Here is a 111,897-nt window from a genome sequence, read left to right as displayed (position 1 = left end):
CGCCTTCACCCGCACGACCTATGATCGGGCCATCGAAAGCCTGAACGCGGTCAATGGCGAGATCGAGGCGCTGATCCAGAAGGCATGGGGGCGGTAATGGCACGCAAACATCTGCTCGAAGGTCTGATGGGCGCCCCCAAGGCCGATCCCCCTGCCCCGCCGGTGCAGGATCGCCCGCGCTATGCCAAGGGCGCCATCGGCGCCATCTCGCGCTCGGTCGCCGATCTGCAATCGCGCGCGCTGCTGGAAATCGACCCGCAGCTGATCGACGCGGGCGGCATGCAGGACCGGCTGGAATCCGACGATGCCGAAGATGCCGCGCTGCTCGCCTCGATCGCCGAATATGGCCAGCAGGTGCCGGTTCTGGTGCGCCCGCATCCCGAACAGGAAGGCCGCTATCAGATCGTCTATGGCCGCCGCCGCGTGCTGGCGCTGCGCGATCTGAACCGCCCGGTGAAGGCGCTGTTGCGGCAGTTGGACGACCGCGACCTTCTGATCGCCCAAGGGCAGGAGAATACCGCCCGCCGCGATCTGTCTTTCATCGAAAAGGCCAATTTTGCCCGGCAGATGGAAGAGGCGGGCTATGACCGCAAGATCATCGGCGACACGCTGTCGATGGACAAGACCCTGATTTCCCGTCTTATTTCCGTCGCCGAACGGGTCGCGCCCGAGGTGATTCAGGCCATCGGCGCGGCACCTTCCGTGGGCCGCGACCGCTGGCTGGCGCTGGCCGAGGCGATGGAGCTGGGTGAACATGAACCCGGCGAGGTGATCGCCATGGTCAACCTGTCCGGCGCCACCGGCTCCGATGCCCGGTTCGAGGCGGCGCTCAGCTATGCCAAGGGTATCAGCACCCGCCGCAAACAGGCCGAACGCCCGGCGCCGCAGCGCATCGAAAGCGTCAATGGCGTGGCACTGGCCGAGGCCAGCCGCTCCGGTGGTCGTCTGATCATCCGTATGGAGCGGCGGCTGGACCGTGGCTTCGAGGATTGGCTGCTGACCCAACTTCCCGATCTTCACCGCAAGTGGAGCGAGGGCGAATGACCTATCCCGAAACCCAGCACAGGAGGCACGGCCCGGCATAACGAAAAAGCCCCCCAGGACATGACATCCCGAGAGGCCCATTCTTGTTCTAGCACCTCAAGAATACCGCTGCCTCTGATTCGCTGTCAACAACCGTCTTGCGACGGGCGGCTTCTTTTTGCCTCGTGATACGCAATGCACCACATTTCCACGACGCCCTTCGGGCGGCGGGCGGTTTCTCATGGCCTTTTGGCGTCGCAGGCTCTGGCCGCGGCCCCTGCCCCGCTGCCCGCTGCCGACAAATGGCAGCTGTTCAACGATCTGCGCACGGCGCGCCACCGCTTTGGCGTCACCGACCGTGATCTGGTGGTGCTGAATGCGCTGCTTACCTTCCTGCCCGACCGGCAACTGGCCGATGCGGCGGATCTGATCGTGTTCCCCTCCAATGCCGCGCTGGCGGAACGGGCGCACGGCATGGCCGAAAGCACGCTGCGCCGCCATCTGGCCGCCCTGATCGCCGCCGGTCTGATCGCCCGCCATGACAGCCCGAACGGCAAGCGCTATGCCACCCGCAGCCGCGGCGGCGAGATGCTGCGCGCCTTCGGCTTCTCGCTGCGTCCGCTGCTGGTGCGGGCCTGTGTCATCGCCGAGGCGGCCGAGGCGGCGCGCGACGCGGCCCTGCACCTCAAGCTGCTGCGCGAAGCCGTGGTGCTGCGCCTGCGCGATGCCGCCAAGCTGCTGGCCTATGCCGAGGCCGAGGGCCGGCTGCCCGAAGGCAACAACCTGCAACCCGCGCTGCTCACCGCCCAGGGCACCCTGCGCCGCAAGCTGGACACCGAGGCGCTGGCGCGGCTGCAAGACGAGGCGGATCATCTGCTGGTCTCTGTGGACAAGCTCTTGGCAACTCCCGTTATTTCAGAAGAAATGAGCGGCAATGCCGTCCATTTCGGGCGGCACTATCAGAGTTCAAAACCAGACTCTCATGAATCTGAACCTTGCCTTGAAACAGGCAGGGGCGACGGCGAGGGTATCCCCCCTGCCCTGCCCTTGGGGCTTGTGGTGAAGGCTTGCCCGGACATCCTGCCCTATGCGCAAGGCAGCATCCGCAGTTGGCATGAACTGATCACCGCCGCCGCCTATCTGCGGTCCATGATGGGAATCAGCGCCGATGCCTGGAACGAGGCACAGCGGATCATGGGGCCAGAGGTCGCCGCCATCACCGTGGCCGCCATGTTGCAAAAGGTCGGCACGATCCAGAAGCCCGGCGCCTATCTGCGTCACCTGACGGTTAAGGCGGCGAGCGGTGGCTTTACCCCCGGCCCGATGATCATGGCCCTGCTCTCTCCGGCCAATGCGCAAGCGGCGTGAAAAGTTGACAGCTGTCAACTTTTGCCGTGCGGGATGACCTTGGCCATGCAGAGTGCGGTCAGCCCTATTGACGCAGCCCCGGCCCCTGTCTAGAAAACTCGGACTGTCAGGGGAGTCCCGCCCAAGGGACTGAGAGGCTGATAGCAGGATGGGCTGCAAAGTCCGGCCTGCGGTGAAGCGACCCTTTGAACCTGACCCAGTTGATACTGGCGTAGGAAGCACAAGCGGTCGCCCACATCGTTCGTCGCGAACGGGGCGTCCATACGGGCGTAATCCCGGCTTCTTTCCCTTTACCACGGGTCATCAACGCGAAGAGGCTTTGATGAACCAGACGACCCAGATCCCACAGACCAGCGGGCCGGCGCTGCCCTCTGTCACCACCGGCCCGCTGCCCGGCTCCACCAGGGTTTATGTGCCGGGTGTCCTCCATCCCGATCTGCGGGTGCCGATGCGCCAGATCGCCCTTCACCCTTCTGCGGGCGAGCCGCCGGTGACGGTCTATGACTCCTCCGGTGCCTATACCGATCCGGCGATTGCCACCGATATCGCGCAGGGTCTGGCGCCGGTGCGCGGCGCATGGGTGAGCGCGCGCGGCGATTGCGTGGCTTATGCGGCGCGCGCCGTCCAACCTGCCGACAACGGCTTTGCCACCGGCGAGCGGCTGGTACCGGCTTTTCCGCACCTGCGCCCGCCGCTGCGCGCCGTTGAGGGCAAGGCTGTCACCCAGCTCGCCTATGCCCGTGCCGGGATCATCACGCCTGAAATGGAATATGTGGCGATCCGCGAAAATCTGGGCCGCACCGCCGCGTCGGGCAGCGCCCGTGATGGCGAGGATTTCGGTGCCGCGATCCCTGATCTTGTCACGCCCGAATTCGTCCGGCAGGAGATTGCCGCCGGGCGCGCGATCATCCCTGCCAACATCAACCACCCCGAACTGGAGCCGATGATCATCGGTCGCAACTTTGCGGTCAAGATCAATGCCAACATGGGCACCAGCGCCGTTACCTCGTCGATGGCCGAGGAGGTGGACAAGATGGTCTGGTCGATCCGCTGGGGCGCCGATACCGTGATGGACCTTTCAACCGGCCGCAACATCCACAACACGCGCGAATGGATTCTGCGCAATGCGCCGGTACCGATTGGCACGGTGCCCCTGTATCAGGCGCTGGAAAAGGTCGATGGCGTGGCCGAGAACCTGACATGGGAGATCTACCGCGACACGCTGATCGAACAGGCCGAACAGGGGGTGGATTACTTCACCATCCATGCGGGCGTGCGCCTGCATCATATTCCGTTAACCGCAGGGCGCGTGACCGGGATTGTCAGCCGTGGCGGCTCGATCATGGCAAAGTGGTGCCTGCATCACCACCGGGAAAGCTTCCTGTACACCCATTTCGACGACATCTGCGACATCATGCGGGCCTATGATGTCAGCTTCAGTCTGGGCGACGGCCTGCGGCCCGGCTCGGTCGCGGATGCCAATGACGCCGCGCAATTTGCCGAGCTGGAGACGCTGGGAGAGCTGACCCGGATCGCCTGGGCGAAGGATTGCCAGGTGATGATCGAAGGGCCGGGCCATGTGGCGATGCACAAGATCAAGGCCAATATGGACAAGCAACTGGCCACCTGTGGCGAGGCGCCGTTCTATACGCTGGGGCCGCTGACCACCGATATTGCGCCCGGATATGATCATATTACCAGCGCCATCGGGGCGGCGATGATCGGTTGGTTCGGGACCGCGATGCTGTGCTATGTCACCCCGAAAGAGCATCTGGGCCTGCCTGACCGTGCCGATGTGAAGATGGGCGTGATCACCTACAAGATCGCGGCCCATGCCGCCGATCTGGCCAAGGGCCTGCCGGGGGCGCAGGCGCGCGATGATGCGCTGAGCCGCGCGCGGTTCGAGTTCCGCTGGGAGGATCAGTTCAACCTGTCGCTCGACCCCGATACCGCGCGGTCGTTCCATGACGAAACCTTGCCGAAAGAGGCGCACAAGACCGCGCATTTCTGTTCGATGTGCGGGCCGAAGTTCTGCTCGATGCGGATCAGCCATGACATCCGGGCCGCCGCGCAGGATCTGGGGGCGCAGGCCGAGGGCATGGCGGCGATGGCGCTGAAATTCCGCGAGAAAGGCGAGGTTTATCTGCCCGCTGCGGAGGGCGCGGAATGATCACCATTCTGGGGGCGGGGGTTGCGGGGCTGTGCGTCGCAACCACCCTGGCGGAACGCGGCCTGCCGGTCGCGCTGGTGGACAGCGGGCCGGTTCATGGGGGCGCAAGCTGGCTGGCGGGGGGCATGATTGCCCCCTGGGTCGAAGGTGAAACAGCGGCGCCCGAGGTGGCGCGGCTGGGGGCGAACGCGGCCGACTGGTGGGCCGCGCGGGTGCCGGGAGTGGCGCGGCGCGGCTCGCTGGTGGTGGCCCCGGACCGCGACCGGGCCGAGCTTGACCGTTTTGCCGCCCGTACCAGCGGGCACAGGCGGTTGGAGGCGGATGGCATCGCCGGGCTGGAAGGCGATCTTGCGGGGCGGTTTGCGTCTGGCCTGTTCTATGCCGGAGAGGCACATCTTGATCCGCGTGCTGCTTTGGTGGCGCTGGCCGATGGGCTGCGCCAGCGCGGTGTTGCGATCCGCAGCCAGACCCGGCTTGCCCCTGAACAGGCCGATATCGACTGTCGGGGCATTGCCGCCCGCGCCGATCTGCCCGGGCTGCGCGCCGTGCGGGGGGAGATGCTGCTGCTGCATTGCCCCGGCGTCACGCTGACCCGGCCGATCCGGCTGCTGCATCCGCGCTTTCCGGTCTATGTCGTGCCGCGCGGCAAGGGGATTTACATGATCGGCGCCACCATGCTGGAAAGCGACGATCCCGGCCCGATCACCCTGCGCAGCGCGATGGAGCTGATGTCGGCGGCCTTCACCCTGCATCCGGGTTTTGCCGAGGCCACCATTCTGGAGACGGCCAGCGGTCTGCGCCCTGCCTTTGCCGACAACCTGCCGCGTATCGTCAGGGCTGGCGGGCGCTGGCATCTGAACGGGCTGTATCGCCACGGCTTTCTGACGGCCCCGGCGCTGGCCGCGCAACTGGCCGACCAGTTCGCCCGAGCAGAACAGGAGGCCGCCCATGCAGATTGACCTGAACGGAACTCGATACGACATCGGCGCGGCCAGTCTGGCCGAGGTTCTGGCCGAACTTGGGTATGGTGGCGCGGCTGTGGCCACCGCCGTCAACGGCGCGTTCATTCCCGCCAGTGCCCGCCCCACGACCCCGGTGCAGGAGGGCGACCGGATCGAAGTGCTGGCCCCGATGCAGGGGGGCTGAGATGCGGCTTTACGACATTGACCTGCCGTCGCGGTTGCTGCTGGGCACCGCGCAATATCCATCGCCACAGGTGTTGACTGCGGCCATTGCTGCCTCTGGCGCGGCGGTGATCACCGTGTCGCTGCGGCGGGAGGCGGCGCGGGCTGCCGGTGCTGGCAGCGGCTTCTGGTCGCTGCTGCAAGCCAGCGGCGCGCGGCTGTTGCCCAATACCGCAGGCTGCCATACCGCCCGCGAGGCCGTCACCACCGCCCAGATGGCGCGTGAGGTGTTCGGGACAAGCTGGATCAAGCTGGAGGTGATCGGCCATGCCGACACGCTGCAGCCCGATCCCTTTGCGCTGGTCGAAGCGGCGCGCATCCTGTGTGCCGAGGGGTTTCAGGTGTTCCCCTATACCACCGAGGATCTGATCGTGGCCGAGCGGCTGCTGGATGCGGGTTGCCGGGTGCTGATGCCCTGGGGGGCGCCGATCGGATCGGGGCAGGGGCTGCGCCATGCCGAGGCGCTGGTCTCGCTGCGGCGGTATCTTCCGCAGGTGCCGCTGATCATTGACGCGGGGCTGGGGGCGCCCAGTCAGGCGGCGCGGGCGATGGAACTGGGGTTTGATGCCGTTCTGCTGAACACCGCCGTGGCGAAGGCGGGCGATCCGGTGGCGATGGCGCACGCCTTCGGGCAAGCGGTGGCCGCCGGGCGGATCGGCTATGAGGCCGGGTTGATGCCGCCGCGCGATATGGCAGTGCCCTCGACCCCGGTGCTGGGGCTGGCCGACCTGAACCTCGGGGGGCGGCCATGATCCTGCCGCGCTTTTATCCTGTGCTGCCCGATGCCGATTGGGTGGGCCGGGTGGTCGCACAGGGGGCGAGGCTGGTCCAGCTGCGCTTCAAGGGCGATGCTGCGGATGTTCCCCGGCAGATCGCCGCCGCCCGATCCGCCTGCCAGCGCCATGGCGCGCAGCTTGTGGTCAACGACCACTGGCGCGAGGCTTTGGCCGGGGGGGCGGATTTCGTGCATCTGGGGCAGGAGGATCTGGATACCGCCGACCTGCCTGTGCTTGCCCGTGCCGGGCTGCGGCTGGGGATTTCCACCCATGACCGTGCCGAGCTTGAGCGGGCCTTGGCGCTGCGCCCGGCGTATATCGCCCTTGGGCCGATCTATCCCACCGCGCTCAAGCAGATGAAATGGCAGCCGCAGGGGCTGGAGAAACTGGCGCGCTGGAAGGCGAGGATCGGGGATATGCCGCTGGTTGCCATCGGGGGCCTGACCCCCGAACGTCTGCCCGCCGTCTTTGCCGCCGGGGCCGATGTGGCGGCGGTTGTCACGGATCTTGTGACCGCAGCGGAACCCGACGCGCGCAGCCGGGTCTGGTTGCAGGCGGTCCGGCCCGAAAGGGCCGCGACATGAGCCGCTATGCCCGCCAGATCGCGGTGCCGGGGGTGGGGCGGCCCGGGCAGGCAAGGCTGGCCGGGGCGCGGGTGCTGGTGGTCGGGGCAGGGGGGTTGGGCTGCACGGTGATCCCGGCGCTGGCGGGGGCAGGGGTCGGCCATCTGGCCATCATCGACCCGGATACCGTCGAGCTGGCCAACCTGCACCGTCAGACGCTTTACAGCGCGGCGGACATCGGCAGGCCAAAGGCCACAGCCGCCGCCCGGCATGTGCAGGCGCTGAATCCCGACTGCCAGCCCCTGCCGCTTGTCGCGCGGCTTGATCCGGCCAATGCGCCGGACCTGATCGCCGCGGCGGATGTGATCGTGGATGCCGCCGACAGCTTTGCCGTGACCTATACCCTGTCGGATCTGTGCCTTGGCGCAGGCAAGCCGCTGATCTCGGCCTCGGTCATTGGTCAATCCGGCTATGCGGGTGGCTTTTGCGGCGCGGCGCCCAGCTATCGCGCCGTGTTTCCCGACCTGCCCGCTCTGGCGGCAAGCTGTGCGACAGCGGGGGTTCTTGGGCCGGTGGTGGCCACCTTGGGGGCGGTGCAGGCGCAGATGGTGCTGGCCTGTCTGATCGGGTTGCAGCCAAGCCCGCTGGGCCGCGTCGTCACGCTGGATCTGGGCAGCTGGCGGCTGGGCGGGTTCAGTTTTGCGGGGGCCCCCGAAGCGCCGGGGGTCGGCTTTGTTGCCGCCGCGCAGATCAGCCGCGGCGACACGGTGGTCGATCTGCGCCCGGCCGGTTCGGTGGCTGTGGTTCCTGGCGCGCAGCGGGTGGCGCCGGAAGATCTGGCCAACTGGCCGCTGCCCGATGCAGGGCGGGTTGTGCTGTGCTGTTCGTCGGGGCTGCGGGCCTGGCGGGGCGCGCAGGTTCTTGCGGCGCGGGGGGCCGCTTCGCTTGCCTTGCTGGCGGACGGCCAATGAGCGTGCTGGTCATCGCGGGGCTGGACAGTTCTGCCGGGGCAGGGCTGGCCCGCGATCTGGCGGTGCTGGCCGGTCACGGAATCGCGGCGCGGGTGGCGGCCACGGCGGTAACCGCACAGGATGCGGGGGGCGGCTGTTGCGTGCATCCGATCCCCGCCGCCATGGTGGCCGCGCAGATCCGGGCGGCAGGCCCCGTGCGGGCGGCCAAGCTGGGGATGCTGGCCACGGCAGAGATCGTGGCGGCCGTGGCCGAAACCCTGCCCGATGTGCCTTTCGTGCTGGACCCGGTTCTGGCGACCAGCGCCGGGGCCGTGTTGCTGGATGACGGCGGGCGGGCCGCGATGATCGCCCGGCTGATTCCGCGGGCGGCGCTGCTGACGCCGAACCTGCCCGAAGCGGCGCTGCTGACCGGCCTTGCCCCCGGCGCTTCGCTGGCAGAGCTTGCCGCCGGGGTCTTTGCGAGGGGCGCGCAGGCGGTGCTGCTGAAGGGCGGCCATGCCGAGGGGCCGGAGGCGGTCGATTGGCTGTGGTGCCCGGGCCGGGCGCCCTTGCGCTTTGCCGCGCCGCGCAGGGCGGGCAGCAGGCGCGGCACGGGGTGCACGCTGGCCAGTGCCATCGCGGCCCATCTGGCGCAAGGGGCGGATCTGCCCACGGCCTGCGCGCGCGCAAAGCGCCATCTGGATACATGGTGGGGGGCAGGGCCTTGAGCTGCCGCTTGCGTCTGTGCCCGCCGGTTCGCGGGCGCCCTCTGGCCCGGATGCTGCAGGTGCAGGATGACCCTATTTTCATATAGTATTACTTTTGATAGCCTCATGGTGAGCCGCGTTGAGGAGCGTGGCCAAAATCACATGGGAGGAATCATGGCACTTCTGAAGCAACTCGCGCTTGGCGCGGGGCTGGCGGCGCTTTTGTCCACGGCAGCCCAGGCCGAACTGACCGGCAAGGTCATCGGCTTTTCACAGATCGGTTCGGAATCTGGCTGGCGCGCGGCAGAAACCTCGGTGACGAAATCCGAGGCGGAAAAGCGCGGCGTCGAGCTGAAATTCGCGGATGCGCAGCAAAAACAGGAAAACCAGATCAAGGCCATTCGCGGGTTCATCGCGCAGGGCGTGGATGCGATCCTTGTTGCCCCGGTCGTCTCGACCGGCTGGGACGAGGTGCTGACCGAGGCGCAGGAGGCCGGAATCCCGGTTGTGTTGCTGGACCGCGGGATTGACGCCTCGCAGGATCTGTATCTGACCTCGGTGGCGTCGGATCAGGTGAAGGAAGGCCGCGTGGCGGGCGAATGGCTGGTGAGCGCCGTGGGCGGCAAGCCGTGCAACGTGGTGGAGTTGCAAGGCACTGTGGGGTCGTCGCCCGCGATCAACCGCAAGCAGGGGTTCGAGGAAGGTATCGCAGGTGCGGCCAATATCACGCTGACCCGCAGCCAGACCGGCGATTTCACCCGCGCCAAGGGCAAGGAAGTGATGGAGGGCTTTCTGAAGGCCGAGGGCGGCGGCGCGTCGATCTGCGCGGTTTACGCCCATAACGACGACATGGCGGTGGGCGCGATCCAGGCGATCAAGGATGCGGGGCTGAAGCCGGGCAGCGATATTCTGGTGGTGTCGATCGACGCGGTGCCGGATATCTTTGCCGCCATGGTTGCGGGCGAGGCCAATGCCACGGTGGAGTTGACCCCCAACATGGCCGGCCCGGCCTTCGATGCGCTGGATGCCTATCTGAACGATGGCACCGTGCCCGAGAAGTTCATCATCACGGAATCGAAGCTTTATACCCCCGCCGACAATCCGCAGGGCGAATATGACAGCCGCAAGGGGCTGGGCTACTGAGCCGGTGCCTCTGGCCGGGGCAACCCGGCCAGAGGTTGCTTTTGAGCCGCCCCGGCATGACACTCGCGGGCGGAGGCATATCGAAGGGGGGAGGCTTGCGGATGCAGGCAGCAGAGGGGCGGCCCGTGCTGGAGGCGCGCGGCATCGTCAAGATTTTCGGCCAGCATACCGCGCTTGGCGGCGTGGATTTCGAGCTGAAACCGGGCGAGGTTCATGCGCTGCTGGGGGAGAACGGCGCGGGCAAATCGACGCTGATCAAGATCCTGACCGGCGCCTATCAGCCCGATCATGGCGAGATGCTCCTGGACGGGGTGCCGGTGAGCTTTCGCGATCCGTTGCAGGCCCAGGGCCATGGCATCGGCACCGTTTATCAGGAGGTGAATCTGTTGCCCAACCGCTCGGTTGCGGAAAATCTGTTTCTGGGGCGCCAGCCCACCCGGTTCGGCCTGATCCGGCGGCGCGAGATCGAGGCGCGGGCGCGCAGGCTTCTGGCCGATTACGGGCTGGAGATCGACGTGCGGGCCGATCTGTCCGACTATTCGGTGGCCGTGCAGCAGATTGTCGCCATCGCGCGGGCGGTGGAGCTTTCGGGCAAGGTTCTGGTGCTGGACGAACCAACCGCCAGCCTTGACCGCAACGAGGTGGAGCGCCTGTTCGACGTGGTGCGCAAGCTGAAGGCACGCGGGCTGGGGATCGTGTTCATCACGCATTTTCTTGGCCAGGTCTTTGAACTTTGTGACCGGGTGACCATCCTGCGCAATGGCCGCAAGATCGCCACGCAATCCTTGCAGGGCCTGTCTGCGACCGATGTGGTGCGGATGATGCTGGGCAAGGATGTGGCCTTCGACCACCATCCGACCGGCGTTGCCGATGCGCGGCGCGGGGCGGCGCGGGTCACCTTCCGCAATCTGGGCCGCAAGGGCAGCGTGGCCCCGGTGACCCTTTCGGTGCATGAGGGCGAGGTTGTGGGGGTGGCGGGGCTGCTCGGCTCCGGGCGCACCGAGGTTGCGCGGCTGATGTTCGGGGTGGATGCGGCGGATAGCGGCGAAATTCTGGTGGACGGCACCCCCGTCACCATCCGCAATCCGGCGCAGGCGGTGGCGGCGGGCTTTGGCTTTTGCCCCGAGGATCGCAAGATCGACGGCATCTTCGGCGAGCTGTCGGTGCGCGAGAACATCATCATCGCCTTGCAGGCCAAGCTGGGCTGGTTCAGGGCGCTGAACCGCGAGGACCAGGTGGAGCTTGCCGGGCGCCATGCCGAGGCGCTGGACATCCGCGCCGCCAGCCCCGACATGCCGGTGAAGCTGCTGTCGGGGGGCAACCAGCAGAAAGTGATCCTGGCGCGCTGGCTGGCCATCGACCCGAGTTTCCTGATTCTGGATGAACCGACCCGCGGCATTGACGTGGGGGCCCATGCCGAAATCGTGCGCACCATCAACCGCCTGCGCGAGGACGGGCTGGCGCTGTTCGCCATTTCGTCCGAGCTTGAGGAGGTGGTGGCCTATTCCAACCGCGTCGTGGTGATGCGTGACCGCGAGATGGTGGCCGAACTGTCCGGTGCTGCCGTTGCTCCGGATGCGATCGTGCAGGCCATCGCCGAAACCCCCGCCCCGGAGGCGCAGCCATGACCCGACCGACGATCGAGCTTCGCCCCGCGCATGAACCGCCCGGGCCGCGCCCCAAGACGCTGGCCGAGGCGCTGGTGCGACCGCAGTTCATCGCGCTGGCAACGGTGCTGCTGGTGAACTGGCTGCTGTTTCCGGGCTTCTTCAGCATCACCTGGCAGGACGGGCGGCTGTTCGGCAGCCTGATCGACGTGCTGAACCGCGCCGCGCCGGTCGCCATTCTGGCCATCGGCATGACGGCGGTGATCGCCACCAAGGGGGTGGATCTGTCGGTGGGCGCGGTCATGGCGATTGCCGGAGCGGTTGCGGCCGCGATGGTTGTGGCGGGCTGGCCCGCAGGTCTGGCGGTGGCGGCGGCGCTGGCGGTGGGGCTGGTCTGCGGGCTGTGGAACGGGGTGCTGGTCACACTGCTGGATATCCAGCCGATCATCGCCACGCTGGTGCTGATGGTGGCCGGGCGCGGGCTGGCGCAGCTTGTCACCGAAGGGTCCATCGTCACCTTTGCCGACCCGGTGCTGATCTTCATCGGCACCGGATCGGTGCTGGGTCTGCCGACGCCGGTGGCGATCGCGCTGCTGCTGATGACCGGCGCGGCGCTGCTGGTGCGGCGCACGGCGCTTGGCCTGCTGATCGAGGCGGTGGGGGTGAACAGGTCCGCCGCGCGCTTTGCCGGGATCCGCAGTTCGGCGCTGCTGCTGGTGGTTTATGCCTTTGCCGGGCTTTGTGCCGCCATTTCCGGGCTGATCGTCGCGGGCGACATCCGGGGCGCGGATGCCAATAACGCGGGCCTCTGGCTGGAGCTGGATGCCATTCTGGCGGTGGTGATCGGCGGCACCTCGCTGCTGGGCGGGCGGTTCTCGATCCCGATGTCGGTGGTGGGCGCCCTGATCATCCAGGCGATGAATACCGGCATCCTGATCTCGGGCTTTTCGCCCGAGTTCAATCTTGTGGTCAAATCCGGGGTCATCATCACCATCCTGATCCTGCAATCGCCGCTGGCCGCCAGCATCCTGCAAAACCGCCGCATGAAGAGGGGCCGGACATGAACCGCAGCCTGCGACCGCTGTTTGCCACCGCCACGATCTTTGCGCTGGCCTATGTTCTGGCCGTGATCCAGTTCCCCACCATGTTTTCGACGCGTGTTTTCGGCAACTTCCTGACCGACAATGCCTTTCTGGGTGTTGCGGCGGTCGGGATGACCTTCGTGATCCTGTCGGGGGGGATTGATCTGTCCGTGGGGGCGGTGATCGGGTTCACCACGGTTCTGATCGCCGTTCTGGTGATGTGGGCGGGGCTGCATCCGCTGGTGGCCTTTGCCATCGCGCTGGCGGTGGCAGCGCTGTTCGGCGCGGCGATGGGGGCGGCGATCCACTATCTGCGGGTGCCCAGCTTCATCGTGACACTGGCGGGGATGTTTCTGGCCCGGGGGGCCGCCTCGGTCCTGTCGCCCGACAGTATCGGGATCAAGCACGGGTTCTATACGGCGGTGTCGAAATCCTACATCCTGATGCCCGGCGGCGGGCGGCTGACGGTGATCGGGCTGATCATGCTGACGGTCTTTGCCTTTGGCATCCTTCTGGCCCATCGCACCCGGTTCGGCTCTTGTGTCTATGCGCTTGGCGGGTCTGAAACCTCGGCGGCGCTGATGGGGGTTCCGGTCGCGCGGACAACGGTGCTGATCTACACGCTGTCATCGACGCTGGCGGGGCTGGCCGGGGTGGTCTTTTCGCTCTACACCTCGGCGGGGTATTCGCTTTCGGCGCTCGGGGTGGAGCTGGATGCCATCGCTGCCGTGGTGATCGGCGGCACGCTGCTGACCGGGGGCTACGGGCTTGTCGCGGGCACCTTCATCGGGGTCATGCTGCAAGGGCTGGTGCAGACCTATATCGTCTTTGACGGAACCCTGTCGAGCTGGTGGACCAAGATTGTCATCGGCGGGCTTTTGTTTATGTTCATCCTGCTGCAACGGCTGGTCTTCACGGCCGCGCCCCGTCGACGGAAGCTTGCTTGGAAGACATGACATGAGCGAACCCGGGAGCCTGATTCACGCGCTCACCGGGCGCCAGCCAGCCAGAAACTACCATTCGTTCGTCATCAACGAGGTGGGGATTGCCATCGTGTCGGGCCGGATGCCGATCGGGTCGATCCTGCCGGGCGATGCCGAGATGATGGACCGGTTCGGCGTTTCGCGCACCGTGCTGCGCGAGGCGTTGAAGACGCTTGAGGCCAAGGGGCTGGTGGAGGCGCGGGCCAAGGTCGGCACCCGGGTGCTGCCGCAGCCGCGCTGGAACCTGTTCGACCGTCAGGTGCTGTCCTGGATGCTGGACGCCGGGCCGTCGCCCGCCATGCTGGCGGCCTTTCGCACCGTGCGCCAAAGCCTGGAGGTGGAGGCGGCGGGGCAGGCCGCGCTGCACCGCGAGGGCGAGCATATGCGGCTTCTGCATTACTGGCTGAAACAGCGCGAGGTGATGAGCCAGCAGCCCGAGCCCTTTGCGATGGCAGAGTTCGAGATCCATCGCGTGGTGGCCGAAGCCTCGGGCAACCCTTTCCTGCGCGCGGCCAATGCCCTTGCCGAATTTGGCGTGGCGCTGGACGTGCGGGCGCGGATCGGCCCGGACCAGCAGACCCCGCCCGGCGGGCTGGCCCCGGCCCGGGCGCAGACCTATGCCGGGCTGGTCGCGGCGATCGAGCGGGGCGAGGAAAGTGCGGCGCGGCGGCTGATGCAGGAGATTCTGGCCGCGCCGTGACGGGCGGATGGGGCCGCATCGCCCGCCCCCCTCAGCGCCCCGCCCCCGGCCAGGCGGGCAGATCTGGCGCATAGCGGGCGCGCAGATAGTGAATCAGATCCTCGATCTGCGGGGCCGAAAGCTCGTCGGCGAAGCCCGGCATGTCGCGCAGCGGCAGCGACAGGGGGGCCGCGATGCCGTGGCGGATCACGGTGCGCAGGCCCTCGGGGGTGGGCGCGCGCAAGACGGCCGCGCCGGCAAGCGGCACTTGCGCCGCTGTCAGCGTGTCGGGCAGGCCGGGCGCGTGGCAACTGGCGCAGGCCGCGCGGAACAGCCGCGACGCCGGGCCGGGCAACGGCTCTGCCGTCGGGGCGGGGGCGGACAGGGGCGGCCCGGCCAGATCCGCCAGATAGGTCGCCATGGCGCGGATATCGGCATCGGGCAGGGCGGTCAGGCTGGCCACCACCGCGCCCATCGGGCCGGAGGCGCTGGCCAGGCCCGGGGCATGGCCTTGCCGCAGATAGGAAAACAGCGCGGCCTCGTCCCAGCCGCGCATCTGCGCCGCAGGTCCGGCCAGCGGCGGCGCCCACCAGCCCTCGACCATGGCGCCACCATAGGCGGCGGCGCCGCGGCGCTCGGCCCCCAGCAGATTGCGCCCGCTGTGGCAGGCGCTGCAATGCCCGGCGCCTTCCACCAGATATTTCCCGCGGTTCCATTGATCCGACTTGGCCAGATCGGTGGCAAAGGGGCGGGCATCGTGAAACAGCGTGTTCCACAGCGCATTGACCGGGCGCAGGTTGACCGGCGCCAACATCGCAGCCTGCGGCGTCGGTTGCGCCACGGGGGGCAGCGTCTGCAGATAGGCGTAAAGCGCGAACATGTCTTCGGCCTCGATCCGGGCGAAGGCGGTATAGGGAAAGACCGGGTAGAGGTTCTTGCCATCCCGGCTGATGCCATGCCGCATCGCGCGATCAAACGCCTCGAACGACCACAGGCCAAGGCCGGTTGCGGGGTCGGGGGTCAGGTTCGTCGTGTAGACCGTGCCGAAGGGCGTGTGCATGGCCCGCCCGCCCGCATGGGGCGTGCCGCCGTCTGCCGTATGGCAAACCGCGCAATCGCCCGCAGCAAAGACCTGCCGCCCGCGCGCAAGGGTTTCGGCCGAGAAATTGGTGGCGAGCGGGGCCGGAGAGGGGGGAATGGCCGCATGAAAGGGCAGGGCCACCGCCCCCAGCGTCAGCGCGCCGCCCATCGCGGCGGCGGCCCGCGCGAGCGGTCGGGCCAGACCCAGCCGCGCCAGAAAGCCGGGGGCGGGGCGGGCAGGGGGCGCCAGCGCAGGCGCGGTGCCCCCCTGCGCCTGAAGCGCCTGCCGGAGCTTTTCGGGGGTGAAGGGCGCCGCGCGCAGGCGCACGCCCGTCGCGTCGAAGATCGCGTTGGCAATGGCGGCGGCGGCGGGGACGGCGGCACTTTCGCCCACCCCAAGCGCCGGGGCGTCGGGTCGCTCGATCAGCAGGCTGCGGATGGCGGGCACCTCGTCGAAGGTCTGGATCGGATAGCTGGCCCAGCTTTTCGGTGTCGGGGCAATGGCGTCGAAGGTCACCTCTTCGCGCAGCACGCGGCTGGCGGTCTGGATCACGTTGCCATGGATCTGCGCCCGCACCCCCTCGGGGTTGATGACCAGCCCCTGATCCTGCCCGACGAACACGCGGCTCAGCGTCACCTCACCGGTTTCGGTATCCACCGCCACATCACAGACCCAGGCGGCGGCGGCGGCGGCCGTGCCGGGGAAGGGGCCATGGACATAGGTGGCGAAGGCAAAGCCCTGCCCATAGGCCATGCGCCCCGCGCGCCGCAGGCGCGGGCCGCTGCGCTCGGCCCAGCCGGCGGCCTCGGCGGTGCGGCGCACCAGATCGGCGGTGCGCGGGTCGTCCAGATGGCGCAGGCGAAAGGCCACCGGATCTTCACCTGCGGCAAAGGCCAGTTCATCGACATAGCTTTCATGCGCAAAGGTGTTGGGCAGGGCCGAAACACCGCGCATCCACGCCGCCCGCACCAGCGGTGCCATGTCATGCACGGTGATCCGCTTGTGGGGGATGCGATAGGGCGGGATGATCGTGCGGTCGCCCATGTCCGAGGGGCGTGGTTCGGGCGAGAGGCGGCCGGTCAGCAGCAGCGCCAGATTAGGCGCGTTGTTCGACGGATACCAGGTATCGAGCGCATAGGCGCCGATCCCGCCCGAGGTGTCGAGCCCGCCCGATACCTCCATCACCTGCGCTGCCCCTTTGGGTTCCCACAGATGTTCCTGCGCGCGGGTCAGTTGCACGCGCACCGGCTGCCCCACGGCCCGCGACAGCAGCAGCGCGTCGCCGCAAACGTCATCGGCGCAGTTGCGCCCGTAACAGCCCGCCGCCTGCAACCGGCGCACCTCGATTGCGTCCGGCGGCAGCCCCACCAGCCGTGCCAGATCAGCGCGCAGCATATGCGGGTTCTGCGTGCCGCCCCAGACCACCGGCTGCCCGCCGTTCCAGTCGGCCACGGCACAGGAGGGCCCGATCGAGCCATGCTGGTGATAGGGCCAGAGATAAGTCCGGTCCAGCCGGGTGGCGCAGCCCGCCAGCCCCGCTGCAAAATCCCCCGTCTGGTCCAGCACGCGCGGGGTGGAGGGCGCCTGTTGCAGCGTGGTCTTCAGATCGGCCATATCGGGCAGCGGCGGCGGCAGGCGCCACTGCACCGGCAGCGCCTCGGCAATCGTCTGCGCCTGTTGCGGGGTTTCGGCGACCACGGCCAGAAAATCACCCTCGCGCACGATGCCGATCAGCCCGGCCATGCCCGCCACCGCCGCCGCGTCATACCCGATCAGGCTGTGCCCGACGAAAGCGCCGCTGTCGCGCCCGGCATAGGGCGGGCGGATCACATGGCCATGCACCATCCCCGCCACCTGCAGGTCGTGGATATAGGGATATTGCCCGGCAAGCTTTTGCGGCAGGTCACGCCGCCCCACCGGCTGGCCGACGATGCGATAGTCGGCCACCGGCTTGAGCGGCACCGTGCGGTCCAGCCGCATCGACAGATCCAGCCCGGCGACCATCTCGGCCAGGCTGACCGAGGTGTCACGCCACTGCACCCGGCCATTGCGGACCGTCACGCCATCGAGCGGCGCATTCAGCCGCCGTGCCGCGCGCCCGGCCAGAAAGTGCCGCATCTGGGCGGCGGCGATGCGCAGGGGCGCCGCTGTCACCTGAATGGTTTCCGATGCAATGGTCGGCCCCTGATCCGGGGTGCGCGCGGTATCGCCCAGAACGATCTGCACCGCGTCCAGCGGCAGGTCCAGCTCTTCGGCGACGATCTGCGCCAGCGCGGTTTCGATGCCGGTGCCCAGATCGACATGGCCGTTGAACCCGGTCACGATCCCGTCGGCCTGCATCTGAAGATGGATGACGCGCTGGCCGTCCAGATCTTCGTGTATCGACAGGATGCCAGCCGGATCAGTCATGTGCGCGGCTTTCCCCGGATGCGGCCAGAAGCTCGGCGGCGCGCAGAACGGCTGCGATGATCTCTTGATGCGTGCCGCAGCGGCACAGGTTGTCGCGCAGCGCGTGGCGCAGCTCTGCCTCGGTCGGTGCGGGGGTATGCGCCAGAAAAGCCACGGCAGACATCACCATGCCGTTCAGACAATAGCCGCACTGGGCGCCCTGCTTTTCCAGAAAGCCCTGCTGCACCGGATGCAACGCCCCCGTCTGCGGATCGGCCAGACCTTCCAGCGTGGTGACATGGCACCCCGCGACCCGCGCCGCGCGCAGCACACAGGACCGCGCGGGCTTGCCATCCACCAGAACCGTGCAGGCGCCGCACTGGGCCAGACCGCAGCCGTATTTCGGCCCGGTCAGCCCCAGATCCTGCCGCAGGACATCCAGCAAAAGCGCCTTGTCATCCGCGTCGAGCGAGAGCGGATGGCCATTGAGAGTGAAGCTGAGACCCATTGTCACACCGATTGCCCCTGCAGTTCTGGCGTCGTGAGGTTGAGGATGTTTGAACGCATTTATCTGCGTTGGAAACAGGTGTCGCCCTCTGGCGGGCGATCTGTCCGGTGGGGCGTGTTCTGGCAGGGGGATGCGAGGAGCATGGGCATGGTGGCGAAGACCGGGGGCCGGAGGACGATATCCCTGATGAACAACTCGGGTTCCTTCTCTGCAAGGCCTATCCGCGCCGGGATGGCATTTTCGGCGCACAGATCGTGGGTGGTCGGATGCCGATGGCGGTTTCGCCGTGGCACCGGCTGGCCCGCGCCGGGCCGTCCGCAGGGCGGACAGGGCGAGGGCCGGTCTTGCACGCGAGGCCCGCAGCGGGTTCACTCGGTCCCCCGGGCAAGAGGAGATGATGATGACCGGCACGCCGCTTTCCCCCTGTCCGCCGCTGTCCGATGCGGAGTGGCCTGCAGACATCGCTGATCTGCGCGCGGGCTTTGCCGGGGCGCTGAACGTCTATCGCGTGATGGCGCATCACCCGGCACTGTTGCGCGCCTGGGCACCGCTGCGCCAGCATGTGGTCAAGGACAGCGCGCTGGGGGCGGAACGGTCCGAGGTGGTGATCCTGCGGGCGGCGCATCGGATGGGGTCGGCCTATGAGTGGGCGCATCATGTCAGCCGGGCGCGGGTGCTTGGGTTTTCCGAGGCGCGGATCGCGGCGCTGCGGGGTGTGCCGGAGGGGGAGGACGGGCTGATTGCGCGCGCCGTGGATGCGCTGTTCGATCTGCGGCGCCTGCCTGCCGGGCTGGAGGCGGAGCTGGCCGGGGTGATCGGGCGCGCGGCGGTGATCGACCTGATGGCGACGGTGGGCTTCTATTCGGTGCTGGGCTATCTGCTGATGACCTATGACACGCCGCTGGATGCGGCGGTTGCCGCCGAGATGCAGGCCGCGCCGCTTTAGCCGGGCAGGGCGGCGGCGATGCGGGCGGCGATTTCGACCAGCGGCGCGGCGCAGGTGTCAATCGCCTTGCGCGAGGTCATCGCGGTGCGGATCCAGATCATCGACACGCAGCCCAGCACATTGCCGTCCAGCAGGATCGGCGCGGCAATCGAGGCGGTCTGTGGCCGAAACTCGCCCGCGTCGCGCAGGGCAAGGCCGCGCGTGCGGGTATCCTCGATCATCCGGGCCAGCCAGACCGGGTCCAGAAACGGCAGATCGGCCGGATCGCCCAGCCGCCGCAGATGGGCGATGATCAGATCGCGTTCCTCGGTGCCACAAAACGCCAGATAGGCCCGCCCGGCCGAGGTGCGCAGCACCGGCAGCCGATAGCCGATCATCGCCCTGTCAATCGACAGGGGCGAGCGGCCATGCGTGGTTTCCTGAATGACCATCGCGGCATCGTGGTAAACCGTCAGGTCCAGCGGCCAGACCAGCCGCGCGCCATATTCGGCAAACAGCGGTGTTGCGGCCTGACACAGATCCGAGGTCAGCGCCGTGCCGTCGCCCAGCGAGGCCGCAAGCCGCGTGACCCGAACCAGATTGGCGCTGCCGGAAAACACCACATAGCCCGCCTCTTCCAGCGTCTGCAGCAGGCGGTAGACGCTGGGGCGCGGGATATCCAGTGCCTTGGCGATTTCGCCGGGGCGGGCCTCGCCCACCGCATTCACATGGCGCAAAATGGCAAGCCCGCGCGTGAGGGCACGCACGGACTCGGATTTTCTGTCGGTATCGGTGGGCCGGGTCATGTGGGCAGACTGGCACAGCGCGGGGCAGGGGGGAAGGCCCCGCCCCGCAGCGGTCAGGCTTCGGCGCGCACCGGGTTTGACAGGGTGCCGATGCCGGTGATTTCGACCTCGCAGATATCGCCGTCGCGCATCCACAGCGGCGGATTGCGGCGCGCGCCCACACCGCCCGGCGTGCCCGACACGATCACATCGCCCGGCAGCAGCGGCAGGATGGTCGAACAATAGGCGATCAGCCGCGGAATCGCGGTGATCAACAATGAAACATCGGTATCCTGCACGATCTGGCCGTTAAGACGGGTCTGCAGATGCAGGGCGGTGGGGTCGGCGATTTCATCGGCCGTCACCATCCACGGCCCAAAGGCGCCGGTGCCCGCAAAGGTCTTGCCCGGCATGAACTGGTGGGTGTGTTTCTGCCAATCGCGCACCGAGGCATCGTTATAGCAGGCATAGCCTGCGACGTAAGACAGCGCGTCAGCCTCGGCGATGCGGCGGCCTTCCTTGCCGATGATCACCGCCAACTCGCCTTCGTAATCGAATTCGTCCGATTCCAGCGGTTTGATCAGCGGTTGGCCCTGGCCGATCTGGCTGCCGGCATAGCGGGCGAACAGCACCGGGTTGGGGGTCTGTTCGCGGCCGGTTTCCTGCACATGGGCGTGATAGTTCAGGCCGACGCAGATGATCTTGTCGGGGTTGGGGATGACCGGGGCGTGGTCTACCGCGTCAAAGGCATAATCGGCGGCGGCACCGGCCAGCGCCTGCGCCGGGGCCAGATCGCCCTGCGCCAGAAAATCGCGCAAGGTCGGCGCCAGCCCGCGCAGGCCCAGATCGACGATCCCGGCATCGGTGACAAGGCCCCAGCTTGCGCGGCCATCCTTGGTAAAGGAACAAAGTTTCATGGTCAGACCATCTCCGGTTCTTGAAGGGCAAAGGGGGTGGGCAGCGCCAGCGCGACCAGCGCTGCCAGTTCGGCGGCGGTTTCGGCGGTGCCAAGGCTGTGGCGGTCGGGGCGCAGCAGCACGGCGCGCGTGCCAAGCCGGGCCAGATGGTCGGCGGCATCGGGCGCGGTGTCGGGGGTGACCAGCGCCACGCCGGGGGGCAGCACCAGACCTGCGGCCAGCGCGGTTTCGGCCACCACGACCCATTGGTGGGGCAGGGCGTCATCCATTAACCGCCCGTCGGCCAGACGGGGCTGGCCGAACAGCCGCCCGGCCTTGGCGCCCGCGCCCAGCCCCGCGCCCAGCGGCGGCGCGATGGATTCCATGCGCGCGGTGCCGTCGCTGCCGGGCAGGGCGGCGCGCAGGGCGGTTTCGGTGCCGCAGGTGTTGATCAGCCCGCCCAGCCGCACCGCAGTCTGGATATATTCGCGGGCATTGGGTTTGCGTTCGCTTTCATAACTGTTCAGCAGGGTTTCGGCGGCGGCGCCGGTCACCTTGCCCTGACAGACCAGCGCCAGCTTCCAATAGAGGTTGGCCACATCGCGGATGCCCGCGCACATGCCCTGCCCCATGAAGGGCGGGGTCTGGTGGCAGGCATCGCCCGCCAGCAGCAACCGCCCGCGCCGCCAATCCTGCGCCACCAGCGAATGAAAGACATAAACCGCCGTGCGTTCCAGCACCGCCTCATGCGGTTGCAGCCACGGCGCCAGCAGATCCCAGACCCGTTCGGGGCGGGCAATCTCGGCGGCATCCTCGCCCGGTTGCACGGTGATTTCCCAGCGGCGGCGGTTGGCCGGGCCGCGCACATAGGTGGCCGGGCGGTCGGGCACGCAATACTGGATGGAATGATCGCCCAGTTCCGGCTTTTCGCCGTTCAGCAGCAGGTCGATCACCAGCCAGCGTTCGTGAAAGCCGTAATCCTCCATCCCCGTATCAATGAAACGGCGGATGAGCGAGCGGGCTCCATCGCAGCCCACAACGTAAGAGGCGCGGGCGCGTTCCACCTTGCCGCGGGTCATGTCTTCAAACCGCAGGGTCACGCCATCGCCGGTATCTTCGACCAGAAACAGGTCGGCGCGGGTGCGCACGGTGACATTGGGCCGCTGCGCCAGACCTTCGCGCAGCAGCCGTTCCAGATCGGGCTGATGAAAGCGGAAGTTCGACCGCCAGCCCTGCGGGCCAATGCCCTGCGGGCGCGGCCAATCCAGCAGCAGCCGCCCCGCCGCATCGACAAAGCGCATCCCGGGGTGGCGGGCTGTCAGCGGCTCCATCGCATCGGCAATGCCGATCCATTGAAAGACGCGCATCACCTCGGCATCGAAATGCACGGCGCGGGGCAGGTGGTAGGCGGCACTTTCGCGTTCAAGAACAAGAACTTGCAGCCCGCATTGGCCCAAAAGATGCGCCAGCGTGGCGCCGGTGGGGCCAAGGCCCACGATGGCAACGTCGTAATGATCCATCCTTATTTCCCTACTTTCGAGAGTTCGCCGTAAAGCCAGGGGCAATCGGCCACCGGCGGCGCCCGGCGCCCGCGGGCCGCCGCATCCAGCCGCATGTCGCGCAGACGTTTGCGCCCGGCCTCTTCGGCCAGATACAGCCGTTCGTGGCCCCAGAAGCTGGGGCCATCATGGGTTTCGTGCGGCTCCCAGGTGGCGGGGTCGATCAGCCGCCCGCCCCAGCCGTTTTCGACAAAGAAGCCCGAGGGAGAGTTGGCGTAATAGCTGGTCATGTAATCGTTGGTGTGGCGCCCCAGCGTATAGGCCACGCCGTTTTCGCGTTGCTGGGCAAGGTCATAGCCCTGGCCCACATCATCCAGATTCTGGAATTCCACCATGAAGTGGTGAAAGCCCTGCTGCCCCGAACCGACCATGGCAAAGCTGTGGTGGCGGTCGTTCAGGTGGAAGAAATACAGGCCGTAAGGCGTCAGCCCATAGTCGGTGACGTGGAAATCCAGCAGATCGCGGTAGAAGGGCATCATCACCGCGATGTCCTTCACATGCAGCACGGCATGGCCCATGCCCAGCGGCCCGGTGCGGAACCCGTCAATCGGACGGCCCGGCACAAAGGGATCAGAGGCGATCATCGGGGCGTGGAACAGTTCGACCCGGTTGCCGGCCGGATCGTGGAACCAGATCAGATCGCCGACAAAGCGCCGGTCGGCCAGCCCGGGGGCGGCGGCATGAACCGCCACGCCCGCGGCATCCAGCCTTGCGGCATAGGCCTGCAGATCATCGCGCTGCGCCACCTCGAACCCCAGAAAGGCCAGGGTTTCGCCCGGTTCGTCCGATACCAGCAGGCGCTGCATCTTGTCATCCATGCGGAAGGCCAGCGCGCGGCCGCCGCGGTCGATCTTCTGCATGCCCAGCAGGTGGCCCGCGAAATCCGACCACTCGTCCAGCCTGTCAGAGCGCAGGCCTAGATACCCCAGTGCAATGATTGCCATGGTCATTCCTTCGGATTGAGTTTCAGATGGGCAGTCTGCCGCAGCGGCAGGCGCTTGCCCAAAGCGGAGGCCCTGTCCGTCCGGCTGGCGGACAGGGCGCGGGGTCAGTGCCCCGCGAGGCCGTGCGCGATGTCCAGCGCGGCTGTTGCTGCGGCCGCGTCGGGCTGCCCGGCCAGCCAGGCGGCGGCGGCGGGGGCCAGCACGGGCTGCCATTCGGCCAGGGCAGCTTCATCCAGGTCGATGAATGTCACCTCGCCCGCCGCGCGGAAGGCGGCCTCGATCTCGGCATCGGTGGCATCCACCACCCCGGCGATCCATTCCGCCATGGCCCGCCCCGATGCGGCGTCAATCGCGGCGCGGTCGGCCTCGGGCAGGCTGTCATAGGCGGCCTTGTTCATCAGGATCGCCATGGGCGAGGCGGTGAAGCGCAGCGATGTGACGGCGGGCGCCACCTCGTTCAGGCGGAAGGTGCGATAGGCATCCATCACCCAGACGGCACCCGCCACCACGCCGCGTTCCAGATTTTCGTAAACCTGCGGCGCCGGGATCGCCACGCCCGAGGCGCCCAGAAGCGCCAGCAGCTCCGACCCGAAGGGCGAGGGGGTGCGCAGTTTCAGCCCGTTCAGATCGGCAGGTTTGGACACGCCGTCGCCGGTCATCAGAAAGCGGTAGCCCGGGGTGGTGAACAGTGCCAGCACCTTGTAATCGGCATATTCGCCGGTCAGCAGCCCCGCCTCCTGCACCGCGTTCAGGATCGCTGTGCCTTCAGCCGAGGTTTCCACCAGCCCCGGCACCTCGACCACGCCCGACAGCGGAAACAGCCCCGGCGTATAGGTCGGCACCACCAGCGCCACATCGGCCACCCCGGCCTTGACCAGTTCGGCCTGCGCGGGCGGCGCGCCAAGGATACCGCCGGGATACAGGCGGAACTGGTTGTCGGGCGTCAGCGTCGGGTTCACCCGGTCGATCCAGGCTTGCAGCACCTTGGAGGAATAAAACCCCTGCGGCGGTTCGAACGATGACACGCGCAGCTCGCGCGCTTCGGTGGCAAGCGGGGCGGCAAGCGCAAGGGCAAGCGCCGCAGAACACATGACGGATTTCATCAGCATCGGTTTCCTCCCTGAGAACCGGGTTTGGGGGTCATTGCGCGCTGTAGGGCAGCCACAGCACAATGGCGGGGAACAGGATCAGCAGCGCCAGACGCAGCAGATCGGCCAGAATGAAGGGCACGACGCCCTTCCACAGCTCCAGCATGGTATATTCGGGGTTGGTGGTTTTCAGGACGAACAGGTTCATCCCGCCCGGCGGCGTGATCAGGCCCAGTTCCACGATCACCACGGCATAGATGCCGAACCAGACCAGATCGACGCCTGCCATCTGACAGATCGGCACGAACAGCGGGATGGTCAGCAGCAGCATCGCCAGTTCGTCCATCAACATGCCCAGCACGAAATAGACCGCCGTCATCATCAGGATCACCAGAAACGGGCTGTCCATGATGCCGGAAAACAGGCCGGTCAGCAGGAAGGGCAGGCCCGACAGCGCAAGGAAGCCGTTGAACAGATTGGCGGCGATCAGCACCAGATACAGCGCGCCGCAGGTCAGCGCGGTATCCAGCGCCGCCGCGATGAAGCCCGGCCACGACAGCCGCCGCGACAGCACGCCGTAAGCCAGCACCACCGCAGCCCCCACTGCCGCCGTTTCATTGGCGGTGAAGATGCCGGTATACAGCCCCCCCATCACCAGCCCGAACACGAACAGCACCGGCGACATATCCAGCACCGCCGCGCGCTTTTCGGCCCAGCTTGCCTTGTCGCGGCTGATCCCGCTGAAGCCCGAGCGGCCAAAGACCAGCGGCAGCCAGACGGCGAGGCCATAAAGCGTGATCGCCAGCAGCGTCGGCCCCGCCGTGGCCAGCATCAGCTGGCGGATCGACTGTTCGGCCAGAAAGGCATAGATCACCAGAATGGTGGAGGGCGGGATCAGGATGCCCAGCGTGCCGCCCGCCGCCACCGTGCCTGCGGCCACGCTGCGCGGATAGCCTGCGCGCTCCATTTCCGGCAGGGCGATGCGGCCCATGGTGGCGGTGGTGGCCAGCGACGACCCCGCGATCATGCCGAACCCCGCGCTGGCGCCGATGGTGGCCAGCGCCAGCCCGCCGCGGCGGTGCCCGATCAGCGTGGTCATCGAGCGGAACAGCCGGGTTGACAGCCCGGTCTGCACCGCCAGATTGCCCATCAGCACGAACAGCGGCAGCATGGTCAGCGTATAGTTGGTGATGGATTCCCACACGGTCGAGGCGCCCATCGCCACCGTCGGATCGGTGCCCAGAATGAACAGCGTGCCCAGAATGCCCACCAGCCCCATGGCGACGCCCACCGGCACCTCCAGCAGGATCAGGATCATCGTCGCGGCAAAGCCCAGCCCGCCCAGCAAAAGACCGTCAGACATCGCGCGGTCCCCCGGCAAATTCGCGCCATAGCCCGGCAAGAGCCCCGACCAGCGCCAGCGCAAAGGTGGCGCTGACGATCCACATCAGGGCGGGCATGGGTAGGCCCAGATCCCGCGTCGTTTCGGGCGAGCCGATCTTGTCCAGCGTGTTTTCGCCGAGGATCCACAGCAGCAGGCCGGCGAAGATCACCGAGACCACCGCGCCGAACCGGCCCAGCGGGCGGGCAAAGCGGTTCGGGCTGATCTCGGACAGCAGCTTGGCGGTGACGTGGTTGCGTTGCGCATAGCAGACCGGCATCGACACCAGCGCGCCGAAGCCGATCAGGAAGGCCGTGACCTCGATCGCGCCGGGCACATTGGCCGAAGCCAGCCAGCGCGCGGCCACATCGACCACCGTGACGCCTGCGCCCAGAACAAAGCTGCCCGCCGCGATGCCCAGCAGGGCATGAGTGAGCGTTGCCGGAGCGGCCATCAGGATGCGCCCCCGTTGGCCACAGAATACAAAAATGCCGATACGGGCGCTGGTCTGCGCATGGCTCCCCCCTCCGATAAAACAGTTCTCCCGGACACACCTTTAAGAGGTCCGGCCCCTGAAGGGCGACCATCGACGCCAAGCTGTCCGCCTGGCGGACAATGGCCGCTCCCTCCCCAGAACGCGCAACAGGGGCCGGGCCGTCAAGGGCCTATGGGGCCTATGGGGCCTTTGGCGCGAAGGAAGAGTGTCAGGCGCCGCGCAAGGCTGCTAAGGTTGGCCCAGACAAACGGAACCTGTGCTATGCCCCTTGATCTGACCCCGCTTGACCGTGCCCTCTCGCAGCTGGAGACGTTTCATGCCCTGTCGCTGCAGCCGCAGGACCAGCCGGTCATCGCCGAGGCGCTGCGCATGGCGGCGATTCAGGCGTTTGAATACAGCTATGAGCTGTGCGTGAAGATGCTGCGCCGCTATCTGGAAATGACCGAGCCGAACCCCGCCGCGCTGGACGATGCCAGTTTTCAGGGGCTGATCCGGCTGGGGTCGGAACGCGGCCTGCTGAAATCCGACCTGCCGGTGTGGATGGATTTCCGTCGCCAGCGCGGCACCACCAGCCATGCCTATGATGAAACGAAAGCGGCGCAGGTTCATGCGGCGATCCCGGCGTTTCTGGCGGATGCGCGGGTGTTGCAGGCCGAACTGCACCGCCGCAGCGCCGCGCTGTGAGCGGCGGGCTGGATATCGCGCCATCGCATCTGGCGCAGGTGCGGGCGATCCTTGCGGCGCATCTGCCGCCGGGCGTGGCCGTGCAGGTGTTCGGATCGCGGGCGCGCGGCGGCGCCAAGCCCTATTCCGACCTCGATCTGGTGCTGAGCGGCCCGTGCGCGCTGGACCCGGCGCTGCTGGGGCGGCTGGCCGATGCGTTCGAGGACAGCGCATTGCCCTGGAAGGTGGATCTGGTGGACCTGCACCGCCTGACCCCGGAATTCCGCGCCGCCGTGACCCCGGATTTCGTGCCGCTGGGCTGAGGTGGTACGAATAGGTTACATAATTCAGATTATCAGATATTTCTGGAGCCAGCGGGCAACGGTCGCCTTTTCGGAGGCCGGATGACCGAGCCCCTTCCTGTCTTCGCGCCCAAACCCGTTGCCCGGGTCATCCGTTCGACACAAAACCCGGCAGGCATGGGAGGCTGCCTGCCGGGTTGCCAGTGGGATAGGGCCCGGGGGGAAGGCCTTCGGCGGTCAGGTCCGCGTCTTCATCCCGCTGGAGCGACGGCTGGCCAGTGTTGTCAGCACGGCGGCCACGATGATCACCGCCCCGGTCGAGGCCTGGACATAGAAAGACGGCACCTGCGCCAGCGTCAGAAGGTTGTTGATCACCCCGATCAGCAGCACGCCGCTGATGACGCCGATGATGTTGCCCTTGCCACCGCCGAGGCTGACCCCGCCGATCACCGCTGCGGCAAAGGCGGAAAAGATGATCCCCTCGCCCTGCGTGGTCACGGCGCTGTCCAGCCGCCCGGTCATCAGCACGCCCGCCAGCCCCGCCAGCAGCCCGGCAAAGAAGAACGCCGACCAGATGACGCGATCGACATTGATGCCCGCCGCCCGCGCCGCCTCTTCATTGCCACCGATGGCATAGAGCGCACGGCCATAGCGGTGATACTGGAACACCAGCCCCACGATCAGCGCGACGAACAGGAAGACCAGCACCGCGACCGGAATGCCCAGCACCTTTTCCGAACCCAGCCAGGTCAGCGCCGGCCCCGGCGAATAGATCGACCGCCCGTTGGAGATGATCAGCACCCCGCCGCGCAGCAGCACCAGCAGGCCCAGGGTGGAGATGAAGGGGTTCAGCCCCACCCTGACCACCATGAAGCCGTTGAACAGCCCGATCAGCCCCGCCGCGCCAAGCGCCACGATCAGGCCCATCCAGGACGGCAGCTCGACCCCGAACCCGCCCGAGGTGGCGGGCACCAGCATCACCGCCGCCAGCATCGGCGCAAAGCCCACGATGCCTTCCAGCGACAGGTCCAGCCGCCCGATCAGCACCACGAAAGTCAGGCCGATGGTGGTCAGGCCCAGAACGCTGATCTGTTCCAGAATGTTGATCAGGTTGGTGGGGCTGAGGAAACGCGGCGCCACCACTGCGCCCACGATCACCAGCAGCAGCAACACCGGATACATGGTAAAGCCATTGGCCACGAAGGCGCTGCCGAAGGCCGACCATTTCGACGGCCCGCCTGTCTGTGCCATGTTTTGTCCCTTCGCCATCATGCCACGCCCTCCATGCGCAAAATCAGGTCTTTCATGCTGTAATCCCCCACCAGCTCATCGACGACCGCCTGTTCAAAGACGATGACGACGCGGTTTGCCAATTGACTGATCTCGTCCTCTTCATCCGAGACGACGACGACGCCCATGCCCTTGCCCGCAAGATCGCGCAGCAAGGCGTAAAGCTGTTCCTTTGCCCCCACATCCACGCCCCGCGTGGGGCTGAGCGCCACGATTACCTCGGGGCTGTGGCACAGCGACCGGGCGAAGACGACCTTCTGCTGGTTGCCACCGCTGAGCTGGCCGACCGGCTGTTCCAGCGATGACGCAATGACATTGGTCTGCCGCGCCAGCCGCCCGACATGCTCTGCCTCTTTGCGGCGGTTGATGAAGCCAAGCCGGTTGGACAGCAGATCCAGCCCGCCGATGGCGACATTCTCGCGCACGCCAAGGATGCCGACATAACCGCTGGCGTGGCGGTCGGTTGGCACCAGACCACGCTGCGGCAGGATGCCCGTGGGGCTGGTGATGCTGCCCGCGGCGGGCGCCCTGTGTCCGGCAAGGATCATCGCCAGATCTTCCTTGCCGCTGCCGACCGGGCCTGCCAGCGCCACGATCTCGCCCCGGCGCAGGGTCAGGTTGATCGGCGCGCTGTCCGGCCTGATGCGCAGGTCTTGCGCCTGCAACAGCGGGGTGGCATCGCTGGCCGTGTGATCTTCGCGGACGCTGCGCAGGGTGGTCTTGCCCATCATCAGATTGGCGATGGTTTCCACATCCAGACTGGCCACCTCGGCCCGTGCGGTCACGATCTGGCCATCGCGCAGGATGGTCACGGTGTCGGCCACCTCGAACACCTCGTCCAGATGGTGCGAGATATAGACAAAGCTGACCCCCCGTGCCTTCAGCGACCGGACATGATCGAACAGGATGCGCTTTTCGGCATTGGACAGGGCTGCCGTCGGTTCATCCAGGATCATCACCGGCACGCCGCGATTGAGCGCCTTGATGATTTCCAGCAACTGCCGGGTGCCCGCATCCAGCGCGCCCGCAAGGGCGGTGGGGCGGATGTCGATCTGCCATTCCGCGAGCAGCGCCGTCGCCTTTTCGATCATCCGCGCGTGGCTGACCCCGCCCCAGCGGGTCCGCACGGCGGGGTTTTCGATGAACAGGTTTTCGGCCACCGTCAGCTGATCGAACAGGCGCGGCGTCTGCTGCACATGGGCGATATCGTCGCGGATCGTGGCGGCGTAGCTCTGGCCGTTCGCCACCACCTCGGTTCGGGCGATGCGGATCGTGCCGCCGTCAGCGGGGGTAAACCCGCTGAGGGCCGAGACGAGCGTGCTTTTTCCCGCGCCGTTGCGCCCGAGCAGCGCGTGGATCTCGCCGGGCATGACCGTGAAATCCACGCCGCGCAAGGCGCGCGTGGAACCGAAGGTCTTGGTGATGCCCTGCATCGCGACGATGGGACGGGAGCTATCCATGGGGTTCGGTTCCACGTCTTTCATGTGCCCCGGCCTTACTTGCCGACCTGGTTCGCCCAAAGCTCGGGCGTATCCACGTTGTCCAGCGTGACCAGCGTGGCGTTCAGCTGATATTGCGGGCCGACCGGGGTTTCGATCACCTGGCCATCGTCACGCGGGCCGATTTCAATCTTGCCCCCACCCGAAACCAGTTCGATCAGTTCCGCCGTCTTGGTGGCATAGGCGCTGAGCGGTTGCGACACGGTGGCATCCAGCGCCTTTTCGCGGATCAGTTGCAGGCCCTGCGGCGTGCCGTCGATCGCCACGCGGATCACCGACGCGGCATCGCCCACCGGCGCATCCTTGCCCGCCGCCTTCAGCTGCGCATTGATCGCCGTCGCCATCAGTTCCGACGCCATGAAGATGCCGCTCAGATCCGGGTTCTGCGTCAGCACGTTTTGCGCGGCATCGGCGGCCATGTCGGCGGTCCATTCCGTCGGGCGCTGGATGATCTGCACATCCGGGGCCAGTTCGGCCAGCGTCTTGGCAAAGCCTTCCGAGCGGTCAAGCCCGTTCGGCGTGGTCAGCGCGCCCTGCAGTTCCAACACGATGCAGGATTTCGCCGCCCAGCACTCCTTGCCTTGCAGGCGCTTGGCCATCTCGGTCGCGCCTTGCACGCCGGCGCCAAAGTTGTCGGCGCGGATGGTCGCGGTCACCTGCCCGCCTGCCGGGGCGTCGTCGATCGAAAACACCAGCGCACCGGCCTCGTTGGCGCGTTTCACCGCAGGCACGATGCCAGCCGAATCCAGCGGCGCGAACACGATGACATTGGCGCCATTGGCGACAAGGTTCTGCAACGCATCGACCTGGGCTGCGATATCGCCATTCGGATCGGGCGAGCCGACGACGGTAAAGCCCTTGTCTTCAAAGGCCTTGAGCGACAGTTGCAGCATCAGGGTCTGAAAGTCGTCCTTCAGGAATTTCGGCGTGAAGCCGATCTGGATTTTGGAATTGTCTGCCAGCGCAAAGCCTGCGGTGCTGGCGAGCATGAAGCCGCCCAGGGCAAGGGCAGCGGCGGAACGGCGCGTGAATTTCGTGGTCTTCCCGACTTCCATTATTTTTCCTCCAAGTTGGGTTCAAGAACAGGGCGCCCGCCTCTCCGGTCGCCCGTCTTGTCTGGGGCGGGATCATCCCGCCGCGCAGGTCGTGAACGTCCGGGGCGGCAAGGCGCGCCCGGATCGCAATTTCAGATGTGACAGGGGGCGGCGCCCAACCCGTCCCTCCAGACAGGAAGGGGCGCCGCGCAGGTCAGCCGGTGATGTCCGACACCTGCACCAGCCGCTTTTCGTGCAGCGACAGATAGGCGGCCTCGGCCAGAATCAGCGCGCGGCGGCCATCTTCGAAGCTGGCGAGAGGCTGCGCGCCCTGTTCGACACAATCCACAAAGCCGTCGATTTCGGCCATGAACGCCTCGAGATAGCGCTCCAGAAAGAAGAACTGATAGGGCTCCGCGCCTTCGGTGCGGGTCGCGGTGAAGCGGCGCAACTCGTGCGGCTTGCGGTTGTCGGAAATCAGCATCCCGGCGCTGCCCATCAGCTCCACCCGCTGGTCATAACCATAGACGGCGGTGCGCGAGTTGTTGATGTGGCATTGCTTGCCCGAAGCGGTGCGCAGGATCACCATCGCGCTGTCCACCTCGTTCAGCTCCGCGCCAAGCGCCGGGTCGATCAGCGCCCCGGCCAGGGCGAAGACCTCGGTCGGCTCTTCGCCCAGCATGAAGCGCGCCAGATCGAAATCATGGATCGTCATGTCGCGGAACAGCCCGCCCGCAGCCTGCAGATAGGCTTTCGGCGGCAGACCCGGATCACGCGAGGTGATGATGACCTGATGCAGATCACCGATTTCGCCCGCCAGCATCGCCGCGCGCGCCGCAGCGTGGCCGGGATCGTAGCGGCGGTTGAAACCGATCTGGATCGGCAGCTTGCTGCCCGCGATTTTCGCCGCGCAAGCCTCGACCCGGGCAAGGCTCAGGTCGATGGGCTTTTCGCACAGCACCGCCTTGCCCGCCGCCACCGCCAGCTCGATGTAATCGGCGTGGGTTGGCGTTGCGGTGGCAATCAGCACCGCATCGACATCCGGTGACGCAAAGACCTCTTCCGCCGTTGCAAAGGCGCGTACGCCCTGTGCTTTGGCTACGGCATCTGCCGAAGGTTGGTGCAGGTCATAGACCCCCGCCAAAGTCGCCCGCGGGTGCCGCGCCACATTTGCCGCGTGCATCTGACCGATGCGTCCGCACCCCAAGACCGCCATACGCAACATGTTCCCCCCTTGCGCACTCAAATTTTCATCTTTGCAAAAATTGTTGCATATACGCATTTATGTCAATAGAAATTTTGCACGTTATCCATCATGCAATATTTGATGCGGATGACCGACAGAGGATGCCGCTGAACCAGGAGGAGCAGGCAATGAGCAGAGTCGAAGGCAAGATCGGGATCGTGACGGGGGGAACGCAGGGGCTGGGGGCCGCCGTAGCGTGGCAATTGGCCCGCGCGGGCGCGGCAGGGCTGGTCACCTGTGGGCGCAACCCCCAAAAAGGCGCCGCTGTGGCGCAGGCCATTCGCGCCGAAACCGGCTGCGACCTGCGCTTTGTGCAGGCCGATCTGGCCAATCCTGCCGAGGTGCGTGCAGTGGCCGCCGCGGCGGATGCCGCCTTTGGCCGGGTGGACATGCTGGTGAACGCGGCGGGAATCACCGACCGGGGCGACATCCTGACCACCGACGAATCGCTGTTCGACCGCATGTTCGCCGTGAACACCCGCGCGCCGTTCTTTCTGATGCAAGAGGCCATCCGCATCATGTTGCGCGAAGGGATCGAGGGGACCATCGTCAACATCGGCTCCACCTCGGCGCTGGCCGGGCAACCTTTCATCTCGGCCTATTGTGCCAGCAAGGCGGCGCTGGCGACGCTGACGCGCAACACCGCCTTTGCGGCGATGCGCAACCGCATCCGCGTGAACCAGTTGAACATCGGCTGGATGGCTTCGGATGGCGAAGACCGCATCCAGCGCGAATATCACGGCGCCGATGCAAACTGGCTGGACAAGGTTGCCGCAGAACAGCCCTTTGGCCGGTTGCTGGACCCCAAAGAGGTGGCGCGGGCGGTGAATTTTCTGCTGTCGGATGAGTCGGGCATGATGACCGGATCGGTGATCAATTTCGACCAGTCGGTCTGGGGGGCCTATCCCTTTGCGCCGCCCACGCCCGAAGGTGCGCTGACGCTCTGACCCCTTACAGGATGGCGCAATTGTAGCGGGTGAACAGCAGGCTTTGCGTGATGCGATTCACCGGCTGCACCCCGCGACGTGCCATCCTGATACAGTCCACCGACAGGGCAATTTCCTGATCGAAGTCATGGCCGATCGTCAGGTCCATCACACCTTTTTCCAGCAAAGACCGGGAGTTGGCATTCAGTTCATGGCCGATGAACACGGTCTTGCCGGCCAGCCCCTCATCCTCCAGCGCGCGGCCCACCCCCAGATTGGCCCCCGAGACGTTGTAGATTGCCGCAGGGGCGCCGTGATGGGCGATATGGCGGCGGGTCGCCTGATAGATCACCTCGATGCTTTCATCGGAACTGACCTTTTCCTCGATCCCCAGCCAGGGAAACTGGCTGCGCATCACCTGCCGGAACCCCTGTTCGCGGTCTTGATGGCAGCGGAACGGCACGCTGCAGACGAACAGAACCCGGCCCTCCTGCCCCTGCGGCAGAAAGCGCCCACAGAACCAGCCCGCCGTGGCACCCGAGGCATATTGATCTGATCCGACATAGGCGGTGCGCCCCGAGGCGGGCAGGTCACTGGTCAGGCAGATCACCGGCACGCCGCGCGCCACCGCTTCGCGCACCGCATGATTGATCGCCGGATGATCGCGCGCCACCAGCAGCAGCCCATCCGCCTGCTGCGCCGCCGCGCTGATCTGCGCCGCCAGAAGGTCGGGGTCCACCGTATGCGACACCGCCATCTCGGCGGTGATCCGCACCCCGGGATGGGCGGCGCAATAGCGGGCCGCCGCCTCTTGCGCCGCCTGATTGAACGAGAGCCCAGATTCACCCAGCAGCCGCAGATGCAGCGCGGCATCTGCCGTCTGCGGCTGCCCCAGCGATCTGGTCAGCCCCGCCTGCAGGATCGCCTGCAATTCACGATAGCCCGAAAGGCCAAGGCTCTGCGCCAGCCGCACCACGCTGGAGGCGTGGACGTTGCAGCGGTTCGCCAGTTCGGCGCTGGACAGAAGCGCGGCAGTTTCCGGGCTTTCCAGCAGGAAATCCGCCAGCCGCCGCCCGCCCTTGCCCAGATCTGCCTGCATCTGCGTCAGGCGGCCCCGGATCTCTTCTGCGGTCGTGCCATTCAGGTGATGCAGGTTCATGGATCCTCGCTTCGTTCGGGCAAGGATAGAGGAATAGTGCGCATATGCAACATTCATTGCATGATCGGGGGCGGGTATTTGACTCGGCACGCCCCGCCTGCGGCCCTTGCATCAGGCGGTGCACTGTCAGTGCGTTGACAATGATCGCTGCGACGTGCTCGATGGTGGTTCAGTGCAGGGGGTTGACCGCCTGCAGGCAGAAGCAGGTTTTCGTCATGTCCTCATACCACCCACCGGAAACCTACGAAGCGCTGATCAAGCTGATTCACGACCGCTATAACGACATGAGCAAGTCTTATCAGAAGATTGCGCTGTATCTGACCCAGAACCCCAATGATGTGGCGGTGCTGTCGGTGAATGCCATCGGGCAGAAATGCGGTATCCACGCCTCCAGCTTTGTGCGCTATGCGCAATCTTTGGGCTATCGCGGGTTCAAGGAATTGCAGGCGGTGTTCCAGCGCCGGCTTTCGACGGCGGCGCCGGGATTCGATGCGCGGGTGCGGGCGCTGGAGGCGGAACTGGGGGGCGCGAAGGAAGGCGATCTGGGCTTTCTGTCCGATCTGGTGATGCGGGATGTGGCATCGCTGCAAGATCTGCTGGCCAATATGAAGACCTCCGACATGGAGACGGCGGCGGATCTGATGGAACGGGCCGATACCATCTATCTGATCGGGCAATTGCGCTCGGCCCCGGTGGTGGATCTGCTGCGCTATGTGCTGACGATGCTGGGCAAGCGCACCGTGCTGCTGGATCCGGGCGGCGGGCTGGCCACACATATGGCCAAGGTCGCGCGGCCCGGCGACTTGCTGTTCGTCGTTTCCTTCCGGTTCTACGCCACCGAAGTGGTCAACGTGGCCGAAGAAACGGCGGCGCGCGGCGTGCCGATCCTTGCGATCACCGACAGCACCCTGTCGCCCTATGCCAAGCTGGCGCAGGTGCTGTTCGCGGTGCCCGAACATGAATACACATTCTCCCGCTCGCTGGCGGCGCCGATGTGTCTGGCGCAGGCGCTGTGTGTCGCGCTGGCGTCGCGGTTGCAGAAGAACAGCAATGATCCGCGTATTCCGGTCGTGACCGGGCCAAGCTGATCTGGCGCCGCAGGCGGCGCCAGAACCGGGCTTCAGGCCAGTGTGCTTCAGGCCAGTGTCATGGGCCCGGCGGGCACGGGCATCCCTTCGGCCACGGCCCCCCAGACCGACTGGTCGAAGTTGACGATGGCCCCGGTCATCAGGCCAGCATCGTCGGACACGAGGAAGTTCACCGCCCGCGCGGCCTCTGCCGGATCGACCAGCCGACCGAAAGGCAGTTGGGCGGCTGCCTTCGCCTCCCAGTCCGGGTCGCCGCTTTCGGCCTGCAGGGCGCGTTCGTGATCCGAACCCATCCAGCCGACATTCAACTGGTTCACCCGGATGCGGTTGCCCATCACCGAAAACGCCGTGTTCGCGGTCAGCGTCGTCAACGCACCCTTGCTGGCGCAATAGGCGTTGATGAAGGGCTGGCCTGCCAGCGCCGAGATCGAGCCGATATTGCAGATCGCGCCTGCGATGCCCTTGGCGATCATCAGCCGGATCGCTTCTTGCATCAGGAAATACGGCCCGCGCACATTGGTGGCGAACAGAGCGTCAAAGGTTTCCGGCGTGGTGTCGATGATCGTGCCGCGCGCGGTGGAGGCCCCGGCATTCACCAGCACGTCAAGCCGCCCGAACAGGCGCTCGGTTTCGGCAATCACCATCCGGCAATCTTCGATCCGCGTGAAATCGGCTTGCAGGAAATGCGCCCAGATGCCGTGCGCCTCGGCGATTTCACGGGCGACATGGGCACCGCGTTCGGCATTGCGTCCGGTGATCACGATCCCGGCGGCACCGGCGGCGGCCAGCCGCCGGGCAATCGCCGCACCAAGCCCCTGTGTGGCCCCGGTGACCACACAGACCTTTCCGTCCATCCGGTTCATTGGACGACCTCGTAACCCGCGGCGGCCATGACGCGCAGCAGTTCCTTGTGGCCCTTGATCGCCATTTCCAGAGGCGGCGAGACTTTGGGGTCTTGCTCCGCTTCCACCACGAACCAGCCTTCGTAACCCTTGGCGGCCAACGCCTTCACAGTGGCCTCAAAGTCCAGCGAGCCATCGCCCGGCACGGTGAAGGCGCCCTTGACCACCGCATCAAGGAAGCTTTCGCGCGTGCGGTCCAGCCCATCCACCACAGACCGGCGGATGTCCTTGGTATGCACATGGGTGATGCGGGCATGGTGGTTCTCGATCACCCGCAGATTGTCGCCGCCCGCAAAGGCCATATGGCCTGCATCAAACAGCAGCGGCACGGTGGAATGCTTCATCAGCAGGTCCAGCTCCGCCTCGGTTTCAATCGCGGCGGCCATGTGGTGGTGATAGCTGATCGGCATCCCCTGCCCCGCGCACCAATCGGCGAAATCGCTGATCTTGCGGCCATAGGCGGCCACTTCGGCCTCGGTCAGCTTGGGCTTCGTCGCCAGCGGTGCGGATTTCACGCCCTGAATGCTGCGCGCGGTTTCGCCATACACGATGCAGGGCGCGCCCGCCGCCTTGAAGAAGGCAAGCTGCTGCGCGATGCGGTCTTTCTCGGCCTCGATGTCGCCCTCCAGCAACAAGCCGGAAAACCAGCCGCCGCAGACGCTGATGCCGTATTTCGACAGGATCGGGCCGAGTTCCGCCATATCCATCGGGAAGCGGCGGCCGGTTTCCATTCCGGTGAAGCCGGCGACCGAGGCTTGCCGCAGGCATTCCTCAAGGCTCACATCATCCGACAGTTCCGCCAGATCGTCATTCCACCACGCGATGGGGGCAATTCCAAGTTTTGCTTTCATAGTCAAACTCCAATGCGCTGTTTGGCGCGGATCGCATCTTGATGGGCACGGGCCTGGTTCACGCTGTCGCGGGTGGACACTTCGGGCACGCCCACATCCCAATCGGCATCCCCCGGCACCCAGGCATAGGCGTCGGTGACGATGGAAAGAACCGTGGTGCGGTCATTGCCCTTGGCCCATTCCATCGCGGTCTCGAAGTCTGCAAGGCTGTCGCATTTGCGGGTGGCGGCCCCCATCGCGGCAGCATGGGCGGTGAAATCGACATGCAGCGGGTTGTCGGCGTTCTGGATCCGGCAATCCTTCAGCAAGTTGTTGAAGCCCGGCACACCCTTGAATTGCTGCAAGCGGCTGATGACGGCATAACCGCCATTGTCGCAGACGATCACGATCATCTTGTGGCCCGACAAAACAGCCGAGTAGATGTCGGAGTTCATCATCATATAGGTGCCGTCGCCGAGCATCACGATGGGCGTGCCGCCCGTGGCCCCCGGCCCGTCCTGCGCCATGGCGCAGCCCCAGCCTGCCGCGATCTCGTATCCCATGCAGGAAAAGCCGAATTCCAGATCAAAGGTATTGGGCGATTTGACACGCCAGCCTTTGGCCACCTCGCCGGGGATACCACCTGCGGCAGAGATCAGCGTGTCGCTGTCATCGGCCAGCCGGTTCACCACATGCACGACCTGCGCATAGGTCGGCACCGGGGTATTGGTCGGCGCCTGATGGGTATCCAGCAGCGCGTCCCATTCGGCGAACAGCGCTTTTGCATGGGGAAGATGTGCCGGATCGGCGTGCCAGTCTCCCAGAGCCGCATCCAGATCGCCTACGGTTTCCAGCGCATCGCCCTGCACCGCCAGCGCGCGGTGCTTGATCGCATCGAACCGCGCGGCGTTGATCGAGATGAAGCGGGCGTCACGGGCAAAAGCTGTCCATGACCCGGTGGTGAAATCCTGCAACCGCGTGCCGATGGCAAGGATCACATCCGCCTCTGCCGCCAGAGCATTGGCGCTGGTCGATCCGACAATGCCGATCGGCCCGGCATGGACGGGGTGATAATGGGTCAGCCCGCCCTTGCCCGCGATGGTTTCCACCACCGGGATGCCGCGCTCGGCGGCGAATTTCGCCACCGCTTCTTCCGCGCCGGAATAGCGCACGCCCCCCCCGGCGATGATCAGCGGTTTCTTCGCGGTTTTCAGCAGCGCGGCGGCATCTGCCACCGCCTGACGATCCGCGCGCGGGCGCGGGATGCGCCAGACCCGCTCCTCGAAGAACTCTACCGGATAGTCGAAGGCCAGTTCCTGCGTGTCCTGCGGCAACCCGATGAAAGCCGGGCCGCAATCGGCAGGGTCCAGCATCGCCGCCACCGCTTGCGGAAGCGAGGCGATGATCTGCGCCGGATGGGTGATCCGGTCCCAATAGCGGGTGACAGCCTTGAAGGCGTCATTCGCGGTCAGGGTGGGGTCGTTGAAATGCTCCACCTGTTGCAGCACCGGATCGGGCAGGCGGTTGGTGAAGGTATCCCCGGCGATCAGCAGCACCGGCAGGCGGTTGGCATGGGCCGTGCCCGCCGCCGTCACCATGTTCAGCGCCCCCGGCCCGATGGACGAGGTGGCGACCATGATCTGCCGCCGCCGTTTCGCCTTGGCAAAGCCCACGGCGGCCAGCGCCATCGACTGTTCGTTCTGGCCGCGCCAGGTGGGCAACTGATCCTGCACCGCTTCCAGCGCCTCGGACAGGCAGGTCACGTTGCCATGGCCGAAAATCCCGAACACCCCGGCAAACAGCGGCACGCGGCTGCCCTCGATCTCGGTCCTCTGCGCCGTCAACCAGCGCACAAGCGCCTGCGCCATGGTCAGGCGAATCGTCGAGCGTTCCATGTCTCTCCTCCCGTGAAACTTTGGCGAGACCATAATCTCGCGCATTGCCTGTTGACAATAGGCATTTATAGCAATGATTATTGCAATGACTGAATCGGGAGGAAGACCATGACACGGATCGCTGTGCTCGGCTGCGGGCGCATCGGCGCAATGCATGCCGCCAATATTGCGGCCCATCCGCGCGCCAGCCTTGCAGGGGTATACGATATTTACCGCCCTGCGGCCGAGGCCGTGGCGGCCAAAACCGGCACACGGCTGTTCGACAGTGCCGAAGCCGTGCTGGCCTGCCCGGATGTGGATGCGGTGCTGATCGCCACGGCAACAGACACCCATGCCGATCTGCTGGAGGCCGCGGTGGCGGCGGGCAAGCCGATCCTGTGCGAAAAGCCCATCGACCTCAGCCTTGCGCGGGTCAACCAATGCGCCGCCCGCATTGCGGGCCGTGGCGTGCCGATCCAGCTGGGTTTCGTGCGGCGGTTCGATCCGGGTCACCGGGCCGTGCAACAGGCGGTGCGCGCAGGGGATGTGGGCGTCCTGCATCAGGTGGTGATCACCTCGCGCGATCCGGGGCTGGCGCCGGAAGGCTATCTGCGGGTGTCGGGTGGCATCTTCCGCGACATGACCATCCATGATTTCGACATGGCGCGCTTTGTGCTGGGCGAAGAGGTGACGACGGTTTTTGCCAGCGGCGCGCGGCTGGTGGCCCCGGATCTGATGGCGGATCTGGGGGATTTCGATACCGTCACCGTGGTGCTGACCACCGCCAGCGGCAAACAGGCCGTCATCACCAATTCGCGCCGCGCGACCTATGGCTATGACCAGCGGGTCGAAGCCTTTGGCGACAAGGGCATGGCGATTTCGGAAAACCGCCGCCCGCATGGCATGACCCTGCATGGTGCCGCGTTCACCGAACGGGCGGAGCCTCTGCTGAACTTCTTCATCGAGCGGTACCGCGAAGGGTTCGATGCCGAGATTGACGCCTTTGTGACGGCGGTTGAATCGGGCATCGCCCCCGAAGTGGGGTTCGAGGATGGCCGTCAGGCGCTGATCCTTGCCGAGGCGGCGCTGCGTTCCGCAACCGAGGGCCGTGTGGTCCAAACCGCCGAGGTGGCCTGACATGTATGACCGTTTTGGCCTGTTCATCGCCGGGGAATGGCAGCCCGGCAGCAGCACCGCCCCGGTGTTCAGCCCGGTGACCGAACAACCGTTGGGCCAGTGCCCGGTGGCCGACATCGCCGATACCGAGGCCGCGATTGCCAGCGCCGAGGCGGGTCTGCGGGCCTGGGCCGCCACCCCCGCCTTCACCCGCGCCGATGCGCTGCACCGCATTGCCGACGAGATGATCCGCCGCACCGACGAGGCCGCGCGGATGATCACGCTGGAAACCGGCAAGCCGATCGTGCAGGCGGGCCGGGAATGGGCGCTCTGCATCGACCAGTTCCGCTGGTATGCCGAAGAGGCGCGGCGGATCTATGGCCGCATCGTGGAATCCCGTGTGCCCGGTGGCCGGTTCGAGATCCACCACGAGCCGGTGGGCATCGTCGCCGCCTTCACCGCCTGGAACTTTCCCGCCGCGCTGATCGCGCGCAAGGTGGCGCCCGCGCTTGCGGCGGGCTGTTCGATCATCGTCCGTCCCTCGTCGCAGACGCCGGGCGTGGCGATGGTGATGGTTGACTGCGTTCGCGCCGGGACCCTGCCGGCCGGCGCAGTCAACCTGATCATCGGGCCGACGCAGGCCACCTATGCGCCGCTGATGGCCGATAAACGGGTGCGCAAGGTCAGCCTGACCGGATCGACCCGCGTGGGCCAGCAGATGATCCGCGATGCGGCGGATACGCTGAAGAAGGTCTCGATGGAACTGGGCGGCAATGCCCCGGTGATCGTCTATGACGATGCCGATCTGGAAGCCGCGCTGAACGTGGTGGTGCCGGCGAAATTCGCCAATGCCGGGCAGGTCTGCGTGACCGGCGACCGCTTCTATGTGCATGACAGCCTGCATGATGCCTTCGTGGCGGGCTTCGTCGAACGCGCCCGCACGATCAAGCTGGGCGACGGGCTGGACCCTTCGGTCGGCATGGGGCCGCTGATCAATGCAGGCCGGCTGGCCGAAATGGAAAAGATCGTGACAGGCGCGGTGCAGGCCGGGGCGACGATCGCCTGCGGCGGCCAGCGTGGCGCGGGGTTCAATGCCGGGCATTTCTTTGAACCCACGGTGCTGACCGATTGCACCGATGCCATGGCGGTGATGGCCGAGGAAAACTTCGGACCCATCGCCGCGATCACCCGGTTCAGCACCGAAGATGAGGTTCTGGCCCGGGCAAATGGCACGGACATGGGGCTTTCGGCCTATGCCTTCACCCGGAACCCCGCCCGCGCCCGGCGCACGGTGGCGGCGCTGAAGGCCGGGATGGTGGGGATCAACTCTTTCGCCATGGCGGCCTCGGAGGCGCCCTTCGGCGGCACCAACCATTCCGGCATGGGCCGCGAGGGCGGCACCGAAGGAATCCGCGATTACCTTGACGTGAAATCCAGCCAGATGGTGTGGGCATGATCCCGAACAAACTCAAGCAGCTCTGGTCCGAAGGCAGGCCCACGGTCAATGGCTGGTGCAGCATCGGCAACCCGTTCACCGCCGAGATCATGGCGGCGCAGGGGTTTGACAGTATCACCATCGACATGCAGCACGGCGCGCTGGATTACAGCGCCGTCCTGCCGATGTTTCAGGCGATGCGCGCCTCTGGTGCCACGCTGTTGGCCCGCGTGCCTTGGCTGGAGCCCGGCATCATCATGAAGGCGCTGGATGCGGGGGCCTATGGCATCATCTGCCCGATGGTGAACAGCGCCGAAGATGCCGCGCGTTTCGTCAGCTACATGCGCTATCCGCCTTTGGGGCAGCGCAGCTTCGGCCCCACCCGCGTCTCTTTTGCGGCGGGCGCGAATTACGCGGGCGAAGCGAATGAAAATATGCTGGCCTTCGCCATGATCGAAACGGCGGAAGGCATGGCCAACCTCGATGCCATCGCCGCCACGCCGGGGCTGGATGGCCTCTATGTCGGGCCTGCCGACCTGACGCTTTCGCTGACCCAAGGCCGTCTTGCCCCCGGGTTCGACCGTGAAGAGCCCGAGATGATCGCGGCGCTGCAAAGGATCGTGACCGCCTGCAAGGCCAATGGCCTGCGCGCCGCCCTGCATTGCGGCACGTCCGACTATGCTGCCCGCGCCATCGGCTGGGGGTTCGACATGACCACGGTCGGCGGCGACAGCCGCTTTCTGGCCGCTGCAGCCGGTGCGGCGGTCGCGGGCTTTCGCAAGCTGACCGAAACCGCCGGGAACCACGCTGAAAAGGGGGCCTACTGATGCCGCATGTGCTTGTTGCGGGCAAGATCCACCCCTCGGGACTGGCGCTGCTGCGTGGCGCCGCCGGTGTGAGCTTCGATATGGTGGAAGAGGTTTCGGAACCCTCTTACGCCCCGTTGATCGACAAGGCCGATGCACTGGTGCTGCGCACGCAGCCGCTGGGCGCGGAAACCGTGGCACGGGCGGCGCGGTTGCAGATCGTGTCGCGCCATGGCGTGGGGTTTGACGCGGTGGATGTGGCCGCGCTGAACGCGCGCGGCATTGCGCTGTCGGTGGTGGGCGATGTGAACACCGTTGCCGTGGCCGAACATGCCATGATGATGATGCTGGCCGCCACCAAGCGGGTGCTGCGCGCGGATCGGGCGGTGCGCGATCCCTCCGGCTGGGGCTGGCGCAACCGGCTGGAGGCGGGCGAGTTGGGCGGCAAGACCCTGCTTTTGCTGGGCTTTGGCCGGATCGGCCGTCAGGTCGCCAAACTGGCTGCGGCGTTTGACATGACCATCATTGCCCATGACCCTTGGCTGGAACGGCAGGGCTGGCCCGAAGGCGCGGTGCGTCCGGTGTCCGATCTGGGGCAGGCGCTGGCCTTGGCGGATGTGATTTCCGTCCATATGCCCAAGGCAGACCGGCCCGCGCTTGGCGCGGCGGAACTGGCGCAGGTCAAGCCGGGTGTGGTGATCGTGAACACCGCCCGCGGCGGCATCGTGGACGAGGCGGCCCTTGCCGTCGCCGTGCAGGAGGGCCGCGTGGGGGCGGCAGGGCTGGACGTGTTCGATGACGAACCCCCCGCGCCCGCACACCCGCTGCTGCGCTTCGATCAGGTGCTGCTGTCGCCCCATATCGGGGGATTGACCGCCGAAGGGGCCGAACGTCTGGCCATCCATTCGGTGCAGAATGTGCTGGATTTCTTTGCGGGGCGGCTGGACCCCGCGCTGGTTGTCAATGCGGGCGCGCTGGCCCGGAAGGAAGCTGCAAAATGACCAAACCCAAACTGCGCATCGGCCTGATCGGCACCGGCTTCATGGGCAAGACCCATGTCTTCGGCTTTGCCTCGGCCCCCCGGGTCTTTGATCTGCCCTATGATCTGGAACTGCACACGGTGGCCGACATCACCCCCGAGGCCGCTGCGAAAGCCGCCGCCGCCTTCGGCTTTGCCAATGCCACCGCCGACTGGCGCCGCATCATCGAAGACCCGGACATCGACGTGGTCGATATCACCGCGCCCAATGCCCTGCACAAGGAAATGGCTTTGGCCGCGATCAAGGCGGGCAAGCATGTCTATTGCGAAAAGCCCTTGGCGCCGCTGGCGCAGGATGCCTATGAAATGGCCTTGGCCGCCGAGGCGGCGGGGGTGAAGACGCAGGTCGGCTTCAACTACCTGTGCAACCCGATGCTGGCGCTTGCCCGCGACATGATCGCGGGCGGGGAACTGGGCGAGATCCGCGGCTATCGCGGCATCCATTGCGAAGACTATATGGCCGATGCGAATGGCCCCTTCACCTTCCGCCACGATCCGGCAGGTGGTGGCGCGCTGGCCGATATCGGCAGCCATGCGCTGGCCACGGCGGAATTCCTGTGCGGCCCGATCACCCGGGTGATGGGCGATTGCGTGACCATGATCTCCAGCCGCCCCGACGGCAAGGGCGGCACCCGCGAGGTGGTTACCGATGACGTGGGCCGCGCCTTCCTGCGCTTTGCAAACGGCGCCACCGGCAGCATCGAGGGCAACTGGATCGCCACCGGCCGCAAGATGCAGCATGACTTTGAAATCTATGGCACCAAGGGCGCGTTGGCTTTCAGTCAGGAACATTTCAACGTGCTGAACTTCTTCAGCGCCGCCGATGCCAAGGGCCGCCAGGGCTTCCGCCGGATCGAGGCCGGGCCGGATCATGCGCCCTATGGCCTGTTCTGTGTCGCCCCCGGTCATCAGCTGGGCTTCAACGATCTGAAGGCGATCGAGGTGGCGGGCTACGTCAACGCCATCGCCGGCAAGGCAGCCGAGCCGTTCAACTTCCGCAAGGGCCTGCGCATCCAGACGCTGGTGGAAACCATCCAGAGCAGCAGCCGCGACCAGCGCTGGCTGGATGTGGCGTGATGCTGCGGGTCGGGGTTATCGGCACGGGCGTCATGGGGGCCGAACATGCCCGCCTGTTGCGGCAAGAGGTGGCGGGGGCAACCCTCGCCGCCGTCTGTGACCTGTCGGCGGATCGGGCGGCGGCGGTGGCGCAGGGCGCGCGGGTCTTCACCGATGCGCAGGCCCTGATCGACGACCCGCAGATTGACGCGCTGGTCGTCGCCTCGCCCGATGCCACCCATGCGGGCTATGCGCTGGCCTGCCTTGCGGCGGGCAAGCCGGTGCTGTGCGAAAAGCCCATCGCCGCCACCGCCACCGAGGCGCTGCGCGTGGTGGAGGCAGAGGTGGCGCTTGGCCGCCGTCTGGTCACGGTGGGCTATATGCGCCGCTTCGATCCGGCCTATGCCGACATGGCGCAGACCGTTGCGGCGGGGCAGATCGGCGATCCGGTTCTGCTGCACAACATCCACCGCAATGCCGCCGCACCGGATTGGTTTACCGGCGCGATGTCGATCACCAATTCCTTCGTGCATGAGATCGACATCAGCCGCTGGCTGCTGGGATCGGAACCCGTGTCGGCACAGATCACGGCTGCGCCGGGCGGTGACCCGCTGATGATCACGATGGAGACCGACCGGGGCCAGATCATTGCGACTGAAGTGTACATGAACGCAGGCTATGGCTATCACGTTCACGCCCAGATCGTCGGGCGCGCCGGCACGGTGGAAATGGCCGCCCCGACGCTGACCACGGTCAACCGCGCGGGGCGGCATGGCCACGCCTATCCCGACAACTGGGTGCCCCGCTTCCGCGAGGCCTATCGGCGGCAGATGCAGGCCTGGGTCGATGCGGTGGGCGCAGGCCGCCCGGTGGGGGCCTCGGCCTGGGATGGCTATGTTGCAACAGCCATTGCAGAACAGGTCGCCGCCGCCCTGCCAAGCGGCGCGAAGGCCGCTCTGCGCGCCGATCCCCGCCCCGGACTTTACGCCTGATGCCCGCTGTTTTCACAGGAACCCCGCCCATGCCCATCCGTTTCGCCCTGAACCGCACCTGCGCCCCGCAGCTTGCGTTGCCGGAGTTCATTACCCTTGCCGCCGCCGCAGGCGTGCAGGCGGTGGAGATCCGCAACGATATCGAGGGTCGCGAATTTGCCGATGGCACCCCGGCAGCAGAGGTGCGGGCGCAGCTGGAGGCCGCTGGTCTGGCGGTGGCTTCGGTCAATGCCCTGCAACGCTTCAACGACTGGTCGCCCGAACGCGCGACCGAGGCCGAGGCGATCATCGCCTATGCCGCAGCCCTTGGGGCGCCGGGCGTGGTGCTGTGCCCGCGCCATGACGAAGGCCATGGCTGGACACAGGCCGAAGCCGAACACAACCTGCGCGACGGCCTACGCCAGTTGCGCCCGATCTTGCTTCATTACGGCGTGACCGGCTATGTCGAGCCGCTGGGGATGCGCGGCTCCACCATGAAACGGCAGGACATGGCGGTCGCCGCCGTCACCGACATTGACGGCTGGGATGCCTATCAGCTGTGCTATGACACATTCCAGTTCTATCGGTGCGGCGATGACCGGCTTTTCCCCGAACGGATCGGCCTTGCCCATATGTCGGGGATTTCCCGCACCGATCTGCTGCCCGGTGATCTGACCGAACCTGATCGCGGGCTGATCTGGCCCGATGACCGCGTTGGCAATGTGGCGCAACTGGCGGCCCTGATCGCGGCGGGCTATCGCGGGTATGTGTCGATGGAGCCGTTTGATCCCAAGGTGCAGACCGACCCCGATCTGCTGGCCCGGCTGCATGCCAGCCTCGCATTTGTCACGGCGCTGATCGGCGCGCAGGCGTGACCGGCTGTCGCGGGCGCCGATGTGCCCCGCCCCGGCTGTCCCGGAGTGAATTGATAATTGCAAAAAACAAAAATTGACAATGCAATGGATATTGCATCAGATATCGACAGGCGAAAATCGCCAACCGCCGGGAGGGCCGGTGATTCCATGGGAGGAACCTACATGAAAAAGACGCTTCTGCTCGCATCCGTCGCGGTGGCGAGCCTGACCTCGGCGGCATCGGCTGCGGATCTCAAGGTTTGTGTCAGCTGGTCGAACTTCCGCGAAGAGCGCTGGAAAACCGATGAAGCCGCGATCAAGGGGGCATTGGACGCCGCCGGGGCCGAATATATTTCGGCCGATGCGCAAACCTCGGCGTCCAAGCAGTTGGCCGACATTGAAGGCATGATCACCCAGGGCTGTTCTGCGCTGATCGTGCTGGCGCAAGATAGTGCCTCGATCGGGCCGGCGCTGGACGCCGCCGCCGATGCGGGCATTCCGGTCGTGGGCTATGACCGCATGATCGACGACCCGCGCGCCTTCTACCTGACCTTCGACAATGTGGAAGTCGGGCGGATGCAGGCGCGTGAGGTGCTGAAAGCCGCGCCGAAGGGGCGCTATGTGATGATCAAGGGCTCGCCCGTTGACCCGAACGCCGATTTCCTGCGTGGCGGTCAGCAAGAGGTGCTGCAAGCCGCCATCGACGCGGGCGATGTGACCATCGTTGGCGAAAGCTATACCGATGACTGGCAGCCCGCCAATGCCCAGAAGAACATGGAGCAGATCCTGACCGAGACCGACAACGGCGTCGATGCCGTCGTCGCGTCGAATGACGGAACCGCCGGTGGCGTGGTGGCCGCGCTGACGGCGCAGGGCATGGCGGGGATCCCGGTTTCGGGCCAGGATGGCGACATGGCGGCGCTGAACCGCGTGGCGCTTGGCACCCAGACGGTTTCGGTCTGGAAGGACAGCCGCGCGCTTGGCAAGGCGGCGGGCGAAATCGCGGTGGCGCTGGCCAGTGGCACGCCGATGGACAAGGTGGAAGGTGCGGCCCCCTTCACCTCGCCCGGTGGCAAGGCGCTGACCTCGATGCTGCTCAAGCCGGTGCCGATCACCAAGGACAACCTCAATCTGGTGCTGGATGCCGGGTGGATCACCAAGGAAGCGCTCTGCGCCGGGGTGAGCGGCGTGGCCGTCTGCGAATAAGGCCGGTCACGGCGCGGCGCCCCGCCTTACCTCGGGGTGCCGAAACAAAAAGATGCCGGGGGGCGTCTTCAGGGAGGAGAAAGACATGACGGATCACGGGCACACCGCCCAGCCGACCGCGTCAAAACGCAGCATCATCGACACGCTGGAACTGGATGTGCGGTTGTTGGGAATGCTGTTCGCCTTTGCGGCGGTGGCAATCGTTTTCACCATCTGGACAGGTGGCACCTTTGTCGGGCCGCGCAATGTTTTCAACATCGCCGTGCAGACAGTGCCGGTGGCGATCATGGCCTGCGGCATGGTCTTTGTGATCGTGGCGCGCCACATTGATCTGTCGGTTGGCAGCATGTTGGCGATGTGTTCCGCCGTTATGGCGATGAGCCAGACGCAATGGCTGCCTGCCGTGCTGGGCTTGCAATATGGCAACCCGGTGGTGTTGGTGCTGACCATCGTGATCGGCTTTGCCGCAGGCACCGCCATGGGGGCTGCAACCGGCTGGCTGGTGGGGTATCAGCGCATCCCGTCCTTCATCGTCACACTGGGCGGGCTGTTCGTCTGGCGCAATGTGAACTGGTTCACCACAAACGGCCAATCGGTATCGTTGACAGACCCGACCCTGCTGATGTTCGGGGGCACCGAAGGGGTGCTGGGCGCAGGCGCAAGCTGGGCGGTCGGGCTGATTGCCGCAGGCATTGCGGTCTGGGCCATTCTGGCGGCGCGGCGCACCAAGAAAAGCCATGGTTTCATCGTGAAGCCGATCTGGGCCGAGGGCGTGATGATGGCGCTGATCGTGGGGGCCATTCTGGCCTTTGTCGGCTGGCTGTCGCGCTACCCGATCCCCGCTGCCAAGCTGAAGCGCCTGTTCGAGGCGAAGGGCGAGGTACTGCCCGAAGGGTACAGCGCCATGCACGGCCTGCCGATCTCGGTGCTGATCCTGATCCTCGTCGTGGTGGCAATGACGCTGGTGGCGCGCAAGACCCGGCTGGGGCGCTATATCTTTGCCACCGGCGGCAACCCGGACGCGGCAGAGCTTTCGGGCATCAACACGCGTCTGCTGACCGTGAAGATCTTCGCGCTGATGGGGTTCCTCTGCGCCCTTGCCGCACTGATCGCGCAGGCACGGTTGCAAAGCCATGGCAATGATATCGGCATGTTGGAAGAACTGCGCGTGATCGCCGCCGCCGTCATCGGGGGCACCGCCTTGGCCGGGGGCGTGGGCACGATCTATGGCGCCGTGCTGGGCGCGCTGATCATGCAATCGCTGCAATCGGGCATGGCGATGGTGGGCGTGGACACGCCGTTCCAGAACATCGTCGTGGGCCTCGTGCTGATCGTCGCCGTCTGGGTGGACATTCTGTATCGCAAACGCATGGGGATCACGAAATGACCCGGAACGGACAAACCCCTCTGGTCGAAATGCGCGACATTTCCATCTCGTTCGGCGGCATCAAGGCGGTGGACCATGTGTCGATCGACCTTTACCCCGGCGAAGTGGTGGGCCTGCTGGGCCATAACGGCGCGGGCAAATCGACGCTGATCAAATGCCTGTCAGGCGCCTATCAGGCCGATGCCGGGCAGATCCTCATCAATGGCCAGCCGGTCGAGATCGCAAACCCCCGCGATGCCCGCAGCCAGAACATCGAGACGATCTATCAGACGCTGGCGCTGGCCGATAACCTCGACGCCGCCTCCAACCTGTTCCTGGGGCGCGAGATCCTGTCGCGCGGGCTGGTCGATGATGCGCGGATGGAGGCGGAGACCCGCAAGATCATGGGCCGCCTGAACCCCAATTTCCGCAAGTTCAACGTGCCGGTTTCGGCCCTGTCGGGCGGGCAGCGGCAATCGGTGGCCATTGCGCGGGCGGTCTATTTCAACGCCAAGATCCTGATCATGGATGAACCCACCGCCGCGCTTGGCCCGCATGAAACCCAGATGGTGGCCGAGCTTATTCAGGAGTTGAAGGCGCAGGGTCTGGGCATCTTCCTGATCGAACATGACATCCACAGCGTGATGAAACTGTGCGACCGGGCCAGCGTGATGAAAAACGGCCAGCTTGTCGGCACGGTGAAGGTGGACGAGGTGACGGATGATGATATCCTCGGCATGATCATCCTTGGCAAGAAACCCGCCCATCTGGCGGCCTGAACCGCGCCGCAAGGCGCGCTTCTTCCCTTTTCAGGAGATTTTCCATGATACGCTATGCCGTCATCGGCGCGGGCTGGATCTCGCAAGAGGCCTTCATGCCCGCGGTGGCCGCAACCGGAAATTCCCGGATGCAGGCCATCGTTTCGGGCAGCCCCGAGGGTGCGCGCCGTCTGGCCGCGTTTCACGACGTGCCCGAAGTTCTGGGCTATGCCGATTACGATGCGCTGATCGCCAGCAATCGGATTGACGCGGTTTATATCGCGCTGCCCAATTCTCTGCATGCCGATTACGCCATTCGCGCGCTGCGGGCGGGCAAACATGTGATGGTGGAAAAGCCGCTGGCCACCACGCTGGCCGAAGGCGACGCGATGATCGCCGCCGCGCAGGAAAGCGGTGCCTTTCTGATGACCGCCTACCGCCTGCACAACGAGCCGGGCACCCATGCCCTGCTGGAAACCGTGCGCTCGGGCCAGATCGGGGCGCCCGTCTATTTCGCATCGACCTTCGGGTTTCAGGCGCAGCCGGGCAATCATCGCTTGCAAGCAGGCCATTGGGGCGGGCCGTTGCAGGATGTCGGGGTCTATTGCCTCAATGCCGCGCGGCATGTGTTCGGCGCCGAACCGATCAGCGTGCAGGCCATGGCCAGCCGCCCGCCGCAGGATGCCCGCTTTACCGAAATTGATGCCAGCCTTGCCGTCACCTTGCGGTTTCCCGGCGAGCGGCTGGCGCAATTCTTCTGCTCGTTCGGGTCGGAGATGTCGGAAACCATCCGCATCCTTGGCACAGCGGGCGAGATCGTGGTCGATCCAGCCTTTCGCTTTGAATCCGCCATGACGTTTCAGATCCGAAAGGCCGGGGGCGTGACCGAGCGCGCCTTCCCGCATGTCGATCATTTTGCCGGCCAGATCGCCTATTTCTCGGATTGCATCCTGCAGGGCGTGCCGCCCGAGGCGGACGGGCATGAGGGGCAGTCGGATATGCGGGTGCTGCTGGCCATCGAAGAGGCGGCTCGCACGGGGGCGACCATCCCCTTGGCGCCCCAGCCCTTCCGCCACGACATCACGCCAGACATGCTGCGGTCATTCCCGACAACGCACAAACGCCTGCTGCTGTAAGCCGGGTCGGCGCGCTCAAGGCACGAAAGACAAGGCAACCAACCCTCTGCCGCCAATATTGTCCACGCAGGATGCCGTTCTCGTGCGTGGCAGATGCGATTGCCCGGCTGCCGTGCTCCTTCTGACCCTCGATGACGTTCCCTTGGGCGTCCTCGGGGAAATCTGCCAGAAGCGAACAGCCCGGGCTGCTGATCAGCGCATCCGGGCCGACGGCGCCGCAAGATCCTCATGCAGGCAGAGGATGTTGCCCTCGGGGTCGCTGAACCATGCCGCCTTTTCCGAGCCCAACACGCAGACGTGCCCGACCGTCTTGAAACCCGGCAGATCATAGTCCGCGAAGACCACGCCACGGCTTTCGAGATCCGCAATCGCGGCCAGAATGTCATCTACCCTGAAGCTCAGTGCAGTATGCTCGGCCTTGGTCCCTTCGGGTTTCGGGAACAGCGCGATTTCGGCGCCACCGCAGTGATAGACGATCTTGCCATCGGGTCGTTCCTCGCCCGACGGAAGCGCAAGTGCACGCTCATAGAAGTCGCGCGCCCGTACCACATCTCGAACCGGAAGCATCACTGTCACCTGACTGGCATTGAGTTGCATGGCACCCTCCTCGCCTTGGACATATGCAGTTTACGCTCCCCTGCGATTCTGCGCCAGCGTTCTTGCGGCGTCAGCGCAGCGGAGCCGGGCGCCTCACACGGCGATCATGGGCCTAAAGGTTCTCGCGTGTGTAAAGCTCGAACGGCACAATGCGGGTCAGGTTCGCGCCGGATGCGGGCGCGGCACAGGCTTTGATCATCACGTCCAGCGCCTCGCGGGCCAGCCGGTCCAGCGCGTGTGAAATGACAAGGGTCATTGTCCCGTCCAGAAGTGCCATCCGGGTCACGTCGAACAGATCGTAACCCACCGTCACGATCTGCCCCGCCCGCCCCAGCCCCCGCAGCGCCGCCAAGGCCCCGCTTATCCCCCCGCCCGAGACATACAGCCCGGCAAGGTCAGGATGATCGGTCAGCAGCCTTTCCGTCATGTCCTGCGCAATGGCCGCGGCCTCGAAGGTCGAGACCGGCTCCAGCAAGGTAAAGCCCGCCGCATGTTCCCGGAAATAAGAGCGGAACCCCGCCTCGTTCATTTCCTGATTGCGGTAGCGCGGGTTGCCCATGAGGATGCCGATCTTGCCGGGGCCCTTGCAGACATTCGCAAAGGTCCAAGCGGCGGTGCGCCCGACCTTCCAGTTGTCCAGACCGATATAGGGCACCTGCCCGCTGGCCGACAACTGCCCCACAAGAGCAAAGACCTGCACACCGCGCGCCTGTATGTGCGCCACGGCCTCGGTGACTGTCGGGTGAACGGCGGCGACGATGCAAATGGCCTGACAATGCTCGGCCAGGTTCAGGGCGCGTGCTGCGGTATTTTGTGGCGCCAGATCTTCCAGAAACTCGATCCGCAGGTCGATCTCGGCGCCCATCGTCTCGGCTACGGCGCGGCGCAGGGCGGCGGCAATATTCTGGTAGAACGGGCGGTGCGGCTGTAACAGCAGGACGCCAAAGCGGTATTTCGGGCGACTGGCGGCCACGCGGGACTGGATGGTTCCCAAGCCATAGAAGCCGATTCTCTCTGCCGCTTCCTGCACCAGAAGCCGGGTCGGTGCCCGCACATTGGCTGCGCCTGCCAAAACCCGGTTCACGGTGGCAACGGAAACGGCGGCCGCATTGGCCAGATCACGGATCGTGGGGCGGGTCATCTGCAGCACATCTCAAATCATATCATTTGTGATACCAGATGATACATTTGAGACGAAATTAAGCAAATAAAAATTCCATTCTTGATCGGTCGTGGAATTGAAAGTCTAACCATCATCCATGCGGCGCCTTGCAGGGCCACCCCCGACAGACGCCGCAGCAGGGGAAATTTACCAAAGCACCGGGCTGCAAAGCCAGACCGCGCACCGTGCGTAACGGGCACGGCGTGACCGCGTATTTTCTCTGCAAACCAGTCGGTTAATAGACGGAGGTGAAAGATGGACGATCTGAAATTCGGCACCCGGAACAAACGTGGCGACTGGGCCCCGTCTGCGGTTCTGGACGTGCCACCGTTCTGGAAGCGCCCGTTCAGCCTGCCGAAAGTCCTGGCCTGGATCCCGGAATACCTGTTCCCGTGGAATGCCTTCCACATGGCCACCACGCTGATCTGGTGGTTCTATGTCGTGCCCGATGTCGAGGTGATGAAAACCCTGTCCTTTGGCTGGGCGCTCTGGCTTTACGCCGTGAACGCTGCCGCGATCTTCGTGTTTTACGGCGGGGTGGAGCTGTTCTGGTATGTAAAGAAAAAGCAGGGCACGCGGTTCAAGTACAACGCGAAATTCCCGGCCGAACAGCCTTCGGATGTGTTCTGGTTCAAATCGCAGAACATCGACAACTTCCTGCGCAGCTTCTTCCTCTCGATCCCGCTGTGGACGCTGGTGCAGGTGATCTTTCTGCACGCCTATGCCACGGGCGCCGTTCCATGGTTGACCTGGTCTGACAACTGGCTGTGGCTGGTCACGCTGACCCTGTTGGCCCCGGCGATCCATGAGGTGCATTTCTTCTGCATTCACCGCCTGATCCACACGCCGTTGCTTTATAAATGGGTGCATTCGGTGCACCACAACTCGGTCAACCCCAGCCCGTGGTCTTCGCTGTCGATGCACCCGGTCGAAGGCTTCCTGTATCACGCCGTTGCGCTGTGGCACCTTGTGATCCCCTCGAACCCGATCATTGCAATGTTCCAACTGCATCTGGCGGGGTTTGGCGCGGTGAATGGCCATATCGGGTTCGACAAGCTGGAGATCACCGAAGACAGCACTTTGGACAGCCACGCCTACGCCCATTACCTGCACCACAAGTATTTCGAAGTGAACTATGGCGGCGATGGGCTGATCCCTTTGGACAAGTGGTTTGGCTATTTCCACGACGGATCGAAAGCGGGCGATGCGCAGATGCAGGCCCGGTTCGAGAAAAAGAAAGCGCGGATGAACGCCAAGGCGACGCGCGGATGATCCATCCCCGCTGACCCGGCAGGGAGGCCGGGTCAGCAGGTCAACCCAAAGATTGAAAACCCGCCACCAACGGCGGGACAAGGGAGGAGACGACACATGAGCTATATGAAAACCCTCGCCAAGGCATTGGCAACCACGGCCCTGATCAGCAGCGCTTCGGCGGCGATGTCGGCCGATATCGCGGTGATCGGCGGGTCGAATGACGATGCCTTCTGGAACATCATCAAGAAGGGCATCGACGATGCCACCCCCGGCGTCGTCGCCAATGGCGGCAGCGTGAACTACCTGCGTCTGGTGAATTACGACAACTTCGCCCCCGATGTCGTGCAACTGATCCGCACCGCGATCTCGATGGAGGTTGATGGTCTGGTCATCCCGAACTGGGTACCCGAGGCGGAAGATCCCGCAATCAAGGATGCGATCGCCGCAGGGATCAAGGTGATCCTGATGAATGCGGGCGGCGCTGACAAGGCGACCGAACTGGGCGCGATCAACTATGTCGGCTCTGATGAATATGTGGCCGGTCTGGCCGGGGGCGAGTATTTCGGCAAGGGCGGGCAGAAGAATGTGCTCTGCATCAACACCCTGCCGGGCGCATCCAACACCGAGGCCCGCTGCAAGGGCGTGATAGATGGCGTGACCACCGCAGGCGGCAAGGGTGCGCAACTGCCGCTGCCGACCACCAGCTTTGGCGATGCCACCGCCGTGGCCGAGGCGATCAAGGCGGAACTGCTGAAAGATGAAAGCATCGACGGCGTCATCACCATCTCGGCGGGCGACGCCGACAGCGCGGCCATCGCGGTGGATCAGGCGGGCAAGGCGGGCAAGACCCTGCTGGGCTCGTTCGACATGAACCAGGCGGGTCTTGACCGTATCAAGGGCGGCACCCAGGCCTTTGCCATCGACCAGCAGCCCTATCTGCAATCCTTCCTGGCGGTCAGCCTGTTGGCCTCGCATATCGACTTTGGCACCGACCTGCCGGTGTTCCCGGTGTTGACCGGCCCGGGGATTGTGGATGCGTCCAACATCGACGCCACGCTGGCCGGGGTGGCCAAAGGCGCGCGTTGATCTGACACTGGTCCGGCCCCCGCCACGGGTTGGCCGGACCCCACACCTCGCCCGTTTTTCGCAGCCATTCCGGGGGCATCATGTCCAGAACCTTTTCCTTTGGCGCCCTTGCGCGCCGCCCCGAAGCGGGGGCCGCGCTTGGCCTTTTCGCCGTCCTCATCTTCTTTGCCATCTTTGGCGGAGTCACCTTCCTGAAACCCTCCGGCATGGCAAGCTGGCTGAACGTTGCCGCAAACCTTGGCGTCATCGCCATTCCGCTGGGCCTGTTGATGATCGCGGGCGAGCTGGACATCTCGGTCGGGGCCATGGTGCCCTTTGGCGCGATGACCGTTTCCGTGATCTCGGGTCATTACGGGTTGCCGATCTGGATGGGCATTGCTGCGGCGCTGTCTTTCGGCGTGATCGTCGGTCTGGTGAATGGCTTTCTGGTGATCCGCACCGCCGTGCCGTCTCTGATCGTGACGCTGGGCACCCTGTTTGCCGTTCAGGGCGTCGTGCTGGGCCTGACTGTGCTGATCACCAAATCCACCTCGGTCGCCCTGAAAACCGAAGGCGTGGCCAAGGTGATGTTCGGCGATTTCGTGCTGGGCGGGCAGATGCAGGTCATGGTGCTGTGGTGGCTGGGGCTGACGGCGCTGTATGTGTTTTTTGTCCACCTGTCGCCCTTCGGGAACTGGGTTTTCGCCATGGGCGGCGACAAGGTTTCGGCCCGCAACGCCGGCATCCCGACCGAGCGGCTGACCATGGTGCTGTTCGTGCTGTCCTCCACCTCCGCCGCCTTTGTCGGCATGTGTCAGGCGATCCTCTACAACTCGGCCCAGGTGGCGGGCGGGCAGTCGTTCATCTTCAACGCGATCATCTCGGTGGTGGTGGGGGGCGTGCTGCTGACGGGGGGCTTCGGGTCGGTGATCGGGATCTTCTTCGGCACCATCACCTTCGCCATCGTGACGCAAGGCATCTACTACACCGATTTTGACCGCAACTGGTCGTCGCTCATCATCGGCGTGCTGCTGTTGGGCGCAGTCTTGATGAACAACACCTTCCGCAAAATGGCGCTGTCCTATGCGCCGAAGAAAGGGGGCAAGTGATGGCCGCACCAATCCTTGCGCTGCGTGGCGTCAACAAATCCTTCGGCCCCATCGACGTGCTGCATGACATCACGCTGGAGGTCCGCGCGGGCGAGGTTCTGTGCCTGCTGGGCGACAATGGCGCCGGAAAATCCACGCTGATCAAGATCATGTCGGGCGTGCACCAACCCAGCTCCGGCACCATCGAGATGGATGGCACAAGCGTCAGCCTGCCGACCCCGCGCGCCGCATCTGAAAAGGGCATCGCCACGGTGCACCAGTTCGGTGGCACCTTCCCCCTGATGTCCATCGGTCGCAGCTTTTTCGTGGGGGTAGAGCCGACCAGGGGCTTCGGGCCGTTCAAGGTCTATGACCGCAACCGCGCCAATGACATTGCCGTCAAGGCCGTGCGCGATTTCGGCATCACCCGGATCGACGACGGCGACCGTCTGGTCGGCGGTCTGTCAGGCGGCGAACGTCAATCGCTGGCCATCGCCCGCGCCGTGCATTTCGGCGCGCGGGTACTGATCCTGGATGAGCCCACCGCCGCGCTTGGTGTCAAGCAGGCGACCCATGTTCTGCGCATCGTGAACGAGGCGAAACGGCGGGGCCTCGCGGTGATCTTCATCACCCATCAGGTGATGCACGCCATGGCGGTGGGCGATCACTTCGCGGTGCTGATCCGCGGCGCGGTCGCCGCCGACTTCCACAAGGGCGAAAAGACCCGCGAAGAAATCACCGATCTGATGGCAGGCGGGGCCTCGATGGCCAGCCTCGAGGCCGAGATTGAAAGCTACATGAACAGCCATGGCGGCCACCCGCCGCCCCCGGCGCAATAGTCTCCCCGTCGGTGTCCAGTTTCCCCCGGACACCGATCATCGCCCCGGCCCGATCCTCACCGGGCCGGGGCACCCAAAAACCGATGGATCTGATCATGCCCAACTGGATACGCGCCTGCGCCACCACCGACATCGACCTTGACGATCTGATGCGCTTTGATCACGGCGCGCAGACCTTCATCATCATTCGCAGCGAAGAAGACGAGTTCTTCGCCATGGACGGCATTTGCAGCCACGAAAAGGTGCATCTCGCCGACGGGCTGGTGATGGAGGGCACGGTCGAATGCCCCAAGCACAGCGCCACCTTCTGCTACCGCACCGGCGAGGCCAAACGCGCGCCCGCCTGCATCAACCTGAAAACCTTCCCCGTCAAAGTCGAAGACGGCGCTGTGTATATCGAGATCTGACATGACATTCCCCCTTGCCGCCTGCGCCGAAATGCTGTGGCGCGACCGCCCGATCGAGTGGCGCGCGTCGCGTCTGAAAGAGATGGGCTTTGGTGTTGGCCTGTGGAACTGGCCCGCTTGGGATCTGGCCAAACTGGAAGCCACGGGGGCCACTTTCACCATCATGAATGGCTATCTCGAGGGTCGTCTTGCCGATGATGCGGGCGCTGACCTGCTGCTGGCCTCGGCGCGTGAAACCGCGCAGGTGGGCAAACGGCTCGGCGTGCACCGGCTGAACCTGCACGGCACGGGGCTGGGTGATGGCGGCATCCCGATCTGGCAGACGCAGGTGGTGACGGGCGCAATGTGGCTGAAGGCCCGCGACACGCTGAACCGCATCTGCGATCTGGGGGCGGAACTGGGCGTGGTTTTCACGCTGGAAAACCTGAACCTGCTGGATCATCCCGGCTGCCCCTTCGGGTCAACGGCCGATGTGCTGGCGCTGGTGTCCTCGGTCAATCGCCCCGAGCTTCGCATCAACCTTGATCTCTACCACACCCAGATCGGCGAGGGCGATCTGATCCGCTGGTGCGAGAAATGCCTGCCATGGATCGGCGAGGTGCAGGTGGCCGACAACCCAGGCCGCTGCGAGCCGGGCACGGGCGAGATCAACTATCACGCCATCGCCAAGGATTTGAAAACCATGGGCTATTCCGGCCCTGTCGGCCTTGAAGGCTTTGCCAGGGGTAATGAAGAGGCTGCCCTCGAAGCCTTCCGCAACGCATTCACGGTGTAACATCATGGTCCACAAAGCCAATCGCCCCACGGTCCACGACATGCGGGCCATGAAAGCGCGGGGGCAGAAAATCAGCATGCTCTATGTCACCACGCTGGAGGAAGCCGCCGCGGCCGATGCGGCGGGCATCCACATGCTGTCGATTGAAAGCCGCTTCTTCACCCCTGAGATGCGCGAGGCGGCAGGCCGCTGTTTCGTGCAGGTCGGTCTGCCCTTCGGCCCCTATGGTGGGCTGGCGACGGCGGAAGACTACCTCCGCGCGGCGTTCAGATTCACCGCGATGGGGGGCGATTGCTTCTACTGCGCCGCCAGTCTGGATATCCAGAAGGCGCTGTGCGACAACCACATGCCCGTGGTCGCCCATGTCGGCCTGATCCCCAGCTACATCACCTTTACCGGCTGGCGCGCGGTGGGCAAAACCGCTGCCGAGGCACGGTCGGTCTGGGACCATGTGAAACAGCTGGAAGCCATCGGCTGCTTTGGGGCCGAGCTGGAGGTGGTGCCGGACCGTCTGGGCGCGCTGATCTCGCAAAACACCCCGATGATCATGCTGGGCATGGGCGCGGGCCCCGGAGCCGACGCGCAATATCTGTTCGCCGAAGACGTGCTGGGCTGCACCGATGGCCACAAGCCGCGTCATGCCAAAACCTACCGCACCTTCGCCGCCGAATACGCCCGGCTGCAAACCGAACGCATCGCCGCCTTCCGCGAATTCATCGCCGACGTGAACGCAGGCAGCTATCCCGAACCGCAGCACAACGTCGCCATGGCAGACGCTGAATTCGCCGCTTTCAAGGCCGATCTGGGCCTGTAACTGACAAGGACATCACATGTTGAACGTAGCTCTTCTTGGCGCAGGCCGCATTGCGGGCGTGCATGCCACCGCCATTTCCACCAACCCCGGCAGTCGTCTTGTCGCGGTGTCGGATATCAACGCTGACGCCGCCGCCAAACTGGCCGCGCAATACGGGGCCGAGGCCCGCACCACCGATGCCATTCTGGCCGATGCGTCGATTGACGCCGTGCTGATCGCCACCTCGACCGACACCCATTCCGACCTGATCGAGCGCGCCACCGCAGCGGGCAAGGCGGTGCTGTGCGAAAAGCCGGTGGATCTGTCGCTGGCGCGGGCGCAGTCTTGCCAGACCGCCGTTGCCAGCACGGGCAAACCGGTGATGATCGGCTTCAACCGCCGCTTTGATCCGAATTTCGCCGCGCTGAAAGCCGCGCTGGACAAGGGCGAGATCGGCAAGGCCGAACTGCTGTCGATCACCTCGTTCGACCCGGCGCCCCCGCCAGTGGCCTATATCAAGGTCTCGGGCGGGCTGTTCCGCGACATGATGATCCATGATTTCGACATGGCCAATTTCATCATGGGGGCGTCCCCCGTCACCATGTCGGCCGTGGGAACGTCCATCGTCGATCCGGCGATTGGCGCGGCAGGCGACGTGGATACGGCCGTGGTCACGCTGACCTATGCCGATGGTCGGATTGCGGTCATCAAGAACAGCCGTCGTGCGGTCTATGGCTATGACCAGCGGGTTGAGTTGTTGGGGTCCGAAGGGCTGTTGCAGGCGCAGAACATGCTGGAAAACACCGTGGTCAAATCCACGACCGCAGGCGTGACCGGCGCGAAACCCACCTATTTCTTCCTGGAACGCTACATGCCCGCCTATGCCGCAGAATGGGCAGCCTTTGTGGTGGCCGTCACCGGCGGCACCGTTCTGCCGGTGACGCTGGCCGATGGGATCGCAGCCCTTGCCATGGCTGAAGCGGCCACGCTTTCGGCCCGATCGGGCACCCCGGTCAGTCTGGCAAGCGTGCTGACATAAAGCCAGGGAGGCCCTTGCAGAAAGCGGTGAGGGGCCTTGGATGGCCGGACCCCTCACCGCCCTTGTCTGCGTCAGCCCCGCGCTGCAACACGGGCTTGGTAGGCGGTCAGATCCGTCAGCAAGGACCGCCCGGTCGGCATGTTGTGGCGCGCGCAGAACTCGGCCCAGACGGCGGCGAAGGGCAGATCTTTCAGCTCCTCGGTCAGGATCAGGCGGCGGGTGTAATCCAGCGCCGTTTCAGCGGCTTTCAGGCTGTCCCGGGGCAGAAGCAGCGCGCGCAGCAGCGCCTTTTGCATGTTGCGGGTTCCGATGACCCAGGCGGCGGTGCGGCTGATGGTGGCGTCGAAGAAATCAAGGCCGATATGGGTGCGGCCCAGAAGGTCGGCAAAGACAAGTTCCTGCGCCATGGCGAGGATGTCGTCATTCAGAAGGATCACATGGTCGCTGTCCCAGCGCACCGGGCGCGAGACGTGGAGAAGGAGACGATCCACCGACAGAGCCACGGATGACAGCTTGTCGGCAATGTTTTCGGTGGGGTGGAAATGGCCCATGTCGAGGCACAGCAGCGTGTTCTTGCGGATGGCATAGCCGAGGTAAAACTCATGGCTGCCGACAGTCATCGATTCCACGCCGATACCGAACAGCTTCGATTCCACCGCATCCAGAAGATGGGCCGTGTCATGCGGTTGCGCCAGAATGGCATCGAGTGAGCTTTCCAGCCGTCTGCGGGCTGAAATGCGGTCCACCGGAACATCCTTTGACCCATCGGGAACCCAGATGTTGTTCACTGCCGCGCTACCCAGTTCGGCACCGATCCGTGCCGCGATCTCGCGGCTGCGTTTGCCGTGTTCGATCCAGAAATCGCGGATGCCCTTGTCGGGGTGGGACAGCGTCAGGTTGTCGTCCGCCTTGGCATGGGCAAAGAATGTGGGGTTGAAATCCAGCCCGATCTTCTGGTCTTTCGCCCAATCGACCCAAGGGGCGAAATGATGGTATTCGATGGCGTCTCGGTCGGGGGTTTCATCGGTATCGAGGTAGAACGCGTGCAGGTTCAGCCGATGACGGCCGGGAATCCGGGAATAGGCGAACTCCAGATCGGCGCGCAGCTCATCAGGGGTGCGGGCGCGACCGGGGTGGTTGCCGGTGGCCTGAATGCCGCCGCCCGCGCTGCCCGATTTCTGTTCGAAGCCTTTCACGTCATCGCCCTGCCAGCAATGCACCGAGATCGGGATGCCTGCCAGTGCAGCAAGGCTTTGTTCGGTATCGACCCCCCAGTCAGTAAAGGCTTGTCTTGCGGCGGTATAAGCGGTTGTCATTCAAGCCCCCTTGGCACGGTTCAGCGGAACCGCAGATTGTTGCGCGACAGGTCAGCCACGCGGGCCGCCCCCATCAGGCGCATGTCACGTTCAACTTCGTCTTTCATCAGTCCCAGCATTCGCTCCACCCCGGCCTGGCCTGCGGCGGCCAGCGGAAAAAGATAGGCGCGGCCCAGACCCACGGCCTTGGCCCCCAGCGACAGGGCTTTCACGATATGGGTGCCGCGCTGAATGCCGCTGTCCATGATGACATCGAGCCTGTCCCCCACGGTATCGACCACTTCGGCCAACCCGTCGAAGGGGCTGCGCGAGCCGTCCAGTTGACGCCCGCCATGGTTGGACAGGATCACCGCATCGCAGCCCGCATCGGCGGCCCGGGTGGCATCGTCGGGATGGATGATGCCTTTGAGACAGAACTTGCCGCCCCAGTCCTGCACCATTTCCGCCAGATCGTCCCAGGTCATCGTCGGGTCCAGCATTTCGGTGAAATAGCGCCCGATCGACATGGTGCCGCCGCCCATCTTCACATGCGCATCCAGTTGCGGCAGGCTGAATTTCGGGTGGGTGACATAGTTGATCCCCCACATCGGTTTCAGCGCAAATTGTGCCATGCCGCCCAGTGTCAGGCGGAAGGGGATGGAAAACCCGCTGCGCTTGTCGCGCTCGCGATTGCCGCCGGTGATGCTGTCCACGGTCAGCATCATCACCTCGACGCCGGCCGCCTTGGCGCGCTGCATCATGGCACGGTTCAGGCCGCGGTCCTTGTGGAAATAGAACTGATAGACCTGCGGGGTCTTGTGGGCGGCGCGGAGTTCTTCCAGCGCAACCGTCCCCAGCGACGAGACCCCGAACATCGTGCCGTATTTCGCCGCCGCCGCCGCGACAGCGCGTTCGCCCTGAGGGTGGAACAGCCGTTGCAGGGCGGTGGGCGACAGGTAGAACGGCAGGGCCAGTTTCTGGCCCATGATCGTGGTGGAAAGGTCAACCTCTTTCACACCGCGCAAGACGTGCGGCACCAGATCAACGGCCTCAAAGCTGGCGCTGTTGCGGCGCAGGGTGGATTCGTCATCCGCCCCGCCATCGATATAGTTGAAGATCGGCCCCGGAAGCCTGCGCCGGGCCAATGTGCGAAAGTCGTGGAAGTTGTGGCACTGGGCAAGGCGCATGGCGGGTTCCGATCAGCGGGTGAAGGCCTGCACGTTTCCGGCATCGACGTTCAGGATATTGCCCGTCGATTTGGCCGAAAGATCAGACGCGAAAAAATAGACCCCTTCGGCAATATCCTCAGGATAGACCGAGCGTTTGAGCATGGAGCGGTTGCGATACATCTCTTCCAGCCCTTCCTTGTCGGTTTTGTAGGTGCTCGCACGCTGATCCAGCCATTCGCCGGACCAGATTCTCGAACCGCGCAGCACGGCATCCGGGTTGACCACATTCACCCGGATCCCCGCCTCCGCGCCTTCCAGTGCAAGGCAGCGGGCCAGATGAATCTCGGCGGCCTTGGCGGTGCAGTAGGCAGAGGCGTTGGGGCTCGCGGCGAGGCCGTTCTTGGAGGCGACGAAAATGACAGAGCCGCCTATGCCTTGCGCGCGCAAGACCTTGAACGCCTCGCGGCTGACCAGGAAATAGCCGGTGGACAGGATGTCCATGTTCTTGTTCCATAGCGCAAGGCTGGTTTCTTCCACCGGGGCGGAGCTTGCGATGCCGGCGTTGGACACCAGAATGTCCACGCCGCCAAATTCAACGGCGGTTTCGGCATAGGCGGCGATCACCTGCGCCTCGTCGGTGACATTCATCTGAAGCGAACGCACCACGTCGCGGCCAAACACCTTGGCCATGCCTGCCGCCACATCGGCCGCTGCCTTGCCGTCGATATCGGCCAGAACCACGCAAGCGCCTTCTTTCAGCATCCGTTCCGCCGTAGCCGACCCGATGCCCCCCGCGCCGCCCGTGACCAGCGCCACGCGCCCCGCCAGCGATTTGGGCTTGGGCATGCGCTGCAGCTTTGCCTCTTCCAGCAGCCAGTATTCGATGTCGAAAGCCTCTTGTTCCGGCAGGCCGCAGTATTCGCTGACGGTATCCGCCCCGCGCATGACGTTGATGGCGTTGACGTAGAACTCGCCCGAAATCCGTGCGGTGGCCTTGTCTTTGGCGAAGGTCAGCATCCCCACGCCGGGCACCAGATAGACGACCGCATTGGGGTCGCGCAGGGGTGGGGAATTTTCGTGTTTGCAGCGGTCGTAATAGGCAGCATAGCCCTGCCGGTAGTCTTCGATCTGGCCGGCCAGCGCGGCAAGGGTGGCGTCAACATCCGGGGTGGCGGGATTGAAATCCACCACCAGCGGGCAGATTTTGGTGCGCAGGAAATGGTCGGGGCAGGAGGTGCCGAGTGCCGCCAGGGGCTTCAACCTGGCGGAATTGACGAATTCCAGCACGGCGGGCTGGTCATCAAAATGGCCGACCATGGCGTGATCCCTGGAGATCATGCCGCGAATGGCGGGCATCAGTCTGGCGGCCACGGCGCGGCGGGCATCGGGGGCCAGGCTTGTCGTCACGGCACCGCCGAAGATGGTCTTGCCAGCGGTTTCCGCCGCGAACCAATCCATCGCCTTCTGGATGGTGGCGAGGGTCAGCTTGTAGCATTCCTCGGCATCGTCATCCCAGGTGAAGAGCCCGTGCGATTCCAGCACCACGCCTTTGGCCTTAGGGTTCTTCAGGCAGAAATCTTCCAGCCACAGACCCAATTCATAGCCGGGGCGCTTCCACGGCAGCCAGCCGATGTCATCGCCGAAAATCTTCGCCGTCAGCGCGCGGGAATTCTTCGCGGCGGCGATGGCGATGATGGCATCGGGGTGCATGTGATCGACGTGTTTTTTCGGCACATAGGCGTGAAGCGGTGTGTCGATGCTGGCGGCGCGCGGGTTCAGGTTGAACGTGCAGTGCGGCAGATAGCCCACCATCTCATCTTCCATGTGCACGCCCTTGTAGACGCCTTTCAGCGCGCGCAGCTTGTCCATGTACAGCGTAGCAAACCCGTCCATCTTGATGGAGCCGACATCACCGCCCGACCCTTTGACCCACATCACCTCGACCAGATCGCCGGAAAGCGGGTCTTTCTCCATCACCTTGGCGCTGGTGTTGCCGCCGCCATAGTTGGTGATTCGCTTGTCCGACCCAAGGAGGTTGGAGCGGTAGAGCAGCTTTTCAGCCTCGCTCATGGCCTTCGCCTTCGTTGAATCCCAAAGGTTTATCAGCCCGGTGTCGGTGTGGGTCACGCCATGTCCTCCCTCTACGTCTGTGGCAAATGTGCCAGAATGGGGGCGTGAGTCAATCATAAACAATCAAATTCAATCATGCTGCAGCGCAGAAATGTAATTTATGATTGATAATGATTGACAGTGATCGGAATCAGTGGAAGCTTTGCGATCAGGGAGGACGACATGCACGAAAGCGAACGCCACAGGATCATTCTGTCTGCAGTTGAAGGCCGGCCCGTTGTGACCGTGGCCGACCTTGTGACGCTGACCGGGGCGTCAGAGGCGACGATCCGGCGTGATATCGCCACGCTGCATGTTCAAAAAAAGCTGCGCCGGGTGCGGGGCGGGGCGGAATCGGTGACGCCGCCGCAGTTTGTCGGCATCAATGCCCGGCCGTTCTCGGTGAACGAGGGCATCCGTCTGGCCGAAAAGCGGGCGATTGCGCGGGCGGCCGCAGATCTTTGCGTCGATGGTTCGCCCATCATCATCAACGGCGGCACCACGACCTTTCAGATGGTGCATCCGCTGACGGCGATGAAGCTGCAGGTGTTCACCAACAGCTTTCCGATTGCCGACCATTTGCTGAAACACAGTCGCAACACGGTCCTGTTGCCTGCGGGCGCCATTTACCGCGAGCAGAACATCATCCTGTCGCCCTTCGATGAAGATGGCTCGAAGCATTTCTACGCCAAACGCATGTTCATGGGGTGCCGGGGCCTCGGGCCTCTGGGGCTCATGGAGGGCGACCCGCTGCTGGCGCAGGCCGAACAAAAGCTGATCGGGCAGGCGGAAGAGCTGATCATCCTGTGTGACAGCACGAAATTTGCGGCGCGGTCCAGCCTGTTGCTGTGCCCGTTGTCACGGATCCACACCGTCATCACCGATGACGGCATCTCCGATCGCGATGTCGAAATGCTGGCACAGGCGGATATCCGGCTGATCGTGGTGCAGGTGGGTGCCGCGGACAGAACTGCCGAGCGCGCCAGCGAAGCCTGACGCAAAACACCGCTCATAGGGAGGAAAACAATGAGCATTCTGAGGAAGATCCTGACGACGGCGGCGCTGGCCACCGCACTGATGAGCCAGACTGCCGCTGCCGAGACTGTGAAGATCGCGATCGTGGTGAAGGCGCTTGGCATCGGCTTCTTCGAAGCGGCCAACAAGGGCGCCGAAGAAGCGGCCAAGGAACTGGGCGATGTGGAAATCATCTATACCGGCCCGACCGACACCACTGCCGAAGGCCAGATCGAAGTGATCAATGCGCTGATCGCCCAAGGCGTGGACGCGATTGCCATTTCGGCCAATGACCCCGACGCCGTTGCCCCGACGCTGCAAAAGGCGATGGAGCGTGGCATCACGGTGATCTCGTGGGATTCAGGTGTGGCCAAGGACGGTCGCCAGATGCACCTGAACCCGTCGTCCAGCGCCCTGATCGGCAACACGATCATCAAGCTGGCTGCCGACAACATGCCCGAAGGCGGCGATGTGGCGATCCTGTCGGCCACCTCGACCTCGACCAACCAGAATACCTGGATCGAAGAAGCCAAAAAGGTGCTGCCGAACTATCCGGGCGTCAACCTTGTGGACGTGGTGTATGGCGATGACCTTGCCGACAAATCCTACCGCGAAGCCCAGGGTCTTGTGGCCAAGTATCCGAACCTGAAAGCCATCATCGCGCCGACAACCGTGGGCATTCTGGCCGCAAGTCAGGCAATCACCGATGCCGGTCTGATCGGCAAGGTGAACGTGACCGGCCTGGGTCTGCCGTCGGAAATGGCGGGGGCTGTTGAATCGGGCGCCACCAAATCCTTTGCGATCTGGAACCCGATTGATCTGGGCTATGCCGCAACCATGCTGGCTTACAACATCAACAAAGGGGCCACCACCGAAGCGGGCGCCTCGATCCCGATGGGCCGGATGGGCACTGCGACGCTGGACGAGAACGGCGAAGCGGCCATGTCGGACCCCTTCACCTATGACGCCTCGAACATTGCCGAGTTCAAGTCGATCTTCTGATCATCCTTGACAGGTTCAGGCCCGGCGGAAGCTGTTCCGCCGGGCCTCTCATCGAAAGGCATGTCCTATGCAACCCGTTCTGTCCCTGCGCGGCATTTCCAAATCCTTTCCGGGTGTGAAGGCTTTGCAGAATGTGCAGCTTGATCTTTATCCGGGGCAGGTGACGGCCCTTGTGGGCGAAAATGGCGCTGGAAAATCGACAATCGTCAAGGTTCTGACCGGGATCTATCAGCCCGATGGCGGTTCGATCGCCGTTGACGGCGCTGTCACCAGCTTTGCCTCGCCCGATGCGGCGGCAAAGGCCGGGGTGACAGCGATTCATCAGGAAACCGTGCTGTTTGATGAGATGACCGTGGCCGAGAATATCTGGCTGGGCCACGCCCCGCGCGGCCGGTTTGGCCTGATTGATCTGGCGGCGCAAAGGGCGGGGGCCGAGCGGCTCTTGTCCTCCATCGGGGCCAGGCTGGACCCGGATCTGAAGCTGAAAGAGTTGGGGATTGCCTCGAAGCATCTGGTCGCCATTGCGCGTGCGCTGAGCATCGAGGCGCGGGTGGTGATCATGGATGAACCCACCGCCGCGCTGAGCCACAAGGAAATCCACGAGCTTTACGAGCTTGTCGATACGCTGAAGGCGCAAGGCAAAGCCATTCTCTTCATCAGCCACAAGTTTGACGAGATCTTTCGGATCGCCGACCGCTACACCGTGTTCCGCGATGGCCAGTTCGTCGGCGAAGGCGTCATGGCCGATGTGACCGAGAGCCAGCTTGTGCAGATGATGGTCGGCCGTGCGGTCGATCAGATTTTCCCGACCCGCGCCCATAATATCGGGGCCGAGGTGCTGAAGGTCGCAGGCTATGCCCACCCGACCGAATTCGAGGATATCGGCTTTACCCTGCACCGGGGTGAAATTCTGGGCTTCTATGGTCTTGTCGGGGCGGGCCGGTCCGAGGTGATGCAGGCGCTGTTTGGCATCACGAAACCCTCGAAAGGTGCGTGCCGGATTGATGGCAAGATCGCCGTTCTGCGCTCCACCCATGATGCGATCGAAGCGGGGATTGTCTATGTGCCGGAAGACCGGGGCAAGCAGGGGGCCGTGAAGGGCCTGCCGATCTATCAGAACGTCACCCTGCCCAGCCTTGGCCGGACCAGCCGGGCGGGTTTTCTGAAAATGGCCGATGAATTCGCGCTGACGCGCTCTTACACCCGGCGTCTGGATTTGCGGGCCGCCAGTCTGGATCAGGATGTGGGGCTGCTTTCCGGCGGCAATCAGCAAAAGGTGGTGATCGCCAAATGGCTGGCCACCAAACCCCGCGTGGTCATTCTGGACGAGCCGACCAAGGGCATCGACATCGGGTCCAAGGCGGCGGTGCATGAATTCATGGCGGAACTGGCCGCGGAAGGTTTGGCTGTGATCATGGTGTCCAGCGAAATCCCCGAGGTTCTGGGCATGTCGGATCGGGTGATCATCATGCGCGAAGGCCGGATCGTGCGGGAAGTGGCGGGCGACCAGATGACGCCCGAGGCCCTGGTCCGCGCGGCGGCAGGTATTGAGGAGGCGGCATGAAAGCCCTGATGAAATCGCGCGAGGCTTTGCTTGTGCTGGTGATTGTGGTGATGACGGCGGGGATTGCCTATCGCTTTCCGGCCTTTGTCAGCATCGGCAATCTGGCCAATGTGTTCAATGACACGGCTCCCCTGATGATCCTGGCCGTGGGGCAGATGATCGTCATCCTGACCAAATGCATCGACCTGTCGGTCGCGGCCACCCTCGCCCTGTCGGGCATGGTCGCGGCGCTGCTCAACGGCATGGGCGTGCCCCTCGTGCTGATCGTGCCGATGGCGGTCGCGCTGGGGATGGGCCTTGGCATGGTGAACGGGCTGTTGGTGTGGAAGGCGGGTATCCCCTCCATCGTTGTGACGCTTGGCACCATGACCATCTATCGCGGCATCATCTTTCTGATGACGGGGGGCAAATGGATCAACGCCCATGAGATGACGGATGGTTTCAAGGCCCTGCCCCGCCTGCCTGTGCTGGGGCTTCCGGTCATGGGGTGGACGGCGATTGCCATATTGCTGGCTTTTGGTGTGGTGCTGACGCGCAGTGTCCTGGGGCGGTCGTTCTATGCGGTGGGCGGCAACCCGCACGCGGCGGTCTATGCGGGCATCAATGTGGGCCGCAGCCAGTTCGCCGCCTTCGCCATATCTGGCGCGCTTGCAGGGTTGACGGGGTACCTTTGGGTCAGCCGCTATGCCGTGGCCTATGTCGATGTGGCGGGCGGGTTTGAGCTGGACGTGGTGGCGGCCTGTGTGATCGGCGGAGTTTCGATTGCGGGCGGGATGGGCAGCGTGACCGGGCTTTTCCTCGGCTGCATTTTCCTTGGCATCATCAAGAATGCCCTGCCGGTGATCGGCATTTCCCCCTTCTGGCAAATGGCGATCTCGGGCAGCGCGATCATACTGGCGGTGGCCTTCAATGCCCTGCAAAACCGCCCCCGCGGGCGGATCATCCTGAAACAGGCGGAGGCGTAAATGACGGCTCAAGTTCGTATCGTTCCTGATCGCCTGCAAACCGGATTTGCGCGGTTTCTGCGCAGCTGGGAAGCCCTGCTGATCGTTGTCCTTGTCCTGATCTTTCTGGCGAACTCTTTCGCCTCGCCCTATTTCCTGAATGTGTGGAACCTGTCGGATGCCACCTTCAATTTTACCGAAAAGGCGATGATCGCCTTTGCCATGGCCATGCTGATCATCGCGGGCGAGATTGATCTGTCGGTTGCCTCGATCATCGCGCTGGCCTCGACCGCGATGGGGATCGCCATGTCGGCGGGGTTTGGCACGCCGGTTCTGGTGGGGGTGGGCTTGACGGTGGGCCTGCTGTGCGGCGCCGTGAACGGCTTTCTGGTCGCCGGACTGAAACTGCCCTCGATCGTCGTGACAATCGGCACGATGAGCCTGTTTCGCGGTGTCAGCTATATCATTCTGGGGGATGAGGCCTTCACCGGATATCCCGAATCCTTCGCCTTCTTCGGGCAAGGCTATGTGTGGTGGGTAGTCTCGTTTGAACTGGTGCTGTTTGCTCTGCTGGCTGTGGCCTTCTGGGCGCTGCAACACCGCAGCACCTTTGGCCGTGCGGTTTACGCCATTGGCAACAATCCCACCGCCGCGCTGTTTTCCGGCATCCGGGTGGATCGCGTGCGGTTCATCCTGTTCCTTCTGACCGGCCTGACGTCGGGCATTGCGGCGGTCTGCCTGACCTCGCGGCTTGGCTCCACCCGTCCCTCCATCGCGGCGGGGATGGAGTTGGAGGTGGTGACGATGGTTGTGCTGGGCGGCGTCAATATTCTGGGCGGGTCGGGCAGCATTCCGGGCGTCGTGCTTGCGGCCTTCATCATGGGGATGGTGACCTTCGGTTTTGGCCTGCTGAACGTGCCCGGGATCGTGATGAGCATCTTCCTCGGGTTCCTGCTGATCGGCGTCATCGCCGTGCCAAAGCTGTTGCGGAGGAAGTGATGGAAAAATACGCCTTCAAGATGAAGCTGACCCCCGGCTGTGCGGCGGAATACCAGAAGCGCCATGACGAGATCTGGCCGGAACTGGTGGAGCTGCTGCACGGGGCGGGGGTGAAGGATTATTCCATCTACCTTGATCCCGAAACCAGTATTCTGTTCGGGGTTCTGTTGCGGCGCAAGGATCATGGCATGGCGGCGTTGTCCGAGTCAGCGGTGATGAAACGCTGGTGGGCGCATATGGCCGATATCATGGAAACCCATGCCGATAGCGAACCCGTGGCGGTGCCGCTGGTTCCGGTATTCCATATGCCATGATGATCTGGACATGACACATATCGCCGTCATCGACATCGGCAAGACCAATGCCAAGCTGGCGCTGGTCGATGCCGAAACCCTTGCCGAACGGGCGGTGATCACACGCCCCAACTCGGTGTTGCCGGGTCCGCCCTGGCCGCATTTCGATCTGGACGGGCATTGGCAATTTCTGCTGTCCGGGCTGGCGCAGTTTCACCGTGATTACGGCATTGCCGCGATTTCGGTGACGACCCATGGGGCTGCGGCGGTGTTTCTGGATGCAGCGGGCGGGCTTGCTGCCCCCATGCTGGACTATGAACACCCCGGCCCCGATGCAATGGCTGCGGCCTATGACGCGCTGCGCCCGGATTTTGCCGAAACCGGGTCGCCGCGTCTGGCCATGGGGCTGAACCTTGGGGCGCAACTGTATTGGCAGCTTGCCACCGATCCCGGATTGCGGGCGCGGACCCATGCGATTGTGACCTATCCGCAGTATTGGGGCTTTCTTCTGACCGGCGAGCTGGCCTCTGACGTGTCCTCCCTGGGCTGTCACTCCGATTTGTGGAACCCTTGGCAAGGGCAGTTTTCCACGCTTGTCGAAAAGCTGGGGCTTGCGGGCGTTCTGGCACCGGCCCGGCTGCCGGGCGCGCGTCTGGGCGGGCTTTTGCACAAGGTGGCGGCGCAAACAGGTATCCCGGCGGGTACTCCCGTCAGCGTCGGCATTCATGATTCCAATGCCTCGATCTACCCATATCTCAGGGCGCGGACGGGCCCTTTCGCGGTGGTTTCCACGGGGACATGGGTGGTGTCGATGGCGGTGGGCGCCGAAACCACCCTTCTGGACGCCACGCGGGATGTGCTGGTCAATGTCAGCGCCCTGGGCCAACCCGTGCCTTCGGCGCGTTTCATGGGCGGGCGGGAGTTTGAGATCATCGCCGCCGGGTTGGGCAACAGTATCCTGCCGGAAGACCGGGCGCAGGTCTTGGCGGCCGGGCTCGCCCTGCTGCCGGCCGTTGAACCCGCGTCCGGCCCCTTCGCGGGGCGGCAGATGGCCTGGACAGCGCAGCCCCGGACCTCCGGTCAAAAGCGGGTGGCGCTGTCCTGGTATCTGGCACTGATGACCGACACCTGCCTGAGCCTGATCGGCGCGCGGGGGCCTGTCATTGTGGAGGGCCCTTTCGCCCGTAACTCCGATTACCTTGACATGCTGGCCAGCCTGCGGCCCGAGGGTGTGGAAACAGCCGCATCGACCACCGGCACCGCAATTGGCGCGGCGCTGTTGATGCTGCGAACTGCCGCGCCACATGCGACGCTGCGCTATGGTCCAGAGATCGACGGGCCACGCTACCTTCAATATGCGCGGCGCTGGCACAGCCTTTTGGCACGGTGACCGAGGGCTGAACGGCCTGCCCCCGACGCCGGGTCGCGTCTGTGACAGATGGTCCGGTTGCGCTGAACAGGGTCCGGGCGTTTTCCAATTGATTATCCGCCTCGGTCACGCCGCCACCGCTTCGGGTGTCGGCGGTTGTCGAAGGTCATCTGGCGCTGCGCTCTGCATGACAGACGCGCGCATGGTGATGACATGCCCGCTTTCACGCTCTGCGGCGGATGAGCGGGCGAATCGCCCCCTCCGTCCGCGCGTGCCGCTCCCCCCGCCCGATGGGGCATGTCGGCGAAAACCCTGTGATAGCGGGGGCAAACAAGAAAACCACCCTGTGCGGCATGGACAAAAGAGAACCAAAAAACACGACAAGAGAGGTAGATTTAATACATCCAGACGAGAGGGAGTTGGTGCAAATGGCAAATCTTCACGCAGAGGAAACCGCTCGGGCGTTTCGGCGGATGGCTTGCGCCAACGATGCGCGCCACGCCCCGGGCCAAAGTCGGCCCATGGCCTTTGATCCGGGGGCAGCCGGGGGGCCTTTGCCCCATCCGTTTGAAATCGCGGAAACCCTGCTGTTCCATCCGGCGTCGGAAATCACGGCGCGCGGTGCCATGGCCGGGCTGATCCTGCAGGTTCTGGCCGAGTGGCCGCATCTGGCCAGCCGCACGATCCGGCTGATCGACCCGGTGTTTGACAGCCTGCCGGATGTCGCCAGCCTGCGCGGCGCGGCGCGGATCACCTTTGTCCTGACGGAAAACGCGAATCCGGCGGGGGCCATCACAACGCGGGCATTGGCCGAACACCTGCACTGCGCGGTCAAGGATCAGCGGCAGCGGCGGAACCGTCTGGTCGCGGCGCTGATGGGGCTCGCCAGCCTGCTGTCCCTGCGGCAGGACGCAGGGCTGGCGATGACGTGATGCCCATGCCCGGCTGTCCGATCCGATCACTTTCATCCGCTGCCCTGCATCGCAGGGCAGCGCGCTGCATTTCAGACCAGAAGGGAACCTGCCCATGTATGTGAACCGTGCGGATATCACACCCGCCCCCTGCCGCCCCGTCATCGCCATCGTTGGCGGCGGGTATAGCGGTGCCGCCGTGGCCTGGCATCTGGCGCATGGCGCGACCGAGGCAGAGATCGTGGTGTTCGAGCCACGGCCCGATCTGGGGCGCGGTCTGGCCTATTCCACCCCGGACCCGGATCACCGGCTGAACGTGCCCGATCACCGTATGACGCTGGTCAGCGCCGACCCCTTGCATTTCAGGACCTGGCTCGCCTCGTCTGCCGCGCCCAGCCTGCCGCCGGGCAGTGCCACGTTGGCGGGCGAGGTGTTCGCCCCCCGCGCAGTCTTTGGACAATATGTTGCCGCGCATCTGGCCACGGCCCTCGAGGCGGGGCGGATCACCCATCGCCGCGAGACGGTGACCGGCATCACCACCGAGGCGGGGCGCTATCTGCTGCAGGGCAGCAGCGGCGATCCTCTGGCAGCGGATGTGGTGGTGCTGGCGGTGTCGCATCCGCCGCCTGCCCTGCCCGCCGAACTGGCCAACCTTGCCGGGGACGCCGCGCTGACCAGCGATGTCGCGGTGCCCGGGGCGCTGGCTGCAATCGCGCCGCAGGATCGGGTGCTGATCGTGGGATCGGGCCTGACCGCCGCCGACATTCTGGCCACGCTGGCCCGGCAAGGCCAGCGTGGCGCGGTGCATCTGTTGTCGCGCCACGGCTGGCGGTCGCAACCGCATGGGCCGAAACAGCCCGAAACCACCGCCGATTTCGCAACAGTCCCCGCCACCACCGCGCTGGCCCTGCTGCGTCGGGTGCGGGCGGCGCTGCGGGCGGATGCCGCGTGCGGGCTGACCTGGCACCCGGTGTTTGATCGGTTGCGCGCCCAGGGCCCGGCGATCTGGGCCGCCCTGCCCCAGCCCGAGCGCAAGCGCTTTCTGCGCCATCTGCGCGCCCTGTGGGACATTCACCGCTTCCGCATCGCGCCGCAGACCCATGCCACGCTGCAGCGGGCCGAGCGGGACAAGCGTGCCTTCTTTCACGCCGCCCGCATCATCGGCGCGCAGCGCAAGCCGCGCGGGATCGAGGTGACGATCCGGCCGCGCGGCAAGTCAGAACTGGCGCATCTGACGGTGGATCGGGTTGTGCTGGCCACCGGCCCGGCGCATGGGCAGGTGATCGCGGGCAATCCGGCGCTGGCCGCGCTGGCGGCACTGGGCTTGGTGCAGCCCGACCCGCTGCGCCTTGGGCTGGCCACCGCACAGAACGGGCAGGCCGTCGGGGTGGCGGGTCCGGTGCCGGGCCTGTTCGTCGCCGGGCCGCTGGCGCGCGGCACGATGGGCGAACTGATGGGCGTGCCCGAGGTCACTGCCTGGGCCGAACATGTGGCCGTGCAGATTCGGGCCGCATTGCCCCAAATCGCGGCGCAGCCGGGCTGACCCGGCGCGCGAATTTCCTTCCAACTTCGGGGGACAAAGGGAAAAACCCTGCTTTGCAGGTGCAGCAATTTGGAATGGCTGTGAGGCGTTTGCGGGGCTAGATTTATATCTACAAAACTGGTCGTGATTGATCTTCCCCTTCAGACCAGCCTCTCCCCACACGAAAGGATTCCCTGCCATGACGTTGAAATCATTTGCCCTTGCTACGGCCCTGACCCTTGCCACCGCCTTGCCCTCGCTGGCAGAGACCCTGAAGATCGGGGTCGTTCCCGGCGCCTATGCCGATGCTGTCGGCGTCGCCGCCGAAGAGGCCAAGGCGCAGGGGCTGGAGGTCGAGGTGATCGAGTTTTCCGACTGGAACACCCCCAACCTTGCGCTGGATGCCAAGGACATCGACCTGAACTTCTTCCAGCACCAACCCTTCATGGAGAATACCGAGGCCGAAAAGGGTTATGACTTTGCCGTCGTCGCGCCGGGCATCCTGCAGAACTTCGGCTTCTTCTCGCTGAAACACAAATCGCTGGACGAACTTCCCGAAGGTGGCAGCGTGGCAGTGGCCAATGACCCGGTGAACCAGGGGCGCGGGCTGCTGCTGCTGCAGAAGGCCGGGCTGATCACGCTGAAGCAGGGCGTGGGCTTCAAGGGCACGCTGGATGACATCACCGCCAACCCCAAAAACCTGCAATTCACCGAGGTCGAGGGCCCGCAGCTCGTGCATGTGACCCCCGATGTCGATCTGGCGCAGGGTTATCCGCATTTCATCGTGGCCTCGGGCGCCTTTGATCCGACCTCGGGGCTGATCTATTCGGGGGTCGAGGACAAGATCTTCAACGTCAGCTTCGTGTCGCGCGCGGGCGAGGAAAACGACCCGCGCATTCAGGCCTTCGTCAAGCTGTTCCATGGCTCGCAGGCGGTCAAGGATCAGATCCACACATCCTTTGCGGGCAGCGACAAGCTCTATGTGCTGGCGTGGTTGCTGAAATGACCGGCGCGGCTGTCATTCCGCTGCCGCAGGCGGGGGCGCAGGCCGCCTCCGCCGCGCAGGCGCATCGCATCGCCGGTTCGGTGCAGTTTCAGGGGCTGGGCAAGACCTACACCTCGTCCGCCGGAGAGGTTCAGGCGTTGCAGGACATTGATCTGGAGATCCAGCCGGGCGAGATTTTCGGCATCATCGGCCGGTCGGGCGCCGGGAAATCCAGCCTGCTGCGCAGCATCAACCGGCTGGAACAGCCGACCGAAGGGCGCGTGCTGGTGGATGGCGAAGACATCGCCGGGCTGGGTGAGGCCGGTCTGATCCGGCTGCGCCGCCGCATCGGCATGATCTTCCAGCATTTCAACCTGCTGTCGGCCAAGACGGTGCGCGAAAACGTGGCCCTGCCGCTGCGCATCGCGGGCGTGCAGCAGGCTGAAGCCGCGGCGCGGGTGGCCGAGGTGTTGCGGCTGGTCGGGCTGGAGGGCAAGGAAGACACCTATCCCTCGCGCCTGTCGGGCGGGCAGAAACAGCGGGTGGGCATTGCCCGCGCGCTGGTGATGCGCCCCGAAATCCTGCTGTGTGACGAGGCGACCTCGGCGCTGGACCCGGAAACCACGCTGTCGATCCTGCGCCTGCTGCGCGACATCAACCGCCGTCTGGGGCTGACCGTGGTGCTGATCACCCACGAGATGAGCGTGATCCGCGAAATCTGCCACCGGGTTGTCGTGCTGGAGCGGGGCCGTGTGGCCGAGATGGGGCCGGTCTGGCAGGTGTTTACCAGGCCGCAGCACGCGGCGACCCAGGCCCTGCTGGCGCCGCTGACCCGCGCCCTGCCCGAAGATCTGTCGGCGCGGCTGCATGACCGGGCCGAACCCGGCGATCTGCAGGTGATCGAACTGCCCTTCGCCGGTGAGGCTGCGCCCGATCTGGCCGTTCTGGCGCCGGGTCTGCGGCTGGTGCAGGCGCAGGTCGATCCGATTCAGGGCCATGCCGTCGGGCGGCTGGTGGTTCTGGCGCCGCAGGGGTTTGACCCTGCAACGCTGTCCGCAAAGGCACGGAGGCTGGGCCATGTCGCCGCAAATGATTGACCGGCTGATTGCCGCGTTTTTCGACACGGTGCTGATGGTCTCGGCCTCGGCCGGGATCGCGGTGCTGGCGGGCATTCCGCTGGCGGTGTTTCTGGTCACCTCGGGCCCCGGCGGCTTCTTTCCGGCGCCGCGGCTGAACCGGGTGCTGGGGGCGATTGTGAACGGCTTTCGCGCCGTGCCCTTCATCGTGCTGCTGGTGGCGCTGATCCCGTTGACCCGGTTGATCACCGGCACGACGATCGGGGTCTGGGCCGCCGTCGTGCCGCTGTCGATCTCGGCCACGCCGTTCTTTGCCCGCATTGCCGAGGTCAGCCTGCGCGAGGTCGATCCGGGGCTGGTGGAGGCTGCGCAATCCATCGGCGCCAGCCGCTGGAACATCGTGCGCCATGTGCTGCTGCCCGAGGCGCTGCCGGGCATCATCGGCGGGTTTACCATCACGGTGGTGTCGATGATCGGTGCCTCGGCCATGGCAGGCGCCGTGGGCGCCGGGGGCCTTGGCGATGTGGCCATCCGCTATGGCTATCAACGGTTTGACACCACGGTCATGGTGGCGGTCATCGTGATCCTTGTCGCTCTGGTCAGCCTCGTGCAGGGCGCGGGGGATACTGTGGTCCGCCGGTTGCGGGCGCGGTAGGGCGGGGGGTGCAGCCCCCGCCAAAAACGCAAAAGGGCCGGGATCGCTCCCGGCCCTTTCTGCATCTGGGGCGGCGCTTACAGATCCAGCAGCCGCGCGGCATTGTCGTGCAACACCTTTTCCAGCACCGCGTCTTTCAGGCCAAGCGCCTGAATATCCTCGATGCTTTGCCGGATCGGGCGGAACGGGTAGGACGAGCCGAACAGAAGCTGATCGGCCAGAAAGCTGTTCGCCGCCTCGACATAAAGCGCCGATCCGGGCTGGAACAGATACATGTCGGGGATCAGGAACACGTTTTCATGCCGGAAGGCCACGCCGACGATGCCCGCCACATTGGGCCAGAACCCGTGATAGGCGGCGATCTTCAGCCGCGGAAAGGCGCGCGCCACATTGGCCACCGGCGCCGGGTCGTTGAAGCGCGGGTCGGGGGTGGTCGGGCCGCTCATCAGGAACAGCGGCACCTTCAGCGCCTGCAACAGATCGTAAAGCGGAAAGAAGGCCGCGTCATCGGCATGGCGCGGCGGGGTGCCGAAACCCGGCTCCACGTCGATGCCTTTCAGGCCCAGCGTCAGGATGGCGCGTTCGGCCTCGTCCAGCGCGGTCTGGCGGCCCTGGCTGATGATATCCACCGAACCGATGCCTTCCAGCAGCGGCGAGGTGCTGGCGATCTGGTGGATCGTGTCATTGGGCAGATGCTGGCCGGGCGTGTGCCGCCCCACCACGACCGCGCGGGTCAGCCCGGCCTCCGCCACCTCCGCCAGAAAGCCCTCGGGCGTGGCAGAGCGGGTGAAATGTTCCGGGGTGCCGCGCGTGCCCACCCGGGTGTTCAGCCATTTCACCACCGCGTAATCCGGCCCCCCCGGCGTCTTGCCGAAGAAATCGTGCAAATAGGCCGGGCGGCAGCGCATGTCGATGATTTTCATGGGATTTCCTTTAGCTGGCCGAGGCCTGTCTTTGAATGTGGCGCACATCGAAGGCGCCGCCGGTCTGGCTGCTTTCGCGCAGCGTCACTGCCGTCTTGCCCAGCAGTGGGAAGACCAGTTCGGCAAAGCGGATGGATTCCTCCAGATGCGGATAGCCCGACAGCACGAAGGTATCGACGCCAAGCGCCTGATAGTCGCGCAGCCGGGCGGCGATCTGATCGGGCGCGCCCACCAGCGCCGTGCCCGCCCCGCCCCGCACAAGGCCGACCCCGGCCCAGAGGTTGGGGCCGATCACCAGCCGGTCGCGCTGCCCGCCATGCAGCGCCGCCATGCGCGCCTGACCCACCGAATCCATCCGGGCCTGCCCCGCCTGCGCCGCCGCAATCTCGGCATCGGTCAGGCGCGAAATCAGCCGGTCGGCCTCGGCCCAGGCCTCGGCCTCGGTTTCGCGGGCGATGACATGCAGGCGCACGCCAAAGCGCAGCGTCCGGCCCTGTTTCGCCGCCCGCGCCCGCACATCGGCGATCTTTTCGGCCACCTGCGCCGGGGGTTCGCCCCAGGTCAGATAGGCATCGACATGTTTCGCGGCCAGATCATGCGCGGCGGGCGAAGACCCGCCGAAATACAGCGGCGGATAGGGGCGTTGCACGGCAGGGTGAAAGTTTCGCGCGCCCTCGACCCGAATGTGTTTGCCCGCGAAATCCACCGTCTCGCCCGCCAGCAGGCGCCGCCAGACGGTCAGGAATTCATCGGCATTTTCATAGCGGCCATCATGGCTGAAAAACGCGCCATCGGCGGCCAGTTCGGTGGCATCGCCCCCCGGCACCACGTTCAGCAGCAAGCGCCCGTTCAGCGCCTGATCCAGCGTTGCCGCCTGCCGGGCCGAGGCCGTGGGGCCAGAGATCGAGGTGCGCAGCGCCACCAGCAGCTTGATGCGCTGCGTGGCATGGATCAGGCTGGCCGCCACCACCCAAGGATCCTGGCACGAGGCGCCGGTGGGGATCAGCAGCCCGTCATAGCCCAGCCGATCTGCCGTCACCGCGATGTCGCGCAGGTAATCCAGACTGGGCGCCCGGCCGAAATCTGATGTGCCCAGATAGCGGGTATCGCCCGAGGTGGGCAGGAACCAGAAGATGTCGGGGGTGGGATGCGCGGTCATTCTGCAGCTCCTAGCAGCGGGGCGGCGGGGCGAAAGCCCTGCGCCGTATGGGTGACGGGCAGGCGGTCGCCCTTGCCGAAGATGCGGTGGCGCAGGCTGCCTTCGCCGTATCCGGTTTTATAGCTGCCGCGCGTCTGCAATTCGGGCACCACCAGATCGGCGAAATCGGTATAGCTTTCGGGGGTGACGATGCGGGTCAGGTTGAACCCGTCGATCTCGCCCTCGCGTATCCAGGATTCCAGCGCGTCGGCCACCTGCACCGGCGTGCCCACCGCCAGCGGATAGCGCCCGCCAAGTGCCAGTTGGTCCAGCAGTACGCGCTTGGTATAGCCCCGGCTTTCGGCGATCTTCGCCGCCGACTGGATGGCGTTCGACTGGCCGAAGGGGATCGGGTCATCCAGCCCGTAGCGGGCAAAGTCGATGCCCAGCGAGGCCGAGTAATGCGCCAACCCCGCCTCGGGGCTGGAGGCGGCGCGGTATTCGGCCAGCTTTTCGCGGGCGGCGGCCTCGCTGCGGTCTGCAATCACGGCGATGCCCGCAAGGATGCGCACATCCGACGGGTCGCGCCCGGCATCGGCCACCGCGCGCCGGATCGCCCGGGCAGCACTGCGCGCCGCCGCCTTGTCGGGCGCCGAGATGAATACGCATTCGGCATGACGCGCCGCGAAAAGCTGCCCCCGCCCCGAGGTGCCCGCCTGAAACAGCACCGGCGTGCGCTGGCGCGAGGGTTGCGACAGGTGATAGCCCTCGAACTGGTAGAACGGCCCGTCATGGCGCACCGGGCGCACCTTGGCCGGATCGGCATAAAGGCGGGCCACCTTGTCAGCGATCACGGCATCGTCGTCCCATGACCCCTCCCACAGCTTGTAAAGCCCTTCGAGGTAGTCGTCGGCCTGGTCATAGCGCTGGTCATGCCCGGCCTGCGCCTTGCGCCCCACCGCCCGTGCCGCGCTGTCCAGATAGCCGGTGACGATGTTCCAGCCGATCCGCCCGCGGGTCAGGTGATCCAGCGTCGAAATGCGGCGGGCAAAGGTATAGGGCGCCTCGTGGTTCACGTTCACCGTGACGCCAAAGCCCAGATGCCGCGTGACCGCCGCCATGGCCGATACCAGCACCAGCGGATCGTTGACCGGAAACTGCACCGCCTCGCGCGTGGTGACCTCGACCCCGGCCCCGTAAACGTCATAGACGCCCAGGATATCGGCGAGGAATACCGCGTCAAACAGCCCGCGTTCCAGCGTTTTCGCCAGATCCGTCCAGTATTTCAGGCTGTTGAAATCCATCGAGCGGTCGCGCAGATGGGTCCATTGGCCATGGTTGATATGGCCCACGCAGGCCATGGTGAAGGCATTGACGAGGATGTGCTTTCCAAGCTTTTCGGCAGCCATCAGATCGCTCCGTGTCGGGGGGGATTGACGCCGTTCAGGGCAAAGTTGCCCACGGCATGATATTTCCAGCGCACGGGGTCGTGCAGCGTATGAGTGCGCACATTGCGCCAGTGGCGATCCAGATTGTCGGGCGCGAAGGTGGCCGAGGTGCCGGTGAATTCGAACAGTTTGCTGGCGGCCAGCAGCCCGGCCTTCGTGGTCAGCACCTTGGCTTCGGCCACGGCAACCGAGGCTTCGGCCACCGAGCCTTCGGTCGGGTCGGCAATGGCGGCATCCACCGCTTCGCCCGCACGCTGCAGCAGCGCCTCGGCTGCCGTCAGCCGCACCGACACATCGCCCAGCCCGGCCAGCGTCAGCGGATCTTCCGCCGCCGTCGCCACCCGCGCATCCAGCCAGGGCCGGGCGCGGTCGCGGATGAAGGGCAGCGTGGCGGCAAAGGCGCCCTGCCCCAGCCCAAGGTCGATGGCGGCATGGATCAGTTGCGCCACCGGGCCGATCGGGGTCGGGCGCTCGAAACTGGTCTGGAACGGCACCACCCATTCGGGCTGCACCGCCACCTGATCGAAGCTGACCGAGCCAGAGCCGGTGACCCGCTGGCCGAACCCGTCCCAATCGTCGGTGATGCTGACCCCCGGCGCGCGGCGCGGGATGAAGACCAGCTGCTGCACCTCGGCATCATCGACCGCAAGGGTCGGAATCCAATGGGCATAGATCGCGCCGGTGCAATAGAATTTCTGTCCGTGCAGCACCTGCCCGCCGGGCGTGCGCACCAGCCGCGTGCGGCGTTTGAAATCGCGGTGGCTGATCTCGGCCAGGGCATTGCCAAAGCGCAGGCCCTGCAGCGCCTTCTGGAAGAAGAACCGCTTCTGCGCCTCGCGCGCGCCAGAGCGCACCACCTCCAGCGCGTAGAAATGGTTCTGCGGGATCTGCGACAGCGACCCGTCGGCGGCGGCGATGATCGCCGTCACCTGCGCCAGCGTCACCATCGACACCCCTGCCCCGCCAAAGGCGCGCGGCACTGTGATGCCCCACAGCCCCGAGGCGGAAAAGCTGTCCAGTTCATCCCAGGGCAGCAGCCGGTCGCGGTCGCGGGCCGAGGCGCCGGGGGCAAAGCGCGCGGCAAGGGCCTGCGCCACGTCCAGCGCCTCGGCGTCGGATCGGATGATATGCGCGTCGGGCGGCAGGGGAGCGGGGTTGGTCATGGCTCAGTTCCATTGATGGCGGGCGGGCAAGGCACCGTTCAGATGCCAGTTGCCCAACAGGTGAAACTTCCAGCGCAGCGGGTCGTGCAGCGTATGCACCCGCGCATTGCGCCAATGGCGGCCAAGGTTCGGGCCTGCGCGGGTGGCGGCGCTGCCAGCCAGCTCGAACAGCTTTTCTGCGGCCTCCAGCGCGACTTCCGAGGTCAGCACCTTGGCTTCGGCCACCGCAACCGAGGCGCGGGCGCTGCTTTCGGCGGTGATGGGGCGGGTGGCGATGTCATCCAGCAGGCGCGCGGCGCGGCGCAGCACGGTTTGCGCCGCGTGAATGTCGATCTGCAGCCGCCCGACCTCGGCGATGATATAGGGGTCATCCACCGCGCGGGCGACGCCGCTATCGACCCAGGGCCGCGACTTGCTGCGCAGAAACGCCAGCGTGTCGGCAAAGGCGCCAAGGGCGATGCCGCTGTCGATCGCAGCCTGGATGAGCTGCGACACCGGCCCGGCCAGCCCCGGCACATCGGCGCGCTGCCAGACCGGAATGATCTGATCCTCGGCCACCGGCACATCGTCAAAAATCACCGTGCCCGAGGCGGTGGTGCGCTGCCCGAAGGCCGACCAGTCATCCACCACGCGCACCCCCGGCGCATCATGCGGCACCCAGACCTGCACCGGGCGCCCTTCGGCATCATTGGCGCGGGTCGGGATCCAATGGGCAAAGATCGCCCCTGTGGAATAGAAGCGCTGCCCCGACAGGCGCAGCCCGTCAGGCGTTTGACGCAGGCCGGTGGTGTTGTGCGTCACCACCGCCCGGCTTTTTTCCGGCCCGGCATTACCGATGCGGTGGCCCGCCAGCACATCCCCGAAGAACCGGCGCTTCTGCGCCTCGGTTCCAGCCTCGGCCAGCAGTTGCAGCACGCCGAAATGGTTCTGCGGGATCTGGCCCACCGAACTGTCGGCGGTGCAGAGGATCTCGAACACCTTGGCCAGCGTCTCATAGCCCAGACCCGGCCCGCCATAGGCGCGCGGGATCAGGATGGACCCGAGGCCGGCCGCGGTAAACGCCTCGATCTCGCGCCAGGGCAGAAGGCGGTCGCGGTCACGCTCTGCCGCCAGCAGGGCGATGTGATCGGCCAGCGCCTGCGCGGCGGCCAGCGCGGCGGTGGCATCGGGCAGCACCGGCGGGCGGTGCGGCGGACGCGGGCGCGGCGCAACCTGCGCGCCGGAGGAAGGAGGCTGCTGGAGAGTCATGGGTTGTCCTGCACTGAAATAAGCACGAGTGATTCAATCGTGATTATGGGCAAAATCCGGCATGGCGGCGATTCCAAAGCCGGGGGGTGGAAGGGGTCGGGCGTGCTGCGCCGGGGGGGCTGTGCAGAAGATTTGCCCCCGGTGCGGCTCAGACCACCGCCCCGCCCAGATAGCTGTCGCGGATGTCGTGGCGCGCGGCCAGATCGACGGCGCGGCCCTGCAGCACGCTGCGGCCGTTTTCGATGACCGTGGCGTGCTGCGCATGGCGCAGTGCCACGGCCGAATTCTGTTCGGCCACCAGCAAGGTCAGGCCCGTGTCACGGTTCAGCCGTGACAGGGCCGCGAAAATCTCGGCCACCACCAGCGGCGCCAGACCCATCGAGGGCTCATCCAGAACGAACAGCCGGGGCCGTGCCATCAGCCCGCGCCCGATGGCCGCCATCTGCTGTTCCCCGCCCGAGGTCAGGCCCGCCGCCACCTTGCGGCGCTCTTTCAGCCGGGGGAACAGGTCATAGATCTGCTCCAGCCCGTCCGCGATGGCGCTGCGGCCAAGGCCCTTGCCAAGCGCGCCGGTGATCAGGTTTTCCTCGATGCTCAGGGTCTTGAAGCAACGCCGCCCCTCCAGCACCGGCACAAGGCCACGGCGCACATGATCCGCCGGGTCATGGGCGGTCACATCCTGCCCGTCGAACAGGATCTGCCCTTTGGTGATGCGCCCGCGTTCGGCGGGCAGCAGGTTGGAGGCGGCTTTCAGCAGCGTGGTCTTGCCCGCCCCGTTGGCCCCCAGAAGGGCGGCAAATTCGCCGTCGTGCAGGGTCAGGTTGACTCCGTGCAAGGCGGCAATCGCGCCGTTGTAACTGGCCGAGACATCGCGAAATTCCAGCAGGACTGACATCGGGTTTCCTTTCCGGCGAAGGGGGCGCCCGGATCGGGCGCCCCGGCAGGGATCAGTTGCTGACCGCGGCGTCAGCATCCGCCGCGCTGCGGATCGGCAGGCCCTTTTCCTTGGCATAGGCCTCGGATGACTTTTCGATGATCGGGCGCAACAGCGCCCAGTCCGGCGCGATCCAGTCCGACACCACGTTCCACTTCTGGCCATCCCATTGCTGGAAGGTGACGTAGCCCTCGCCCTCGTGATTGTCATAGGTCACGTTGATCGAGCGGAACAGGTTTTCGGCGCCCAGTTCCTTGACCCGTTCGGGCGACAGTTGCAGGTGTTCAAAGCCCCAGCGCACCTCGTCGCCCGTCAGGGTGCGGTTGCCGAACCGGGCCTGCGCGATGCGCACCGCCTCGACGTTCAGGATGCCGTTCACGATGCCAAGGTTGTGGTAGACCGAGCCGATGCGGGCCGGATCGGACAGGTTGCCCTTGCCCGCGTCATAGACCGTCTTGATGATTTCCTGCAGCACCGGATACTGGTTGCCCGAGGCCTGGGTGGTGATGGCGGTATAGCCGATGGCGGCATCGCCCGCCGGGCGCACGTCTTCTTCGCTGTTCGACCAGACATTGCCGATGATGCGATCCACCGGAAAGCCATTGCGCTGCGCCGTGGTCAGCGCCACCGGGTTCATCACGCCCCAGCCGCGCAGCACGACGTAATCGGGCTTTTCGCGCCGGATCTGCAACCATTGCGCGCCCTGTTCATTGCCCGGATGCGGCACCTCGATCTGCACCAGATCAAAGCCGTATTTCTGGGCCAGAAGCTCATAGATCGGGATGGTTTCCTTGCCATAGGGCGAGCCGTGATACAGCACGGCGATCTTCTTGCCCTTCAGCGCCTCGGGCCCGCCCTCTTTGGACGCGATATAGTTCACGATCCCCGAGGTTTCCGAATAGGGATTCAGCAACAGCGGGAACACATAGGGGAACACCCGCCCGTCGGTCGTATCGGTGCGGCCATGGTTGATGGTGATCAGCGGGGTCTTGTCGGCGGTCACGCCATCAATCATCGCATAGGCGATGCCCACCGACAGCGGGTTCCAGGCGGCGATGCCGGGGTTGGATTTCAGGCGCTGATAGACCTCGACCCCCTTTTCGACCTCATATTCGGTTTCGCCCTCGGACCATGTGAGCTTCACCCCGTTCACCCCGCCGTCACGGGTGTTGATCAGGGTCATGTAGTCGATGAACCCGCCGAAGAACCCGGTGCCGCCGGCGGCATAGGGGCCGACGCGATAGGATTGCAGCGGGAAATGCTGGTCATCTGCCAGAACGGGGCTGGCAAGGAAGGTTGCGGCCAGCAGCGCGGGCGCGATGCGGGTGAGGAAAGACATGAGGAAGGCTCCTGTTTGGGGATGGATCAACCGCGCCCGATGCCGCGCAGGCGCGCGGTCAGGCGGGAGAGGATGGCCGAAAGCCCGTTGGGCTCGGCGATGAGGAAAAGGATGATGGTCGTGCCCAGCACGATCCGCTCGGTCAGCTTGATCAGGCCCGCGTCGATCAGCCCGTCGAAGGCAGCAGCCGACAGTCGCCCCAGCAGCAGCGGGAACACCACGATCAGCGCCGCGCCCAGAAAGGTGCCGCGAAGGGTGGCCAGCCCGCCGATGATGATGATGAACAGGATCTGGAACGACCGGTCCAGATTGAAGCCCGCGGGTTCGACCGTGCGCAGATAGGTAAAGGCCCACAGCACGCCCGCCACGCCGATGATGGCCGAAGACAGCGCAAAGGCCACCAGTTTCGTGCGCAGCACCGGCACGCCGATCACCCGCGCTGCAGTTTCATTGTCGCGCACCGCGATCAGGTTCACGCCCTCGGGGCCAGAGACGATGCGATGCACCAGCAGCGTGACCGCTGCCACGATGGACAGCGAAAACAGATAGCGCCCGACAGCCCCGTCCAGCCGCAGCCCGGCCAGCTCGATCACCGGCGCGGCGATGATGCCCGAGGGGCTGCCATTGGAAAACCACGCGAATTTCGTCAGCGCCCATTGCACGAAGAACTGCGCGGCCAGGGTGGATACGGCCAGGTAAAAGCCGCGCAGCCGCAGGCTGGGCAGGCCGAATACCAGCCCGATGGCCGCGGCGGTCACCCCGGCCAGCAGGATCGACACCGGCAGCGGCAGCCCGCTGCGCAGATCGAAATTATAGGCGGCAAAGGCCCCCACCGCCATGAAGGCCGCCGATCCAAGCGACACCTGCCCGCCATAGCCGGTCAGCAGGTTCAGCCCCAGCCCGGCCAACGACAGGGCCAGAAACGGCAGCAGGATCGCCTCCAGCACATAGGGGCTGGCGGTCAGCGGCACGGCGACAAAGGCCAGCAACCCCAGCGCAGGCAGCGCAAGCCCGGTGGCAAGCCCCGCCCGGGTGGCAAAAGCGGAAATGGCAGTCATGTCAGTATCTTTCCACAATTTTCTGGCCGAACAGACCCGAAGGCCGCAGCAGCAGAACCACCAGCGCCACGGCATAGGCAAACCAGCCCTCGATGCCGCCGCCGAAGAAGGGGCCGATATAGACCTCGGCCAGCTTTTCTGTCGCGCCGATCACAAGGCCCGCGACAATGGCGCCCAGGATGGAATCGAACCCGCCCAGCACCAGCACCGGCAGCGCCTTCAGCACGATCAGCGACAACGAGAACTGCACCCCCAGCCGCGCCCCCCAAAGCAGGCCCGCGACCAGCGCCACCACCCCGGCCGCCGTCCAGACCGTGCCCCAGATCCGGCCCAGCCGCAGGCCCACGGCCAAAGCGGCAAACTGGTCATCGGCCACGGCGCGGAAGGCGAGCCCCGTATGGGTAAAGCGGAAAAACGCTGTCAGCGCCGCCACCATAGCCGCCGCAATCCCCGCCGCCACCAGATCGAAGGTGGAAAGGTAAAGCCCCCAGACCTGAAACGGCGCGTTCGATATACCCAGATCCAGCCGATGCACCTGCGTGCCCCAGATCAGTTGCGCCGCGCCCTCGATGACGTAAGACAGGCCCAGCGTGGCCATGAACAGCGTCATGGGCGACCGGTTGGCCAAGGGCCGCAGCACCGTGCGTTCGATGGCAAAGCCCAGCGCGGTCATCACCGCCAGAGTGGCGGCAACCGCGCCCCAGAACGGCACCCCGCGTTCGACAAGGCTGACAAAGGTCAGCGCCGCAAACAGCACCATCGACCCCTGCGCAAAGTTCAACACGCCCGAGGTTTTGTAGATCAGCACGAAACCGATGGCGACAAGGGCATACATCACCCCCGACAGCAGCCCGCCCAGGGCGACCTCGGCGGCGAACAGCAATTCAAACCACGCCATCACGCGGCCCCCGCTGCGGCTTCGGCGCCCAGATAGGCGCGGATCACCTCGGGGTCGCGGCGCACCTGGGCCGGGGTGCCATCGGCGATCTTCACCCCGTGATCCAGCACCGCGACATGATCCGACAGGCCCATGACCACGCCGATGTCATGTTCGATCAAAATCACCGCCAGACCCAGCCTGTCGCGCGCGGCGCGCACATGCCCCGCCATTTCGGCCTTTTCGGTGGCGGTCATCCCGGCCATGGGTTCATCCAGCAGCAGCACCTTTGGCGCGGCTATCAGGGCGCGGGCCAGTTCGACCTGCTTTTGCAACCCATAGGGCAGGGTTGCGACCAGCCGGTCCAGATGCGTGGTGATGCCCAGAAAATCCGCAACATCGCGCACCTTCGCCGTCACCCCGGCCGCCTCGGCCCGCGCGCCGGGCAGGCCCGCGATCTGCGCCAGCAGGCCATGGCGGCGGCGGAACACCAGCCCGGCGGCAATGTTCTGTGCCACCGTCAGGCCGGGGAACAGCGCAAGGTTCTGGAAGGTGCGCGCCACGCCCAGACCCGGCAGCGCCTCGGGGCGCAGATGGGCGAAACTGGCGCCGCCCAGCCGGATCACCCCGGCATCGGCGCGGTACAGCCCGCTGATCACATTGACCAGCGAGGATTTGCCCGCCCCGTTCGGCCCGATCACCGCCCGGATCTCGCCCGGGGCCACATCAAAGGACACATCGAGCAGCGCATGGATTCCCCCGAAGCTGAGGCTGATGCCATCCAGCGCGAGGGCGATGTGGGGGGCAAGGGTCGCTTCGGGCAGGCGTGCGGCGAGGGCGGGCTGCGCTATCAACGCAGCCTCCACCCCGCCCGTCAGGACGCTGAACATCATGGTCTCCGTTCCGGTGGACGGGCGGCCTTATTCGGCCGCCACCAGTTCGCGGGCGCGCTGCGCCTCCAGCTGGCGCACCAGCGGGATGACATGGGTGCCGAAATATTCGACCTCTTCCTGAAAATGCAGGAAACCCAGCAGCACCAGATCGGCCCCGGCATCCTTCAGCGCCAGAATGCGTTCGGCCACCTGTTGCGGCGTGCCGATCAGGTTGGACCGGAAGCCGTCATTATACTGCACCAGATCGGCGAAGCTGGATTTGGCCCAGTTGCCCTCACCCTCGGGGCTGGATTTGCCGGCGTTCTTCACCTCATGGGCAAAGCCCTGCACGGCCTCGGGGTTGGCCTTGGCCACGATCTCGTCCACCACGGCGCGGGCGGCCTGTTCGCTGTCGCGCACCACGGCAAAGGCGTTGATGCCGATCTTCACCCGGTTGCCCAGTTCGGCCGCCTTGACCACGATGTCATCGACCTGCGCGCGCAGCCCGTCGGGGGTGTTGCCATTGGTGAAATACCAGTCCGACACCCGCGCCGCCATGTCACGCGCCGCCCGGCTTGACCCGCCCTGAAACACCTCGGGCAGCGGTTGCAGCGGCTTGGGCTTCATCGTGTAATTGGCAAAGCGGTAGAAATCGCCGCGGAAGGTAAAATCATCCTGCGTCCAGATGCCTTTCAGCGCGCGGATGAATTCTTCGGACCGGCGATAGCGTTCGTCATGGTCCAGCCACAGCTCGCCAATCGCCGAAAACTCGCCCCGGAACCAGCCCGACACGATGTTCACCGCAATGCGGGCATCGGTCAGATGGCTGATCGTGGCGATCTGCTTGGCCAGAACCGTCGGATTCCACGGCCCCGGCAGGATGGCCGCGATGACCTTCAGCCGTTCGGTATGGGCCAGCAGATCATGGCTGAAGGCCACGGATTCGTGCTGATTGTCGGCGCCGTAGCCGGCGGTGAAGCGGATCTGGGTCAGCGCATAGTCAAACCCCGCCGCTTCGGCGATCTGCGCCAGCCTGCGGTTATACTCGGGTGTCCAGCTTGTGCGCTGTTCGATGTCGGAAATCACAAGGCCGCCCGAGACATTGGGCACCCAATAGGCGAATTTGATCGGTTCGGTGGTCATGGTCAGTTCCTTTGCAGGGTCATTCGGCGGCGGCGCGGGCCAGCCGCAGATGGGCGGGAAAGAAGGCGTCGAACTGCGTCACCGCCCGGGCCAGACGGTCCAGCGTGGCGGGGCCGGTCAGGGCGCCATCGGTGAAATCCTTGTCCGAGGCATGGACGGCGGTGCCGAGGCTTTGCGCCTCGAAAAACGCCAGCAGCGGGCGAAGCTGGTGTTCCACCGCCAGCGCGTGCTTCTCGCCCCCGCCGGTGGCCGCCAGCAGCACCGGCCTGCCCGTCAGGGCGGTCGGGTCCAGCAGGTCGATCAGATGTTTGAACAGGCCCGGATAGCTGGCCTTGTAGATCGGCGTGGCGATCACCAGCGCATCGGCCGACAGCAACCGGGCGACCTTGGCCCGCGCCTCGGGCGCCAGATCGTCCAGCCGCCGCGCCGGGCCCAGACTGGGGCCGAAATCGTTGATCTCAAAAAGATCCGTCTCGATATCCAGCCGGTCGGCCACAAGGTTCAGCGTGGTGGCAACCAGTGCGCGGGTTTTCGACGGGGTGGTGATATTGCCGGAAAGACCGACGACAAGGGGCTTGGAAGGCTTGGTCATGCTGCGTTTCCTAAATCACGACTTGTTATGTAGATTTAGCGCTGGCCGCCCGTTCTTCCCATTCCAAAGACAGGCGACAATTCAGCAGGATTGCCCTCTGGCCCCCTCAAAGAAGAGGCGTTCCTTCCCGCAATCGCACGATACCGGCGGTGGGCGCGGCGCTTGGGCCGGGGTCAGGATGGCGCGTGGGGCGATGCGCACCCCCCCGCCCCGCCCCGTGCCACAGCGCCCCCGTTTCTTTGCACCAGGGGCAGGCAGGATGGATCGGCTGCGCCCTGCCGGTTGGACGACGGCTTTCTTCCCTTTGCACGATTCGCGCTGCCGCTGCCGTGGCAGGTGCGACTCTGGCCGGGCAAAGAATCTGATCGCGCGCCCCTGCCGCCACAGAAGGGCAGCACCGCGCAACCCCCTGATTTTGAAAACAGGTTCTGTCGTCTTGGCGCCGGTCTGGCCCTAGGCTTGCGGCAAGGCTCTGGCACCGCCAAAGCCGTTCCCCCCAATGCGCCCCGCGCGACAGGAGAGATGATGACCAAACATGACCGCTGGGACGAGGTTCCCGCCACCGACGATCTGAAAGCCCGGTTTCGCCCGGTGTTCGATCGTATCGCCGCAGGCTCCGTCAAGCGCGAGCGCGCGCGCATCCTGCCGCATGAGGAAATCGGCTGGCTGAAAGAAGCAGGCTTCACCGCGCTGCGCGTGCCGGTCGAATACGGCGGGCTGGGCGGCTCGCTGGTGCAGCAGTTCGATCTTCTGATCGACCTTGCCACCGCCGACACCAATGTGGCGCAGGCCCTGCGCAGCCATCTGGCGCTGGTCGAGGATCGGCTGGTTGCCCCGCGCGCCCAAGGCGAGGTCTGGCTGCGCCGTTTTGGCAAGGGCGAGATCGCGGGCAATGGCTGGACCGAGATCGGCGCGGTGAAGATCGGTGACACGATCACCAAGGTTACGCCGGATGGCGACGGCTTCCGCGTCGATGGCGAGAAATACTATTCCACAGGCACGATCTTTGCCGAATGGATCGACACCTATGCCACCCGCAGCGATACCGGCGCGCCGGTCATCGCCATCGTCAAGGTGGCGCAGCCGGGCGTCAGCGTCAGCGACGATTGGGCGGGCTTCGGCCAGAAGCTGACCGGCACCGGCACCACCGTCTTCAAGGGCGCACGGCTGGACCCCGAAGGTCTGGTGCCGTTCGAGCAGCGCTTTCGCTATCAGACGGCCTTCTATCAACTGGTGCTGAATGCGGTGCTGACCGGGGCAGCCTTCGCGGCGCTGCGCGACGTGGCGCAGCTTGTGGCGGCGCGCAAGCGCACCTTCTCGCACAGTGCGGGCGGCGCCGGGGTGCCGGTGCGGCAAGATCCGCAGATCCTGCAGGTTCTGGGGCGCGCCCGCGCCCAAGCCTATGCCGCCCGTGCCGCCACGCTGGAGGCCGCGCGCGCCGCGCAGCGCGCCTATGAGACGGCGCAAGGGGCAGACAAGGCCGCCGACGATGCCGCCAATATCGAGGCCGAACTGCAAGCGGCGGCGGCACAATCGGTGGCGGTGGATCTGGCCTTGCGGGCGATCAGCGATCTGTTCAACGCGCTTGGTGCTTCGTCCAGCGATTCTGCGCTGGCGCTTGACCGGCACTGGCGCAATGCCCGCACGGCGGCCAGCCACAACCCGGTGATCTACAAGGAACGCATCCTTGGCGACCATCTGGTGAACGGCACCGAGCCTGTCTATGTCTGGCAGATCGGCGCTGTCGCAGGCTAGGCCGGCTCTCTGCGCAGGCCCGCCGCATCGGTGGGCCTGCGACGGCCCGCCTGTCTGGACCGCAAAGAAAAACGGCCCCGCGAGGGGCCGTTTTCCCGAAGGACGGTCTTGCGAGGGGGGCAGAACCGCCCTTCAGTCACGCCGCGCCACCAGCCCGGCGCGAACCCTCTGCACAAGGATTTCAAAAACCGTCTTGTGACGGATGCGCCGGGTGGCCCCGCGCTGCGGCGCCTTCGGTGCGGGCCGGTGTTCCGCCGGGCAGAAGCGCGGCAAAAGCGGCACGAGGCCCAGGATGGAGGTCGGATGCCCAAACCCGTTCATCGCCGCACCTCTTTTTCGATCACCTCGACCCGCGCTTCCCAGACCGTGGGGTCGCGCCCTTCCATCAATTCGGCAATGGCCTCGTCGGGGCGGCGGGTGAAAATCGTTAGCGGTGCGCCGTTGATGCGGTGGGTGGTCCCGGTACGGCGGTCAATCAGGCGGACAGCACAGACGCGGGGCGTACCCTGCGGCACCGTCATGGTTCCAGCCCGGATGGCGGCGGGATGGCGAAGGGCACTGGATGCGGTCATCTGCAATCTCCTCTGGTCCTCCGGGGGGCTCATGCGCTCCGGTCCCTTAATAACGACATATCGGGTCGAGTATTGCAATGGAATATTCACGCTCATTTCAGTCGTGATTTTGGAATGTCATGCTCCGACAGCATCGGCACAGGTGGCCACGGGCCGGATGTGAGGCCGCTGTCAGATGAATACCGCGCCTTGCGCCGCACCCCCTGCCCGGCCCCCGGCGCCCGGAAAATCTTCAAGATTATGTTTCTATTATAAAAAATACACGATAAAGATGGTAGACAAATTTGAAATTTCGGGCATTTTGAAAGGGTCGCGTCAGAAGGGCGCTGGAAAGACAAGCGAGGCGCGATGGAACCCCTGGACCTGATCGACCGGAAGATCGTTGCAGAACTGATGCGCGATGCCACCCTGCCCGTTGCCCAGATCGGGGAAAAGGTGGGGCTGTCGCAAACCCCGTGCTGGAAACGCATCCAGCGGCTGGCAGAAACCGGCGTCGTGACGGCGCGTGTGGCACTGGCCGATCCGGCCAAGCTCGGCTTCGGGCTGACCGTCTTTGTCGGGGTCGAGGCGCCGGATCATTCCGCCGAATGGCGGCAGACCTTCCTGCGTGCCATCGACACCTTTCCCGAGATCATGGAGGCGTATCGCATGGCGGGCGAGATGGACTACCTGCTGCGCATCGCGGTGCCGGACATGGCCGCCTTCGATGCGCTGTACAAGCAGCTGACCGATGCGGTGCCGATCAAGAACATCACCTCGCATTTCGCGATGGAGCGGATGAAATACACCACGGCCTATCCCGTCGATACGCGCAACCGCTGATCCCCGCCGCCGCCACGGGCGAAGCAGGCCCCCCCGGCAACCACCGCCCGGTCATCCCGCGTCGGTCAGGCGGTCGCCCTGCGCGATCAGCTTGCGCAGCAGCGCGTCCAGTTGCCCGGCCAGATCGGCACCAAGTTCGGCGCGCAACTCGCGGTCATAGGCGATGGCGCGCTGCCCCAGATCGGCAAAGACCGCCTGCCCGGCCTCGGTCAACGACAGGATTTCGGCGCGGCGGTCCTGCGGGCTGGGCGCGCGCGCCAGCAGCCCTTCGTCGGCCAGAGCGGCCACGGCGCGGCTGACCTTGGTTTTCTCGATATGGCTGATGGCGCAGATGTCGCGCGCCGTCATCGCGCCAAACCGCCCCAGATTGGCCATCACCCGCCATTGCGTGCGCGTCAGCCCATAGGCGGATTTATAGCTGGCCTGAAAGGATTTCGACGTGGCCTCCGCCGCCTGGTTGAGCAGATAGGGCAGGAACCCGTCCAGATCGAAATCACCCTGCGCTTCACCCTGCATCGCGGCCACCCGTATCGTGATACTCCGGCAGACCCTGCCATAGCTGCCGGGCGGTGTCACCCTGCGGGCTGCACCCGGTCGGGATGGGCGGCGGCAAAGGCGGGCAAGGCGGCGGCGCGGGCGGATATGGCGGCCAGCCGCGGAAAGGTGGCCAGATCGACCCCCCAGCGCTGTGCATTATAGACCTGCGGCACCAGACAGATATCGGCCATGCCGACCTGATCGCCATGGCAGAAGGCGCCGGTATCGCCGCTGGCCAGCAGCCCCTCCACCCCCGTCAGCCCCAGCGTGATGAAATGCTGCATCCAGCCTTCCAGCGTCGCCGCCCCGCCCAGACTGACGGCATGGCGGGCCACGCGCAGATTGCAGACCGGATGAATCTCCATCGCGATGGCATGGGCAAGGGCCCGCACCCGCGCCCGCCCCGCCGCATCCGGTGGCAAAAAGCCCGCCGCGCGGGTTTCTTCCAGATAGTCCAGCACCGCCAGCGACTGGGTGAGCATCAGCCCGTCCAGTTCCAGCGCGGGCACCAGCCCCTGCGGATTGCGCGCCAGATGCGCGGGGCTGCGCTGCTCGCCCGCCAGCAGATCGACGCTGTGGCGCTGATAGTCCAGCCCCAGCAGGTTCAGCGCGATGCGCAGCCGGTAACTGGCCGAAGAGCGCCAATAGTCATGCAGGATCACCGCAGCCATCGCTTTGCCTGTCATTGGTATCAGATGCAACTTTATCTTGACTTGGTTGCATATGCAACTATTAATCCGACTCAAGAACGGCCAGACCCGGCCCGAGGAGAGGAGGAGACATGACCGCCCATTCGCTTCCCGCCGGCATGACCCGCGCGGCTACCCATCCCGGTCCGCATGAAGGCTACATGCCCGGCTTCGGCAATGATTTTGAAACCGAATGTCTGCCCGGCGCGCTGCCGCAGGGCATGAACTCGCCGCAGAAATGCAATTACGGCCTCTATGGCGAACAGCTTTCCGGCACCGCCTTCACCGCGCCCAGCCATCAGAACGAACGGACCTGGTGCTACCGCATCCGCCCCTCGGTGAAACACACCCATCGGTTCCAGAAGATCACGGTGCCGCACTGGAAATCGGCGCCGTGCATCGACCCCGACATCGTGTCCCTTGGCCAATACCGCTGGGATCCGCTGGAACTTCCGGCAGAGCCGCTGACCTGGATCACCGGGATGCGCACCATGACCACGGCGGGCGATGTGAACACCCAGACCGGCATGGCCAGCCATGTCTATCTGGTGACCGCCTCGATGCAGGACGCCTATTTCTTTTCGGCCGACGGCGAATTGCTGGTGGTGCCGCAAGAGGGCCGGTTGCGCTTCTGCACCGAACTGGGCGTGATCGACCTGGAACCGAAAGAGATCGCCATCCTGCCGCGCGGGCTGGTCTACCGGGTCGAGGTGCTGGAAGGCCCCTGCCGCGGCTTTGTCTGCGAGAATTACGGGCAGAAATTCACCCTGCCGGGGCGTGGCCCGATCGGCGCCAACTGCATGGCCAACCCGCGCGATTTCAAGACGCCGGTGGCGGCGTTCGAGGATCGTGAGGTGCCCTCTACCGTCACCGTCAAATGGTGCGGCCAGTTTCACGAAACGAAGATCGGCCACAGCCCGCTGGATGTGGTGGCCTGGCATGGCAATTACGCGCCCTGCAAATATGACATGCGCACCTATTGCCCGGTCGGGGCCATCCTGTTCGATCACCCCGACCCCAGCATCTTCACCGTGCTGACCGCACCTTCCGGCATCGAGGGCACGGCGAATATCGACTTCGTGCTGTTCCGCGAACGCTGGATGGTGGCCGAGAACACGTTCCGCCCGCCCTGGTATCACAAGAACGTCATGTCCGAGATGATGGGCAATATCTATGGGCAATACGATGCCAAACCCCAAGGATTTGCGCCCGGTGGGCTGAGCCTGCACAATTGCATGTTGCCGCACGGGCCGGACAAGACCGCCTTCGAGGGGGCCTCCAACGCTGTTCTGCGTGCGGAAAAGCTGGACGAGACGATGAGCTTCATGTTTGAAACCCGCTTCCCGCAACACCTGACGCCCTTTGCCGCCAAGGCCGGGCATCTGCAGCAGGACTATATCGACTGCTGGGGCGATCTGGCGAAGAAATTCGACGGCACGCCGGGCGTGAAGTGACGCCCGCAGGCGCCCGCCCCCACAGCACCGCACAGCAGCGGGGGGCCAGCCCCCCGCACCCCCCGGGATATTTGGACCAAGATGAAGGGAAGACCATGGCCTTGATCCGCAGTTGGGTTGAAAGCGCGAACGCACCCGGATGCCCCTTTCCGCTGAACAACCTGCCGTGCGGGGTGTTCTCGGTGGGGGAGGAGGAGGCGCGCTGCGGCATGGCCATCGGTGATTGCGTGCTGGATCTGGCAGCGCTGGAGGAGACGGGGCTGATCGCGCTGGACGGCGGGCCGTTGCTGGACGTGCCGTTCTGGAACGAGGTGATGGGCGCCGGGCCTGTGGTCTGGGCTGATCTGCGGGCGCAGGTGACGGCGCTGCTGGTCGAGGGCGCCGCCCGGCGCGATGTGGTGGCGCCTTTCCTCGTGCCGCTGGCGGACGTGGCGCTGCACCTGCCCTTCCTTGTGTCGGAATATACCGATTTCTATGCCGGGCGGCATCATGCCACCAATGTCGGCACCATGTTCCGCGGGGCGGAAAACGCCCTGCCGCCGAACTGGCTGCATATCCCCATCGGCTATAACGGGCGGGCCTCGTCTGTGGTGGTGTCGGGCACCGAGGTGCGCCGCCCCTGGGGGCAGGTGAAGGGGCCGCAGGATGCCACGCCGCGCCTTGCCCCCTCGGCCCGGTTCGACATCGAGCTCGAACTGGGGGCGGTGGTCGGTCTCTCCTCCGACGGGCCGGTGACGGTGGCCGAGGCGGATGCGATGATCTTTGGCTATGTGTTGCTGAACGACTGGTCGGCGCGCGATATCCAGGCTTGGGAATACCAGCCGCTCGGGCCGTTTCAGGCCAAGGCAACCGCCACCACGATCAGCCCCTGGATCGTGATGAAGGCGGCGCTGGAGCCGTTCCGGGTTTCCACCCCGCCGCGCGAGGTGCCGCTGCTGCCGCATCTGCACGAACCCGGCCCGATGCTCTATGACATCGCGCTGGAGGTCGGGCTGACGCCCGAGGGAGGCACGGAAACCGTGATCAGCCGCACCAATTATGCCGAGATGTATTATTCTGCCGCGCAGCAACTGGCCCATCACACCACCTGCGGTTGCCCGATGAATGTGGGCGACCTGCTGGGGTCTGGCACCATATCGGGGCCGACCAAAGACAGTCGCGGCAGCCTTTTGGAGCTGAGCTGGGGCGGCAAGGAACCGTTCCCGGTGCAGGGCGGCAGCCGCAGCTTCATTCAGGACAACGATACGCTCACCCTGCGCGGCGCCGCGCGGGGGGAGGGCTACACCATCGGGTTTGGCGATTGCACGGGCAAGGTGATCCCGGCGCTGGCCGACCCTTATGCAAGGAACTGACCATGGGCACGGCATTCGCATCGCAGGGCGACCTGAGCGAGAAGAAGATCACCTTCGAGGAAATCGGCGCGGGGCTTTATGCCTTCACCGCCGAAGGCGACCCCAATTCGGGCGTCATCATCGGCGATGACAGCGTGATGGTGGTCGAGGCGCAGGCGACGCCGCGTCTGGCACAGAAGGTGATCGACTGCGTGCGCTCTGTCACCGACAAGCCGATTTCCCATGTCGTGCTGACCCATTACCACGCCGTGCGCGTGCTGGGCGCCAGCGCCTTTGGCGCCGGTCAGGTGATCATGTCGGAGGCCGCGCGCAACATGGTGGCCGAACGCGGGCAGGAAGATTGGGACAGCGAGTTCCAGCGCTTCCCCCGGTTGTTTCAGGGGCATGAATCCATCCCCGGCCTGACATGGCCCACCACCACCTTCAACGGCCGGATGACCGTCTGGCTGGGCAAGCGGAGAGTTGACATCTGTCAACTCGGCCGCGCCCATACCGCCGGGGATGCGGTGATCCATGTGCCCGACGCCAATGTGATGTTCACCGGCGATATCGTCGAGGCGCATTCGGCCTGCTATTGCGGCGACGGCCACTTCAACGACTGGGGCGCCACGCTGGAGGCGATCCGCGCCTATGACCTTGACGCGATCGCGCCGGGCCGGGGGGATGCCGTGGTCGGGCGGGCGGCGGTGAATGCCGCGCTGGACCGCACGAAGGATTTCGTGGCCAGCACCTATCGGCCCGTGGCCCGCATCGCGGCCCGTGGCGGGTCGCTGCGCGAAGCCTGGGCGGCGGTGCGCGCCGAATGCGACCCGAAGTTCAAGGACTATGCGATCTACGAGCATTGCCTGCCCTTCAACGTCGCCCGTGCCTATGACGAGGCGCGCGGCATCAGCCATCCCCGCATCTGGACCGCCGCGCGCGATCTGGAGATGTGGGCGGCGCTGCAAGGGTGACGGGCGGAACGCGGATCAGGGAGGACACCATGAAAGATCTTGTTCCGGAACGCTATGCGCTGGCGTTCCGCCTGTATCCCTATGCCAGATCGCCGGATCAGGACACCCCTGCCCCGCCGCGCCATCCGGTGGTGATCGTGGGCGGCGGGCCGATCGGGCTGGCCACCGCGCTGGATCTCGGGCGCCGGGGCGTGCCGGTGGTGGTGCTGGACGATCACGAGGGCGTGGGCCTTGGCAGCCGGGCGCTGTGCTTTTCCAAGCGCACGCTGGAGATTTGCGACCGTCTGGGCGCTGCCCGCCCGATGCTGGAAAAGGGCGTGCAATGGAACCTTGGCAAAGTGTTCCATGACGACCGGCTTCTGTATGAGTTCAACCTGTTGCCGGAGGGCGGCCATGGCTTTCCCGCCTTCATCAACCTGCAGCAGCCGTGGTTCGAGAGGTTCCTGCATGACGCCATCGTTGCGGCGCAGGCGGCGGGCGCGCCGATCCAGATCCGCGGGCGCAACCGGGTGGAGGCCGTCACCCCCGCCGCCGATCATGTGGCGCTGGATGTGATGACCCCCGAAGGCCCCTATCGGCTGGAGGCCGACTGGCTGATCGCCTGCGACGGCGCGCGCTCGTCCTTGCGCAACATGCTGGGGCTGGGGTTTGACGGGCGGGTGTTCGAGGACAATTTTCTGATCGCCGACGTGAAGATGAAGGCCGATTTCCCGACCGAACGCTGGTTCTGGTTTGAACCGCATTTCAAATCCGGCGACTCGGCCCTGTTGCACAAGCAGCCCGACGATCTCTGGCGCATCGACTTTCAGCTGGGCTGGAACATCGACCGGGCGAAAGAGCTGCAACCGGCCAATATCCGCGCCCGGGTGGATGCCATGCTGGGCACCGGGGTGGACTATGCGCTCGACTGGTGCTCGATCTATACTTTCCAGTGCCGCCGGATGGAGCGGTTTCGCCACGGGCGGGTGTTGTTCGCCGGCGATGCCGCGCATCAGGTCAGCCCCTTTGGCGCGCGGGGGGCCAATTCGGGGATACAGGATGCCGATAATCTGGGCTGGAAACTGGCGCTGGTGCTGGCAGGCCGGGCGCCCGAGACCCTGCTGGACAGCTATGAGGCGGAGCGGGTGCAGGCGGCGGATGAAAACATCCTGAATTCCACCCGCGCCACCGATTTCATCACGCCGAAAACGGCGGTGTCGAAACTGTTCCGCAATGCGGTGCTGGAACTGGCCGAAACCCTGCCTTTCGCGCGCAGCCTCGTCAATTCGGGGCGGCTGTCGCTGCCCTGCACCTATGACGGATCGGCGCTGAACGGGCCGGATTGCGCGCAGATGCCCGCGCGCAGCCGCCCCGGCAGCCCCTGCCCCGATGCACCCACGCCCGAAGGCTGGCTGCTGAACCGGCTGGCGCCGGGATTTACCCTGCTGACGGTGGATGCCACGGCGCCCGACAGCCTTGCCGCCCATGGGGTGCAGGTGCCGCGCCTTGCGCTGGCCACCACGCCCGAACTGCGCGACCGCTATCTGGGCAGCGCCCCCGGCGCGGTCTATCTGATCCGGCCCGACCAGCATGTCGCCGCCCGCTGGGCAACCTATGACGCAGCCGCAGTCACCGCCGCGCTGGCCCGTGCCATCGGCAAGGAGGGATCATGCTGACCACCGAACCCAACCTGACCCGCCCGGATGACACCTATGCCCGGCTGATCGCCAGCCATGACGGGCTGACCGAGGCGGAAAGCCATGCGTTCAATGCCCGGCTCATCCTGATCCTGATGAACCATATCGGCGAGGATGCGGTGCTGGCCGAGGCGCTGGCGCAGGCGCGTCGCCCGGCCTGATCGAGACCGTGGGGCAGGCCGCCCCCCGCCCTTTGGCGATCAGCTTGCCTTCAGCACGCCGCGATCAATCTGATCCTGTTCGATGCTTTCAAACAGCGCGCGGAAATTGCCTTCGCCAAATCCGTCATCGCCCTTGCGCTGGATGAATTCAAAGAAGATCGGGCCGATCACGGTTTTCGAGAAGATCTGCAACAGGATGCGGGTTTCGCCGCCATTCACCACGCCCTCGCCGTCGATCAGGATGCCGTGTTTCGCCATGCGGTCGATCGGCTCCTCATGCCCGGCCACGCGGGTTTTCGACGCCTCGTAATAGGCCATCGGCGGTTTGGGCATGAATTTCAGCCCGCGTTCGGCAATCGCATCGGTGGCGGCATAGATGTCATCCGTGCCCACCGCGATATGCTGGATGCCCTCGCCCTTGTAGCGTTTGAGATATTCGACAATCTGCCCCGTCTCGCCCCGGTCCTCGTTGATCGGGATGCGGATGCGGCCGCAGGGTGAGGTGAGCGCGCGGCTGTGCAGGCCGGTGAACTTGCCGGCGATGTCGAAAAACCGGATCTGGCGGAAGTTGAACAGACGGCCATAGAAATCGAACCAGGTGTCCATATTGCCCCGGTGGACGTTATGGGTGAGGTGGTCGAGATAGTGAAAGCCGACCCCGGCGGGTTTGGGCGGGGCGATGAAATCGAAATCGCCGTAAGGGTTTGCCCCGTTGCCATATTGGTCGGTGAAATAGATCAGCGAACCGCCGATGCCGACAATCGCCGGGCAATCCAGCGTCTTGCCCGGCCCGTCAAACGGCGTGGCGCCGTTCTGCACCGCATGGGCGAAGGCGTGCTGCGCATCGACCACGCGCCAGCCCATCGCGGGGGCACAGGGGCCGTGCTGTTCGACAAAGCGGCGGGCGTGGCTGTCGGGATCGTCGTTCAGGATATAGGTGATGTCGCCCTGCTGCCACAGCTCGATCGCGCGGGTCTTGTGGCGCGCGGTGAGGGTATAGCCCATGCGGGCGAACAGGCTGCGCAGGTCCGCAGGATCGGGATGGGCGAATTCGACACATTCGAACCCGTCGGTTCCGGCGGGGTTTTCGGCGGTGATCGTGGCGCGCGGGGCGCTGTGCGGAAACGGGCCCATGGTGTCCTCCCTCTGGCTTGGGATCAGTCTGGCACCGGGGACGGGCGAGATGTGCGCAAAGTTGCACTTGCAACCGATCTTTGGTGCGCGCGATAGTCATGTTTGACACAGATCACGCGAGAAACCCGCATCATGGATGAGATTGATTCCCGTCTGCTGGCCGAGGTGCAGAAACGCGCCGACATCACCGCGCAGGATCTGGGCGCGGTGCTGAATCTGTCGCCCAGTCAGGCGGCGCGGCGGCGCCAGCGGCTGGAGGCGGAGGGGGTGATCCTCGGCTATGGCGCGCGGCTGGATCCGGGCAAGCTGGGGCTGACGGTGCAAGCCTTCGTGCAGGTGCAGATGGCGGCGCACAGCGCCGACAATGCCCGCAGCTTTGCCAGCCTGATGGCGCAACTGCCCGAGGTGGTCAGTTGCTGGACGATGACCGGCGAGGCGGATTACCTGCTGCGGGTCTGGTGCGCCGATCTGCCGGCGCTGAATGCGCTGATCCACCACCGGCTGCTGCCGCACCCGGCTGTCGCGCGGGTGCAGAGCCAGATCGTGATGGACCAGCCAAAGGTGGATGCGGGCCTGCCGGTGTGACCGTCATGGCGGCTTGCCGCGCCGCCCGCATGGCAGGCTGGGGCACCGGCGGATGCCGTCACAGACCGGGCGAGCTGACCGCGAAATGCAGGCGCGAACGGTCGGTCAGATAGCGCGCGGTGTAATATTCGATGATCTGGCCACTGGGGTTCTGCGCCACCGATTCGATCGACAGCATCGGCGTGCCCACCGGCACCGCCAGCAATTCCGCATCGGTCGGATCGGCGCCCACCGCCTCGATCCAGCGGTCGGCCTTGACCAGCCGCACCCCGTATTGCCGCCCGATGGTTTCGTAAAGCGAGCGGTTCTGCATCGGAATATCCTGCAACCCCGGCACCAGAGATTCCAGCATGGCCCAGCGGACGATCATCCGCGGCACGCCCTCCACCGATTGCACCCGGTCGATGAACACCAGCCGCGTCGGCGCATCCAGCCGCATCAGCATGGCGATGCGCGTCGTCGGCTCGCCCACCTCCTGCCGCAGCACGCGGCGGGTGACCTCCTTGTGCTTGTCGGCCAGTTCGCCGCTGAAGCCGACGGTGGTGCCGACGAAATCCTGCTCCTCCCGCCGCCCGGCGACGAAGGCGCCCTTGCCCTGCAGCCGATAGACCAGCCGTTCATTCACCAGCTGCGCCATCGCCTCGCGCACCACTGTGCGCGACACGCCGAACCGCGCGCACAGCTCTGATTCCGACGGCAGGCGCGAATGTTCCACCAGCCGGTCCTCGCGGATCAGCGCGGTCAGTGACGCCTTCACCTGCGACCACAGCGGCGCGGCCGTGTCGCGCCGGGTGGGTTTCAGGCGCCGGTCAAGGGCGTCGCTGGTTGCCTCGCGCATATCAGGCACTCCGTCATCATGCTGCAGGTGCAAACTTTCGATCATGCGATAGCCATCATATGACGGTTTCGCAACAGTTCCAGCGTCGCATCCAGCTCTTGTGCGAGGCGCGCGGCATCCCAGCCCAGCACCGCGCCCGCCACCTGCGCCAGTTCGGCCAGCGCCGCACGGGCGCCATGGCCCTCGAACCCCATCAGCGTGCGGCGCAGCACGATGTCCTGCAGCCGCGTGACCCGCTCGTCGGTGCAGATCAGCCGGATCTCGGCGGGGGAATACCCTTCCAGATGCGCAAACGCCTCGGGCGCCGCGCGTTCGGCCAGCGCCACGGCGCGGGCGCGGCTGCCATAGCGCACCGCCAGCACCTGACAGCGCGCCAGTGGCAGCCCGGTTTCCCGCGCCAGCGCCGCGACCCAGGCCCGGCGCGGCTCTGCCGCCACCGGCAACCCCGCCGCCCCGCCGATCGCCAGCCCGGTCGTGTCCTTCACCCGCTTGCGCCCCAGCTTTTGCAGCACCGCATCGGCCATCTGTTCGGCGCAGACCCGGTAGGTCGTCCATTTGCCGCCGACCAGCGTGATCAGGTCAAAGGGCCGATCCGGCGTGCGGGCGAATTGCACCAGCCGATGATCGCGGCTGATCGCGCCGGTGGCGCCAACCTCGGCCTTGGGCAAGGGGCGCACCCCGGCAAAGGCGAACACGATGTCGGCGCGTGACAGGGTGATCCCCGGCAGGATCGGTTTCAGCACCTTGAACAGATAGTCCACCTCGGCCTCGGTGCATTGCTTGTCGCCCGGATCGTCGCTGCGAATATCGGTGGTGCCCAGCAGCACGCGATCCTCGGCCAGCCGGTAGATCAGACAGGCGCGGTGATCGTCGGTTTCGAAATACAGCATCTTGTCATCCAGCGCCTCGGCCAGTTGCCGATGCCGCAGCACCAGATGCGACCCGCGCGTGCCGCCGATCAGCCGGTCGCGCAGGCCCAGATCAGCCTGCACCCCATCGACCCAGGCGCCCGAGGCGTTGATGACGATCTTCGGCGTCACCTCGAACACCTCGCCGGTGATCCGGCAGGTCAGCGTGATCCGCCCCTGCCCCTGCGCCCCGGCGACCAGATAGGGCACCGCCATCGACAGCGGGCAATCCGCCTCGGCATCGGCCACAAGCTCCATCACCAGCCGTTCGGGATGCGAGATCCGCGCATCGTAATATTCGCCGACCACGCGAATGTCGGGCGCCAGAATCCCGACCTCGGCCCGCGCCTGCGCGGCGGTCAGCATCCGGTGATCCGGCATGGTCTGGTTCACCCGCCCGAAACGGTCATACAGCATCAACCCGATCTTCACCGGCACAGCACCCTTTTTCCCCGGCGTCCGCTTCAGCCGCAGGAACCGCAGCACCGCCCCGACCGATCCGCCGAACCAGCTGCGCAGCGGCACCCAGCAAGGCAGCGGATGCACCACATGGCAGGCGTTCTTCAGCAGCAGGTTCCGTTCGGTCAGCGATTCCCGCACCAGCGCCGCCTCGCCGGTTTCCAGATAGCGCAGCCCGCCATGGATCAGCCGCGACGGCGCGGCAGAGGTGCCCGAACTGAAATCGCCCGCCTCCACCAGCAGCGCCGCCACGCCCTGTGCCGCCAGATCGCGGTAAGCGCCCACCCCGTTGATGCCGCCCCCTATGATCAGCACCTCGGGCACGTCTTTCGCGCGCAGCCTTCGGATCAACGCCGTTCTCGCCAACATGACAGTCCTCCTCACCTTGGGGGTGAGAGTCCTACAAGCCAGATGACTCGGCAACTGGTAATGACAAGTTATGCGACTTTAGTCGCCCCTCCATTGCCGCCCCGGCAGGGCTGGCGCAGAAATCTGTTGAATCTAAACGAATTTATGAGATGCGATCTGCGACCAGCGCCATATTGACAGAAATTCAGAATGGGATAGCGTCAACTTATAACTACAAGTTGGCAGGCTGTGGGAGGAGACTCAGCCTGACCAAAGGGAGGATAGCATGAAAAACTGTGTGATCGGCTTGGATGCCGGTGGCACCATGACGAAGGCTGCGCTCTTTGACCTTTCGGGGCAAGAGCTGGCCTGCGCAAGGCGCAGGAATGTCATGGAATTTCCACAGCCCGGCTGGACCGAGCGCAATCCCGAGAAAATGTGGCAAGCCGCCGCCGAAGCCGTGCGCGAGGTGCTGGAAGTGTCGGGCCGATCCCCCGCCGATGTCGCGGCGATCAGCGCCGCGGGCTATGGCAGCGGGCTGTATCTGCTCGATGAACAGGGCGGCGTCGTGCGCCCCGGCATCGTGTCCACCGACAGCCGCGCCGCAGCGCTGGTTGCGGAATGGGAGCGGTCCGGTCAGGCCGCCGCCGCAGCACAACTGATCCAGCAACGCCTCTGGCCCGCGCAAAGCCTTGTCCTCTTGGGCTGGCTGCAACGCCATGAACCCGAGGCGATGGCCCGCACCCACCGCATCTCCTTCTGCAAGGATTTCCTGCGCACCCGGCTTTGTGGCGAGATGTCCACCGACCCGACCGATGCCGGGATCGCCGGTCTGATCGACGTGACCACCGGCACCTATGCGACCGAGGCGTTCCGCCTGCTGGGGCTGGAGGGCTGGCTGTCAAAACTGCCCGAAATCGGCCCCGCCGATGCGATTGTCGGCCATGTCTCGGCTGAAGCGGCAGCGCAGACCGGGCTTCTGGCGGGCACGCCCGTCGTGCGCGGGGTCGTCGATGTCACCGCCGCCGCGCTTGCCTCGGGCGTCACCGATGCGCGGCAGATGAGCGTGGTGGCCGGCACCTTCAGCATCAATTCCACCCTGCACGCCACGCCCCGGCTCAGCGTGCTGCCCTTCCTGCAAGTGCCCTATCCGCTGGGCGGGTTTCTGGCGACCGAAGGCGCCGCCACCTCGGCCAGCAATCTGGAATGGCTGGTCAAGACCGTGCTGGCACAGGGCGGGCCGATCATCAGCGACGGCGGGCCGAATGACCTTTATGCCCAGATCAACGCCGCCGTCCGCCGCCGCATCGGTGCCCCGCGCGACGCGCTGTTCTTTCCCTATCTGTTCGGCGGCCCCAATGGCGCCCCCGCCGGGTTGCTGGGCATGACGGCGGATTACACCTTTGATGACGTGATGCTGGCGGTGTTCGAAGGCATCGTCTTTGCCCACAAGGCCGATATCGACAGGCTGCTGTCGGGCAACGATGCCGCCCGCCCCGACCTGATGGTGCTGGCGGGCGGCGCCGCCCGCAGCGAGGTCTGGTCGGATCTGTTTGCCGACATTCTGAACCTGCCCGTCGAAGTGCCCGAAGGATCGGAACTGGGCGCGCTTGGCGTGGCGATCTGTGCCGCCAGCGCCATCGGCGCCTATCCCGACCTGCGCGCCGCCGTGGCGGGCATGGCCCGCCGCTCGCGCCGCCATGATCCCGACAGCGCCCGCGGCGCCCCGCATCGCGCCCGCTTCCCCCGCTATGCCGCCCTGTCCGGCGCGCTGTCCGCCGCCTGGACCGCCGCCCCGCAGCCCGAGGTGCATCATGCTTGAACTGAAGGGCGCAAGCCGCGTGGTGAAGGGGCAGACCCATCTCGCCCCCACCGATCTGGTGCTGCAGAACGGCACGATGAACGTGCTTCTAGGCCCCACCCTGTCGGGCAAGACCTCGCTGATGCGGATGCTGGCGGGGCTGGATGCCCCCAGCGCGGGCCGGATCTTCTGGAACGGGCAGGATGTGACCGGGATGCCGGTGCAGCAGCGCAAGGTGGCGATGGTCTATCAGCAGTTCATCAATTACCCGGCGATGTCGGTCTATGACAACATCGCTTCGCCGCTGCGCCTGATGGGCCAAAGCAAGGCCGAAATCGACCGCCGCGTCCGCGCCACCGCCGAGATGCTGAAGCTGACCCCGATGCTCGACCGCAAACCGCTGGAGCTTTCGGGCGGCCAGCAACAGCGCTGCGCCTTGGCGCGGGCGCTGGTGAAGGATGCGGGGCTGGTGCTGCTGGACGAACCGCTGGCCAATCTGGATTACAAGCTGCGCGAGGAATTGCGCGCCGAAATCCCGCGTATTTTTGAAGAATCCGGCGCGATCTTCGTCTATGCCACCACCGAACCGGAAGAAGCCTTGCTGCTGGGCGGCAATGCCGCAACCCTGTGGGAAGGCCGCATCACCCAGTTCGGCCCCACCCCCCGCGTCTACCGCCTGCCCACCGATGCCACCACCGCCCGGGTGTTCAGCGACCCGCCGATGAATTTCATCCTCTGCGAAAAGGCGGGCGCGCAGATCAGCTTTGGCACCGGCACCACCGCAGCCGCCACCGGCGCCTTCGCCGCGTTGCGCGATGGCAGCTATCGCGCCGGGTTCCGCGCCAATCACCTGCATCTGTCCGCCCCGTCGCAGGCCGCGCTGCCGTTTCGCTGCACGCTGGCGGTGACGGAAATCACCGGGTCCGAAACCTTCCTGCATCTGCGCCACGGGCCGGAGCGCTGGGTCGGCCATGTGCATGGCGTGCATGATCTGGCGCCGCAGACCGAACTGACGGTCTGGCTCGATCCGGCGCATGTCTATCTGTTCGACGCTGCCGGGCGCCTTGCCGCCCCCGCAGCCTATGCACTGGCGGCGTGAGGGGCAAACACATGGCACGGATCACGCTTTCAAACCTGGCGCACAGCTATTTCCCCTATCCGCGCGGGGAACAGGATTTCGCGCTGAAAACCATGGATCACGTCTGGGATGACGGCGGCGCCTATGCGCTGCTGGGGTCTTCGGGCTGTGGCAAGACCACGCTGCTCAACATCATCTCGGGCCTGCGGCGGCCCAGCCAGGGCCGGGTGCTGTTCGGGGATACCGATGTGACCAACGCCCCCACGGCAGAACGCAACATCGCGCAGGTGTTCCAGTTTCCGGTCGTCTACGACACGATGACGGTGCGCCAGAACCTGGCCTTTCCCCTGCGCAACCGGGGGATGGACAGCGCCTATATCAAGGCCCGCGTCGATCACATCGCCCGGATGATCGGGATGGAGGCGACGCTGGACCGCGCGGCGCGCGGGCTGACGGCGGATGCCAAACAGAAGATCAGCCTTGGCCGCGGCATGGTGCGCGAGGATGTGAACGCCATCCTGTTCGACGAACCGCTGACGGTGATCGACCCGCAGATGAAATGGGAATTGCGCACGCAGCTCAAAAGCCTGCACCGCGAATTCGGCCATACCATGATCTACGTCACCCATGACCAGACCGAAGCGCTGACCTTCGCCGACAAGGTGGTGGTGATGTATGACGGGCGCGTGGTGCAGATGGGCACGCCGGAAGAGCTGTTCGAGGCCCCCGCCCATACCTTTGTCGGCTATTTCATCGGCTCGCCCGGCATGAACCTGCTGGATGCCGAGGTGTCGGGGCGCGAGGCGCGCATCGGCGGCCATCGCATCCCGCTGGCCGCCGCCTATCCGCAGCTTTCGGGCCGCGTGCAACTGGGCATCCGCCCCGAATTCGTCACGCTGGGCACCAGTGGCGGCCTGCCCGTCCGCATCCGCCGGATCGAGGATGTGGGCCGTCACCGCATCGTGCGCGCCGCCTTCGAGGGCACCGAGGTCAACGCCGTCCTGCCCGAAGGCCAGCCCTTCAGCCCCGACATGACCCATGCGGTCTTTGCCCCCCATGCCATCGGCATCTTCGCCGACAGCTGGCGCATGACCCCCGCCGCCGCCCTGCACAGGAGCATTGCCTGATGGACAAGACACAGAACAACAAGGCCTGGTTCCTTGTTCTGCCGGTGCTGGTGCTGGTGGCCTTTTCGGCGGTCATCCCGCTGATGACGGTGGTCAACTATTCGGTCAACGACACCTTCGGCGACAACCAGTTCTTCTGGGCCGGGTTCGAATGGTTCGAAGAGGTGCTGCATTCCGAACGGATGCATGCGGCGCTGTGGCGGCAACTGCTGTTCTCGGCGATCATCCTTGCCATCGAGGTGCCGCTGGGCATCGCCGTGGCGCTGACCATGCCCAAACGCGGCATCTGGGCCAGCACCTGCCTTGTGCTGGTGGCGCTGCCCCTGCTGATCCCGTTCAACGTGGTGGGCACGATCTGGCAGGTGTTTGCCCGCATCGACATCGGCTTGATGGGCGCCACGCTGGCGGCGCTGGGAATTGATTTCAACATCGGTCAAAGCTCGCTCGATGCCTGGATCATCGTCGTGGGCATGGATGTCTGGCACTGGACCTCGCTTGTGGTGCTGCTGTCCTATGCCGGGCTGCAATCCATCCCCGAGGCTTATTATCAGGCAGGCCGCATCGATCAGGCCAGCCGCTGGGCCGTGTTCCGCTATATCGAACTGCCCAAGATGAAAGGCGTGCTGCTGATCGCCGTGCTGCTGCGCTTCATGGACAGTTTCATGATCTACACCGAACCCTTCGTCGTCACCGGCGGCGGCCCCGGCTCGGCCACCACCTTCCTGTCGATCGACCTTGTGAAAATGGCCATCGGCCAGTTCGACCTCGGCCCCGCCGCCGCCTTCTCGATCATGTATTTCCTCGTGATCCTGCTGGTGAGCTGGGTGTTCTACACCGTGATGACCAATCTCGATAAAGAGGAGGAGTTTGAATGAGCGCGCTGTCCCTTACCGCGATCCCCCGGACCCGCGCGAAAGACAAGGCCGGGCTGCGCCTTCTCACCTCGCGGCTCGTGCTGATCGGCTATCTGCTGTTCCTGCTCATCCCGATCTACTGGCTGGTCAACATGAGCTTCAAGACCAATGCCGAGATCATGTCCTCGGTCAACCTGTGGCCCGAAACCCCGACGCTGGCCAACTATGCGCGGATCTTCGGCGATCCGACCTGGTATATGGGCTATGTGAACTCGCTGATCTATGTGGTGATGAACACGGTGATTTCGATCACCGTCGCCCTGCCCGCCGCCTATGCCTTCAGCCGCTACAGCTTTCTGGGCGACAAGCACCTGTTCTTCTGGCTGCTGACCAACCGCATGGCGCCGCCCGCCGTCTTCGCCCTGCCCTTCTTCCAGCTTTATTCCAGCGTCGGCCTGTTCGACACGCATATTGCGGTGGCGCTGGCGCATTGCCTGTTCAACGTGCCGCTGGCGGTCTGGATCCTCGAAGGCTTCATGCGCGGCGTGCCGAAGGAAATCGACGAAACCGCCTATATCGACGGCTACAGCTTTCCGCGCTTCTTCCTGAAGATCTTCATGCCGCTGATCGCCTCGGGCGTGGGCGTCGCCGCCTTCTTCTGCTTCATGTTCTCCTGGGTCGATCTGCTCATCAGCCGCACGCTGACCTCGGTCGATGTGAAAACCATCGGCGTGGCGATGACCCGCACCTCATCGGCCACCGGGCTGGATTACGGCACGCTGGCCGCCGCCGGGGTGCTGACCATCATCCCCGGCGCGCTCGTCATCTGGTTTGTGCGCAACTACATCGCCAAGGGCTTTGCCCTGGGCCGGGTCTGAGGAGACCGCCATGACCTCTGCACGCTGGACCACCGTCTACCTGACCACCGGCACCGCGATGCTGGCCCTGCTGGGCGCCCTGGTCGCCGCCACCCCGCGCGACGGCGACGCCATCGACTGGGTCTCCCCGATGATCGCAGGCGGCTGGATGGCCTGGACCTTCCCGATCGCCCTGTTCTTCTGGGTCATCCTCTGCCTGCTGATCGGCTTCACCCTGCTGGCGATCCGCTTCCCCGAAACCCCGCGCCTCGGCGTGTTGCGCATCGAAACCACGCGGGGCGACCGGCTGTTCATTTCCCTTCTGGGCTCGGCCTTCCTTGCTTTGGGCTGGCTCTTCTTCTTCGGCGCGCCGCTCTGGGGCGCGCTGGCCCTCTGCCTCGTCTATGCCGCCGCGGTGTTCCGCTGGGTCTAGACGGGAAAGACCCCGGCACGGGCGGCCATAACGCCCCGCCGGATTCGTGACGACACACCAACTGGGAGGAAACCAATGAGAATTCGTCACACGACGAGTGCGATGGCGCTTGCGCTCATGGTACTCGGGGCTCCGGCCTGGGCTGATATGGAGGCAGCCAAGGCCTTTCTCGACGCCGAAATCGGAGACCTGTCGGCGCTCAGCCGCGCCGATCAGGAAGCCGAACTGCAATGGTTCATCGACGCCGCCAAACCGCTGGCCGGGATGGAAATCAAGGTCGTGTCGGAAACCATCGCGACGCATGACTACGAATCCAAGGTGCTGGCCCCGGCCTTCACCGCCATCACCGGCATCAAGGTCACCCATGATCTGATCGGCGAAGGCGATGTGGTCGAAAAGCTGCAAACGCAGATGCAGTCGGGCGAAAACATCTACGACGCCTATATCAACGACTCCGATCTGATCGGCACCCACTGGCGCTATCAGCAGGCCCGCAACCTGTCGGACTGGATGGAGGGGGAAGGCAAGCCCGTCACCAACCCCGGCCTCGATCTGGCGGATTTCATCGGCACGAAATTCACCACCGGCCCGGATGGCAAGCTCTATCAACTGCCCGACCAGCAGTTCGCCAACCTCTACTGGTTCCGCTACGACTGGTTCAACGATCAGAAAACAAAGGATGATTTCAAGGCCAAATACGGCTACGACCTCGGCGTGCCGCTGAACTGGTCGGCCTATGAAGACATCGCCGAATTCTTCACCGGGCGCGACATGACCTATGCTGGCGGTCCGGCCAGCGTCTATGGCAACATGGATTACGGCAAGAAAGACCCCTCGCTTGGCTGGCGCTACACCGATGCGTGGATGTCGATGGCCGGCATGGGCGACGTGGGCGAACCCAATGGCCTGCCGGTCGATGAATGGGGCATCCGCGTGAACGAGAAATCGCAACCCGTCGGCTCTTGCACGGCGCGTGGCGGGTCCACCAATGATGCGGCGGCGGTCTATGCGATCACCAAAGCCATCGAATGGCTGCAGAAATTCTCGCCCCCCGCCGCCATGGGCATGACCTTCTCCGAAGCGGGTTCCGTTCCGGCGCAGGGCGACGTGGCGCAGCAGATGTTCTGGTACACCGTCTTCACCGCCGACATGGTGAAACCGGGCACCGCCGTGATGAACGCAGACGGCACGCCGAAATGGCGCATGGCCCCCAGCCCGCATGGCGCCTATTGGCAGAACGGCCAGAAGGTCGGCTATCAGGATGCCGGGTCGTGGACGCTGATGAAATCCACCCCGGTGGATCGCGCCCAGGCCGCCTGGCTTTACGCGCAGTTCGTGACCTCGAAAACCGTGGACGTGAAGAAATCCCAGGTCGGGCTGACCTTCATCCGCGAGTCGACGATCAACCACGAAAGCTTCACCAAACGCGCCCCGGAACTGGGCGGTCTGGTGGAATTCTACCGCTCGCCCGCGCGTCTGCAATGGTCGCCCACCGGCACCAACATCCCGGATTATCCGAAGCTGGCGCAGCTCTGGTGGCAGAATATCGGCGACGCCATGTCGGGCGAGAAATCGCCGCAAGAGGCGCTCGATGGCCTCTGCGCCGAGCAGGAAAAGGTTCTGGCACGGCTCGAAAAGGCCGGCGTGCAGGGCGATCTGGGTCCGAAGCTGAACGAAGAGCAAGACCCGCAATACTGGCTCGATCAGCCGGGTGCCCCGGTGGCGAAACTCGACAACGAGAAACCCGCCGCCGAGACCATCCCCTATGACGAGCTGATCAAGTCCTGGCAGCAGGGCTGATCCTTGCGGGCCGGCGGTCCGCCGCCGGCCCCACCCCTCACCGCTTGCGGCACCCAGCCCGTGCCGCCGACCGCCTCAGGAGACGATGATGACCCAAACGAAACCCCATATTGGCGACCTATTGGCAGAGATGCTAGCGCGCAGCGGGATTGATTATGTGTTCGGGATGCCCGGGGGGCAGACGACGGCGCTGCATGACGG

107 protein-coding genes (1 of these 107 only partly in view) are annotated in these 111,897 nt (G+C 65.4%); 66 read left to right on the top strand and 41 right to left on the bottom strand.

Going from position 1 to position 111,897, the window contains the following annotated elements; all coding sequences use genetic code 11:
- From repA to BMX43_RS00460, 15 genes are all read left to right on the top strand, one after another.
- Window positions 1-97, top strand: partial view of a plasmid partitioning protein RepA gene (gene repA, locus BMX43_RS00530; protein WP_091295196.1) — the final stretch only. The gene continues 1,079 nt to the left of window position 1, outside the view; only the last 97 of its 1,176 coding nucleotides appear in the window; its start codon lies beyond the left edge, outside the window; it ends in the stop codon at window positions 95-97.
- On the top strand, window positions 97-1,044 hold the full coding sequence (gene repB / locus BMX43_RS00525; protein WP_091296965.1) for a plasmid partitioning protein RepB: 948 nt from the start codon (window positions 97-99) through the stop codon (window positions 1,042-1,044). The genes repA and repB overlap by 1 nt, the downstream gene beginning before the upstream one ends.
- 174 nt (window positions 1,045-1,218) lie before the next feature.
- Complete coding sequence (repC, locus tag BMX43_RS00520) at window positions 1,219-2,391, top strand: plasmid replication protein RepC (protein ID WP_091295193.1); 1,173 nt, start codon at window positions 1,219-1,221, stop codon at window positions 2,389-2,391.
- A gap of 322 nt (window positions 2,392-2,713) precedes the next feature.
- The gene (thiC, locus tag BMX43_RS00515; protein WP_091295190.1) at window positions 2,714-4,561 is read left to right on the top strand and encodes a phosphomethylpyrimidine synthase ThiC; all 1,848 of its coding nucleotides are present in this window, start codon (window positions 2,714-2,716) and stop codon (window positions 4,559-4,561) included.
- Entirely contained in the window at window positions 4,558-5,520 is a 963-nt protein-coding gene (locus BMX43_RS00510; protein WP_091295187.1) for an FAD-dependent oxidoreductase, read from the top strand. The genes thiC and BMX43_RS00510 overlap by 4 nt, the downstream gene beginning before the upstream one ends.
- Window positions 5,510-5,707 (top strand): sulfur carrier protein ThiS, encoded by a 198-nt coding sequence (thiS, locus tag BMX43_RS00505; protein WP_091295185.1) that lies wholly within the window; start codon window positions 5,510-5,512, stop codon window positions 5,705-5,707. Before BMX43_RS00510 ends, thiS begins: the two co-directional genes overlap by 11 nt.
- A 1-nt stretch (window position 5,708) precedes the next feature.
- Window positions 5,709-6,497 carry a thiazole synthase gene (locus BMX43_RS00500; RefSeq protein ID WP_091295182.1) on the top strand — a complete coding sequence of 263 codons (789 nt, stop codon included), beginning with the start codon at window positions 5,709-5,711 and terminating at the stop codon, window positions 6,495-6,497.
- A complete protein-coding gene (locus BMX43_RS00495; RefSeq protein WP_091295179.1) occupies window positions 6,494-7,105 on the top strand; it encodes a thiamine phosphate synthase in 612 nt (203 codons plus the stop codon). Before BMX43_RS00500 ends, BMX43_RS00495 begins: the two co-directional genes overlap by 4 nt.
- Entirely contained in the window at window positions 7,102-8,055 is a 954-nt protein-coding gene (locus BMX43_RS00490) for a HesA/MoeB/ThiF family protein (RefSeq protein WP_091295175.1), read from the top strand. Before BMX43_RS00495 ends, BMX43_RS00490 begins: the two co-directional genes overlap by 4 nt.
- Window positions 8,052-8,762 carry a hydroxymethylpyrimidine/phosphomethylpyrimidine kinase gene (locus BMX43_RS00485; RefSeq protein ID WP_091295172.1) on the top strand — a complete coding sequence of 237 codons (711 nt, stop codon included), beginning with the start codon at window positions 8,052-8,054 and terminating at the stop codon, window positions 8,760-8,762. The genes BMX43_RS00490 and BMX43_RS00485 overlap by 4 nt, the downstream gene beginning before the upstream one ends.
- Before the next feature lie 153 nt (window positions 8,763-8,915).
- On the top strand, window positions 8,916-9,884 hold the full coding sequence (ytfQ, locus tag BMX43_RS00480; RefSeq protein ID WP_091295169.1) for a galactofuranose ABC transporter, galactofuranose-binding protein YtfQ: 969 nt from the start codon (window positions 8,916-8,918) through the stop codon (window positions 9,882-9,884).
- 101 nt (window positions 9,885-9,985) lie between these two features.
- Window positions 9,986-11,512, top strand: a complete 1,527-nt coding sequence (locus BMX43_RS00475) for a sugar ABC transporter ATP-binding protein (RefSeq protein WP_091295166.1) — start codon at window positions 9,986-9,988, stop codon at window positions 11,510-11,512.
- Window positions 11,509-12,555 (top strand): ABC transporter permease, encoded by a 1,047-nt coding sequence (locus tag BMX43_RS00470; protein WP_091295163.1) that lies wholly within the window; start codon window positions 11,509-11,511, stop codon window positions 12,553-12,555. Before BMX43_RS00475 ends, BMX43_RS00470 begins: the two co-directional genes overlap by 4 nt.
- Window positions 12,552-13,529, top strand: a complete 978-nt coding sequence (gene yjfF, locus BMX43_RS00465; protein WP_091295157.1) for a galactofuranose ABC transporter, permease protein YjfF — start codon at window positions 12,552-12,554, stop codon at window positions 13,527-13,529. Before BMX43_RS00470 ends, yjfF begins: the two co-directional genes overlap by 4 nt.
- 1 nt (window position 13,530) lies before the next feature.
- Window positions 13,531-14,256, top strand: a complete 726-nt coding sequence (locus tag BMX43_RS00460) for a FadR/GntR family transcriptional regulator (RefSeq protein WP_091295154.1) — start codon at window positions 13,531-13,533, stop codon at window positions 14,254-14,256.
- A 31-nt stretch (window positions 14,257-14,287) separates the two neighbouring features.
- On the opposite strand, the gene BMX43_RS00455 is transcribed toward BMX43_RS00460, so the two are convergent.
- Both BMX43_RS00455 and BMX43_RS00450 read right to left on the bottom strand, forming a co-directional pair.
- Window positions 14,288-17,725, bottom strand: coding sequence for a molybdopterin cofactor-binding domain-containing protein (locus BMX43_RS00455; protein ID WP_091295152.1), 3,438 nt, complete (start codon window positions 17,723-17,725; stop codon window positions 14,288-14,290).
- Window positions 17,718-18,212, bottom strand: coding sequence for a (2Fe-2S)-binding protein (locus tag BMX43_RS00450; protein ID WP_091295148.1), 495 nt, complete (start codon window positions 18,210-18,212; stop codon window positions 17,718-17,720). Before BMX43_RS00450 ends, BMX43_RS00455 begins: the two co-directional genes overlap by 8 nt.
- A gap of 400 nt (window positions 18,213-18,612) precedes the next feature.
- Here BMX43_RS00450 and BMX43_RS00445 point away from each other — a divergent pair, with 400 nt between their 5' ends.
- Window positions 18,613-19,158, top strand: coding sequence for a carboxymuconolactone decarboxylase family protein (locus tag BMX43_RS00445; protein ID WP_091296962.1), 546 nt, complete (start codon window positions 18,613-18,615; stop codon window positions 19,156-19,158).
- Here the strand turns inward: BMX43_RS00445 and BMX43_RS00440 are convergent.
- From BMX43_RS00440 to BMX43_RS00410, 7 genes are all read right to left on the bottom strand, one after another.
- A complete protein-coding gene (locus tag BMX43_RS00440) occupies window positions 19,155-19,943 on the bottom strand; it encodes a DNA-binding transcriptional regulator (RefSeq protein ID WP_091295144.1) in 789 nt (262 codons plus the stop codon). The genes BMX43_RS00445 and BMX43_RS00440 overlap by 4 nt on opposite strands.
- Window positions 19,944-19,996: 53 nt before the next feature.
- Entirely contained in the window at window positions 19,997-20,839 is an 843-nt protein-coding gene (locus BMX43_RS00435) for a fumarylacetoacetate hydrolase family protein (protein WP_091295141.1), read from the bottom strand.
- Window positions 20,840-20,841: 2 nt separating this feature from the next.
- On the bottom strand, window positions 20,842-22,338 hold the full coding sequence (mhpA, locus tag BMX43_RS00430) for a bifunctional 3-(3-hydroxy-phenyl)propionate/3-hydroxycinnamic acid hydroxylase MhpA (protein WP_091295138.1): 1,497 nt from the start codon (window positions 22,336-22,338) through the stop codon (window positions 20,842-20,844).
- A gap of 2 nt (window positions 22,339-22,340) precedes the next feature.
- On the bottom strand, window positions 22,341-23,321 hold the full coding sequence (locus BMX43_RS00425) for a VOC family protein (protein WP_091296958.1): 981 nt from the start codon (window positions 23,319-23,321) through the stop codon (window positions 22,341-22,343).
- Window positions 23,322-23,425: 104 nt separating this feature from the next.
- Window positions 23,426-24,430 carry a TRAP transporter substrate-binding protein gene (locus BMX43_RS00420; protein ID WP_091295135.1) on the bottom strand — a complete coding sequence of 335 codons (1,005 nt, stop codon included), beginning with the start codon at window positions 24,428-24,430 and terminating at the stop codon, window positions 23,426-23,428.
- A gap of 31 nt (window positions 24,431-24,461) precedes the next feature.
- Complete coding sequence (locus tag BMX43_RS00415) at window positions 24,462-25,772, bottom strand: TRAP transporter large permease (protein ID WP_091295132.1); 1,311 nt, start codon at window positions 25,770-25,772, stop codon at window positions 24,462-24,464.
- Complete coding sequence (locus BMX43_RS00410) at window positions 25,765-26,244, bottom strand: TRAP transporter small permease (RefSeq protein ID WP_091295129.1); 480 nt, start codon at window positions 26,242-26,244, stop codon at window positions 25,765-25,767. The genes BMX43_RS00415 and BMX43_RS00410 overlap by 8 nt, the downstream gene beginning before the upstream one ends.
- A 303-nt stretch (window positions 26,245-26,547) precedes the next feature.
- On the opposite strand from BMX43_RS00410, the gene BMX43_RS19660 reads away from it, so the two are divergent.
- Window positions 26,548-26,970 carry an HI0074 family nucleotidyltransferase substrate-binding subunit gene (locus BMX43_RS19660; RefSeq protein WP_175481980.1) on the top strand — a complete coding sequence of 141 codons (423 nt, stop codon included), beginning with the start codon at window positions 26,548-26,550 and terminating at the stop codon, window positions 26,968-26,970.
- Complete coding sequence (locus tag BMX43_RS00400) at window positions 26,967-27,272, top strand: nucleotidyltransferase family protein (protein ID WP_175481979.1); 306 nt, start codon at window positions 26,967-26,969, stop codon at window positions 27,270-27,272. Before BMX43_RS19660 ends, BMX43_RS00400 begins: the two co-directional genes overlap by 4 nt.
- Window positions 27,273-27,488: 216 nt before the next feature.
- On the opposite strand, the gene BMX43_RS00395 is transcribed toward BMX43_RS00400, so the two are convergent.
- The 4 genes from BMX43_RS00395 to iolG (BMX43_RS00380) all read right to left on the bottom strand — a co-directional run bounded on the left by BMX43_RS00395 (window position 27,489) and on the right by iolG (BMX43_RS00380) (window position 32,299).
- A complete protein-coding gene (locus BMX43_RS00395) occupies window positions 27,489-28,502 on the bottom strand; it encodes an ABC transporter permease (RefSeq protein WP_175481978.1) in 1,014 nt (337 codons plus the stop codon).
- A gap of 17 nt (window positions 28,503-28,519) precedes the next feature.
- The gene (locus BMX43_RS00390; RefSeq protein ID WP_175481977.1) at window positions 28,520-30,001 is read right to left on the bottom strand and encodes a sugar ABC transporter ATP-binding protein; all 1,482 of its coding nucleotides are present in this window, start codon (window positions 29,999-30,001) and stop codon (window positions 28,520-28,522) included.
- Window positions 30,002-30,036: 35 nt separating this feature from the next.
- Entirely contained in the window at window positions 30,037-31,095 is a 1,059-nt protein-coding gene (locus tag BMX43_RS00385; RefSeq protein WP_091295120.1) for a sugar ABC transporter substrate-binding protein, read from the bottom strand.
- Window positions 31,096-31,288: 193 nt separating this feature from the next.
- Entirely contained in the window at window positions 31,289-32,299 is a 1,011-nt protein-coding gene (iolG, locus tag BMX43_RS00380) for an inositol 2-dehydrogenase (protein WP_091295116.1), read from the bottom strand.
- A gap of 149 nt (window positions 32,300-32,448) precedes the next feature.
- Here iolG (BMX43_RS00380) and BMX43_RS00375 point away from each other — a divergent pair, with 149 nt between their 5' ends.
- Window positions 32,449-33,267 carry an SDR family oxidoreductase gene (locus BMX43_RS00375; RefSeq protein WP_091296951.1) on the top strand — a complete coding sequence of 273 codons (819 nt, stop codon included), beginning with the start codon at window positions 32,449-32,451 and terminating at the stop codon, window positions 33,265-33,267.
- 4 nt (window positions 33,268-33,271) lie between these two features.
- Here the strand turns inward: BMX43_RS00375 and BMX43_RS00370 are convergent, their stop codons facing one another.
- Window positions 33,272-34,405 (bottom strand): substrate-binding domain-containing protein, encoded by a 1,134-nt coding sequence (locus tag BMX43_RS00370; protein ID WP_175481976.1) that lies wholly within the window; start codon window positions 34,403-34,405, stop codon window positions 33,272-33,274.
- A gap of 215 nt (window positions 34,406-34,620) precedes the next feature.
- Between BMX43_RS00370 and BMX43_RS00365 the strand changes: the two genes are divergently transcribed.
- The gene (locus BMX43_RS00365) at window positions 34,621-35,493 is read left to right on the top strand and encodes a MurR/RpiR family transcriptional regulator (protein ID WP_091295109.1); all 873 of its coding nucleotides are present in this window, start codon (window positions 34,621-34,623) and stop codon (window positions 35,491-35,493) included.
- A 47-nt stretch (window positions 35,494-35,540) separates the two neighbouring features.
- Here the strand turns inward: BMX43_RS00365 and BMX43_RS00360 are convergent, their stop codons facing one another.
- From BMX43_RS00360 to iolD, 3 genes are read right to left on the bottom strand one after another with little or no spacing between them, the layout of a single operon-like run.
- The gene (locus BMX43_RS00360; RefSeq protein ID WP_091295104.1) at window positions 35,541-36,356 is read right to left on the bottom strand and encodes an SDR family oxidoreductase; all 816 of its coding nucleotides are present in this window, start codon (window positions 36,354-36,356) and stop codon (window positions 35,541-35,543) included.
- The gene (iolE, locus tag BMX43_RS00355; RefSeq protein ID WP_091295101.1) at window positions 36,353-37,246 is read right to left on the bottom strand and encodes a myo-inosose-2 dehydratase; all 894 of its coding nucleotides are present in this window, start codon (window positions 37,244-37,246) and stop codon (window positions 36,353-36,355) included. Before iolE ends, BMX43_RS00360 begins: the two co-directional genes overlap by 4 nt.
- 2 nt (window positions 37,247-37,248) lie before the next feature.
- A complete protein-coding gene (iolD, locus tag BMX43_RS00350; protein WP_091295098.1) occupies window positions 37,249-39,120 on the bottom strand; it encodes a 3D-(3,5/4)-trihydroxycyclohexane-1,2-dione acylhydrolase (decyclizing) in 1,872 nt (623 codons plus the stop codon).
- Window positions 39,121-39,228: 108 nt separating this feature from the next.
- Between iolD and iolG (BMX43_RS00345) the strand changes: the two genes are divergently transcribed.
- The 11 genes from iolG (BMX43_RS00345) to BMX43_RS00295 all read left to right on the top strand — a co-directional run bounded on the left by iolG (BMX43_RS00345) (window position 39,229) and on the right by BMX43_RS00295 (window position 50,842).
- The gene (gene iolG, locus BMX43_RS00345) at window positions 39,229-40,236 is read left to right on the top strand and encodes an inositol 2-dehydrogenase (protein ID WP_091295096.1); all 1,008 of its coding nucleotides are present in this window, start codon (window positions 39,229-39,231) and stop codon (window positions 40,234-40,236) included.
- A 1-nt stretch (window position 40,237) separates the two neighbouring features.
- Entirely contained in the window at window positions 40,238-41,671 is a 1,434-nt protein-coding gene (locus tag BMX43_RS00340) for an NAD-dependent succinate-semialdehyde dehydrogenase (RefSeq protein ID WP_091295093.1), read from the top strand.
- Window positions 41,668-42,477, top strand: a complete 810-nt coding sequence (locus tag BMX43_RS00335; RefSeq protein ID WP_091295090.1) for an HpcH/HpaI aldolase family protein — start codon at window positions 41,668-41,670, stop codon at window positions 42,475-42,477. Before BMX43_RS00340 ends, BMX43_RS00335 begins: the two co-directional genes overlap by 4 nt.
- Complete coding sequence (locus BMX43_RS00330) at window positions 42,477-43,457, top strand: NAD(P)-dependent oxidoreductase (protein ID WP_091295086.1); 981 nt, start codon at window positions 42,477-42,479, stop codon at window positions 43,455-43,457. The genes BMX43_RS00335 and BMX43_RS00330 overlap by 1 nt, the downstream gene beginning before the upstream one ends.
- Window positions 43,454-44,572: a Gfo/Idh/MocA family protein gene (locus BMX43_RS00325; RefSeq protein WP_091295083.1), complete on the top strand. Its 1,119-nt coding sequence runs from the start codon at window positions 43,454-43,456 to the stop codon at window positions 44,570-44,572. Before BMX43_RS00330 ends, BMX43_RS00325 begins: the two co-directional genes overlap by 4 nt.
- Window positions 44,572-45,543: a Gfo/Idh/MocA family oxidoreductase gene (locus tag BMX43_RS00320; RefSeq protein WP_217643918.1), complete on the top strand. Its 972-nt coding sequence runs from the start codon at window positions 44,572-44,574 to the stop codon at window positions 45,541-45,543. Before BMX43_RS00325 ends, BMX43_RS00320 begins: the two co-directional genes overlap by 1 nt.
- Before the next feature lie 29 nt (window positions 45,544-45,572).
- Window positions 45,573-46,397 (top strand): TIM barrel protein, encoded by an 825-nt coding sequence (locus tag BMX43_RS00315; protein WP_175481975.1) that lies wholly within the window; start codon window positions 45,573-45,575, stop codon window positions 46,395-46,397.
- Between the two features lie 162 nt (window positions 46,398-46,559).
- Window positions 46,560-47,582: a D-xylose ABC transporter substrate-binding protein gene (xylF, locus tag BMX43_RS00310; protein WP_091295076.1), complete on the top strand. Its 1,023-nt coding sequence runs from the start codon at window positions 46,560-46,562 to the stop codon at window positions 47,580-47,582.
- An 85-nt stretch (window positions 47,583-47,667) separates the two neighbouring features.
- On the top strand, window positions 47,668-48,969 hold the full coding sequence (locus BMX43_RS00305; protein WP_091295074.1) for a sugar ABC transporter permease: 1,302 nt from the start codon (window positions 47,668-47,670) through the stop codon (window positions 48,967-48,969).
- Window positions 48,966-49,727, top strand: coding sequence for an ATP-binding cassette domain-containing protein (locus tag BMX43_RS00300; protein WP_091295070.1), 762 nt, complete (start codon window positions 48,966-48,968; stop codon window positions 49,725-49,727). Before BMX43_RS00305 ends, BMX43_RS00300 begins: the two co-directional genes overlap by 4 nt.
- Window positions 49,728-49,771: 44 nt before the next feature.
- Window positions 49,772-50,842 carry a Gfo/Idh/MocA family protein gene (locus BMX43_RS00295; RefSeq protein WP_091295066.1) on the top strand — a complete coding sequence of 357 codons (1,071 nt, stop codon included), beginning with the start codon at window positions 49,772-49,774 and terminating at the stop codon, window positions 50,840-50,842.
- A 192-nt stretch (window positions 50,843-51,034) separates the two neighbouring features.
- Here BMX43_RS00295 and BMX43_RS00290 read toward each other — a convergent pair whose 3' ends face one another.
- Both BMX43_RS00290 and BMX43_RS00285 read right to left on the bottom strand, forming a co-directional pair.
- A complete protein-coding gene (locus tag BMX43_RS00290) occupies window positions 51,035-51,439 on the bottom strand; it encodes a VOC family protein (protein ID WP_091295061.1) in 405 nt (134 codons plus the stop codon).
- Between the two features lie 112 nt (window positions 51,440-51,551).
- Complete coding sequence (locus BMX43_RS00285; protein ID WP_217643917.1) at window positions 51,552-52,580, bottom strand: LacI family DNA-binding transcriptional regulator; 1,029 nt, start codon at window positions 52,578-52,580, stop codon at window positions 51,552-51,554.
- Between the two features lie 276 nt (window positions 52,581-52,856).
- Here BMX43_RS00285 and BMX43_RS00280 point away from each other — a divergent pair, with 276 nt between their 5' ends.
- From BMX43_RS00280 to iolG (BMX43_RS00245), 8 genes are all read left to right on the top strand, one after another.
- A complete protein-coding gene (locus tag BMX43_RS00280) occupies window positions 52,857-53,873 on the top strand; it encodes a sterol desaturase family protein (RefSeq protein ID WP_091295052.1) in 1,017 nt (338 codons plus the stop codon).
- Between the two features lie 96 nt (window positions 53,874-53,969).
- Entirely contained in the window at window positions 53,970-54,941 is a 972-nt protein-coding gene (locus BMX43_RS00275; RefSeq protein WP_091295045.1) for a substrate-binding domain-containing protein, read from the top strand.
- A gap of 80 nt (window positions 54,942-55,021) precedes the next feature.
- Window positions 55,022-56,029 (top strand): ABC transporter permease, encoded by a 1,008-nt coding sequence (locus BMX43_RS00270; protein WP_091295042.1) that lies wholly within the window; start codon window positions 55,022-55,024, stop codon window positions 56,027-56,029.
- Entirely contained in the window at window positions 56,029-56,847 is an 819-nt protein-coding gene (locus BMX43_RS00265) for an ATP-binding cassette domain-containing protein (protein WP_091295040.1), read from the top strand. The genes BMX43_RS00270 and BMX43_RS00265 overlap by 1 nt, the downstream gene beginning before the upstream one ends.
- A 95-nt stretch (window positions 56,848-56,942) precedes the next feature.
- Window positions 56,943-57,254, top strand: coding sequence for a MocE family 2Fe-2S type ferredoxin (locus BMX43_RS00260; RefSeq protein WP_091296948.1), 312 nt, complete (start codon window positions 56,943-56,945; stop codon window positions 57,252-57,254).
- A gap of 1 nt (window position 57,255) precedes the next feature.
- Entirely contained in the window at window positions 57,256-58,029 is a 774-nt protein-coding gene (locus BMX43_RS00255; protein ID WP_091295035.1) for a TIM barrel protein, read from the top strand.
- A 76-nt stretch (window positions 58,030-58,105) separates the two neighbouring features.
- Complete coding sequence (locus tag BMX43_RS00250) at window positions 58,106-58,843, top strand: 3-methyl-2-oxobutanoate hydroxymethyltransferase (protein WP_245749333.1); 738 nt, start codon at window positions 58,106-58,108, stop codon at window positions 58,841-58,843.
- Between the two features lie 16 nt (window positions 58,844-58,859).
- Window positions 58,860-59,861: an inositol 2-dehydrogenase gene (iolG, locus tag BMX43_RS00245; protein WP_091295029.1), complete on the top strand. Its 1,002-nt coding sequence runs from the start codon at window positions 58,860-58,862 to the stop codon at window positions 59,859-59,861.
- Between the two features lie 71 nt (window positions 59,862-59,932).
- Here iolG (BMX43_RS00245) and BMX43_RS00240 read toward each other — a convergent pair whose 3' ends face one another.
- The 3 genes from BMX43_RS00240 to BMX43_RS00230 are packed head-to-tail and all read right to left on the bottom strand — an operon-like array spanning window position 59,933 to window position 64,452.
- Window positions 59,933-61,177: an L-rhamnose isomerase gene (locus BMX43_RS00240; protein WP_091295024.1), complete on the bottom strand. Its 1,245-nt coding sequence runs from the start codon at window positions 61,175-61,177 to the stop codon at window positions 59,933-59,935.
- 20 nt (window positions 61,178-61,197) lie between these two features.
- Window positions 61,198-62,343 (bottom strand): alpha-hydroxy acid oxidase, encoded by a 1,146-nt coding sequence (locus BMX43_RS00235; RefSeq protein WP_091295020.1) that lies wholly within the window; start codon window positions 62,341-62,343, stop codon window positions 61,198-61,200.
- A gap of 12 nt (window positions 62,344-62,355) precedes the next feature.
- The gene (locus BMX43_RS00230) at window positions 62,356-64,452 is read right to left on the bottom strand and encodes a bifunctional rhamnulose-1-phosphate aldolase/short-chain dehydrogenase (protein WP_425431755.1); all 2,097 of its coding nucleotides are present in this window, start codon (window positions 64,450-64,452) and stop codon (window positions 62,356-62,358) included.
- Window positions 64,453-64,617: 165 nt separating this feature from the next.
- On the opposite strand from BMX43_RS00230, the gene BMX43_RS00225 reads away from it, so the two are divergent.
- From BMX43_RS00225 to BMX43_RS00175, 12 genes are all read left to right on the top strand, one after another.
- Window positions 64,618-65,430, top strand: a complete 813-nt coding sequence (locus BMX43_RS00225) for a DeoR/GlpR family DNA-binding transcription regulator (protein ID WP_091295013.1) — start codon at window positions 64,618-64,620, stop codon at window positions 65,428-65,430.
- Between the two features lie 30 nt (window positions 65,431-65,460).
- On the top strand, window positions 65,461-66,450 hold the full coding sequence (rhaS, locus tag BMX43_RS00220) for a rhamnose ABC transporter substrate-binding protein (protein WP_091295009.1): 990 nt from the start codon (window positions 65,461-65,463) through the stop codon (window positions 66,448-66,450).
- Window positions 66,451-66,517: 67 nt separating this feature from the next.
- Window positions 66,518-68,014: a sugar ABC transporter ATP-binding protein gene (locus BMX43_RS00215; protein WP_091295005.1), complete on the top strand. Its 1,497-nt coding sequence runs from the start codon at window positions 66,518-66,520 to the stop codon at window positions 68,012-68,014.
- Complete coding sequence (locus BMX43_RS19655) at window positions 68,011-68,979, top strand: ABC transporter permease (RefSeq protein WP_175481974.1); 969 nt, start codon at window positions 68,011-68,013, stop codon at window positions 68,977-68,979. The genes BMX43_RS00215 and BMX43_RS19655 overlap by 4 nt, the downstream gene beginning before the upstream one ends.
- On the top strand, window positions 68,980-69,957 hold the full coding sequence (locus BMX43_RS19650; protein ID WP_175481973.1) for an ABC transporter permease: 978 nt from the start codon (window positions 68,980-68,982) through the stop codon (window positions 69,955-69,957).
- Window positions 69,957-70,271 (top strand): L-rhamnose mutarotase, encoded by a 315-nt coding sequence (gene rhaM, locus BMX43_RS00205; RefSeq protein ID WP_091295002.1) that lies wholly within the window; start codon window positions 69,957-69,959, stop codon window positions 70,269-70,271. The genes BMX43_RS19650 and rhaM overlap by 1 nt, the downstream gene beginning before the upstream one ends.
- A gap of 10 nt (window positions 70,272-70,281) precedes the next feature.
- A complete protein-coding gene (locus tag BMX43_RS00200; protein WP_091294999.1) occupies window positions 70,282-71,640 on the top strand; it encodes an FGGY-family carbohydrate kinase in 1,359 nt (452 codons plus the stop codon).
- 407 nt (window positions 71,641-72,047) lie between these two features.
- Complete coding sequence (locus BMX43_RS00195; RefSeq protein WP_217643916.1) at window positions 72,048-72,551, top strand: hypothetical protein; 504 nt, start codon at window positions 72,048-72,050, stop codon at window positions 72,549-72,551.
- Between the two features lie 94 nt (window positions 72,552-72,645).
- Window positions 72,646-74,073, top strand: a complete 1,428-nt coding sequence (locus BMX43_RS00190) for an FAD/NAD(P)-binding protein (RefSeq protein ID WP_091294994.1) — start codon at window positions 72,646-72,648, stop codon at window positions 74,071-74,073.
- 178 nt (window positions 74,074-74,251) lie between these two features.
- The gene (locus BMX43_RS00185) at window positions 74,252-75,058 is read left to right on the top strand and encodes a MetQ/NlpA family ABC transporter substrate-binding protein (protein ID WP_091294991.1); all 807 of its coding nucleotides are present in this window, start codon (window positions 74,252-74,254) and stop codon (window positions 75,056-75,058) included.
- Window positions 75,055-76,134, top strand: a complete 1,080-nt coding sequence (locus BMX43_RS00180; RefSeq protein WP_091294987.1) for a methionine ABC transporter ATP-binding protein — start codon at window positions 75,055-75,057, stop codon at window positions 76,132-76,134. The genes BMX43_RS00185 and BMX43_RS00180 overlap by 4 nt, the downstream gene beginning before the upstream one ends.
- Window positions 76,115-76,768: a methionine ABC transporter permease gene (locus BMX43_RS00175; protein ID WP_091294982.1), complete on the top strand. Its 654-nt coding sequence runs from the start codon at window positions 76,115-76,117 to the stop codon at window positions 76,766-76,768. The genes BMX43_RS00180 and BMX43_RS00175 overlap by 20 nt, the downstream gene beginning before the upstream one ends.
- Window positions 76,769-76,845: 77 nt before the next feature.
- On the opposite strand, the gene BMX43_RS00170 is transcribed toward BMX43_RS00175, so the two are convergent.
- The 12 genes from BMX43_RS00170 to msuE all read right to left on the bottom strand — a co-directional run bounded on the left by BMX43_RS00170 (window position 76,846) and on the right by msuE (window position 89,503).
- A complete protein-coding gene (locus tag BMX43_RS00170; protein WP_091294977.1) occupies window positions 76,846-77,691 on the bottom strand; it encodes an amidohydrolase family protein in 846 nt (281 codons plus the stop codon).
- A gap of 10 nt (window positions 77,692-77,701) precedes the next feature.
- Complete coding sequence (gene ssuD, locus BMX43_RS00165) at window positions 77,702-78,850, bottom strand: FMNH2-dependent alkanesulfonate monooxygenase (protein ID WP_091294973.1); 1,149 nt, start codon at window positions 78,848-78,850, stop codon at window positions 77,702-77,704.
- On the bottom strand, window positions 78,847-80,238 hold the full coding sequence (locus BMX43_RS00160) for an LLM class flavin-dependent oxidoreductase (protein WP_091294968.1): 1,392 nt from the start codon (window positions 80,236-80,238) through the stop codon (window positions 78,847-78,849). The genes ssuD and BMX43_RS00160 overlap by 4 nt, the downstream gene beginning before the upstream one ends.
- Window positions 80,238-81,440 carry an SfnB family sulfur acquisition oxidoreductase gene (locus tag BMX43_RS00155; RefSeq protein ID WP_091294964.1) on the bottom strand — a complete coding sequence of 401 codons (1,203 nt, stop codon included), beginning with the start codon at window positions 81,438-81,440 and terminating at the stop codon, window positions 80,238-80,240. Before BMX43_RS00155 ends, BMX43_RS00160 begins: the two co-directional genes overlap by 1 nt.
- Window positions 81,441-81,443: 3 nt before the next feature.
- Window positions 81,444-82,688 carry an SfnB family sulfur acquisition oxidoreductase gene (locus BMX43_RS00150; RefSeq protein ID WP_091294960.1) on the bottom strand — a complete coding sequence of 415 codons (1,245 nt, stop codon included), beginning with the start codon at window positions 82,686-82,688 and terminating at the stop codon, window positions 81,444-81,446.
- Between the two features lie 148 nt (window positions 82,689-82,836).
- Window positions 82,837-83,583, bottom strand: coding sequence for an ABC transporter ATP-binding protein (locus tag BMX43_RS00145; protein ID WP_091294956.1), 747 nt, complete (start codon window positions 83,581-83,583; stop codon window positions 82,837-82,839).
- A gap of 52 nt (window positions 83,584-83,635) precedes the next feature.
- Entirely contained in the window at window positions 83,636-84,961 is a 1,326-nt protein-coding gene (locus tag BMX43_RS00140; RefSeq protein ID WP_091294952.1) for an ABC transporter substrate-binding protein, read from the bottom strand.
- Window positions 84,962-84,987: 26 nt separating this feature from the next.
- Entirely contained in the window at window positions 84,988-86,019 is a 1,032-nt protein-coding gene (locus tag BMX43_RS00135; protein ID WP_091294949.1) for a branched-chain amino acid ABC transporter permease, read from the bottom strand.
- A 1-nt stretch (window position 86,020) separates the two neighbouring features.
- The gene (locus BMX43_RS00130) at window positions 86,021-86,917 is read right to left on the bottom strand and encodes a branched-chain amino acid ABC transporter permease (protein WP_091294945.1); all 897 of its coding nucleotides are present in this window, start codon (window positions 86,915-86,917) and stop codon (window positions 86,021-86,023) included.
- Window positions 86,917-87,789, bottom strand: a complete 873-nt coding sequence (locus BMX43_RS00125) for an ABC transporter ATP-binding protein (protein WP_091294942.1) — start codon at window positions 87,787-87,789, stop codon at window positions 86,917-86,919. The genes BMX43_RS00130 and BMX43_RS00125 overlap by 1 nt, the downstream gene beginning before the upstream one ends.
- A gap of 27 nt (window positions 87,790-87,816) precedes the next feature.
- Window positions 87,817-88,911 (bottom strand): dimethylsulfone monooxygenase SfnG, encoded by a 1,095-nt coding sequence (gene sfnG / locus BMX43_RS00120; RefSeq protein ID WP_091294940.1) that lies wholly within the window; start codon window positions 88,909-88,911, stop codon window positions 87,817-87,819.
- Between the two features lie 19 nt (window positions 88,912-88,930).
- Window positions 88,931-89,503, bottom strand: a complete 573-nt coding sequence (msuE, locus tag BMX43_RS00115) for an FMN reductase (RefSeq protein ID WP_091294937.1) — start codon at window positions 89,501-89,503, stop codon at window positions 88,931-88,933.
- Window positions 89,504-90,028: 525 nt separating this feature from the next.
- Here msuE and BMX43_RS00110 point away from each other — a divergent pair.
- Complete coding sequence (locus tag BMX43_RS00110) at window positions 90,029-91,258, top strand: acyl-CoA dehydrogenase family protein (RefSeq protein ID WP_091296946.1); 1,230 nt, start codon at window positions 90,029-90,031, stop codon at window positions 91,256-91,258.
- A 132-nt stretch (window positions 91,259-91,390) separates the two neighbouring features.
- Here the strand turns inward: BMX43_RS00110 and BMX43_RS00105 are convergent, their stop codons facing one another.
- A complete protein-coding gene (locus BMX43_RS00105; protein ID WP_091294934.1) occupies window positions 91,391-91,579 on the bottom strand; it encodes a hypothetical protein in 189 nt (62 codons plus the stop codon).
- Window positions 91,576-91,830 carry a hypothetical protein gene (locus tag BMX43_RS00100; protein WP_139201493.1) on the bottom strand — a complete coding sequence of 85 codons (255 nt, stop codon included), beginning with the start codon at window positions 91,828-91,830 and terminating at the stop codon, window positions 91,576-91,578. Before BMX43_RS00100 ends, BMX43_RS00105 begins: the two co-directional genes overlap by 4 nt.
- A 348-nt stretch (window positions 91,831-92,178) precedes the next feature.
- Between BMX43_RS00100 and BMX43_RS00095 the strand changes: the two genes are divergently transcribed.
- On the top strand, window positions 92,179-92,652 hold the full coding sequence (locus BMX43_RS00095) for an Lrp/AsnC family transcriptional regulator (RefSeq protein ID WP_091294926.1): 474 nt from the start codon (window positions 92,179-92,181) through the stop codon (window positions 92,650-92,652).
- A gap of 51 nt (window positions 92,653-92,703) precedes the next feature.
- On the opposite strand, the gene BMX43_RS00090 is transcribed toward BMX43_RS00095, so the two are convergent.
- The gene (locus BMX43_RS00090) at window positions 92,704-93,168 is read right to left on the bottom strand and encodes a MarR family winged helix-turn-helix transcriptional regulator (protein WP_091294923.1); all 465 of its coding nucleotides are present in this window, start codon (window positions 93,166-93,168) and stop codon (window positions 92,704-92,706) included.
- A gap of 56 nt (window positions 93,169-93,224) precedes the next feature.
- Window positions 93,225-93,860 carry a maleylacetoacetate isomerase gene (gene maiA / locus BMX43_RS00085; RefSeq protein ID WP_091296943.1) on the bottom strand — a complete coding sequence of 212 codons (636 nt, stop codon included), beginning with the start codon at window positions 93,858-93,860 and terminating at the stop codon, window positions 93,225-93,227.
- 110 nt (window positions 93,861-93,970) lie between these two features.
- Between maiA and hmgA the strand changes: the two genes are divergently transcribed.
- The 5 genes from hmgA to BMX43_RS00060 all read left to right on the top strand — a co-directional run bounded on the left by hmgA (window position 93,971) and on the right by BMX43_RS00060 (window position 99,474).
- Window positions 93,971-95,332 (top strand): homogentisate 1,2-dioxygenase, encoded by a 1,362-nt coding sequence (gene hmgA, locus BMX43_RS00080; RefSeq protein WP_091294920.1) that lies wholly within the window; start codon window positions 93,971-93,973, stop codon window positions 95,330-95,332.
- 95 nt (window positions 95,333-95,427) lie between these two features.
- A complete protein-coding gene (gene fahA, locus BMX43_RS00075) occupies window positions 95,428-96,684 on the top strand; it encodes a fumarylacetoacetase (protein WP_091294917.1) in 1,257 nt (418 codons plus the stop codon).
- Window positions 96,685-96,686: 2 nt separating this feature from the next.
- The gene (locus BMX43_RS00070; RefSeq protein ID WP_091294913.1) at window positions 96,687-97,637 is read left to right on the top strand and encodes an MBL fold metallo-hydrolase; all 951 of its coding nucleotides are present in this window, start codon (window positions 96,687-96,689) and stop codon (window positions 97,635-97,637) included.
- A gap of 29 nt (window positions 97,638-97,666) precedes the next feature.
- Window positions 97,667-99,292 carry an FAD-dependent oxidoreductase gene (locus BMX43_RS00065; RefSeq protein WP_091294909.1) on the top strand — a complete coding sequence of 542 codons (1,626 nt, stop codon included), beginning with the start codon at window positions 97,667-97,669 and terminating at the stop codon, window positions 99,290-99,292.
- On the top strand, window positions 99,286-99,474 hold the full coding sequence (locus BMX43_RS00060) for a DUF2783 domain-containing protein (protein ID WP_091294905.1): 189 nt from the start codon (window positions 99,286-99,288) through the stop codon (window positions 99,472-99,474). The genes BMX43_RS00065 and BMX43_RS00060 overlap by 7 nt, the downstream gene beginning before the upstream one ends.
- 39 nt (window positions 99,475-99,513) lie before the next feature.
- Here BMX43_RS00060 and hppD read toward each other — a convergent pair whose 3' ends face one another.
- A complete protein-coding gene (gene hppD, locus BMX43_RS00055) occupies window positions 99,514-100,608 on the bottom strand; it encodes a 4-hydroxyphenylpyruvate dioxygenase (protein ID WP_091294902.1) in 1,095 nt (364 codons plus the stop codon).
- A 132-nt stretch (window positions 100,609-100,740) separates the two neighbouring features.
- On the opposite strand from hppD, the gene BMX43_RS00050 reads away from it, so the two are divergent.
- Window positions 100,741-101,193, top strand: coding sequence for an Lrp/AsnC family transcriptional regulator (locus tag BMX43_RS00050; RefSeq protein ID WP_175481972.1), 453 nt, complete (start codon window positions 100,741-100,743; stop codon window positions 101,191-101,193).
- 58 nt (window positions 101,194-101,251) lie between these two features.
- Here BMX43_RS00050 and BMX43_RS00045 read toward each other — a convergent pair whose 3' ends face one another.
- Together BMX43_RS00045 and BMX43_RS20330 are read right to left on the bottom strand one after the other, a co-directional pair.
- Window positions 101,252-102,031, bottom strand: coding sequence for a GntR family transcriptional regulator (locus BMX43_RS00045; protein WP_091296938.1), 780 nt, complete (start codon window positions 102,029-102,031; stop codon window positions 101,252-101,254).
- Between the two features lie 41 nt (window positions 102,032-102,072).
- The gene (locus tag BMX43_RS20330; protein WP_091294899.1) at window positions 102,073-103,767 is read right to left on the bottom strand and encodes a glycerol-3-phosphate dehydrogenase/oxidase; all 1,695 of its coding nucleotides are present in this window, start codon (window positions 103,765-103,767) and stop codon (window positions 102,073-102,075) included.
- 265 nt (window positions 103,768-104,032) lie between these two features.
- On the opposite strand from BMX43_RS20330, the gene BMX43_RS00035 reads away from it, so the two are divergent.
- From BMX43_RS00035 to BMX43_RS00005, 7 genes are all read left to right on the top strand, one after another.
- Window positions 104,033-105,568, top strand: a complete 1,536-nt coding sequence (locus tag BMX43_RS00035; protein WP_091294895.1) for an FGGY-family carbohydrate kinase — start codon at window positions 104,033-104,035, stop codon at window positions 105,566-105,568.
- Window positions 105,558-106,646 (top strand): ABC transporter ATP-binding protein, encoded by a 1,089-nt coding sequence (locus BMX43_RS00030; RefSeq protein WP_091296936.1) that lies wholly within the window; start codon window positions 105,558-105,560, stop codon window positions 106,644-106,646. Before BMX43_RS00035 ends, BMX43_RS00030 begins: the two co-directional genes overlap by 11 nt.
- A gap of 11 nt (window positions 106,647-106,657) precedes the next feature.
- Entirely contained in the window at window positions 106,658-107,752 is a 1,095-nt protein-coding gene (locus BMX43_RS00025; RefSeq protein WP_091294893.1) for an ABC transporter ATP-binding protein, read from the top strand.
- Entirely contained in the window at window positions 107,752-108,627 is an 876-nt protein-coding gene (locus BMX43_RS00020; RefSeq protein ID WP_091294890.1) for a carbohydrate ABC transporter permease, read from the top strand. Before BMX43_RS00025 ends, BMX43_RS00020 begins: the two co-directional genes overlap by 1 nt.
- Window positions 108,624-109,484, top strand: a complete 861-nt coding sequence (locus tag BMX43_RS00015; protein WP_091294886.1) for a carbohydrate ABC transporter permease — start codon at window positions 108,624-108,626, stop codon at window positions 109,482-109,484. The genes BMX43_RS00020 and BMX43_RS00015 overlap by 4 nt, the downstream gene beginning before the upstream one ends.
- Window positions 109,485-109,494: 10 nt before the next feature.
- Complete coding sequence (locus tag BMX43_RS00010; RefSeq protein ID WP_175481971.1) at window positions 109,495-109,896, top strand: DUF2160 domain-containing protein; 402 nt, start codon at window positions 109,495-109,497, stop codon at window positions 109,894-109,896.
- 75 nt (window positions 109,897-109,971) lie between these two features.
- Window positions 109,972-111,696 (top strand): ABC transporter substrate-binding protein, encoded by a 1,725-nt coding sequence (locus tag BMX43_RS00005; protein ID WP_091294883.1) that lies wholly within the window; start codon window positions 109,972-109,974, stop codon window positions 111,694-111,696.
- The last annotated feature ends 201 nt before the right edge of the window (window positions 111,697-111,897 follow it).

Source organism: Gemmobacter aquatilis (assembly GCF_900110025.1).
Lineage (GTDB): Bacteria > Pseudomonadota > Alphaproteobacteria > Rhodobacterales > Rhodobacteraceae > Gemmobacter > Gemmobacter aquatilis.
Note: the sequence above shows the minus strand (reverse complement) of the source record. Positions and strands in the feature narration are given on the sequence as shown.

What these genes read in the sequence shown, in the direction of transcription:
- repB (WP_091296965.1), top strand. Translation starts at nt 97, where the DNA reads ATGGCACGCAAACATCTGCTCGAAGGTCTGATGGGCGCCCCCAAGGCC.
- repC (WP_091295193.1), top strand. Translation starts at nt 1,219, where the DNA reads ATGCACCACATTTCCACGACGCCCTTCGGGCGGCGGGCGGTTTCTCAT.
- thiC (WP_091295190.1), top strand. Translation starts at nt 2,714, where the DNA reads ATGAACCAGACGACCCAGATCCCACAGACCAGCGGGCCGGCGCTGCCC.
- BMX43_RS00510 (WP_091295187.1), top strand. Translation starts at nt 4,558, where the DNA reads ATGATCACCATTCTGGGGGCGGGGGTTGCGGGGCTGTGCGTCGCAACC.
- thiS (WP_091295185.1), top strand. Translation starts at nt 5,510, where the DNA reads ATGCAGATTGACCTGAACGGAACTCGATACGACATCGGCGCGGCCAGT.
- BMX43_RS00500 (WP_091295182.1), top strand. Translation starts at nt 5,709, where the DNA reads ATGCGGCTTTACGACATTGACCTGCCGTCGCGGTTGCTGCTGGGCACC.
- BMX43_RS00495 (WP_091295179.1), top strand. Translation starts at nt 6,494, where the DNA reads ATGATCCTGCCGCGCTTTTATCCTGTGCTGCCCGATGCCGATTGGGTG.
- BMX43_RS00490 (WP_091295175.1), top strand. Translation starts at nt 7,102, where the DNA reads ATGAGCCGCTATGCCCGCCAGATCGCGGTGCCGGGGGTGGGGCGGCCC.
- BMX43_RS00485 (WP_091295172.1), top strand. Translation starts at nt 8,052, where the DNA reads ATGAGCGTGCTGGTCATCGCGGGGCTGGACAGTTCTGCCGGGGCAGGG.
- ytfQ (WP_091295169.1), top strand. Translation starts at nt 8,916, where the DNA reads ATGGCACTTCTGAAGCAACTCGCGCTTGGCGCGGGGCTGGCGGCGCTT.
- BMX43_RS00475 (WP_091295166.1), top strand. Translation starts at nt 9,986, where the DNA reads ATGCAGGCAGCAGAGGGGCGGCCCGTGCTGGAGGCGCGCGGCATCGTC.
- BMX43_RS00470 (WP_091295163.1), top strand. Translation starts at nt 11,509, where the DNA reads ATGACCCGACCGACGATCGAGCTTCGCCCCGCGCATGAACCGCCCGGG.
- yjfF (WP_091295157.1), top strand. Translation starts at nt 12,552, where the DNA reads ATGAACCGCAGCCTGCGACCGCTGTTTGCCACCGCCACGATCTTTGCG.
- BMX43_RS00460 (WP_091295154.1), top strand. Translation starts at nt 13,531, where the DNA reads ATGAGCGAACCCGGGAGCCTGATTCACGCGCTCACCGGGCGCCAGCCA.
- BMX43_RS00455 (WP_091295152.1), bottom strand. Translation starts at nt 17,725, where the DNA reads ATGACTGATCCGGCTGGCATCCTGTCGATACACGAAGATCTGGACGGC.
- BMX43_RS00450 (WP_091295148.1), bottom strand. Translation starts at nt 18,212, where the DNA reads ATGGGTCTCAGCTTCACTCTCAATGGCCATCCGCTCTCGCTCGACGCG.
- BMX43_RS00445 (WP_091296962.1), top strand. Translation starts at nt 18,613, where the DNA reads ATGACCGGCACGCCGCTTTCCCCCTGTCCGCCGCTGTCCGATGCGGAG.
- BMX43_RS00440 (WP_091295144.1), bottom strand. Translation starts at nt 19,943, where the DNA reads ATGACCCGGCCCACCGATACCGACAGAAAATCCGAGTCCGTGCGTGCC.
- BMX43_RS00435 (WP_091295141.1), bottom strand. Translation starts at nt 20,839, where the DNA reads ATGAAACTTTGTTCCTTTACCAAGGATGGCCGCGCAAGCTGGGGCCTT.
- mhpA (WP_091295138.1), bottom strand. Translation starts at nt 22,338, where the DNA reads ATGGATCATTACGACGTTGCCATCGTGGGCCTTGGCCCCACCGGCGCC.
- BMX43_RS00425 (WP_091296958.1), bottom strand. Translation starts at nt 23,321, where the DNA reads ATGGCAATCATTGCACTGGGGTATCTAGGCCTGCGCTCTGACAGGCTG.
- BMX43_RS00420 (WP_091295135.1), bottom strand. Translation starts at nt 24,430, where the DNA reads ATGCTGATGAAATCCGTCATGTGTTCTGCGGCGCTTGCCCTTGCGCTT.
- BMX43_RS00415 (WP_091295132.1), bottom strand. Translation starts at nt 25,772, where the DNA reads ATGTCTGACGGTCTTTTGCTGGGCGGGCTGGGCTTTGCCGCGACGATG.
- BMX43_RS00410 (WP_091295129.1), bottom strand. Translation starts at nt 26,244, where the DNA reads ATGGCCGCTCCGGCAACGCTCACTCATGCCCTGCTGGGCATCGCGGCG.
- BMX43_RS19660 (WP_175481980.1), top strand. Translation starts at nt 26,548, where the DNA reads ATGCCCCTTGATCTGACCCCGCTTGACCGTGCCCTCTCGCAGCTGGAG.
- BMX43_RS00395 (WP_175481978.1), bottom strand. Translation starts at nt 28,502, where the DNA reads ATGGCACAGACAGGCGGGCCGTCGAAATGGTCGGCCTTCGGCAGCGCC.
- BMX43_RS00390 (WP_175481977.1), bottom strand. Translation starts at nt 30,001, where the DNA reads ATGGATAGCTCCCGTCCCATCGTCGCGATGCAGGGCATCACCAAGACC.
- BMX43_RS00385 (WP_091295120.1), bottom strand. Translation starts at nt 31,095, where the DNA reads ATGGAAGTCGGGAAGACCACGAAATTCACGCGCCGTTCCGCCGCTGCC.
- iolG (WP_091295116.1), bottom strand. Translation starts at nt 32,299, where the DNA reads ATGTTGCGTATGGCGGTCTTGGGGTGCGGACGCATCGGTCAGATGCAC.
- BMX43_RS00375 (WP_091296951.1), top strand. Translation starts at nt 32,449, where the DNA reads ATGAGCAGAGTCGAAGGCAAGATCGGGATCGTGACGGGGGGAACGCAG.
- BMX43_RS00370 (WP_175481976.1), bottom strand. Translation starts at nt 34,405, where the DNA reads ATGAACCTGCATCACCTGAATGGCACGACCGCAGAAGAGATCCGGGGC.
- BMX43_RS00365 (WP_091295109.1), top strand. Translation starts at nt 34,621, where the DNA reads ATGTCCTCATACCACCCACCGGAAACCTACGAAGCGCTGATCAAGCTG.
- BMX43_RS00360 (WP_091295104.1), bottom strand. Translation starts at nt 36,356, where the DNA reads ATGAACCGGATGGACGGAAAGGTCTGTGTGGTCACCGGGGCCACACAG.
- iolE (WP_091295101.1), bottom strand. Translation starts at nt 37,246, where the DNA reads ATGAAAGCAAAACTTGGAATTGCCCCCATCGCGTGGTGGAATGACGAT.
- iolD (WP_091295098.1), bottom strand. Translation starts at nt 39,120, where the DNA reads ATGGAACGCTCGACGATTCGCCTGACCATGGCGCAGGCGCTTGTGCGC.
- iolG (WP_091295096.1), top strand. Translation starts at nt 39,229, where the DNA reads ATGACACGGATCGCTGTGCTCGGCTGCGGGCGCATCGGCGCAATGCAT.
- BMX43_RS00340 (WP_091295093.1), top strand. Translation starts at nt 40,238, where the DNA reads ATGTATGACCGTTTTGGCCTGTTCATCGCCGGGGAATGGCAGCCCGGC.
- BMX43_RS00335 (WP_091295090.1), top strand. Translation starts at nt 41,668, where the DNA reads ATGATCCCGAACAAACTCAAGCAGCTCTGGTCCGAAGGCAGGCCCACG.
- BMX43_RS00330 (WP_091295086.1), top strand. Translation starts at nt 42,477, where the DNA reads ATGCCGCATGTGCTTGTTGCGGGCAAGATCCACCCCTCGGGACTGGCG.
- BMX43_RS00325 (WP_091295083.1), top strand. Translation starts at nt 43,454, where the DNA reads ATGACCAAACCCAAACTGCGCATCGGCCTGATCGGCACCGGCTTCATG.
- BMX43_RS00320 (WP_217643918.1), top strand. Translation starts at nt 44,572, where the DNA reads ATGCTGCGGGTCGGGGTTATCGGCACGGGCGTCATGGGGGCCGAACAT.
- BMX43_RS00315 (WP_175481975.1), top strand. Translation starts at nt 45,573, where the DNA reads ATGCCCATCCGTTTCGCCCTGAACCGCACCTGCGCCCCGCAGCTTGCG.
- xylF (WP_091295076.1), top strand. Translation starts at nt 46,560, where the DNA reads ATGAAAAAGACGCTTCTGCTCGCATCCGTCGCGGTGGCGAGCCTGACC.
- BMX43_RS00305 (WP_091295074.1), top strand. Translation starts at nt 47,668, where the DNA reads ATGACGGATCACGGGCACACCGCCCAGCCGACCGCGTCAAAACGCAGC.
- BMX43_RS00300 (WP_091295070.1), top strand. Translation starts at nt 48,966, where the DNA reads ATGACCCGGAACGGACAAACCCCTCTGGTCGAAATGCGCGACATTTCC.
- BMX43_RS00295 (WP_091295066.1), top strand. Translation starts at nt 49,772, where the DNA reads ATGATACGCTATGCCGTCATCGGCGCGGGCTGGATCTCGCAAGAGGCC.
- BMX43_RS00290 (WP_091295061.1), bottom strand. Translation starts at nt 51,439, where the DNA reads ATGCAACTCAATGCCAGTCAGGTGACAGTGATGCTTCCGGTTCGAGAT.
- BMX43_RS00285 (WP_217643917.1), bottom strand. Translation starts at nt 52,580, where the DNA reads ATGACCCGCCCCACGATCCGTGATCTGGCCAATGCGGCCGCCGTTTCC.
- BMX43_RS00280 (WP_091295052.1), top strand. Translation starts at nt 52,857, where the DNA reads ATGGACGATCTGAAATTCGGCACCCGGAACAAACGTGGCGACTGGGCC.
- BMX43_RS00275 (WP_091295045.1), top strand. Translation starts at nt 53,970, where the DNA reads ATGAGCTATATGAAAACCCTCGCCAAGGCATTGGCAACCACGGCCCTG.
- BMX43_RS00270 (WP_091295042.1), top strand. Translation starts at nt 55,022, where the DNA reads ATGTCCAGAACCTTTTCCTTTGGCGCCCTTGCGCGCCGCCCCGAAGCG.
- BMX43_RS00265 (WP_091295040.1), top strand. Translation starts at nt 56,029, where the DNA reads ATGGCCGCACCAATCCTTGCGCTGCGTGGCGTCAACAAATCCTTCGGC.
- BMX43_RS00260 (WP_091296948.1), top strand. Translation starts at nt 56,943, where the DNA reads ATGCCCAACTGGATACGCGCCTGCGCCACCACCGACATCGACCTTGAC.
- BMX43_RS00255 (WP_091295035.1), top strand. Translation starts at nt 57,256, where the DNA reads ATGACATTCCCCCTTGCCGCCTGCGCCGAAATGCTGTGGCGCGACCGC.
- BMX43_RS00250 (WP_245749333.1), top strand. Translation starts at nt 58,106, where the DNA reads ATGCTCTATGTCACCACGCTGGAGGAAGCCGCCGCGGCCGATGCGGCG.
- iolG (WP_091295029.1), top strand. Translation starts at nt 58,860, where the DNA reads ATGTTGAACGTAGCTCTTCTTGGCGCAGGCCGCATTGCGGGCGTGCAT.
- BMX43_RS00240 (WP_091295024.1), bottom strand. Translation starts at nt 61,177, where the DNA reads ATGACAACCGCTTATACCGCCGCAAGACAAGCCTTTACTGACTGGGGG.
- BMX43_RS00235 (WP_091295020.1), bottom strand. Translation starts at nt 62,343, where the DNA reads ATGCGCCTTGCCCAGTGCCACAACTTCCACGACTTTCGCACATTGGCC.
- BMX43_RS00225 (WP_091295013.1), top strand. Translation starts at nt 64,618, where the DNA reads ATGCACGAAAGCGAACGCCACAGGATCATTCTGTCTGCAGTTGAAGGC.
- rhaS (WP_091295009.1), top strand. Translation starts at nt 65,461, where the DNA reads ATGAGCATTCTGAGGAAGATCCTGACGACGGCGGCGCTGGCCACCGCA.
- BMX43_RS00215 (WP_091295005.1), top strand. Translation starts at nt 66,518, where the DNA reads ATGCAACCCGTTCTGTCCCTGCGCGGCATTTCCAAATCCTTTCCGGGT.
- BMX43_RS19655 (WP_175481974.1), top strand. Translation starts at nt 68,011, where the DNA reads ATGAAAGCCCTGATGAAATCGCGCGAGGCTTTGCTTGTGCTGGTGATT.
- BMX43_RS19650 (WP_175481973.1), top strand. Translation starts at nt 68,980, where the DNA reads ATGACGGCTCAAGTTCGTATCGTTCCTGATCGCCTGCAAACCGGATTT.
- rhaM (WP_091295002.1), top strand. Translation starts at nt 69,957, where the DNA reads ATGGAAAAATACGCCTTCAAGATGAAGCTGACCCCCGGCTGTGCGGCG.
- BMX43_RS00200 (WP_091294999.1), top strand. Translation starts at nt 70,282, where the DNA reads ATGACACATATCGCCGTCATCGACATCGGCAAGACCAATGCCAAGCTG.
- BMX43_RS00195 (WP_217643916.1), top strand. Translation starts at nt 72,048, where the DNA reads ATGGCAAATCTTCACGCAGAGGAAACCGCTCGGGCGTTTCGGCGGATG.
- BMX43_RS00190 (WP_091294994.1), top strand. Translation starts at nt 72,646, where the DNA reads ATGTATGTGAACCGTGCGGATATCACACCCGCCCCCTGCCGCCCCGTC.
- BMX43_RS00185 (WP_091294991.1), top strand. Translation starts at nt 74,252, where the DNA reads ATGACGTTGAAATCATTTGCCCTTGCTACGGCCCTGACCCTTGCCACC.
- BMX43_RS00180 (WP_091294987.1), top strand. Translation starts at nt 75,055, where the DNA reads ATGACCGGCGCGGCTGTCATTCCGCTGCCGCAGGCGGGGGCGCAGGCC.
- BMX43_RS00175 (WP_091294982.1), top strand. Translation starts at nt 76,115, where the DNA reads ATGTCGCCGCAAATGATTGACCGGCTGATTGCCGCGTTTTTCGACACG.
- BMX43_RS00170 (WP_091294977.1), bottom strand. Translation starts at nt 77,691, where the DNA reads ATGAAAATCATCGACATGCGCTGCCGCCCGGCCTATTTGCACGATTTC.
- ssuD (WP_091294973.1), bottom strand. Translation starts at nt 78,850, where the DNA reads ATGACCGCGCATCCCACCCCCGACATCTTCTGGTTCCTGCCCACCTCG.
- BMX43_RS00160 (WP_091294968.1), bottom strand. Translation starts at nt 80,238, where the DNA reads ATGGCTGCCGAAAAGCTTGGAAAGCACATCCTCGTCAATGCCTTCACC.
- BMX43_RS00155 (WP_091294964.1), bottom strand. Translation starts at nt 81,440, where the DNA reads ATGACCAACCCCGCTCCCCTGCCGCCCGACGCGCATATCATCCGATCC.
- BMX43_RS00150 (WP_091294960.1), bottom strand. Translation starts at nt 82,688, where the DNA reads ATGACTCTCCAGCAGCCTCCTTCCTCCGGCGCGCAGGTTGCGCCGCGC.
- BMX43_RS00145 (WP_091294956.1), bottom strand. Translation starts at nt 83,583, where the DNA reads ATGTCAGTCCTGCTGGAATTTCGCGATGTCTCGGCCAGTTACAACGGC.
- BMX43_RS00140 (WP_091294952.1), bottom strand. Translation starts at nt 84,961, where the DNA reads ATGTCTTTCCTCACCCGCATCGCGCCCGCGCTGCTGGCCGCAACCTTC.
- BMX43_RS00135 (WP_091294949.1), bottom strand. Translation starts at nt 86,019, where the DNA reads ATGACTGCCATTTCCGCTTTTGCCACCCGGGCGGGGCTTGCCACCGGG.
- BMX43_RS00130 (WP_091294945.1), bottom strand. Translation starts at nt 86,917, where the DNA reads ATGGCGTGGTTTGAATTGCTGTTCGCCGCCGAGGTCGCCCTGGGCGGG.
- BMX43_RS00125 (WP_091294942.1), bottom strand. Translation starts at nt 87,789, where the DNA reads ATGATGTTCAGCGTCCTGACGGGCGGGGTGGAGGCTGCGTTGATAGCG.
- sfnG (WP_091294940.1), bottom strand. Translation starts at nt 88,911, where the DNA reads ATGACCACCGAACCGATCAAATTCGCCTATTGGGTGCCCAATGTCTCG.
- msuE (WP_091294937.1), bottom strand. Translation starts at nt 89,503, where the DNA reads ATGACCAAGCCTTCCAAGCCCCTTGTCGTCGGTCTTTCCGGCAATATC.
- BMX43_RS00110 (WP_091296946.1), top strand. Translation starts at nt 90,029, where the DNA reads ATGACCAAACATGACCGCTGGGACGAGGTTCCCGCCACCGACGATCTG.
- BMX43_RS00105 (WP_091294934.1), bottom strand. Translation starts at nt 91,579, where the DNA reads ATGAACGGGTTTGGGCATCCGACCTCCATCCTGGGCCTCGTGCCGCTT.
- BMX43_RS00100 (WP_139201493.1), bottom strand. Translation starts at nt 91,830, where the DNA reads ATGACCGCATCCAGTGCCCTTCGCCATCCCGCCGCCATCCGGGCTGGA.
- BMX43_RS00095 (WP_091294926.1), top strand. Translation starts at nt 92,179, where the DNA reads ATGGAACCCCTGGACCTGATCGACCGGAAGATCGTTGCAGAACTGATG.
- BMX43_RS00090 (WP_091294923.1), bottom strand. Translation starts at nt 93,168, where the DNA reads ATGCAGGGTGAAGCGCAGGGTGATTTCGATCTGGACGGGTTCCTGCCC.
- maiA (WP_091296943.1), bottom strand. Translation starts at nt 93,860, where the DNA reads ATGGCTGCGGTGATCCTGCATGACTATTGGCGCTCTTCGGCCAGTTAC.
- hmgA (WP_091294920.1), top strand. Translation starts at nt 93,971, where the DNA reads ATGACCGCCCATTCGCTTCCCGCCGGCATGACCCGCGCGGCTACCCAT.
- fahA (WP_091294917.1), top strand. Translation starts at nt 95,428, where the DNA reads ATGGCCTTGATCCGCAGTTGGGTTGAAAGCGCGAACGCACCCGGATGC.
- BMX43_RS00070 (WP_091294913.1), top strand. Translation starts at nt 96,687, where the DNA reads ATGGGCACGGCATTCGCATCGCAGGGCGACCTGAGCGAGAAGAAGATC.
- BMX43_RS00065 (WP_091294909.1), top strand. Translation starts at nt 97,667, where the DNA reads ATGAAAGATCTTGTTCCGGAACGCTATGCGCTGGCGTTCCGCCTGTAT.
- BMX43_RS00060 (WP_091294905.1), top strand. Translation starts at nt 99,286, where the DNA reads ATGCTGACCACCGAACCCAACCTGACCCGCCCGGATGACACCTATGCC.
- hppD (WP_091294902.1), bottom strand. Translation starts at nt 100,608, where the DNA reads ATGGGCCCGTTTCCGCACAGCGCCCCGCGCGCCACGATCACCGCCGAA.
- BMX43_RS00050 (WP_175481972.1), top strand. Translation starts at nt 100,741, where the DNA reads ATGGATGAGATTGATTCCCGTCTGCTGGCCGAGGTGCAGAAACGCGCC.
- BMX43_RS00045 (WP_091296938.1), bottom strand. Translation starts at nt 102,031, where the DNA reads ATGCGCGAGGCAACCAGCGACGCCCTTGACCGGCGCCTGAAACCCACC.
- BMX43_RS20330 (WP_091294899.1), bottom strand. Translation starts at nt 103,767, where the DNA reads ATGTTGGCGAGAACGGCGTTGATCCGAAGGCTGCGCGCGAAAGACGTG.
- BMX43_RS00035 (WP_091294895.1), top strand. Translation starts at nt 104,033, where the DNA reads ATGAAAAACTGTGTGATCGGCTTGGATGCCGGTGGCACCATGACGAAG.
- BMX43_RS00025 (WP_091294893.1), top strand. Translation starts at nt 106,658, where the DNA reads ATGGCACGGATCACGCTTTCAAACCTGGCGCACAGCTATTTCCCCTAT.
- BMX43_RS00020 (WP_091294890.1), top strand. Translation starts at nt 107,752, where the DNA reads ATGGACAAGACACAGAACAACAAGGCCTGGTTCCTTGTTCTGCCGGTG.
- BMX43_RS00015 (WP_091294886.1), top strand. Translation starts at nt 108,624, where the DNA reads ATGAGCGCGCTGTCCCTTACCGCGATCCCCCGGACCCGCGCGAAAGAC.
- BMX43_RS00010 (WP_175481971.1), top strand. Translation starts at nt 109,495, where the DNA reads ATGACCTCTGCACGCTGGACCACCGTCTACCTGACCACCGGCACCGCG.
- BMX43_RS00005 (WP_091294883.1), top strand. Translation starts at nt 109,972, where the DNA reads ATGAGAATTCGTCACACGACGAGTGCGATGGCGCTTGCGCTCATGGTA.